The organism is Stenotrophomonas maltophilia group sp. LNF247 (genome assembly GCF_054083135.1).
In genome coordinates this window covers 54114-168117 of record NZ_JBSRQL010000008.1, presented here as the reverse complement: position 1 = coordinate 168117, position 114004 = coordinate 54114, and the positions used below count along the sequence as shown (strand labels likewise).

Genomic DNA, 114004 nt, shown 5'->3' with positions numbered 1-114004 from the left:
TGCAGGGCGTGGTTGGCGAGTGGACCCTTGCCGGCCTGGACGGCCCGCGCGGCCAGAGTGCCGCCCAGTTGCAGGCGCGCCTGGCCGAGACCGATGCTGGCAGCGCGCAGCTGGCCGCTTCGGTCGGGCAGGCGCTGGCGCAGGTACTGGACCGGGCCGAGCGCGGTGACCGCGTACTGGTGTTTGGCTCCTTCCATACCGCCGCCGCCGCGTTGCAGTGGCTGCAGCGCAACGCCTGAGCCACGTTCAGCCAATCCCGACGCCGTCCGGTCCGGCACCCGTATAATCGACCGCAACCTCCGGACAGTTGCCGCCTCACGTGGATACGCCTCTGAAACAGCGTCTGATTGGTGCCATCGTGCTGGTCGCACTGGCCGTGATTTTCCTGCCGATGCTGGTCAAGGGACCTGCACCGGACAGCGGTGTGGCCTCGGTGCCGATCGCCGCGCCGGACGCGCCGGCCGATGGCCAGTTCGAAACCCGTGAACTACCGCTGGTGGCTCCGGCCGGTGGTGCCACCGGCCTGCAGACCGGGCAGGCCAAGCCGCTGCAGGACGCCGCCACGCCGGCCACTCCGCCGACCGTGGACACCTCCCCGGCGGTTGCTGCCGGCAACTACGCCGTCACCTTCGGCGCCTACGGCAGCAAGGCCGACGCCGATGCCGTGATTGCCTACCTGCAGCGCTCGCAGCTGCCGGGCTTCGCAGAAGCGACCACCATCAACGGCCGTCAGGCATGGCGTGTGCGCGTGGGGCCGTACGCCGACCGTGCACAGGCCGAGGCCGCCCGCCTGCAGGCGGTGAAGATCCGTGCCGATGTGAAGGCCGAAGTGATCACCCTGGATGCCGCAGCGGACAGCAGCGCCCCGGTGGCAGCCACCCCGGCACCGGCTACGCCGAGCGCCAGTACCCCATCCGCCGCCACCGCGCCGTCGGCCAGCAGCAACCCGGTGCGCAGTGAAAGCCTGCCGCCGAGTACGCCGACTGCAACGACCACTCCGGCGGCCAAGCCCGAGCCGCCGAAGCCGGCGCCGAAGCCCGAAACCCCGAAGCCCGAGCCGAAGCCGGAGGCCACCGCGAGCAAGCCGGCAACGGCCCCGGCCACGCCGGCAGCACCGGCCGCCAGCGGCGTCGGCTTTGCCGTGCAGCTGGGCGCGTTCGGCCAGGCCAACGATGCCAACGCCCTGCGCGACAAGGTCCGCGCCGCCGGCTTCAGTGCTTTTGTCGAGCAGGTGCGCACCGAAAAGGGCACCCTGCATCGCGTCCGCGTCGGGCCGGTGGCCAACCGTGGCGATGCCGAGCAGCTGAAGGCGCAGGTCGCGGCCAAGGTCGGCGTCGCCGGCATGGTCCGGCCGCACCCATGACCCACGCGCAGCCGCGTTGCCAGCGCCGCCGAAGGAGCGGGGCGCCATGATCGACGTGGTGCTGCTGATCGTGATCGCCGCCTCCACCCTGCTGGGGATGCTGCGCGGCTTCGTCGGCATCGTCATTGGCACCCTGTCGTGGCTGCTGGCCGCGTGGGCGGCCTTCGCCTTCGGCAATGATGCCGCCCATTGGTGGGCTGCCCCGGCGGCCCCCGGTGGCGAACACTTCGTCGGCGGCTACCTGGGCGTCGGCATCGGCGTGATGATCGTGGTCGCGGTGATCGGCATGGTCATCAAGGCCCTGGTCCACCGCAGCATGCTGACCAGCCTGGACCGCCTGCTGGGCGGGGTGCTGGGCGCCGTGCGGGGCGGCCTGATCGCAGCGATCCTGCTGCTGCTGGGCAGTTTCACCCCGTTGACTGCCGAACCCTCCTGGCAGCGCTCGGCGGTGCGCCCACTGCTGAATCCCACCGTTGCCTGGATGAACAGCAAGCTGCCGCACTGGGAGGTTCCCGGGGCCGATCTGCTGCCCAAGGCCTTGCCGACCGACGCGCTGTCCCCATCTGCATTGATGGAGTTGGGCAAGAACGCAGGCGCCGGGTTGGGAAAGCCGGGCGCGGCAGGCGATAATGGCATCCTCAACCAGGTAGTGGCAGGCAGCGGATGGCTGCGGCCTGCGAAAGCGGAACAGGGCGATTCCTACGATCCGGCGGAAGTGCGCCCGGATGCTCCTGCACTGCCGGACAGTATCGAGCCGGGCGATCCGGCCAACGTCGACCGCGTGCGCGGCGACCACCGCGGCCAGGTACGGCCACCTTCCTTGTAACTGGGCACAGCCCAGCGGAGACCTCGCATCATGTGTGGCATCGTCGGAATCGTCGGCAACCAGAACGTCGCCGGGCAGTTGTATGACGGCTTGACCGTCCTCCAGCACCGTGGCCAGGATGCGGCGGGCATCGCCACCGCCAGCGGCAGCCGCCTGCGCGTGCAGAAGGCCACCGGCCTGGTCCGCGATGTGTTCGATGCCCGCACCATGTCCACCCTGGAAGGCAGCGTGGGCATTGCCCACGTGCGCTACCCGACCGCCGGTTCGGAAGGCATGGACGAGGCGCAGCCGTTCTACGTCAATTCGCCGTACGGCATCGCGCTGGCCCACAACGGCAACCTGATCAACACCGAGGTGCTGCGCCAGCAGGTGTTCGAACAGGACCGCCGCAACGTCAACACCGATTCGGACAGCGAAGTGCTGCTGAACGTGTTCGCCTACGAACTGGAACAGCAGCGCCAGCTCAGCCCGGAAGCGGCCATCCGCGCGGTGGCCGGCGTGCACCGCCGTTGCAAGGGCGGCTATGCGGTGGTCAGCGTGGTGCTGGGCCTGGGCCTGGTCGCCTTCCGCGACCCGCATGGCATCCGTCCGCTGGTGCTGGGCAAGCGCAGCCATGCCGAGGGCGACGAGTACATCGTGGCGTCCGAGTCGGCCGCGCTGGACGTGCTGGGCTTCCAGCGCGTGCGCGATGTGCAGCCGGGCGAAGCGCTGGTGATCACCGCGCGTGGCGAGCTGTTCTCGGAGATCTGCGCCGAGCCGGCCGAGCACACCCCGTGCATCTTCGAATACGTGTACTTCGCGCGCCCGGACTCGATGATCGACAACGTCTCGGTGCACAAGGCGCGCATGCGCATGGGCATCAAGCTGGGCGAGAAGATCCTGCGCCTGCGCCCGGACCATGACATCGACACCATCATCCCGATCCCGGACACCTCGCGCGACGCGGCGCTGGAAATCTCCAACGTACTTGGGGTGAAGTACCGCGAAGGCTTCATCAAGAACCGCTACATCGGCCGTACCTTCATCATGCCGGGGCAGGGCGAACGCGTGAAGTCGGTGCGTCGCAAGCTCAACCCGATCCACCTTGAGTTCCGCAACCGCGTGGTGCTGCTGGTGGACGATTCGATCGTGCGTGGCACCACCAGCCAGCAGATCGTGCAGATGGCCCGTGACGCGGGCGCGCGCAAGGTCTACCTGGCCAGCGCCGCGCCGCCGGTGCGCTACCCGAACATCTACGGCATCGACATGCCGGCGGCCGAGGAACTGGTCGCGCACAACCGCACCGTGGAAGAGATCGAAGCCCACCTGGGCTGCGACTGGCTGATCTACCAGGACCTGGAAGACATGGAAGCGGCAGTGAGCGAAGGCAACCCGGCGCTGCGCAGCTTCGATTCGTCCTGCTTCAACGGCCACTACCCGACCGGCATTGAACCGGGCTACTTCGAGCGCATCCAGCAGCTGCGGTCGGACGACGCCAAGCACAAGCGCCGCGCCTGAGGACCAGGCGTGGTCGATGTACCCGACGTTGGTGGCGACCTGCTGCGCGCAGCGCAGCAGTGCCTGGCCGAAGCCGACCCGCTGCGCAAGGTTGCGCTGACCCAGGCGTATGCGGCCGCGTTCCGTGCCGGTCGCCTGAAGGTGGCGGCCGATGCGCCACCGCCGGAACCGATCCGCATGCCGGGCCGGCCAGCGCAGCTGATGCTGGTGCATCCGCGCGAAGTTCCGCGGCGCGGACTGGGTGGCGTGGAAGGTCGGGCTGCCTTCATCCACGCCATCGCCCATATCGAACTCAACGCGATCGACCTGGCCTGGGACGCGGTGTACCGCTTCCGTGGCCTGCCGTCGGCGTTTCATGCCGACTGGGTCAGCTGTGCCGACGACGAATCGCGGCATTTCATGCTGCTGCGCGAGCGCCTGCAGGTGCATGGCCACGACTACGCCGACTTCCCCGCGCACAACGGCCTGTGGGAAATGTGCGAAAAGACCGCGCACGATGGCCTGGCACGCATGGCGCTGGTGCCGCGCGTGCTGGAAGCGCGCGGCCTGGACGTGACGCCCGGCATGATCGAGAAACTGCGCAATGTCGGTGATGGCGAAACCGCCGATGTGCTGGAGGTGATCCTGCGTGAGGAAGTGGCGCATGTTGCCGCCGGTTCGCGCTGGTACCGCTGGTACTGCGACCGCGCCGGTGTCGAGCCGCGCGCACGTTTCAAGGAACTGCTTGTGGAGTATGCCGGCGGCTACCTGCACGGGCCGTTCAACATGGAAGCGCGCCTGCTGGCCGGGTTCGATGCGGATGAGCTGGCCAACCTTGTCGAGCAGGCCGGCTGAGAACAGGGGAGGTCCCCTTTTCTTATGCGTTCGGCAACACCACGCGCTTGCCATCCACGGTTGGCCGGTTGATATAGAACAAGCCAGGGCCTGGTCGATACGGCAGTTCGCTGACGCCGGCATCGGCGGCGTAGGTCAGTGCGGTGTCGCCCAGTGCATCGAAGTTCCAGTGCGCCGACTGCATCAGGTAACGCCGACGCAGCAGCGCCTCCTGTGTCGCCGTCAGTGGCTGTCCGGCCACCAGGCGCCGTGCGATAGGCCGCAGGGCGGACGGCAGTTCCCAGCCGGGAACCTCGGCGGCATTTGCAGTCCATTGCACGCCGGCATCGATGGCCTGCTGCTGCATCACCTGCAGTGCGATCAGCTGGTAACGCCAGTCGATGGGCCGGCGCAGTACCACAGCGGCGGTCACATACAGCACCGGTGACAACAGCACGCTGCGGCTGCCGGCGCGTCGCTGCTGCTGCCACTGGTGCCAGACATCCACCCAGATTTCCTTCTCGTCCACGCCCAGCTGCTGTCGCCAGCGTTCGGCATCGGCCTGTGTTTCAGCATAGGCCGTGGTGGCCTGCAGCATCGCCAGTGGAGGAATCTGGTAGTCGGCAACCGCGGGGCGGCGCAGCAACTGCCGGCGCGGGCGACTGAGCAGCTTGGGTCCTTCGTCGAGCTGGTTGTAGCCGCCACCGATGTTGGCGTGCACGCCGGGCAGGGCAATCTCGGTGAACGGCGGCGCCACGCTGGTCAGTGCATAGTGCTGGCGATGTTCATCACGCGCGGTGAGCTGCACGACGTGGCGTGCGATGCCACTGCGCAGCGCCAGTTGCGGCTGTTCCTCGGCGCGGCCGCCATTGACCGCGACAACGGTGTCGAACAGCCCGATGAAGCGCAGCACCGGCGTGGACGGGGCGAAGTTCGCAGTGCAGGACAGGCCGGCGGCCTGTAGCAGCTGGCGCCAGCGCACGCCGTCCCAGCCCTGAAGTTGGTTGGCGATGTCACGTGCGGCAGCAGCGCCGCGTGAATAACCGAACAGGTCCAGCTGCACGCCATGCAGCGGTCGCTGCCAGCGTGCGGATAGTCCCGACAGTGCGGCCGGAAGCAGCACCTGCAGCGCGCGCTGCACTTTCGCGCGCACACCACTGGCGCCGATGCCGAACGCCAGTCCGATCAGGTCGTCGTCGGCATCGTCGCGGGTGCCCACGCCTTCCACGTAGATCGACAGCGAAGGTGTGGCCATCGCATCGCGGCGGCTGTCCGGATACAGCTGCTGCAGGCGTGCGATGTTGGTCAGGCCGTTGTCGTAGCTGCTGGTCAGCCGGCTCTGGTAGGTCGAATCGTCATCCGCACGCAGCTGCGCCGGACGTGGCTGCGGAACCCGGGGGCGACCGCGTGCCAGGTTGTGTGCGTTGTTGCGGGTGCCATCGAAGAACAGGCCTATCCGCAGCAAGCCGACATCTTCGTCCGTGTCCTGCGATGGAGCCATGTGCATGTCCCGTCGTGGCTACGTCACGGTAGCGCGAAAGCGGTGTATTGGCGAAGTGTAGTGACGCTTTTGACCTTAATTAACGTAGATGCGGTGGATCACAGTTCCTGATTTTCATCTCCGTCTTCTATTGAATTCACACGGCCCACGCAGGCCATATGGCCAAACCCGGCAAACCCGGGCGTGCTGCATCAACGCTGTTCACATCATTCAAGGAGCGACGCAATGTTGTCCAGATCGATTGGCAAAGCGGCAGGTGGCCTGGTGTTGGGTTTGTCGGTGGCAGCGGCCGCGCAGGCGGCACCGTTGTTCGAGCCAGTGACGGTCATCAGCCGTGCATCGGCAAACAGTGAGCCCGCGCTGGGCAAGCTGCTGGCCACCCCGTCCACCGCGACGGTACAGGAAGTGCGTGTCGATGCAGCTGCCACCGCGCAGCCGCAGCTCGAGTTCGAACTGCTCGGCCGGCGCGTGCAGGCGGTGCGCAGCAAGGTGGAGGCGCTGCCCGATGGCGGCAGCATCTGGTACGGCCAGTTCCGCTCCCCTTCGGACAAGCTGACCGCTGCCACGTCCAATGGCCAGGACGATCCGGGCAATTCGCTGATCCTGGTGCGCTCGGGCGACACCATCACTGGGTCGATCCGCAAGGACGGCAAGCTCTATCGCCTGCGCCCGCTGGGCAACCGCCACGTGCTGGTGGAAGTGGACGAATCGCGGATGCCGGCCGACCATCCGGCCGACTACAACCAGCTGCCGAAAATCCCGATGGGCGCCAACGATCGCATCGGTACCGCACAGGCGTCGTCCGGCACCCCGGCCACCATCCGCGTGCTGGTGGTGGCGACCAATGCGGCCGTGGCGGCCTATGGCGGCAACATGCAGTCGCTGGTGCAGCTGGCCGTGGCCGAGTCCAACCAGGGGTATGTCAACAGCAACGTGGGCATCACCATGCAGCTGGCCCGCTACGAGACCACCAACTACACCGAATCGGGCAGCTTCGATACTGATCTGGCCCGCTTCCGTGGCACCAGCGACGGCTACATGGACAGCATCCACACCAGCCGGAACACCTACACGGCGGACGTGGGCGTGCTGCTGATCAACAACAGTGCGTACTGTGGCCTGGCCTCGGGCATAGGCTCGACGGCTTCCACCGCCTTCGCGGCGGTGTACTGGGATTGCGCGACAGGCTATTACTCGTTCGCGCACGAGATCGGCCACCTGCAGAGTGCACGGCATGATATCGCCACCGACCCGAGCACCTCGCCGTACGCCTATGGCCATGGTTATCGCTATGAGCCGTCCAGCAGCACCGGCTGGCGCACGATCATGGCCTACAACTGCACCCGCAGCTGCCCGCGCCTGAACTACTGGTCCAACCCGAACATCAGCTACAACGGCATCCCGATGGGCAACGCCAGTACCGCCGACAACCAGCGCGTGCTGGTCAATACCAAGGCCACCATCGCGGGCTTCCGCTGAGGCCAGGCGCCGGCCAGGGGCGGTGTCTGCCCGGGTGCGTGCACCTGCCCGGGTAGATGCCAACCCTGGTTGGCACCCTGCGATCCATCATTCGCGCGCGAGCGTATCCAGCGACCAGCCGCCGGCATCCACGCGCAGCACCGACCCCTGTTCGTACCAGTCGCCCAGTACGATGCGGGTGCAGGTGCGTCCACCGGCCTGCAGCGTGTGCACCGCCGGGCGATGGGTGTGGCCATGGATCATCGTATCCACGCCGTGGCGCACGAAGGTGGCATCGACTTCGGCCGGGGCCACGTCGGTGACGGTCTCGAACTGTGCGCGGTCACCCTGCTTCATTTCCGCCTGGCGTGCCTGGCTGGCATCACGCGCCTTCTGCGCGAAGGCGATGCGCGCGGCCAGCGGCTGCGACAGGAACTGCGCCTGGAATGCCGGGTCGCGCGTCTGCGCGCGGAACTGCTGGTAGGGAATGTCGTCGGTGCACAACAGGTCGCCGTGCTGCAGCAGCACCGGGCGGCCGTACAGTTCGATCACGCAGGGGTCGGGCAGGATGCGCAGGCCGGCGCGGCGGGCATAGTCCTCGCCGAGCAGGAAATCGCGGTTGCCGCGGATGAAGTACACCGGCACGCCGCTGTCGAAGAGTGCCTTCAGTGCGTCGGCCACCGCATCGGCGGCGGGTGAGGGCGTGTCGTCGCCGATCCAGGCCTCGAACAGGTCGCCCAGGATGTACAGCGCATCGGCGCCGGGCGCCTGGTCGCGCAGGAAGCGCAGGAACAGGTCGGTGATCTCCGGACGGCTGGGGTCCAGATGCAGGTCGGAAATGAACAGCGTGGTCATGCCTGCATTCTAGGCCATCAACGATGACGGTAGCGCCGGGCCACGCGCGGCCGGTGCAGCGGCCATCACACCGGCAGCGGCAGCCAGGCCAGGCTGGCCGAGGCCAACAGGATGGCGATGCCGGTGGCGGCCAGTACATCGGACGGGTAGTGCAGGCCCAGTACCACCCGCGACAGCGCGACGCCGAAGGTGAAGGGAACCAGCAGCGGTGCCAGCCACGGGTAGTAGGCCAGCGCGACGATGGTGAACGACACCGCGTGCAGGGTGTGCCCGGAAGGGAAGCTGAACTCGTCCAGCGGCGCCACCCAGGCGCGGATGCGCAGATCGGCCGCATACGGGCGAGGGCGTCGGGTCCAGCGCTTGAGGCCCTTGTAGAGCAGCAGTGCGGCCAGCCCGGTGGCGGCCATGTGCACCGATGCACGCAGTCCGTCGAAGCCGTCCAGCAGCACCAGTGCGCCCATCAGCACGTACCAGAACACGCCATCGCCGAGCCGGCTGATGACCGAGAACAGCCGGCGCACACGGCGACGCCGGCAGTAGTGGTTGGCCCGGCGGCACAGCCGTGCTTCGCGGCCGGCCAGCAGCTCAAGCGGCGTAGTGCGCATGGCCGCTCCTCCGCGACTGGGCCAGCTCGGCCAGCAGCGCATCGAATTCGGCAACCACCTGTTGTGGATGCAGGCGCTTCATCGCACGCGCGGCGCTGCTGCCCAACTCGCGGCGCCGTGCATCATCGGCGGCCAGCTGCACGGCTGCCTCGATGAACTGCTCATCGTTTTCCACGGCCGCGCCGTTCTCGCCGTCACGCAGGTATTCGCGAGCCGCGCCATAGTCGAAAGCGACGGTGGCCAGGCCGCTGGCCATGCTTTCCAGGGTCACGTTGCCAAAGGTCTCGCTGCGGCTGGGGAACAGGAACAGGTCACCGCTGGCGAAATGCCGGGCCAGCGCATCGCCGCGCTGGATGCCGCAGAAGATGAAATCCGGGTTTTCATGTGCCAGTTTTTCGCGGGCTGGGCCATCGCCCACCCATACGAAGCGGGCTTTGGGCCGGATCTGCTGCAGGCGTCGGAAGGCTCTCACCGCCAGGCCAAGGTTCTTTTCCGCGGCGATGCGGCCGACGTAGATCGCGACCAGGCCATTGCCGTCCACGCCCCATTCCTCGCGCAGCGCCGGGTCGCGCCGGCCGGGATCGAACTGCTGGCTGTCGACCGCGCGCGCCAGCAGGCACACGCGGTCGAAGCCCTGTTCAACAAGGAACTGCTGCAGTTCGCGGGTGGGCACCAGGGTTGCATCGGCCTGATTGTGGAACCGGCGCATCCAGCGCATCGCCGCGGCCTGCAGCCAGGCCACGCCGTAGTCGGGCAGGTACTCGTCGAAGCGGGTGTGGAAACCACTGGCGACCGGAATGCCAAGGCGGCGCGCGGTGCGCAGCGCCGACCAGCCCAGCGGGCCCTCGGTGGCAATGTAGACCGCATCGGGACGCCGCTGCTGCCAGTGGCGGTTGAGCCGGATCGGCGCAGGCAGGCCGAAGCGCAGGCCGGGGTAGCGCGGCAGTGCGGCGCCCGGAACCAGCAGCGCACCTGGCGCCGAGTCCGGTGCTTCGCTGGCCTGGCGTGGCCGGATCAGGTCGATTTCATGGCCGGAATTGCGCAGTCCCTGCTCCAGGCCCTGCACGGTGAGGGCAACGCCGTTCACTTCCGGCGGGTAGGTCTCGGTGACGATGGCATAGCGCATGGCGGGCCTCCGGGTTTCCGGCATGCTCGGGCCTGGCGATGTAGCTGATATGACCGCTTTGCGACCACGGGATGACGGCCGTCCGGTTGCCGTGGAGCCACGGCCCCGAAGGGCCGTGGCGGTGCTGCAGCAAGCGCGGTGGATCAGAAGCGCTGCTGGTATTTCATGTAGATGAAACGACCAATGTCGAAGCCACCGTAGTAGGAGAAATTGGCGCTCGGCTGGCTGTACATGACCGGACCCTGGCGGCCGAACACATTGTTGGCACCGATCGAGACGGTCGCATCCCATGGCAGGTTGTAGCGTGCCTGCACGTCGTGGAAGGTGACCGATCCGCGACGGTTGTAGTCACGGCTGCCGCTGAACCATGGTGCGCGCTGGTCGGGGTGCGAACACTCGTTCGGATACTCATCAACGCCCAGGCAGCGCTCCTTGACCGCAGAGAAGTAGCGCAGGCCCCAAGTCAGGCCGAGGTTGCCGCGTTCCCAGCCCAGCGATGCGTTGGAGCGCACGCGGAAGCCGATGCCACCGTCGGTGGCGATGCCATTGCTGGGAATCGGCGGTACATCCGCCTCGTTGGTGGTCCGTTGCTCCGCAGCGACCACATAGGTGGTCTTCCAGTCGGCGCTCAACGTGCCCCAGGAGGTTTCGATCTTGTGGCCGATCTCCAGGTCATAGCCTTCGGCCTGGCGGAAACCGCTGTTGCGGCTGCCATAGCTGAGCGTGTTGACGATGCCCAGCTCCGGGTCGCGGGTAAAGCTGCCGCAGCGCTCGGCGATGCCCAGTTCGTAGCAGTCGCGGAGGATGTCGTTGGGGTGGTCGGCGACAATGGTGTTGTCGATGCGGATCTTCCACCAGTCCAGCGCGATGTTCAGCCCTTCGGCAAACGTCGGGCTCCACACCAGGCCCAGGGTGCGGCTGGTAGAGGTTTCCGGCTTCAGGTCGGGATTGGAACCGTTGGTGAAGGGCAGCGGTGTCTGCCCGCTGCTGCCGGTGATCGGCTCATTGCCCTGGCCGAGCTGGCGGTAGCTGTCTGCATTGGCGATGTCGGCGGCGCAGCGTGCACGCACCTCCGGGCTGCTGGCGGCCGCGCCATACACCGTATCGCAGGGGTCACGGAAGCCGGTGGTGAAGGTCTGCGAACCCCCACCGTACAGATTCGCGATGGTCGGTGCACGGAAGCCCTGCGCCCAGGTGCCACGGACCAGCAGCTGGTCGATCGGCTTCCACGACACGCCGAACTTGCTGTTGAGGGTTCCGCCGAAGGTGGTGTAGTCCGAGTAGCGCGTTGCCGCGTCGAGGGTCAGCTGGCGTGCACCGGGGAGGTCGTGCAGCAACGGCACGCTCAGCTCCAGGTAGGCCTCGTCGACGCGGTAACCCCCTCCAGTGGGGCCCGCCGCCAGGTTGGTGGTGGCACCGGTCTGGGCCAGCGCGTCGGGAATGAAGCGCCCCTCCTCGCGGCGGCTCTCCACGCCCAGGGCGAAGCCCAGTTCCCCCGCAGGCAGCGTGGCAAGGCCTCCACTGAGGCTGGCGAACAGGTTGCGGGTGGTGTTTCTGCCACGGGTGATTTCCTCGGGGAACAGCCAGTCCTGCAGTTCGCCGTTGCCGGTCAGGCCGTAAGGGTCATCCTGGCCATACGGCACCAGCGGATTCCAGGGCTTGCAGCCGGCAATCGGTGCCTCCGGTGTACCGCATTCCACCTTGCCGGTGGCCGGGTTGTAGAACGAAGGGCCGGTGGAATCGGCGACGCGCTGCTTGTGCAGGTTGCCGGTGGCACGCTGCTCCAGTTCGCTGCGGTTGTACTGGTAGCCGGCTTCCCAATCGAACTCGCGACCGACGAACTGGAAGCTGCCTTCAAACGCGGCCACACCCTGCCAGGTGGTCAGTTCGCTGATGCTGACCCGCGGAATCTCCCAGGTGCGGCGGTTCCAGTGCACGTCGCTTGGGTGTTCATAGCCGTGGTGGCTGCCGAACGGGTTGAACCAGCTGTCGGCGGACATCGGCGTGATGCCGGCCGCAGCGGACTGGAACGGATAGCCGGCGACCTGGCGCGTGGTGGTACGCCGGTTGTAGGCCAGCTGCGTATTGAAGCGGACCTGGTCGTTCATATCCATGCGTGCGTCGACAAAGAGCGAATCGCGCTTGATCGGTGTCTGCACGTGCATCTGCTCGTTGCTGTTGCTGACATCACCGGTGAACGGTGTGTTGTCACTGAGGTGGAAACTGTCCGGCCCGCCCGGCTGGCTGCCGCGGTCGAGGGAATAGCTGCAGCCACGGCTGCTGCTGCAGCCCGGGCCCTTGAAGCCGACGATGCGCCCCCACTGGCCGACCGTGGTCCAGCCATCGTCCGGATGACGATCGGTGTAGCTGTAGGCGCTGAAGCCGCGGTCCTTGGCCCATACGCCCTTCTCTTCGACATGCTCGGCGGCGACGCTGATCGAGGCGCGGTCGTTCGACCAGCCGGCAACCACGTCGTACTGGGTGCGCGCACCGTCACCTTCGCTGAACTGCCCGTGGTAGACGTTGGCCGCCACGCCCTGGACGTTGCGCCGGGTGATGATGTTGACCACGCCGGCCATCGCGTCGGAACCGTAGATGGCCGAAGCGCCGTCCTTCAGCACTTCCATGCGCTCCACGGCAGCGGCGGGAATGCTGGAAATGTCCTGGTAACCCGAAGTGGTCATGCCCAGGCGCTTGCCGTTGACCAGCACCAGCGTGCGCTGCGCCCCCAGCCCGCGCATGTCCACGTAGCTGCCGCCGGAGGCTTCGCCACTGCTGAGCGGGCTGGCGCGGCTGAGCGCGGGGCTGCCGGTCGCGGTCAGGTTCTGCAGGATGTCCGCGACGGAATTGAAGCCCTGCCGCTCGATGTCGGCGCGGCTGATGGTCAGCACCGGCTGTGCGGTTTCCAGGTCGACCTGGCGGATGCGCGAACCGGTGATCTCGATACGGTCCAGCGTGGTGGCTTCCGGTGCATGCTGGGCGAATGCGGGGGCGGCCAGTGCGGTGGTGGCCGTCATCGTCAGTGCACGACGGATCGCCAACCCCAGTTCGGGAATACGGATGGTCATGGGTCTCTCTCTCGGTCTTCGAAGTCTTCGGAACACAGCCAAGCGGGGCTGCGTCAATGCCACCGCGGTGGTGGACGTTCGAACCTAGTGAAGACGGGCGTGGAGACGTATGGGCAAGCGACGAAAGTCGTGCAGACAGGTGTGACGTTTCTGCACAAAGCGGAAGCAGATCAATCGATTGCTCCGGCCTGCGGCGTTACGGCGGAGGCGAGGCAGCGGACCGGGTCCCTGATGGAACGCAGCACGGGCAATGTGGAAAGCGACAGTCTGCGCAGAATCAGAAAGAACCACGGCCCCGAAGGGCCGTGGTCGACAAGCGTCAGCAACGCGGGTGGATCAGAAGCGCTGCTGGTACTTCATGTACATGAAACGACCGATGTCGTAGCCACCGTAGTAGGAGAACGACGAGTTCGGCTTGCTGTACATCACCGGCGCTTCCTTGCCGAACACATTGTTCGCGCCCACCGACACGGTTGCATCCCACGGCAGGTTGTAGCGGAACTGCACGTCGTGGAAGGTCACCGCGCCGCGCTCGTTGTAAGCGGTCGGCGACTTCAGCCACGGAGCCAGGAAGGTCGGATCGGAGCATTCGTCCGCATACCGCGAGGCGTTGAGGCAGCGCTCCTTCACACCGGAGTAGTAGCGTGCCGTCCAGCTGACGCCGAAGTCACCCACATCCCAGCCCAGCACCAGGTTCGAGCGCACGCGGAACGCAAGGCTGGTGGCGGTGCCGATGGTGTTGGCCACGCCGTTGATCGGCGTGATCGCATCACGGACATCATTGGTGGAGCGGTAGACGTTCTTGCTCACATAGGTGCTGGTCCAGCCTGCGCTCAGCTTGCCGTAGCCGGTGTCGACGCGGTAGCTGACATCCAGGTCGTAACCTTCGGTCTCGGCGAAGCCGGCGTTGCGGTTGCCGAACTTCAGGCCGGTGACGATGCCGTTGGACGGGTCGCGGGTGAAGCGGCTGCAGCGCGATTCGATGCCCTGCTCATAGCAGTCCTTCAGGATCTGGTTCGGGCTGTCACCGACGATGGTGTTGTCGATGCGGATCTTCCACCAGTCCAGCGCCACGTTGAAGTTGCTGAGGAAGGTCGGGCTCCACACCAGGCCCAGCGTTTTGCTGGTCGAGGTCTCCGGAACCAGTAGCGGGTTGGAGCCGGACACGAACGGCGTCGGGGTGGCATCCTGCGCCGTGGTTACCGGCGTGTTGCCCTGCTTCAGCTGGCGGAAGTTGGCTGCATCGGCGATGTCACGTGCGCACCGTGCGCGGACTTCGGCACTGCCTTTGGCCGAGCCGAACACGGTGTCGCACGGGTCGCTGAACTGCGCGAAGGTTTCCGAACCACCACCGTACAGATCGTTGATGGTCGGTGCGCGGAAGCCCTCGGCCCAGGTACCACGGACCAGCAGCTGGTCGATCGGCTTCCACTTGAAGCCGAACTTGCTGTTGAGCGTGTTGCCGAAGGTGTTGTACTTGGAATAGCGGGTAGCGGCATTGAAGCTCAGCTCGCGTGCGCCGGGCAGGTCGGCCAGCACCGGCACGTTGAGTTCCAGGTAGGCTTCCTTCACGTTGTAGCTGCCACCGGTCGGGCCAGCGGCCAGGTTGGTGGTGGCACCGGTCTGGGCCAGGGCATCGGGGGTGTAGCGGCCATCTTCCTTTCGGCTTTCCACACCGAAGGCGAAGCCCAGGTCGCCGGCCGGCAGGGTCAGGATGCTGCCGGACAGATTGGCGAACGCGTTCTTGGTGGTGGTCCGGCCGGTGGTGTGCTCCGCCGGGAACAGCCAGGCCATCAGCTCTTCATTGCCGGTCAGTCCGTTCGGATCGTTTCTGCCGTAGGGCACCAGCGGGTTCCACGGCGTGCAGCCGCTGATCACCGCGCCCGGACGGCCACACATCACCTTGCCGGTGGCCGGATCCAGGAACGACGGGCCCACGGCGTCGCGCACGCGCTTCTTGTGCAGGTTGCCGGTGGCGGTGGCGGTCAGCTCGTTGCGGTTGTACTGGTAGCCCACGTCCCAGTCGAAGTAGCGCTGGCCGATCTCGAAGCTGCCATCCAGCGACACTACCGCACGGTAGGTCTTCAGTTCGCTGGTGCTCACGCGCGGGATTTCCCAGGTGCGGCGGTTCCAGGCCACGTCGGTTGGCCTGGCATAGCCGTGCTGGGTGCCGAACGGGTTGAAGTAGCTGTCCTTGGACATCAGGCCGGTGGCGGTCGGGTCACCGGAGATGGACACCGAGCTGGACTGCAGCGGGTAGCCTGCAATCTGGCGCTCGGCCGAACGCTTGTTGTAGCCGAATTCGGTGCGCAGGTTGACCTGGTCGGTGATCTTGAAGCGACCGTCGAAGTACACCGAATCACGCTTGAGCGGATACATGACGTGCATCTGTTCGTTGGCGTTGCTGACGTCGCCGGTGAACGGGGTTGCGTCGGTCAGGTGGTAGTTGGCCGGGTTGGTCGGGTCAGCGCCGCGGTTGAGCGAGTAGCCACACCCCTGGGTGGCGTTGGTGCAGCCCGGGCCGCCCTTCAGGCCGGTAACCTGGCCCCACTGGCTCAGCGTGGTCCAGTTGGAGGCGTCGTTCGGGTGGCGGTCGCTCACGCCGTACTTGCTGAACCAGCGGTCCTTTGCCCAGACGCTCTTTTCTTCGGAGTGCTCCAGTGCCAGGGTCAGCGACACGCGATCGTTGCTCCAGCCGCCGACCACATCGAAGCGGTCACGGGCACCGTCGCCTTCGCTGTACTGGCCGTGGTAGACATTGGCGGTCACGCCGTTGACGTTGGAGCGGGTGATGATGTTGATCACGCCCGCCATCGCGTCGGAACCGTAGATGGCCGAGGCGCCGTCCTTCAGCACTTCAATGCGCTCCACCGCAGACACCGGCAGCGAGGACACGTCCTGGTAGCCGGAGGTGCTGATGCCCAGACGCTTGCCATTGACCAGCACCAGGGTGCGCTGCGCGCCCAGGTTGCGCATGTCGATGTAGGTGCCGCCGGTGTTCTCGCCAGCGCTCAGCGCGTTTGCGCGGCTGATCGCCGGGCTGCCCATCGCGGTGACGTTCTGCAGGATGTCGGCCACCGAGCTGAAGCCCTGGCGCTCGATGTCCAGCCGGCTCAGTGCCAGGACCGGCTGTGCGGTCTCCACGTCCACCTGGCGGATGCGCGAGCCAGTGATCTCGATGCGATCCAGGGTGGTCGGCGCGGCAGTGCTGCCACTCTGGGCGAACGCAGGCAGCGCGGCCAGCGTCGCAGTGGTTGCCAGGGCGTAGCGGATGGCCTGCCCCAGGGGGGTAGTACGTGAAGTCATGACGAGCTCTCTCTCTCTAAGGTCGTGCAGGGACGCCAAAAGGGGCGTCGAAGAAATCGGCCGCCGACAAGCGGACCGATGACCCGATAGTAGTCTCGTTGGTTAAGTCTATGTAAAGAGGATATGTCGGTTTGTACCAGCTTTCTTCATCAGATTTCACGAAAGCTCAACAAAAGCAGTCGCTTAGCGGTCACGCTGAATGCGCTTGCTCGACATGATCTGCTGCATCGCAGCAGATCTATGCGGGGCACGTGCGCGAACTGTAACGGTGTGTGACGTACTCCCCTCGTGGGGGCGCGGCGCTCAGGCCACGAACGGCCGGAACTGGATGCCCAGTCCGGCGATGCCATCGGTCTCGCCGATCAGGTCCGCGCGCAGCAGCGGCCGGGCATCGATGAAGGCCTGCGGCACGATCAGCGACAGGCGGTTGTCGTCGGCGGTCAGTTCCAGTGCCGGCAGCGGATCGTCCTCATGGGCACGGTTGAGCAGCACCGCCAGGCGCAGCAGGGCGGCCAGCCGGCGTGCGGTCAGCAGCAGGCGCTCGGGCAGGGCGTCGAAGGCGGTCTTGGTTACGCTGCGGCGGTGGCTGCGCACCAGCGCGGCCAGCATCTGCTGCTCCTGGCGCGAGAAGCCGGCGATATCCGAGTGCTCCAGCACATAGCTGCCGTGCACGTGGTAGCCGCTGTGCGCGATCATCAGGCCCAGCTCGTGCAGGCGCGCGGCCCAGCCGAGCATGCGCGCATCGTCGGCATCGAGCCTCCAGCGATCCTGCACCTGTTCCAGCAGCGACAGCGCGGTCTCCTGCACCCGCTCGGCCTGCACGGTATCGATGCCGTAGCGCTGGCTGAGTGCGGCCACCGATTCATCACGCAGGTCGTTCTCGCCGGCGCGGCCGACGATGTCATACAGGATGCCTTCGCGCATCGCGGCCTTGCTCACCAGCAGTTTCTGCAGGCCCAGCGCCTGGAACGCGGCTTCCAGTACCAGGATCCCGCCGGCGATGATCGGGCGGCGGTCGCTGGACAACCCGGGCAGCTGGATGTCGTCGATCTTCTTCGCCTTCAGCAGTTCATCGCGCAGCTGCGGCAGGGCCTCGGCGGTGATCGCGCCCTTGCTCAGCTTCATCGTCGCGCAGATCTCGCTGATCGCCTTGTGCGTGCCTGAAGAACCCAGGGCTTCCTGCCAGCCCAGCGCACGGTACTTGCTGGCGAAGGGCTGGAACTCACGGCCGATCTCGGCCAGCGCATCCTTCCAGCGCTTCTTGCTCAGCTTGCCGCCAGGGAAGAAACGCCGTGTGCTGGCGATGCAGCCGGCCTGCAGGCTTTCGCGCTCCAGGGTCTGCATGCCCATGCCGATGATGAATTCCGTGGAGCCGCCGCCGATATCGATCACCAGCCGGCGCTGGCCGGGCTTGGGTGGTTGCGCATGGGCCACGCCCAGGTAGATCAGGCGCGCTTCTTCGCGACCGCTGACCACTTCGATGGCATGCCCGAGCGCGGTTTCGGCGGGAACCAGGAACGACTGCGGCGAGCGCAGCTGGCGCACGGTGTTGGTGGCCAGCGCACGCACCCGGTGCGGCGGCACATTGCGGATGCGCTGGCCGAAGCGGGCCAGGCATTCCAGGGCACGTTGGCGTGCAGCGGAAGAGAGACCACCCTTGCCATCCAGGCCATCGGCCATGCGCACCGTCTCGCGCAGGCGGTCGATCACCCGCAGCTGACCGAGCGTGTAGCGCGCGATGACCATGTGGAAACTGTTGGAGCCAAGGTCGATGGCGGCCAGCAGGTCGCCATCCTGCAATGCGGGCGGAGTCGTGGTGGTATGCGGCATGGACGAATGTTAGCCGAAGGGGCGGTGTGCTCGTCACCGCGCGGCCTTCACATTTTGGAAGGAGGCGTGCAGCACGATGGCAAGGGGTCAGATCCCGCTGTGGGTGGGTGCCGACCGTTGGTCGGCACTGATCGAATCCCGACCAGCGGTCGGGATCCACCGGGGATCGAATCCCGACCAGCGGTCGGGATCCACCGGGGCAGGACTACAGCCCCTGCATCAATGCCATCTGCGCGGAATGCGGCGCTTCGTCGTGCGCCGGCGCGCGCTTGTGGTAGATGCCGTCGGCATCCAGTTCCCAGGCGTTGAGATTGTCGTCCAGGTAGTTCTGCAGCACTTCGCGATAGACCCGCTTGGCCAGCTCCGGGTCGAGGATCGGGAAGCAGGTCTCGACCCGGCGCAGCAGGTTGCGCTCCAGCCAGTCGGCGCTGGCGCAGTACATTTCCGGAGCGCCGTCGTTGCCGAACCAGTAGACGCGGCTGTGTTCCAGGAAGCGGCCGACGATCGAGCGCACGCGGATGTTGTCCGAGATGCCCGGCACACCCGGGCGCAGGGTGCAGGCGCCGCGGATGATCAGGTCGATCTGCACGCCGGCCTGCGAGGCCGCGTACAGGGCGCGCACCACCTGCGGTTCGTTCAACGCGTTCATCTTGGCGATGATCCGCGCCGGGCGGCCGGCGGCGGCGATGCGCGTCTCGCGCTCGATGCGGCCGAGGATGCCGGTATGCAGAGTGAAGGGCGACTGCAGCAGGCGCTTGAGCTTCATCTTCGAGGCGAGGCCGGACAGCTGCTGGAACAGCAGGTGCACGTCGTTGCCGATGTCCGGGTCAGCCGTGATCAGGCTGATGTCGGTGTACGCGCGGGCGGTACCGCTGTGGTAGTTGCCGGTGCCCAGGTGTACATAGCGGCGCAGTTTGCGGCCTTCGCGGCGCACGATCAGCAGCATCTTGGCGTGGGTCTTGTAGCCGACCACGCCGTACACCACCTGCACGCCGGCCTCCTGCAGGCGATCGGCCAGGCCCAGGTTGGCTTCCTCGTCGAAGCGCGCGCGCAGTTCAACCACCACGGTCACGTCCTTGCCGTTGCGCGCGGCCTGGATCAGTGCATCGACGATCAGCGAATCCTTGCCGGTGCGGTACAGGGTCTGCTTGATCGCCAGCACGTTCGGATCGATCGCCGCCTGCCGGATCAGGTCCAGCACCGCGGTGAAGGCATCGAACGGATGGTGCAGCAGCAGGTCCTGGCGTGTCACTGTCTCGAAGATGCCGTCGCTGTCGCGCAGGGTGCGCGGGGTCATCGGCGGGTACTTCAGGTCCGGCTGCGCGATCAGGTCGTACAGCTGGATGATGCGGTTGAGGTTGACCGGGCCATCAATGCGGTAGACCGCGTTCTCGGTCAGGCCGAAATTCTGCAGCAGGGTGCGCACGATCTCACGCGGCATGTCGTGGGCGATCTCCAGGCGCACCGCCGGCCGGTAGCCGCGGTCCACCAGCTCGTCGCGCAGCGCCAGCGCCAGGTTTTCCACTTCCTCCTCATCCACCACCAGCTCGGAGTTGCGGGTAACGCGGAACTGGTAGGCGCCCTGGACTTCCATGCCCGGGAACAGCTCATCGACGAAGGTGGACAGCACCGACGACAGGAACACGAAATTCTGTGATCCGCCCAGCTTTTCCGGCAGCTGGATGATGCGCGGCAGTGAGCGCGGCGCACGCACGATGGCCAGGTGGCCGGCGCGGCCGAACGCGTCGGTGCCTTTGAGCACCACCACGATATTCAGCGACTTGTTGAGGATCTTCGGGAACGGATGCACCGGGTCCAGGCCCAGCGGCGACAGCACCGGCATGATCTCGTTGCGGAAATAGGCGCGCAGCCAGCGCCTCTGTCGATCGGTCCAGGAATGGCGGCCGAGCACGCCGATGCCGGCGTCCATCAGCGCCGGGCGGAGCGTCTCGTTCCAGCAGCGGTACTGCTGGTCCACCAGTTCGGCGGCGCGGTCATGAATGGCGCTGAGGATGGCCTGCGGGCTCATCCCGTCCGGTGCCGGCGGCAGGCCGAATTCCTGCGCGTGGCGCACGGCGGCGGCGCGGATCTCGAAGAACTCGTCGAGGTTGGTGCAGGAGATGCACATGAAGCGCAGGCGCTCCAGCAGCGGCACCTGCGGGTCCATCGCCTGGGCCAGCACGCGGAAGTTGAAATCCAGCTGCGACAGCTCACGGTTGATGTACAGCGCCGGGTCGCGCAACGGATCGTTGTCCGGGCTCACGGGGAGGGGGAGGGATCCGAGGCTGCTCATGGCGTCATTCTTCGATGGAGGTCAGGGGGGCGGACTCGCGCGGGCGCACGTGGTCGGCATCGAAATGGCAGGAGAACACCGAGCCCTTGCCGACTTCGCTTTCGATCTCCAGCCGTGCGTGGTGCAGGCCGAGGATGTGCTTGACGATCGACAGGCCCAGTCCGGTACCGCCACTCTCGCGTGAGCGGCTGCTGGAAACCCGGTAGAAGCGTTCGGTCAGGCGCGGCAGGTGCGTGGCGGGAATGCCGTAGCCGGAATCGCGCACGGCCAGCACGGCGCCGTCGCCCTCGCGGCGGAACTCCACCGCGATGCGGCCACCGGCCGGGGTGTAGCGCACCGCGTTGGTGACCAGGTTGGAGAAGGCGCTGTGCAGCTCCTTGGTCGAGCCCTGCAGGTCGACGCCGGCCAGATCGTCGATGCTGATCTGGTGGCGGCCCTGGCTGTGCGCTTCGGCCTCGCGGCGCAGGGTTGCCAGCATCGGCTGCATGGCCACGGTCTCTTCCTCGCTGTGTTCCTGCGATTCCAGGCGCGACAGCGTCAGCAGGTCTTCCACCAGCTGGGCCATGCGCTGGCTCTGCTTGCGCATTTCCTCCAGCATCGGTCCGGTTCCCGGGAAATCCTCCGGGTCCATCATGTCCAGGTAGCCGTGGACCACGGTGAGCGGCGTGCGCAGTTCGTGTGAAACATTGGCCACGAAGTCGCGGCGCACCTGTTCCAGGCGAAGCAGCTTGCTGACGTCACGCGCGATCAGCAGCCAGTAATCCGACGAATAGGGAATCAGGCGCAGGTTCAGGCGGATCGCCGGGTCGACCGGCGAGGGCACGTCCAGGATCGGCTCGGCGTTGCGGCCACCGGCCAGCCAGTGCGCCAGCGGCATTGGCTGCAGGCGTTCGACCAGGGCCTCGCCAAGGTCGCCGGGATGGTGCAGGCCGAGCAGGGCGGTAGCCGCTTCGTTGAACCACTGCACGCGCTGGCTGTTGCGGTCCAGCACCACCACCGCATCGGGAAGCGCGGCGGCAGCGGCGCGGTAGCTGCGCAGCATGTCCAGCAGGCGGCGCTTGCGTACGCGCATTTCCACCTGGTTGCGGTACAGCAGGCGGTCCAGCTCGTTCCAGACGCCGCTGCCTTCCTCGGCGGTGTCCCAGCGCTGGCGCGCGGTCAGCCGCCGCAGCACGCTGCGCAGCCGCCAGTAGTGCCAGGCCAGGGTGGCCAGCGCGCCCAGTGCGATGCACAGCCACAGATGCCCCGAGAGCCACCCCACCAGTCCGGCGAACAGCAGCACCGCGGCAACGGTGGCCAGGGTCTTCAACCAGGCAGAGCGGATGTGGCGGGGCATTGCGATCTCGTCGTTGAGGTGCGGCGGTTCACTGGGGTGAACCGAGGGTTATAGCAGAGTTGCCGGCGCCGGCACCCGCAGGTGCTTGGCGCCGGCACGACGAGACTCAGGTGGCAGTGGAGAAACGGTAGCCGGCGCCGCGCACGGTCTGCACCATGTTCTCGGCGTTGAACGGTTCCAGCGTCTTGCGCAGGCGGCGGATGTGCACGTCGATGGTGCGCTCCTCCACGTACACGCTGCCGCCCCACACATGGTCCAGCAGCTGGGCGCGGGTATAGACGCGCTCCGGGTGGGTCATGAAGAAGTGCAGCAGGCGGTATTCGGTCGGGCCGATCGGCACCGGCTGGTCATTGGCGAATACGCGATGCGCCGCGCCATCGATGCGGATCGGGCCGACCGCCACGCTGCCGTCCTCGTCGTCCTCGCGGGCGCGGCGCATCACCGCGCGGATGCGGGCCAGCAGTTCGCGCGCCGAGAACGGCTTGACCACATAGTCGTCGACGCCGGCTTCAAGGCCGCCAACGCGGTCGTTCTCTTCGCCGCGCGCGGTCAGCATGATGATCGGCACTTCGCGGGTCAGCGTTTCCTTGCGCCAGCGACGGGCCAGGTCCAGGCCACTCGTACCGGGCAGCATCCAGTCCAGCAGGATCAGGTCGGGGACGCGGTCGGCGATCGCAGTCTGGGCCTCCCGGGCATCGCCGGCGTGGACCGGTTCGTAATCGCCCTTGCGAAGGGCGAAGGCGACCATTTCACGGATCGCGGGCTCGTCATCGACGATCAGGATGCGTTTCTGCACGAGGACACCGTAGGGCTCGGTTACTGGAGTGGTGCCAGTAGACTACGGTTTGATGACATGTTTGTGACTACCCGGCCTGGAACCGGCTGGGACTGCCATCGGCCGGTCATGCAGCGCTCAGCGCCGGTCCAGGTCCGGATCCTGCACACCCTGGCGGCGCAGCTCCAGCACGGTCGGGGTGATCGATTCGATGCGCGCGTCAACCCGCGCACGGCCGATGTAATCCAGTGCCGGGTTGCGCTTGAGCGCCTGCAACTGCAGCAGCGCCTGCTCCGGCCGTCCGCTGAGGAAGGCCGCCTCGGCATAGGCCTCGCTGGCACGCACGCTGTCGCCGGCCAGCTCGCTGGCGCGGGCATATCGCTGCTGGAAGACCGGATCGTTACCGCTTTGCGACAGCAGGGGCCGCAGCATGGCCTGCGCGCGCTGGCCGGCCTCGCGGGTACCCTGTTCGTTCAGGATCTCGGCATAGGTCAGTGCCACCGGGCGGCTGTTGGGGTGCTGGCGCAGCAACTGCTCGAAGCGGCTGTTGGCCTGGGCGGCCTGGCCGGCCCGTGACTCCGCTTCGCCCAGCGCCAGCGCCAGCCACAGGTTGTCCGGCCGGCCCTGCAGCAGGCCGGCCAGGGTCTGCCGGGCCTGGGTGGCGCCGGCGCGACCGCCGCGCATCACAGCCAGCGCCTGGCCATAGCGCTGGGCATCGTTGAGGCCGTCCTTCTGGCGCTTGGCCAGGTCGGCATACTCGCGTTCCAGCTCGGGCGCGGAGTCCGCGCTGAGCACGCGCAGGCGCTCGCGCGCCCAGTCGAAGTCGCCACTGGCGCCGCGGCTGAGCTGGCCCATCGGGATGCGCAGCACGTTGCTGGGCAGCAGCGGGTTGTTTCCGCGCAGCAGGGGCTCGGCCAGGCTGGGGTCGGCCGGGTCCACGCGCTCCCTGCGCTCGCCGCTGGGGGTGGTGGTGGTCAGCAGCACCGTGTCCTTCTTCATCTGCTCGGCGCGGGCCTTGGCCTCGCTGATGCGGGTGATGTTGACCGGGTGGGTGCGCAGGAACTCGGGCACGCTGTAGCCGCCTTCGTTGCCGCGCATCGCCGATGCCATCCGTTCGAAGAAGCCGGCCATGGCATCCACGTCGTAGCCGCTGCGCGACAGCGTGCGGATGCCGAGGCGGTCGGCCTCGGACTCGTTGGAACGGGTGTAGTTGATCTGCCGCTGCTGCATCAGGCCCATGCCGGAACTGATCGCGGCCATGGTCGCGTTGCCGGAGGACGTGCTGTTGCTGGCCTGCGCGGCCACCACCGCCGCCAGCATGCCCAGCAGGATCGGGATCTGGTCGCGCTGGGCGCGCTCTACCCCGCGCAGCACGTGCTGCTGGGTAACGTGGGCGATTTCGTGGGACAGCACCGCGGCCACCTCGTCCTCGCGCTCGGCGGTCAGCACCAGGCCGGCATTGACCCCGATGTAGCCGCCGAGGGTGGCGAAGGCGTTGATCTGCCGGTCCTTCATCACGAAGAAGGTATAGGGCTGCCGTGGCTGGTCACTGTTGGAGCCGAGCCGGGTACCCATGGTCTGCAGCCAGTCGTTCACCAGCGGGTCGTCCAGCAGGTAGCCATAGTTGCGCAGCTCGCGCAGCATCATCGCGCCGTACTCGGCCTGGCGGGCCGGGGTCAGCAGCTCACCGGCCGAGGAGCCGATGTCGGGCAGCTTCTCCTGGGCCTGGGCCAGCGGCACGGCCAGGGCCAGGGTGACGGCGGTAGTCAGCAGCAGGGCTCGCAAGCAGGGGGTCCTCGGGCGGGGCGCGCCAAGCGTGGCAGGGCAGGGGGCAACCATTCGTTAATCCACAGTGTTGCGGCCGTGGCGTGGAAATTCCAGCGCACCGGTACCATATGTAGACCGTCGATCCATCGTGGAGTTTCCCGTGACAGCCCAGACCGCCGGCGGTGCCCCCGCCATCACCATCTATTCCACCGCCGTCTGCCCGTACTGCGTGGCCGCCAAGAACTTCCTGAAGAGCAAGGGCCAGCAGTGGACCGAGGTCCGCATCGACCTGGACCCGGCCGAGCGGGAGAAGATGGTGGCCAAGACCCGCCGTACCAGCGTGCCGCAGATCTTCGTCGGCGACGTCCATGTCGGCGGCTACGACGACATGATGGCCCTGCACCGTGAAGGCAAGCTCGAGCCGCTGCTGGCCGGGCAGGGTCAGGCATGAGCGCGGCCGACGACGGCAGCAAGGACCGCATCGCCGAGTTCACCGACTTCCGCAAGCGCATGAACGAACGCATCCTGGGCGAACCGAACCAGGTGGTGCGGCGCTTCTTCGCGCTGGACACGCAGACCTACCAGGCCGGCGCGCTGGACGTGAAGACCAAGGAACTGCTGGGCCTGGTGGCTTCGATGGTGCTGCGCTGCGACGACTGCATCAGCTACCACGTGGCCCAGTGCAAGGACGCCGGGGTGACCCGCGAAGAGTTCTTCGAGACCTTCTCGGTCGGCCTGGTGGTCGGCGGTTCCATCGTGATCCCGCACCTGCGCCGCGCGGTCGACTTCCTCGACCAGCTCGAAGGCGGCGCCGCCGCGCCAGCCGCGCACGAGCACTGAGGTAGCGCCGGGGCATTTCCCGCGATCCAACCGCCCAGGAGCCCCTTCTTGTTGAAGGGGCGCGCCGACAGGCGGGGGTAGAGGAGAAATGCGCGGGCAATTCTGCCTTACCCGGCTCGGACTAATTGCCTATTTGGGGTCTCCGAGCCGGGTAAGGCATAATTGCCGGTGAAACTTCCTTTGCGCCGGCGTTTCCGGGCACGTCCGGACGGCGTTTTTCCCCCTGTTCGGAACATCGATCAATGACGCAGAAAATTACGGTCATCCGCGGCGACGGCATTGGCCCGGAAATCATGGACGCCACCCTGTTCGTGCTCGACCAGCTCAAGACTGGCCTGGAGTACGAAGACGCCGACGCCGGCCTGGTGGCCCTGGAAAAGCACGGCGACCTGATGCCGGCGGTGACCCTGGAATCGATCGCGCGCAACAAGGTCGCGCTGAAGAGCCCGCTGACCACCCCGGTCGGCGGTGGCTTCACCTCGATCAACGTCAGCCTGCGCCGTCACTTCGACCTGTACGCCAACGTGCGTCCGGCCCACACCTTCCCGAACACCAAGTCGCGTTTCGACAACGTCGACCTGATCACCGTTCGTGAGAACACCGAAGGTGCCTACCTGGCCGAAGGCCAGGAAGTGTCTGCCGACGGCGAGACCGCGTTCTCCGGCACCCGCATCACCCGCAAGGGCTCCGAGCGCATCGTGCGCTACGCCTTCGAGCTGGCCAAGAGCACCGGCCGCAAGAAGGTCACCGCCGTGCACAAGGCCAACATCATCAAGTCGACCTCGGGCCTGTTCCTGAACGTCGCCCGTGAAGTGGCCGCGCAGTACCCGGACATCGAATTCCAGGAAATGATCGTCGACAACTGCTGCATGCAGCTGGTGATGCGTCCGGAACAGTTCGACGTGATCGTCACCACCAACCTGTTCGGCGACATCATCTCCGACCTGTGCGCCGGCCTGGTCGGCGGCCTGGGCCTGGCCCCGGGTGCCAACATCGGCAAGGACGCGGCGATCTTCGAAGCCGTGCACGGCACCGCGCCGGACATCGCCGGCCAGGGCAAGGCCAATCCGTGCGCGCTGCTGCTGGCAGCCGCGCAGATGCTGGACCACATTGGCCAGCCGGAAAACGCCGAACGCCTGCGCAAGGCCATCGTGGCGACCATGGAAGCCAAGGATTCGCTGACCGGCGACCTGGGCGGTACCGGTACCACCATGAGCTTTGCCAAGGCAATTGCCAGCCGCCTGTAAGCGGCCGGCCGACCTCGGTCGGATCCACAGCGGGGCGCCTTCGGGTGCCCCGTTGCGTTTTCCGGTAGATCCACGCCATGCGTGGATGACGGAATGATCGGTTGTGCGGTTTTCGCACAGGTCATGTGCCCCCGCACGGCTGGTTCGTGCGCCAATCGCTCCGCATCCTGTGCCCCACACCCACCGCACAGGAACCCTCCCATGAACCTCACCGCCTTCGGCCTGGCCAGCCTGATCGGCATGACAGCCACCATCCCGGTTGCTGCCGCCGAGCCGGCCCATCCCACCATCCGCCATATGGCGGGCGCGCCGGTCGCGGCCTCGCTGGATGCGGCGAAGACTGCGGTGTTGGTGATCGACTTCCAGAACGAGTACTTCGACGCCAGCGCCGCGCCGGGCTTCGCCGGTGGCCGCATGGTCATTCCCGATGGCGTGGCCGCACTGCGCCAGGCCAAGCGGGTGGTCGCGTTCGCCAATGCCCACGGCATCCGCGTGATCCACGTGCAGCATGTGTTGCCGGCCGGCGCACCGCTGTTCGCGCTGGGCAGCGTCAATGCCGACTTCCATCGCGACCTGCAGCCGCGCAAGGGCGAGACCGTGGTGCAGAAGGACAACGTCAGCGTGTTCGCTGGCAGCTCGGCCTCGGTGCTCGACACGGTGCTGAAGCATGCCGGTATCGACACCCTTATCGTCACCGGCCTGCAGACCCATGCCTGCGTCGCCGGTGCTGCGCGCGACGCAGCGGCCGCACCACGTGGCTACCGGGTGATCGTCTCGTCCGACGCCAGCGCCAGCCGCGACCTGGCCCTGGCCGGTGGCCAGCGCATTGGCCATCGCGCGCTGCATGACGCCTCGCTGGCGCAGATCGAAGACGCGTTCGGGAATGTCATGAGTACCGACGCGATCCTGGCGTTGCCGGTGCGCAAGGCTGGCGACGGCGCTTGATAAGCTGGCGGGGCCCGCATGCCGTGGGCACCGCAACGTGGAGCCACTAGCCGATGGATCACTTCGCCGCCCTGCGTGCGCTGCGCGCCATCGTTGACGCGGGCAGTTTCACCGCGGCCGCTGAACGCCTGGGAACCACCCACTCGGCGATGTCACGGCAGTTGCGCCAGCTGGAAGAACATCTGCAGGTTCGCTTGCTCGATCGCAACAGCCGCCGGCTGTCATTGACCGAGGCCGGGCGCGACTACTATCGCGAGGCGGCAACGCTGCTGGACCGCCTGCAGGAGGCGGACGATCGTGCCCGCGCCGGGCAGGCGCAACCCCGTGGCAGGGTGCGGATCAGCGTGCCGCAGGTGGTGGCCAGCCAGGAGCTGCCGCATTGGTTGCCGTCCTTCCTGCAGCGCTACCCGCAGGTCGCGCTGGATCTGTCGGCCGATGATCAGCTCGTCGATGTCGTCGGTGGTGGCTTTGACCTGGCGCTGCGTATTGCAGCCTCGCTACCGGACAGCCAGCTGGTCGCGCGCGAGCTGGCCAGCTGCCCGCGCATCCTGGTCGCCGCACCGGCCTACCTGGCGCGTCATGGCCTGCCGCGTCAGCCGTCGGACCTTGCGCAGCACGCGCTGCTGGGGTTCAGTCCTGCAGCGGCGATGTCGCCCTGGCAGCTGCAGGGGCCGCGCGGCGCCAGCGCGAGCATCGAGGCCGGGCAACGCCTGCGGGTGGATGCAACGCCTGCGCTGTATGCCGCCGCGCTGGCGGGCATGGGCATCAGCCTGTTCACCGCACTGACCGTGCAGGAAGACCTGCGCGCCGGTCGTTTGATCCGTGTGCTGCCCGCCTGGCACGCCGGGCAGCGGCGCTACTTCGCGCTGTATCCGCATGCGCGGGCGCTGGCGCCGAAAGTGCGCGCGCTGGTCGAGCACCTTGCGGCGCACTACGCTGCACAGGTGGGCGCGACTGGCTAGCCGGGAAATGCAGCGATGCGTAACAAAGAGAAAAGGGCGCCCAGAAGGCGCCCTTTGTCGTTTATGGCTCTATCCGGCTCAGCGCTGCTGGATCTTCGACAGCAGGCGCAGGAACTCCACATATAGCCAGACCAGGGTCACCATCAGGCCGAATGCGCCATACCACTCCATGTACTTCGGCGCGCGCTGGGCGACACCGGTCTCGATGAAGTCGAAGTCCAGCACCAGATTCAGCGCGGCCACGACCACCACGAACAGGCTGAAGGCGATGCCCAGCCAGCCGGAGTCATGGATCACCGGCACGTTGATGTTGAAGAAGCCCAGCACGAACGAGGCTAGGTAGAGCAGGGCGATGCCGCCAGTGGCCGCGATCACGCCCAGCTTGAAGTTCTCGGTGGCCTTGATCAGCCCGCTGCGGTACGCGAACAGCAGCGCGAACAGGGTGCCGAAGGTCAGCAGCACGGCCTGGAACACGATGCCGGGGAACTTGGCGTTGAACACGGCCGAGATGGCGCCGAGGAACAGGCCTTCCACCAGCGCGTACATCGGCGCGGTGACCGGCGACCATTCCTTCTTGAAGACGGTGATCAGCGCCAGCACGAGGCCGCCGATGGCGCCGCCCATGGCATACAGCTTGGCTCCGGCCATGACCTGGCCGTAGTCATCGATGGTCTGGTTCCAGGCGAAAGCGGCCGTCAGCACGGTCAACAGCAACAGGAAGCCGGTCTTGTTGACGGTGCCGTTGAGGGTCATTGCCTGGTCGGGGCTGGTCACCACCGAGCCGCTGGCGAGGTCGAGGAAGGTCGACTCGGAAAGAGCCGGATTGCCGCTGCGCATGCGTGTTCTCCGTGCGAATGAAAGGTCGGGACGGCCGTCCGGCCGATGTCTGCGAGCATAGCCGATGACCACGCATGGCGCCGTGGCGGTTTCATGGCTGGTCTCGCCTGCGTTGACAGCTCACGATGTGCTTGGCCACAATGAACGACTCCCCGGGCCTGGCCCGAGGGGATTGCAAGACCGGGGTATAGCGCAGTCTGGTAGCGCGCCTGCTTTGGGAGCAGGATGTCGGGGGTTCGAATCCCTCTACCCCGACCAATCCCACGTCACGTCGGATTGGACACCGTTCCGGTTCGGGCGCCCGTAGCTCAACTGGATAGAGCACCGGCCTTCTAAGCCGGCGGTTACAGGTTCGATTCCTGTCGGGCGCGCCATCGGCGAGTAACGGGATCGCATCGGCCGATGTGAAGAAGTGCTTGCAAAAGCGTAAAGACTCCACCAGAATATCGGACTCGCTTCGGCGGACCGGAACTTCGGTGACAGTCTCCAGGCAAAGGTTTCAAGTTCCGTCGCCAGCCGCATCGGCAGGAACAAGCGTTTCAGTGGTGGCTGTAGCTCAGTTGGTTAGAGTACCGGATTGTGATTCCGGTGGTCGGGGGTTCGAATCCCCTCAGCCACCCCACTGTTTCAACCGTGCCGGCGCAGCCGAAACGGTATTGCAATAAGAAGAATGCACGCTACAATGTGCGTCTGAGTTTCACGGGCCGTTAGCTCAGTTGGTAGAGCAGTTGACTCTTAATCAATAGGTCCAAGGTTCGAATCCTTGACGGCCCACCAAGACAGAAGCCACCTGGTACGCCAGGTGGCTTTTTTCTTATAAGTGTGACTCCTTCATTTGGATGGATCACGCGTTGCAGGCCCCGCTCGGCGCGGATCTGCAACGGCAGCGGGATCGCAGTGCTGGTTTCAACGGCGTTGAAAAAAGTGCTTGCACCCACCGAGCGGATCGGGTCATAATTCGCGCCCCGATTTCGGGCTGTTAGCTCAGTTGGTAGAGCAGTTGACTCTTAATCAATAGGTCCAAGGTTCGAATCCTTGACAGCCCACCAGACGAAAGCCACTTGGTTCGCCAAGTGGCTTTTTTCTTGTCTGCGCGCCGGGTTGAGCGTGCGGATGCCTGCACGCCCGGTCGCACGTCATCCATGAATGGCGTGGATCTACTGAAGCGATGCTGAAATCAGGGGCATACGCGTCATCAGTGTTTTCAATGCTGTGCGCTGCTTCTCACCGCGTCGCGTCCTGTATCGCACCCAATGGATCTTCCGCGCCAGTGGCGCATGCACGAAGGAAGATGTTGATGGCTGATATCAATCGATTGCACCGCACGCTGTGGGTTCCCTTCGCGTTGCTGGCACTGGCGGCCTGCACGCCGGCCAACGATCCCGCGCAGACCGTCGAACGCGATGCTGGCACCGAGAGCGCTCCGGCGCGTCCGGTGGGTGAGGCCATGCAGATGCAGCCGGCTCAGCCCGCGGAAGGGGAGGCCCTGCCCGACGCGGTGGACGTGCAGCGCAATGCGGATGGTTCGGTGGACGTGCGCAAGGCCACGCCGGAGTCGGCGGCACTGCGGCGCACCGAAGACGGGGGCGTGGAGATCCGCAAGGTGGATCCTGCGGCCGAGTCGGGGTCCGATACGGCGCCGGCCAAGGCCAGGCCGCAGCAGTGAACCCTGCCACCCCGGATCAGCTTGCGCTCCCCGGGGTGGTCCAACGCGCGCGCCGCGCGATCGCCATGTTCAGTTTTGTGCAGGCCTTCCGATTCCTGCCATCGCCTGCGACAATGAACGCCTGAGCCGGCCACGCGAAAGTGGCGGAATTGGTAGACGCCCTGGATTTAGGTTCCAGTGCCGCAAGGCGTGGGGGTTCGAGTCCCCCCTTTCGCACCAGTGCCGGCCTGTCCCCGCCCTGATCGGGCCATCTGCGCCCCTTGACCGGCACGCGCTGGCAGTGCAGGCCGAATTGGGCGAAACTAAAGGGCTGCGGCAAGCAGGCGCGTCCCAGACGTCGCGTCCTTACAACCGTTTCATCCCAATCATCGAGCCGGGGGCGTGGGCCACCGGTGGCAGGAGTCAACATGCAAGCTTCGATCGAATCCACCGGCAACCTGGAACGCCGCCTGAGCTTCTCGCTGCCGGAAGAGCGTCTGCAGAGCCACATCGCCGGCCGCTTGGGCGAAATCGCCCGTACCACCCGCATCAAGGGGTTCCGTCCGGGCAAGGTGCCGGCCAAGGTGATCGAGCAGCGCTTCGGCGCGCAGGTCCGTGGCGAGGCGCTGGACGGCCTGCTGCGCGAAACCTTCGACGCGGCCGTGCGCGAGCACGACCTGCGCGTCGTCGGCAGCCCGCGCATCGACAAGGGCGACGAGGGTGAATTCTCCTTCGTGGCCACCGTGGAAGTGGTGCCGGACTTCGGCGACATCGACGTCAGCAAGCTGACCGTCGTGCGTCACACCGCCGAGATCACCGAAGCCGACATCGACCAGATGATCGAGAACCTGCAGAACCAGCGTCGTACCTGGGCCCCGGTCAGCCGTGGTGCACAGGAAGGCGACCTGGTCGCGGTGGAAACCTGGTCGCAGGCCGGCGAAGAGCGCCTGCCGGCCGAGGGCACCGAGAAGGGCTCGATCGTTCTCGGCCAGGGCATGATGTTCGACACCATCGAAAAGGGCCTGGTCGGCCTGGCCAAGGGCGAAGAGAAGACCCTGGACGTCGAGTTCCCGGCTGATTGGCGCGTGCCGGTGCTGGCCGGCAAGACCGTGCAGGTCACCGTCAAGGTTGCCGAAGTGTCCGAGCCGGTCGTGCCGGCGGTCGACGAAGCCTTCATCAAGAGCTTCGGCGTGAAGGGTGGCGACGTCGCGCAGTTCCGCAGCGACATCCGCGCCAACCTGGAGCGTGAGCTGAAGGGCGCGCTGATGAACCGCCTGCGCCGTGAAGTCGGCGAGCAGCTGATCGCGGCCTACTCGTCGGTCGAAATGCCGCCGCGCCTGGTCGAGAACGAAGCCCGCGCCATGCTGGCCCAGCAGGTCGAGCAGCTGCGCCGCAACGGCCAGAACGTCGGCGAGATCCCGGCCGATGCCCACGAAGGCTTCAAGGACGCTGCCGCCAAGCGCGTGCTGGTCGGCCTGCTGGTCGGTGAAGTGGCCCGCATCAACGACCTGCGCCTGGAAGCCAAGCGCCTGAACGAAACGATGCGTCTGATCGCTTCGACCTACGAAGAGCCGGAGCAGGTCATTGAGATGTACCGCAACGACCCCCAGCTGATGTCTGGCCTGCAGAACCGAGTGATGGAAGAGCAGGTGATCGACTGGATCGCCGAGCGTGCCCAGCACACCGAAGAGAAGCTCTCGTTCCAGGACGCGATCCGCCAGTAAGCCGGCGGATCACCGGATGCCCCGCGCCTTTGCCGGCGCGGGGTTGTTGCCCCCCAAGATAGGTACCTCACGTAATGGACAACCGAACCAAAGCCCTGAACCTGGTTCCGATGGTGGTCGAGCAGACCAGCCGCGGCGAGCGTGCCTACGACATCTATTCGCGCCTGTTGAAGGAGCGTCTGATCTTCCTCGTGGGCCCGATCGACGATCACATGGCCAACGTGGTGGTGGCGCAGTTGCTGTTCCTGGAATCGGAAAACCCGGAAAAGGACATCAACATCTACATCAACTCGCCGGGTGGCGTGGTCACCGCCGGCATGGCGATCTACGACACCATGCAGTACATCAAGCCGAATGTGAGCACCACCTGCATCGGCCAAGCCGCCTCCATGGGCGCCCTGCTGCTGGCCGCGGGCGAAGCCGGCAAGCGCTACGCGCTGCCGAACTCGCGCGTGATGATCCACCAGCCGCTGGGTGGCTACCAGGGGCAGGCCACCGACATCGACATCCATGCGCGAGAGATCCTGACCCTGCGTTCGCGCCTGAACGAGATCCTGGCCAAGCACACCGGCCAGTCGCTGGAGACGATCGCCCGCGACACCGAGCGCGACAACTTCAAGAGCGCCTTCGAGGCGCAGGCCTACGGTCTGGTCGACCAGGTCCTGGAGCGTCGTCCGGATGAGTCGATCCAGGCCGGTTGACCGGCCTTCACGGGGCCATGGAGGCCCCGTTCCTGCAGGGTCGGGCGGGACTGGTGTCCCCTCGGCCCTGTGCTATTCTCGAATCGAACCCCCGTTCAGCGGGTGGGGTAACTGGGTAAGCGAAGCATGAGCGAAGACCGCCAAGGTCGTTCCACGGACACCGGCAAGATCCTCTACTGCTCTTTCTGCGGCAAGAGCCAGCATGAAGTGCGCAAGCTGATTGCGGGTCCGAGCGTATTCATCTGCGATGAGTGCGTGGAGCTGTGCAACGACATCATCCGTGAGGAGCTTGAGGAGAAGGCGCAGTCGGCACGCAGTTCGCTGCCCAAGCCGCGCGAGATCCTCGAGGTCCTCGACCAGTACGTGATCGGCCAGAACCGCGCCAAGCGCACCCTGGCCGTGGCCGTCTACAACCACTACAAGCGCATCGAGAGCCGGCAGAAGAACGACGACGTCGAACTGGCGAAGTCGAACATCCTGCTGGTCGGCCCGACCGGTTCGGGCAAGACGCTGCTGGCCGAAACCCTGGCCCGCCTGCTCAACGTGCCGTTCACCATGGCCGACGCCACCACGCTGACCGAAGCCGGTTACGTGGGCGAGGATGTGGAGAACATCATCCAGAAGCTGCTGCAGAAGTGCGACTACGATGTCGAGAAGGCGCAGCAGGGCATCGTCTACATCGATGAAATCGACAAGATCTCGCGCAAGAGCGAGAACCCGTCGATCACCCGCGATGTATCCGGCGAAGGCGTGCAGCAGGCCCTGCTGAAGCTGATCGAAGGCACCGTGGCCAGCGTCCCGCCGCAGGGCGGCCGCAAGCATCCGCAGCAGGAATTCCTGCAGGTGGACACCAAGAACATCCTGTTCATCTGCGGCGGCGCGTTCGCCGGGCTGGACAAGGTGATCCAGGCGCGTTCCACCGACGTCGGCAGCATTGGCTTCGGCGCCAAGGTGAAGAGCAGCGAGCGCAAGCAGGAAGTGGGCAAGGTGCTGGCCGAAGTCGAGCCGGAAGACCTGATCAAGTTCGGCCTGATTCCCGAGTTCGTCGGCCGCCTGCCGGTGGTCGCGACCCTCGAGGAGCTGGACGAGCCGGCCCTGATCAAGATCCTGACCGAGCCGAAGAACGCCATCACCAAGCAGTTCAAGAAGCTGTTCGAGATGGAGAACGTGGAGCTGGAGTTCCGTCCGGACGCACTGTCGGCCATCGCCAGGAAGGCGCTCAAGCGCAAGACCGGCGCCCGCGGCCTGCGCACGATCGTCGAATCGGTCCTGCTGGACACCATGTATGACCTGCCGTCGCAGGAGAACGTCAGCAAGGTGGTCGTGGACGAATCGGTGATCGAGCACAAGTCCGAGCCGTACCTGATCTACCAGACCCCGGCGGCCCCTGAACAGAAGGCCGCAGGCGCCGAGTGATCCTTCCAGGTTGTTGATTGGAAAGGATTTTAAAGGAATGCCTTGCATCTGAAAGCCGATGGCCCCATAACGGGGCCATCGGCTTTTTTTGTCTCCGGAAGATGCCCTCCCGGAGGCGGTTTTCCCCCTTCCCTGGAGCCCCCATGGCCCGTTCCCCAAGTGAAACCCTCGACCTGCCGGTCCTGCCGCTGCGCGACGTAGTGGTGTTCCCGCACATGGTCATCCCGCTGTTCGTCGGCCGTGACAAGTCCATGCACGCGCTCGAACAGGCAATGGAGGCGGACAAGCGCATCCTGCTGCTGGCGCAGAAGTCGGCCGAAACCGACGACCCGCATGCGGCCGACCTCTACCAGGTCGGCACGCTGGCGCAGGTGCTGCAACTGCTGAAGCTGCCCGACGGCACCATCAAGGTGCTGGTCGAAGGCCTGTCGCGCGTGCAGGTCACCCACGTCGACGAGCGCAACGGCTCGCTGCACGGCCAGGCGGTGGAGATCGAGGCCACTGACGAGCGCGAAGCGCGCGAGGTCGAGGCCATCGCCCGCTCGCTGATGTCGCTGTTCGAGCAGTACGTGAAGACCAACCGCAAGCTGCCGCCGGAGCTGCTGCAGACGCTGTCGGGCATCGATGAGCCGGCGCGCCTGGCCGACACCATCGCTGCGCACATCAGCGTGCGCCTGGCCGACAAGCAGCGCCTGCTGGAAACGCTGGCCGTCGGTGACCGCCTGGAGATGCTGGTCGGCCTGGTCGACGGCGAGATCGACGTGCAGCAGATGGAGAAGCGCATCCGCGGCCGCGTGAAGTCGCAGATGGAGAAGAGCCAGCGCGAGTACTACCTCAACGAACAGATGAAGGCCATCCAGAAGGAACTGGGTGACCTGGACGACGCGCCGGGCGAGCTGGAAGAACTGGCCCGCAAGATTGCCGAGGCCGGCATGCCGAAGGCGGTTGAAGCCAAGGCGCGCAATGAACTGAACAAGCTCAAGCAGATGTCGCCGATGTCGGCTGAAGCCGCCGTCGTGCGCAACTACCTGGAGTGGCTGCTGGGCGTGCCGTGGAAGAAGCGCAGCAAGGTGCGCAAGGACCTGAAGGTGGCGCAGGACACCCTCGATGCCGATCACTACGGCCTGGAGAAGGTCAAGGAGCGCATCCTTGAATACCTGGCGGTGCAGTCGCGCGTGAAGCAGATGAAGGGCCCCATCCTGTGCCTGGTCGGGCCGCCGGGCGTGGGCAAGACCTCGCTGGGCCAGTCCATCGCCAAGGCCACCAACCGCAAGTTCGTGCGCATGTCGCTGGGCGGCGTGCGTGACGAGGCCGAGATCCGTGGCCACCGCCGTACCTACGTCGGTTCGATGCCGGGCCGCATCGTGCAGAACCTCAACAAGGTTGGCAGCAAGAACCCGCTGTTCGTGCTGGACGAGATCGACAAGATGTCGATGGACTTCCGTGGCGATCCGTCGTCGGCGCTGCTGGAGGTGCTCGACCCGGAGCAGAACAACGCGTTCAACGACCACTACCTGGAAGTGGACCTGGACCTGTCCGAAGTGATGTTCGTGGCCACCTCGAACTCGCTCAACATTCCCGGCCCGCTGCTGGACCGCATGGAAGTGATCCGCATCCCCGGCTACACCGAGGACGAGAAGCTCAACATCGCCACCCGTTACCTGGTGCCCAAGCAGGTCAAGGCCAACGGCCTGCAGCCGGAAGAACTGGAGATCGGCAGTGACGCCATCCAGGACATCGTGCGCTACTACACGCGCGAATCGGGCGTGCGCAACCTGGAACGCGAGATCGCCAAGATCTGCCGCAAGGTGGTGAAGGAGATCGCGCTGGCCGGCCCGCAGCCGGTGAAGGCGAAGAAGGGCGCGAAGAAGCCCAAGGCGCTGGTCAATGTGTCCAGCAAGAACCTGGACAAGTACCTGGGCGTGCGTCGCTTCGACTTCGGCCGTGCCGAGGAAGAGAACGAGATCGGCCTGGTCACCGGCCTGGCCTGGACCGAGGTCGGTGGCGATCTGCTGCAGATCGAATCGACGCTGGTGCCGGGCAAGGGCCAGCTGATCCTGACCGGCCAGCTCGGCAACGTGATGAAGGAATCGGCTTCAGCGGCGCTGTCGGTGGTGCGTTCGCGCGCCGTCGGCTTCGGCATCGACAGCGACTTCCTGCAGAAGCACGACGTGCACCTGCATGTGCCCGATGGCGCTACGCCGAAGGACGGCCCGAGTGCCGGCGCGGCGATGGTCACCTCGCTGGTATCGATGCTGACCAAGGTGCCGGTGCGTGCCGACGTGGCGATGACCGGTGAGATCACCCTGCGTGGCCGTGTCACCGCCATCGGCGGCTTGAAGGAAAAGCTGCTGGCCGCATTGCGGGGCGGCATCCGCACGGTCATCATTCCGGAAGAGAACCGCAAGGACCTTGCAGACATTCCGGCAAACGTTACCCGCGATCTGCAGATCGTGCCGGTGAAGTACATCGAGGAAGTGCTGGACCTGGCGTTGGAGCGCCCGTTGGCACCGAAGAAGGCACGCAAGAGTGCGCAGCGTGTCACGGTGCGCAGCAAGGCCAAACCGAGTGGAAGTGCGCGCGTCAAGCATTGACGCGCACCGTCCAATGGCCCGAAACCCGCGTCGTTGCTGGCTTTCCAGCTTGCGTGGGGGTAGGGCCACTGGTATAAAAGCAGCACTCGCGAATGAGTGATCGCTGTCAGCGATGACTGAATCGGCGAACCGTTTCCACATGGCGGCCGCATGCAGAAGGCGTGCGGTTGCTTCCCTGTCGAATAAGCGGAACCCACCGCCAAAGGAGTTGTAGAGAATGAACAAGACCGAATTGATCGATGCCGTTGCTGAAGCTGCGGACCTGACCAAGGCCGAGTCCAGCCGCGCTGTCGATGCCGTCGTTGCTGCCATCACCAAGGCGCTGAAGGACGGCGATGCGGTCACCCTGGTTGGCTTCGGTACCTTCCAGGTCCGCGACCGTGCTGCCCGCACCGGCCGCAACCCGAAGACCGGCGACACCATCAAGATCGCTGCTTCGAAGAATCCGTCGTTCAAGGCTGGCAAGGCTCTGAAGGATGCTGTAAACTAAGCGGCTCGCTGGGGTGCTTAGCTCAGCGGTAGAGCGTCTCCTTTACACGGAGAGGGTCGGGGGTTCGAAACCCTCAGCACCCACCACAGCACCGCGGTAACGTTTGAGTGTGGAGCGGTAGTTCAGCTGGTTAGAATGCTGGCCTGTCACGCCGGAGGTCGCGGGTTCGAGTCCCGTCCGCTCCGCCATTCAACGAGGCCTCCGGCCAAAAGCTGGAGGCTTTGTTTTCTCCCAGGTCCAGGCCGATGGGAAAACAAAAAAGCAACAATGCGGAGCGGTAGTTCAGCTGGTTAGAATGCTGGCCTGTCACGCCGGAGGTCGCGGGTTCGAGTCCCGTCCGCTCCGCCACTACATCAAGGCCCCCGGCCTAAAGCTGGGGGCCTTGTCTTCTCCCCGGAAAGTTCGGGAAGAAGGCGAATAGGTTCTTGCAAGAACGGAGCGGTAGTTCAGCTGGTTAGAATGCTGGCCTGTCACGCCGGAGGTCGCGGGTTCGAGTCCCGTCCGCTCCGCCATTGCAGAGTCTTAAATCCCTGTGAAAAAACTTTGAAAAAAGTGTTCATCGGGCTGGGTTTCCAGGGAGTCTTCGGATATACTGGGCGCCTGCAAAGTTTCAGCGCGGAGCGGTAGTTCAGCTGGTTAGAATGCTGGCCTGTCACGCCGGAGGTCGCGGGTTCGAGTCCCGTCCGCTCCGCCAACCCTAAAAGCCCTCGGCGCAAGCCGGGGGTTTTTTCTTTAGCCCGTCGCAAAGTGATGCGCAGGCCGCGCCGCCGCTGCTTTTGGTCCCTGCGGCGAAGCGGGTTACACTGCCGGGCTCGCCAATCAGGCCTTGTGATTCCTCACCATGCTGCAGAAACTCCGCGACAAGACCTCAGGCTGGATCGTCACCGTGATCCTGGGGCTGCTGATGATTCCGTTCCTGTTCGTGATCGACAACAGTTACCTCGGTGGCGTTGGCGCTCAGAACGTGGCCAAGGTTTCCGCCCCGCCGACCTGGTGGCGTTCGGCACCGTCGTGGTGGCCGGTGCGCATGCTGTGGCAGCACCATGAGATCAGCGCGCAGGATTTCCGCACCCGTTTCGAGCAGGAGCGCATGCGTGAGCGCCAGCAGCAGGGCGAGAACTTCGACCCGCGCGCTTTCGAGAGCACCGAAAACAAGCTGGCCGTGCTCGACCAGCTGATCGATGAGCAGGTCGTGCGCCTGGTCGGTGAACAAGCCGGCGTTGTCATTGGCGATGGTGCGGTGCGCGAGTACATCGCCACCATCCCGGCCTTCCTCGATTCGAACGGCAAGTTCAACGAAAACAACTATCGCCTGGCCCTGGCCGGTGGCAATCCGCCGCGTACCCCGACCCAGTTCCAGGAACTGGTGCGCGAGAGCCTGCAGCAGTCGGTGATCCCGTCGGGCCTGCAGAATTCGGGCTTTGTCACCCAGGCCGAAACCGAGCGCCTGCTGAAGCTGCTGGGTGAAACCCGCGACGTCGAACTGGCCGCGTTGCCGGAAGTACCGGCTGACACCGCGCCGGTGACTGACGCGCAGATCAAGCAGTGGTACGACAGCCACGGCAAGGATTTCCGCCAGGCCGAGAGCGTCTCGCTGGAATACGTCGAGATCAACGGTGCGAACCTGCCGGCACCGACTCCGGCCGATGAAGCGACCCTGCGCAAGCGCTATGAAGAAGAAAAGGCGAAGTTCACCTCGCCGGAGCAGCGCCAGGCCTCGCACATCCTGATCACCGGTGACGGCGCCGAAGCCAAGGCGAACAAGATCGCTGCCGAAGCCAAGGCGGCCGGTGCCGACTTCGCTGCGCTGGCCAAGGCCAATTCGGAAGATCCGGGCTCCAAGGACCAGGGCGGTGACCTGGGCTGGGTCGAGCGCGGTGCGATGGTCAAGCCGTTCGAAGACGCACTGTTCGCTGCCAAGGCCGGTGACGTGATCGGCCCGGTCAAGACCGACTTCGGCTACCACATCATCAAGGTCGCCGCGGTGCGTGGCGGCGAAGGCAAGTCGTTCGAGGAAGTACGTGACACGCTGGCCGCCGAGCAGCTGAAGGCCGACGGCGAACGCGGCTTCAACGAGCTGGCCGGTCGTCTGGTGGATGCCATCAACAAGAGCCCGAGCGATCTGGCCGCTGCGGCCAAGGAAGTCAACCTGCCGCTGCAGACCCTGGGGCCGATCACCCGCGCAACCGCCAGTGGCATCGCCGCTGACCCGGCCGTGCTGCGTGCCGCCTTCTCTGAAGTGCTGGTGCAGGACGGCACTGCCAGCGACCCGATTGCGCTGGGCGGCGCGACCAATCACAGTGTGGTCATCCGTGTGGCCGCCCATACCCCGGAACAGGCCCTGCCGCTGGACAAGGCCCGCGAGCAGGTGATCGCCGCGATCCGCGCTGACCGCCAGCGCCAGGCCAGCGACAAGGCCGCCGACGCTGTGCTGGCCAAGCTGAAGGCGGGCGCCACCCTGCAGTCGCTGGCCGCAAGCGAGAAGCTGCAGCTGAGCCCGATGCCGGGCCTGCCGCGCAGCCAGCCGGTGCCGACCCCGGAAATCAACCGCGCCATCTTCAGCGCGCCTGTGCCGGCCGAAGGCAAGCCGAGCTACGGCAAGGTCGACGTCAACGGTCACGCGCTGCTGTTTGCAGTGAACAAGGTCAACCCGGGCGACATCAAGGAAGTGACCGCCGAGCAGCAGAAGCAGCTCAAGGAGCAGCTGAGCCAGATCGATGGCATGGCCGCAGCCAAGGCCTACGTGGATGCGATGCGCAAGAAGTTCATGATCCAGACCACCGAAGCGAACCTGTAAGCCTCGCGGCGAGCAGATCGAAGAAGGCCCGGCATTGCCGGGCCTTTTTTGTCTTCGCGTCGTTGGTGTCGCGGTTGCGCTTTGGTAGTGGTCGAGCTTGCTCGACCGCCTTTTGTTGAGTCGAGCCGTGCTCGACTGCATCTGCTGCGCGCAGGCATGAAAAAGCCGAGCATGGGCTCGGCTCTACAGGAGGGCCTGGCTGGCGCGTCAGTCCTCGACGCGCAGCACCGCGCCCGGCTTCAGCACGCTGCTGCCACTCAGGCCGTTCAGTGACAGCAGCGCCTTCACCGGCATGCCATAGCGACGGGCGATGGTCCATGCCGACTCGCCATCGCGCACGGTGTGGCGGCGGCTGCGCGGGCGATCGGCAATCGTGGCGACGGTCTTGGCCGCCTGCGGCGTCGGTGTGGTCGTGGCAGCCGGTGCGGTGCTGGCCACCAGCGTGGTCGCGGTTTCCGTCAACGTCGCATTGGCGGCCGAGACCGGGGCCAGCACCCGGGTGGTTCCCGAGGCACGGTTGCCGGCGGCCAGGGCCGGGTTGAGGCGGGCGATCCTGGCAGGGTCCAGGGCGCGTTGTGCGGCCCACTGCTGGATGCTGGTGCCGGCCGGCAGGGTGTGGTCCTTCAGCACCGGCACGGTGCGGTCCAGCGAGGCCATCACGCCGGGCTGGTCTTCCACGTCCTCCAGCACGCAGGCCAGGGCATGCAGCTTCTCGACATAGGCATGGGTGACCGGTGACAGGCCGGGCAGCGCCGATGGCTTGGCGTTCTGCGCGTTCATGCCGGCCTTGCGCATGGACTGCAGGACCCGGTACTCGCCGGCGTTGTAGGCCATGGTGGCCAGGCGCCAGTCGCCGCCGAACATGCCGTGCAGGGTCTTCAGGTAACGTACCGCGGCCTGGGTGGAATCGACCGCCGACAGGCGGCCGTCGTAGCCGTTGGACATGGGCACCCGATGGTTGCGCGCGGTGGTGGCGATGAACTGCCACAGGCCCGTCGGACCGCTGCCATTGCGTGCATTGGGCCGATAGCCACTTTCCACGAACGGAATCAGTGCGAATTCGGTGGGCAGGTTGGCCTTGCGCAGCTCTTCGACCACGTAGCCGAACAGCACCAGCGCATCGTCATCCTGGTTGGCCAGGCGTGAGGGAGCATGGGCGAACTGCTTCTGCCAGCGCGGGCTGGTGGCCTCGGCATCGCAGCTGGGCTCGGCCAGGCCGTCGCGGAAGCTTGTGAAGATCTCCTGGCCGTTGCGTACCGAAGCGGCCGGCAGCGCCGATGGATCCAGCGGCAGCGCAGCGGCAGCGGTCAGGTTCTGGCTGATGCCTGCGCCCAGCGACTGTGCGCCTGCGGTTCCTGCCAGCCCCAGCGCAAGGCCCAGGGCCAGCGGCAGACTTCGGCGCATCATGCGCGGAAGCCGTCTTTCCAGTGCCGGAGACCGGCCATCACGTCGACGTCGTCCACGACGTCACGGCCCAGGTGCGCCGCCACCGACGCACGGATCGGCGCCGCGTGCACACGCAGGAAGGGATTGCAGTCGAATTCGCTGGCCAGGGTTACCGGCAGGGTGGAACGGTCATCGCGGCGCATGGCCAAAGCCTCCTCTTGGCGCTGCCACAGGGCAGCGTTGGCGGGGTCGACATGCCGCGCGAAGACGGCATTTGACACGGTGTACTCATGAGCGCAACAAAGCAGCAGTTGCGCGGGCAGGGCACCCAGCTTGCGCATCGACGCCAGCAGCTGGGACGGCGTACCTTCGAACAGGCGTCCACAGCCCAGGCTGAACAACGAATCTCCGCTGAAAAGATGTTCAGCAGTGTGAAACGCGATGTGGCTGCGGGTATGCCCGGGCACGGATAGTACGTGGAACGTCCGGCCCAGTGCCTGAACGCGTTCACCTTCACCGACGCGGTGGGTCGCAGTGGGAATGCGCTCCTCGACCGGCGCGATCACCCGGACGCCGGGAAAACGCGCCTGCAGCGCGGGCACGCCACCGATGTGGTCATCGTGATGATGGGTGAGCAGGATCGTGTCCACGCGCAGGCCCTGATCGGCCACCGCAAGCACCGGCGCGGCATCGCCGGGATCGATGACCACGGCGGCGCCATCGTCGTCGATCAACGTCCAGATGTAGTTGTCCGCAAATGCGGGCAGGGCAGTCAGTCGCATAGAATTGGACCATGCCCGCGCTGCAGAGCACCCGTCAAGCGAGCCAGACCCCGTGGTTCGACAGTGAACCGGCGGAATCCCTGCGCGTGCTGGAGCGGCAATTACTGCTGCCGCAGCTGTCAGTGCTGCCGGCACAACCCTGGTTGTGGATCGCGCCAAGCGCGTGCTGGCTTGATGATGCGCAGCTCGGCGGGCGTGGCCTGCGCCTGTTCCGGCAGGGGCAGGGCTATGCCGGCGATACCCGCTGCGCACTGCCGCTGCCGCTGGCCAACGAGAGTGTCAACGCGATCGTGCTGCAGCATGTGACCACCGGCGATGCCGACCAGCTGCTGGATGAGTGCGAGCGCGTGCTGATGCCGGGCGGCCACCTGTGGCTGAGCAGCCTCAACCCGTTCAGCCCCTACCGTACACATTGGCGCCAGCACGGACTGGTGGTGCGCACGCCGCAGCGGATTCGCCTGCTGCTCGGCCGCCACGGGCTGGAGTGCGACGATATGCGTTACATCGGCCCCCTCTGGCGCGGTGCCGGCAGCCGTCGCCCGGGCGGGTGGGCGCCACTGCGCGCGGCCTGCCTGTTCCATGCTGAAAAGCGCACGCTGGCCCTGCCCGGGCCGACACCGCTGCCGGTGCGCTGGCACGGCACCGTAGCCACCTGATTCTGGAGTTGTATTGAAAACCATCGAAATCCACACCGACGGTTCCTGCCTTGGCAATCCCGGCCCCGGCGGCTGGGCTGCACTGCTGCGCTACAAGGGCCATGAGCGTGAACTGAGCGGCGGCGAAGCGCACACCACCAACAACCGGATGGAGCTGATGGCCGCCATTTCCGGGTTGGAGACGCTGACCGAGCCGTGCAACATCGTGCTCTACACCGATTCGCAGTACGTGCGGCAGGGGCTGACCCAGTGGATGCCGGGCTGGATCCGCAAGAACTGGAAGACCGCCGGCGGTGAGCCGGTGAAGAACCGCGAGCTGTGGGAGCGCCTGCATGCGGCCACGCTGCGGCACCAGATCGACTGGCGCTGGGTGAAGGGCCACTCCGGCGATCCGGACAATGAGCGGGTGGATACCCTGGCCCGCAACGCGGCCATCCAGATCCGCGACGCCAGCCCGGTAAACTGAGCCCATGCGTCAGATCATCCTCGATACCGAAACCACCGGCCTGGAGTGGAAGAAGGGCAACCGCATCGTCGAAATCGGCTGCGTGGAGCTGTTCAAGCGCCGCCCGACCGGCAACAACTACCACCAGTACATCAAGCCGGACTGCGAGTTCGAACAGGGCGCGCAGGAAGTCACCGGCCTGACCCTGGAGTTTCTGGCTGACAAGCCGGACTTCGCGCAGATCGCCGATGAATTCCTTGCCTTCATCGATGGCGCCGAGCTGATCATCCACAACGCGGCGTTCGACCTGGGCTTCCTCGACAACGAACTGTCGTTGCTGGGCCCGCAGTACGGGAAGATCACCGATCGCTGCACGGTGATCGATACCCTGGTGATGGCGCGCGAGCGCTTCCCGGGCCAGCGCAATTCGCTGGATGCGCTGTGCAAGCGGCTGGGCGTGGACAATTCGCACCGTGCGCTGCATGGCGGCCTGCTCGATGCGCAGATCCTGGGTGACGTCTACATCGCGCTGACCTCGGGGCAGGAAGAGATCGGATTCGGCCTGGGGGATGACGATGGCGGTGGCGCCGGTGCGGCGCTGCAGGCCTTCGATACCAGCAAGCTGCTGCCGCGCCCGCGCGTAGTGGCCACGCCGTCGGAGCTGGAAGCGCATGCCGCGCGGCTGGAGCGGTTGCGCAAGAAGGCCGGCCACGCGCTGTGGGATGGCCCGAAGGTGGAAGAACCCGTCAGCGCGTAATACATCGAGGTAGTGCCGGCCGCTGGCCGGCATCTACGTGATACGGGGTTTCCCGGTGAGCCGGCCAGCGGCCGGCATTACCGCATCCACGCGTGGCGTGGATCTACCGGTCAATGGCAGCGCACCAGGATCACGCTGATGTTGTCGCGGCCACCGCCGTCGAGTGCGGCTGCGACCAGCGTGTCCACGCATTCCTGCGCGCTGGCATCTTCGTAGGCGAGGGTGCGGGCGATACTGCGGTCGTCCACCTCCTCGGTCAGGCCGTCACTGCACAGCAGCAGCTGCATTCCCGGGCGCAGTTCACCGCTGGTGGTGGCCACGTTCAGGTGTGCCGGATCGGTCACGCCCAGCGCCTGGGTAACCACGTTGCGATGCGGATGCGCACGCGCCTGTTCGGCGGTCAGGTTTCCCTGCGCGACCAGTTCCTGCACCACGCTGTGGTCCTGGCTGAGCTGTGCCAGCTGTCCATCGCGCCACAGGTAGGCGCGGCTGTCGCCGACCCAGGCCACTTCATAGCGGTTGCCCTGCACGCGCGCGGCGACCACGGTGGTGCCCATCGGCAGGCTGTCATTGCGACGGCGTGAGGTGCGGATGATCTCTTCGTCGGCGGTGCGGATGGCCTGGGCCAATGGCGCGCCACGGCGTATCTCGCGCACGATGGTTTCGCGTGCCAGCGCGCTGGCCACTTCACCGCAGGCGTGCCCGCCCATGCCATCGGCCACCAGCCACAGGGCCAGCTCGCTGTCACCGTAGTAGGTGTCCTCGTTGAGCTCGCGGCGCATGCCGGGGTGGGTGAGGTGTCCGAATTCGATCATGGGGGCTGGGGCAGGGTGTTGCTGGGGAGACAGGCATCATCGGGTGGCCGCACGCATCCGGCAAGGCATGCGCCCAGGAAATTTCCACTTCATGGGCCGGAATGACTTGTCGTCGGCCTCACTTCCTCGTATGATGCGCGTCCCCGGTCCGCCGGGGACCACCCGGAGAGGTGGCAGAGTGGTTGAATGTACCTGACTCGAAATCAGGCAGGCGTTTATAGCGCCTCGGGGGTTCGAATCCCCCCCTCTCCGCCAGATAAAGAAAAAGGGCTGCCGAAAGGCAGCCCTTTTTCTTTATCTGGCGCGGGACGCGACGCGCTCTGCGCGTCGCCCCAAACGTTGCTGCGCAACGTTTGGGCCCCTCCCTTTGCCTGCCTCTCCCCGCCCCTGTCGGGGCAGCCCCTCAACAGAGGGGCTTGGTCCTCCAGATGCATCACGGGAGATCCGCGCGGTGCGTGGATGCGCGGCGGGCATCCCGCCGTAGTGACCCTGTACTGAACTGGCGCGGGACGCGACGCGCTCTGCGCGTCGCCCCACACGTTGCTGCGCAACGCGTGGCCCCCTCCCTTTGCCGGCCTCTCCCCGCCCCTGTCGGGGCAGCCCCTCAGCAGAGGGGCTTGTTCCTCCAGATGGATCACGGGAGATCCGCGCGGTGCGTGGATGCGCGGCGGGCATCCCGCCGTAGTGACCCTGTACTGATCTGGCGCGGGACGCGACGCGCTCTGCGCGTCGCCCCACACGTTGCTGCGCAACGCGTGGCCCCCTCCCTTTGCCTGCCTCTCCCCGCCCCTGTCGGGGCAGCCCCTCAACAGAGGGGCTTGGTCCTCCAGATGCATCACGGGAGATCCGCGCGGTGCCTGGATGCTGTTCCTGCTGGCAGGCTCATCCACGCATGGCGTGGATCTACCCGGGATATCCGTGCGGACGCTGCGGGTTAACATGTACGCATCACCTGCTGGAGCTTTTCCCCATGACCGCTGAAATCCTCGTCCCCGTTTCCTTCGGCGAGCTGCTGGACAAGATCTCGATCCTGCAGATCAAGTCCGAGCGCATCAGCGACGAGGGCAAGCTGGCCAATGTGCGCAAGGAGCTGTCGGCGCTGGAGCAGACCTGGATGGCACACCCGGCCGCGGTGAAGGACATCGCCAAGCTGCGTGCCGAGCTGAAGGCGGTCAACGAGCAGCTGTGGGACATCGAGGACGACATCCGCCTGAAGGAGAAGGTGCAGGCGTTCGACCAGGGCTTCATCGACCTGGCGCGCAGTGTCTACCTGCGCAACGACGAGCGCGCGCGCATCAAGAAGGCGATCAACCTTGCGCTGGGCTCGGCGTACGTGGAAGAGAAGTCCTACCAGGATTACGCGCAGCGCACGTAAACCCGGGCAGGCTGCCGATCACCCCAGGTGGTCGGCGACGTAGCGTTCGAACGCGGCGATACCGTCTTCCACGGTGATCAGTTCCATCACATCGTCGAATTCAATCTTGGTGCCCCACTTCAGGTCCGTCGCCTGCTTGGCCAGGTACTTGCGCGCGGCATCATCGTAGCGGTCCACGCAGTAGCGGCGGTCCGAGTACGGGCCACTGCGGTCCGGATTGCTGGCTGCATGCAGGCCCAGCACTTTGGCGCCCATCGCGTTGGCGATGTGCATCGGGCCCGAGTCCGGGGTCATCACCAGATTGGCGCGGGCCAGCAGGGCAGGCAGCTGCTTCAACGTGTCCTTGCCGACCAGGTCCAGTGCCGGCGTCTGCAGCTGCGCCTGGATCGCATCGGCCATGTGGCGCTCCAGTTCGCTGCGGCCACCGCACAGCACCACCCGCCAACCGCGCTGTGCGGCGTGGTTGGCCACCGCTGCATAGCGGTCCGCATACCAGTTGCGCCGCACGTGGCTGGAGCAGGGCGAGATCATCAGCACCGGGCGGCCATCGTCCTGCCACTGCGCGGCGGCCCACTCGAAGGCGGAGGGCGGCACGGCCAGATCCCAGCTGACTTCGGTCTGGCGCAGGCCCAGCGGTTCGCAGAAGCTGCCGATGGCATCCAGTACATGGATGCCGGGGCGGTCAGGAATGCGCTCGTTGATGAAGAGCCCGTGCAGGTCCTTGGAGCGGCTGCGGTCGTAGCCGATGCGGCGTTCGGCCGGAATGAAGGCTGACAGCAGGTTGGCGCGGAATGCGACCTGCATCTGCAGAAGCGCCTCGAAGCGCCCCGGTGGCAGTTGCCTGCGCAGTTCCTTGACCCCAGCCATGCCGCTCTTCTTGTCGTAGGCATGGAAGGTGACACCGGGCAGGCCGTCAAGCAGCTTGTGGCCAACCTTGTCGATGATCCAGTGGATCGGCGTGTCCGGGCGCGCAGCCTGCAGGGTGCGCACCAGGGGCACCACGTGGGTGACGTCGCCGAGTGCGGACAGGCGCAGGAGGCACAAGGAGGAGGACGCTGATGCCATGTGTTGTTAGACTCAATGAAATGGTCGCATTCGACGCCAATGAAGCGCTGACGCCATGCCGCGAGGGTCGCGGCATCGGGGCCATTCTGTTCGACCGCGAGCGGCTGCGGCAAGCCGACATCGGCCTGTTCTCGCCCCAGCACTGGGGCAGCAGGGCCCGGCCGGTGGGCGAGGGCGGCCGCGGCAGCGCCTGGTTCGTCGATGCGCCGTTCGGGGCCAGCGTGCTGCGGCACTACCTGCGGGGCGGCCTGGCCGCGAAGCTCAGCCACGACCAGTACCTGTGGCGCGGTTCGGACCGGACCCGCAGCTTCGCCGAATTCCGGCTGATGCGCGCGCTGCGCGAGAAGAAGCTGCCGGTGCCACGGCCGATCGCCGCGTTCTACATGCGCGAGGGCCTGCGCTACCGGGCCGCGATCCTGATGGAGCGGATCGAGGGCGTGCGCTCGCTGGCCGACCGCGCCCTGGTCGCCGGCCGGGGCGCGCCCTGGGAGGAGACGGGGCGGCTGATCGCCCGCTTCCATCGTGCCGGCCTGGACCATGCCGACCTCAATGCGCACAACATCCTGTTCGATGGCAACGGCCATGGCTGGCTGATCGACTTCGACCGTGGCGTGATCCGCATCCCGGCCACTGCCTGGCGCGAACGCAACCTCAAGCGCCTGCTGCGCTCGCTGATCAAGTTGCGCGGCGAGCGCAGCGTGGAAGATGTGCAGAAGGACTACGCGCGGCTGCGCCGTGCCTATGACATGGCCTGGAACCGGGGCACCTGATGGATTGGTCGTTGCGTTTCCTCGGCGTCGGCAATGCGTCGGCGGTCGAGCTGGGGTCGCCGATGTCGGTGATCGAGCGGGATGGGCGTCCGTGGCTGACCATTGATTGTGGTGGTGAAGGGCTGACCGCGTTCAAGGCGCACTACGGCCACATGCCGCAGGCGTTGTTCGTGACCCATGTGCACCTTGACCACGTGGCCGGCTTCGAACGGCTGTTCGTGGACACCTTCTTCAATGCGCAGCGGCGCGGCAAGGTGCGCCTGTATGTGCCGGCCACGGTGGTGCCGCTGCTGCACCAGCGCATCGGTGACTATCCGAACGTGCTGGCCGAGGGCGGTGCGAACTTCTGGGATGCCTTCCAGCTGATCGTGGTGGGCGATGCGTTCTGGCACGAGGGAGTGCGCCTGGAGGTGTTCCCAGTGCGCCACCACTGGCCGGAGACGGCCTATGGCCTGCGACTGCAGGGCGCGCTGACCTGGAGCGGCGATACCCGGCCGATTCCGGAGATGCTGGCCCGCTTCGCCAATGACAACGAGCTGATCGCCCACGACTGCGGCCTGCACGGCAATCCGTCGCACACCGGCGTGGACGATCTGGAGCGTGAGTACAGCGCCGAGCTGCGGGCGCGGATGATGCTCTACCACTATGCCAGCGTGGCCGATGGCCAGGCGCTGGCGGCGCGGGGGCACCGTGTTGCGCAGCCGGGGCAGTGCGTGCCCCTGGCCAGCCCGACCGCGCCGCACGTACTGGCGCAGGATCCGCCGTGAGCGGAACCGGCCAGCCCGCCGATACGGCGCTGGCCGCTGGCCTGGAGGCGCTGGAGCGCGCGCTGCAGTAGCGCGGGGCCATGCCCGGCAAAGGGCGCCAACCAAGGTTGGCATCTAGCAGAGGCGCGGGCGTCGCCGGAAAAGGCGGTGGCCCCGCCGGCTGACCTCGGCGCCCGCGTCGATCGATACCGTTGCTGCCTTCCGGCCCTGGCGGGATTTTCGACCTAGCGTCGCGAGGGGCCGACGGGGCCACCATAGAGACGTTGGCCGCCCAAGGGGCGGCCGGTGTTCACCGATCAGGGGAAGCAGCGCGCGATGCGCCGGAGACCACAGCCGGACTGCACATCGGCTGGCCGATGGCAGGCGCTCATTCTAGCGCAGGCGGGTGCGTCGATGCCAGCTTCACGCACTGAATCGGCTGTAACCCGTCGCCGCCGGCAGCGGCCGGCACCCACCCCCGTTGCTAGAATGCCGGCCAGGAGGAACGACCTCCCCCACATCGGGAACCAATGACCAGGACGGCCTGGCCCTACCAAGAGGAGGGCCGTCATGGCCTGGATCTATCTGTTGTTTGCCGGCCTGCTGGAAATCGTCTGGGCCGTGTCCATGAAGCAGTCCGAAGGCTTCACCCGGCTCACCCCCACCGTGCTCACGATCATCGGCATGATCGCCAGCTTCTGGCTGCTGGCGGTGGCCATGCGCAGCCTGCCGCTCGGCACCGCCTATACGATCTGGACCGGCATCGGCGCAGTCGGCGCGTTCGCGGTCGGCATCGTGTTCCTGGGTGAGCAGGTCAGCCCGATGCGGATCGGTGCAGCGGTGCTGATTGTTTCCGGTCTGGTGCTGATGAAACTCTCCAGTAGCTGAATTTATTTACTCATGGCGGGGATGGATTCCCCGCCACATATAGCGATATGCATTTTCGGCAAAACCATTCTGCCGGCCCCTTTTATTTGACGTGCGTCATGAAAATAACGCGCGCGATTCACATGCCGCTGGCACGGCGGGTCGCACAGTGCCGCCATTCGTCGGGCGAAATCGGGGAGTTTTCGTCTTGATGGACATGCTGACGTACCTGTCCCGGGGTGCGATCACGTGAAGATGTGAAGATTTTCAGGAGTTAATGCCTTCAGGCCTTGTTCCCGTCTCGGGAGCAGGGGCGGCCCGCATTGTCTCCAAAAAACCTGCCAGCTGTGCCATCCGGTCTTTTCATGGAGATTTACCGATGAACCGCATTTACCGTCTGGTTTTCAATCGTGCCCTTGGGGTAATGCAGGTTGCTTCGGAGATCGCCCGCAATCCCGGCGGAAGCGCGGTCAGCGCAGGGCGGGTGCCGCGATTGCGGGCGCACCAGCTGGCGGCGGCTTTGGCCGCCACACTGGCCAGCGGATCGGCATTCGCAGCGTGCACGGGCACCACAACCGTAAACTGCGACAGCACCACCAACATCAACAACTACTCCAACGCGACCAACGGCCTCACGCTGAACATCGACGCGGGAGCATTGCTGCGTACGCCGCCGATCGTAGGTGGCGGCAACGCAGCAACGCTGACCGGCGACAACGTGACGGTCAACAACAATGGCACGATCGATCCGAGCTCGATCATCCTCGCCTCGCCCGGCCTGGTCATCGGCAATGCTTCTGCCAACAACAGCGCGATCGTCGTCAACAACAATGCCAGCGGACAGATCAAGGGTGTCGTCAACATCGCAACGCTGCTGGGCTTCGGTGGACAGGCGCTGGTGGCACAGAATGTCAACGGCACCACCACCATCAACAACGCCGGCCTGATCAGCACGTCGTTGATCGGTGCAGGCAGCGTTTCCGACGCGACCACGGTGGTGACCTATGGTGGTGCAGCCGCCGCTGTGACCAACACCGGCACCATCGACGGACGCGTCGGCCTGGGGGCTTCTGGCGGTAACACGTTCCTCAATGCGGGGGCGGTCAGTGGCAGCGTTCACCTGGGTGATTCAACCGGCGGCAACACCTTCACCGCAGTGTCGGGTTCCAGCGTTGTGAGCGGCGGCGGCACCGCTCTTGCCGGCGTGATTACCGGTGTCACCGGGGTAAAGGTTGCGGCTGCGGGATCGGTCGACGCCGGTACCGGCAGTGGTGCGGCCAACAACACGCTGGTGCTGCAGAACGTCGTCAGCGGCCCGGGTTCCGGCACCGGCGGCGCGGTGACCACGCTGGGCTGGAACCAGTACCTCAACTTCCAGAAGCTCACCGTCAACAGCGGTACCTGGAACCTGCAGGGTGCGTGGGCGGGTGCGGGTACGACCACGCTCAATGATGGCCTGGTCAATTTCAACAATGCCGGTTCCTTCGGCACCGGGCTGTTCACCGCCAACGGCGGTGCCATCGCCTCCTCCACGGCCGGTCTGAACCTGGCCAACGCTTTCAGCCTTGGGGGCAATCTGTCCCTGGCAGGGACCAATGCATTCAGCCTGGGGGGCGTGCTGTCCGGTACTGGCGGGCTGACGGTCAACAACACCGGCATCGTTACTCTCGGCGGCGCAAACCTGTTCTCCGGCGGCGTCAACCTCAATGCCGGCGGCCTGGTACTGGGCAATGCCGGTGCACTGGGCAGCGGCAACCTGACCGTGGGTGGCAGCGCCTCACTGGATACGACGGCGGGCTTCACCCTGGGCAACAATCTGGTGATCAATGGCGGGGGCTCGCTGAACCTGCTGGGCAGCAATGCGTTGTCATTGAATGGTTCGATCTCCGGTGCCGGCAACCTGACCAAGAACGGCGCCGGTACGCTCACCTTGAACGGCGCCAATGCGCTGACCGGCAGTTTCAACCTGGCCGGGGGCGCGTTGGCCTTGGGCGCGGGCGGCAGCCTGTCGCCCACCGGTGCGGTCACGGTCGGCGTCGGTACCACCCTGGACCTGTCGGCGGCCGCCAACCAGACCATCGGTTCGCTGGCGGGCCTCGGCGGTTCGGTCAACCTAGGCAGCCGCACGCTCACCCTCGCGGGGCTGGGCGATACCAGCTACAGCGGCACGTTCGCCGCAGGCACGGGGGGCCTGGTCAAGCTGGGCACCGGCGTGCAGACCTTGTCGGGCGTGAACAACCTCAGTGGCGGCGTGGCACTCAACGCCGGTGGCCTGCTGCTGGGCAATGCTGCTGCGCTGGGCAGCGGTGCGCTCAGTGTCGGTGGCAACGTGACGCTCGATGGAACCACGGGGCCGCTTGCACTGGCCAACGCGGTCAACCTTGGTTCGGGCGCCAGCCTCAATCTGCTTGGCGGACAGGCGCTCACGTTCAACGGCGTGATCGGTGGCGCCGGTGGCCTGGTCAAGAGCGGTGCGACCACGCTGACGCTCAACGGTGCAAATACCTTTGGTGGTGGGCTGGCGCTCAATGCCGGTGGCTTGGTCCTGGGTAATGCCGGCGCGCTCGGAACCGGCGCGCTGAATGTCGGCGGTGCGACAACGCTCGATGCCAGCGCGGCGCTGAGCGTGGGCAATGGCATCAACCTCGGCGCAAGTGGCCTGCTGAATGTACTGGGCAGCAATGCATTGACGCTGGGCGGCGCCATCGGTGGCACCGGCAGCCTGGTCAAGAACGGTGCCGCCACGCTTACGCTGGGTGGCGCGAATACCTTCACCGGCGGCCTGGCGATCAATGCCGGCAAGGTTGCGGTGGGCAGCGGCGGAAGCCTGGCCGCCGGCGGTGCGGTCAGCCTGACCGGCATTGGCGCGGACCTGGACATCTCGCTCGGCGGCAACCAGACCATCGGCGCGCTGTCCGGTATTGCCGGCAGCACGGTGACGCTGGGCAGCAGCACGCTCACCTTCGGTGATGCCACCAACCAGACGTTCGCGGGCGTGATCGGCGGCACCGGTGGCCTGATCAAGCAGGGCACCGGCGTGCAGACGCTGACCGGCGCCAATACCTTCAGTGGTGGCCTGGACCTTGCGGCCGGTGGCCTGGTACTGGGCAATGCCGGTGCGCTGGGAAGCGGCGCACTGACGGTCAGTGGCAACGGATCGCTGGATGCCACGACAGCGCTGAACCTGGGCAATGCGATCAACCTCGGCGCGGCCCTGACCCTGCCGGGCAGCCAGAACCTGGCCCTGGCCGGCAACATCACGGGCACCGGCAGCTTGGTCAAGAACGGCGCGGCGACACTGACCTTGAACGGTACCAACACCTTCAGTGGTGGACTGAGCGCGAACGCTGGCGCCCTGCTGCTGGGCAACAGCGGCGCACTCGGCAGCGGGACGCTGGGCATCGGTGGCAACGTCTCGCTCGACGGCAGTGCGCCGCTGAACCTGGGCAACAACGTGGCACTGGGTGCAGGCGCCGCGTTGTCGCTGCCGGGTTCGCAGGCGATCACGCTGGGTGGGGTGGTGTCCGGTGCGGGCAGGCTGGTGAAGAACGGTGCCACCACCTTGACCCTCAATGGCGCCAACAGCTTCGGTGGGGGGCTGACCGTCAACGGCGGCGGCCTGCTGCTGGGCAATGCCGGCGCGCTGGGCACCGGTGCATTGTCGGTGGGGGCCGATACCACGCTGGACAGTTCGGTGGCCCTGAATCTCGCCAACGACGTCAACCTCGGTGCAGGCGCGGTGCTGGATCTGCTGGGCAGCCAGGACGTGTCGCTGGGCGGTGTCATCAGCGGCACTGGCGGCCTGGTCAAGAACGGTGCGGCGACACTGGCGTTGAACGGAGCCAACACCTTCAGCGGGGGTGTTGGCCTCAACGCGGGCCTGCTGCAGCTGGGCAATGCGCAGGCATTGGGTACCGGCCAGCTGGACGTGGGCGGCAACGCTTCGCTGGATGCAGCATCGGCGCTCACCGTGACCAACAACATAGGCCTCGCCGCCGGCGCCAACCTCACGGTGCTGGGCAGCAATGACCTGACGCTCGCCGGCCCGGTATTCGGTGTTGGCGGGCTGATCAAGGACGGTACGGCGCGGCTGACGTTGTCTGGCGCCAATACCTACAACGGTGGCACGACCATCAACGCAGGCACGCTGGCGCTGGGAGCGGGCGGCAGTCTTGCCGCAACCGGTGCAGTGGATCTTGCGGGCGCCGGTGCGGCACTGGACATCTCCGCAGCGGGTGCAGCGCAGACCATCGGCGCACTGAACGGCGTGGCAGGCAGCCAGCTGCTGCTTGGCGCGCAGTCACTCACCTTCGGCGGTGCCGCCGATGGCAGTTTTGCCGGCGTGATCGACGGTACCGGTGGCCTGATCAAGACCGGTACGGGCGTGCAGACGCTGTCCGGCGCCAACACGTTCAGCGGTGGCCTTGCGCTCAACGCGGGTGGCCTGATTCTCGGCGACTCCAGTGCGCTCGGCACGGGTCCGCTGGGCATCGGTGGCACCACCACGCTGGACAGTACCGTGGCGCTGAACCTGGCCAACGCGGTGAACTTTGGTGCCGGTACGCAACTGACGCTGGGCGGCACCAATGATGTCACCCTCGGCGGCGTGGTGGCTGGCAACGGCAGCCTGGTCAAGAACGGTACGGGTCTGCTGACGCTCAACAACACCAACACGTTCGATGGCGGCCTGACCTTGAACGGCGGCAGCCTGGTGGTGGGCGCCAACGGGGCGCTGGGTTCCGGCACGCTGGCGGTGAACAACAGTGCTTCGCTGGATGCCGGCACCGCGGTGACGCTGGGCAACGCGGTGAACCTTGGCTCGGGCGTGGCGCTGACCGTAGCGGGCAGCAATGCGCTGACCCTGGGCGGCATCGTGTCCGGCAATGGCAGCCTGATCAAGAACGGCACCGCCACGCTGACACTGGACGGCGCCAGCACTTACAGCGGTGGCACCACCATCAACGCCGGCACGCTGGCGCTGGGCGTGGGGGGCAGTCTGGCTGCCGCTGGCGACCTCACGCTCGGCAATGCCGGCGCGGGCTTCGATATCTCCGGCGCGACCGGCAACCAGACCATCGGTGCGCTCAACGGCGTGCTCGGAACCACACTGGCGCTGGGGGGCAATTCGCTGACCTTCGGCACCGCGACCAACGGGGCCTTCGATGGCGTGATCAGTGGTGGTGGCGGGCTGGTGAAGGTCGGCGCCGGGGTGCAGACCCTGTCCGGTGCCAATACCTTTGGCGGCGGCGTCTCGCTCGATGCCGGCGGCCTGGTGCTCGGCAATGATGCCGCGCTGGGTACCGGCGTGCTCACCGTCGGTGGGGCGACCACGCTGGATACCACCGCGCTGGCGACGCTGGCCAACAACGTGGTGCTCAACGCCGGGCTGACGGTGCTGGGCACCAGCGCGCTCACCCTCAACGGTGTGCTCTCCGGTGCCGGCAGCCTGACCAAGAACGGCACTGCGATGCTGACCTTGAACGGCGCCAACACCTACACCGGCGGTACCAACGTCAACGCCGGCACGCTGGCACTCGGCGCCGGGGCCAGCCTGGCCGCAAGCGGCACCGTCAATCTCGCCACCGGCGCCACGCTGGACCTGTCGGCCGGCAACGGCACGCAGGTGTTCGGCACGCTGGTTGGCAACGGCACGGTCAACCTGGGCGCCAACAACATCGAAGTGGGCAGCGCCGCCAACGGCACCTTCAGCGGTTCGATCGCCGGCACCGGTAGCCTGACCAAGGTCGGTAGCGGTATCGAGACACTGACCGGCACCAATACCTACACCGGCGGCACCACCATCAACGCCGGCACGCTGGCGATCGGTCTCGGCGGCAGTCTGTCCTCGTCCGGAGCGGTGAACGTCGCCGCCGCCGGCGCGGGCTTCGACATTTCGGGTTCCGGTGCCAACCAGACGATTGGTTCACTGTCTGGCGTGACCGGCTCCCTGGTCAGCCTCGGCGCCAACTCGCTGATCCTCGGCGGCGCCGACAGCAGCACCTTCGACGGTTCGATTTCCGGCACCGGTGCGCTGGTCAAGAACGGCGTGGGTATCCTCACCCTGGGCGGCGCCAACCTGTTCAGTGGTGGTCTGGCCTTGAACGGTGGCGGCCTGGTGGTCGGCAACAACAGCGCGCTGGGTACGGGGGCGCTGGACGTGGGGGCCGACGCGACGCTGGACAGCAGCCTGGCAGTCACCCTCGGCAACGCCATCAACCTCTCTGCCGGCAACAACCTCACCCTGCTCGGCAGCAATGGGCTGACCCTGGACGGCATCATCAGCGGTGCCGGTGGTCTGGTGAAGGACGGCGCAGCCACGGTGACCCTGACCGGTGCCAACACCTATTCCGGCGGCACCACCATCAACAACGGCACGCTGGCCATCGGTGCCGGAGGCAGCCTGGCGTCCACCGGCGCGGTGAATCTGGCCGGTGCCGGCACGCTGGACATCTCCGGCGGTGGCAGCCAGAGCATTGGTTCGCTGGCCGGCGTGGCCGGCAGCACAGTGGCGCTGGGCGGCAACACGCTGACCCTCGGCGGCGTCGCCGACAGCACCTACAACGGCGTGATCAGCGGCAGTGGCGGCCTGATCAAGAACGGCGCCGGCGTGCAGACGCTGAATGGTGCCAATGCCTTCAGCGGTGGCGTCACGCTCAACGCCGGTGGCCTGGTGGTCGGCAACAATTCCGCGCTTGGCACGGGTACGGTGACCGTGGGTGGCAATGCCTCGCTCGATTCCAACAGCGCGATCACGCTGGGCAACAACTTCGTTCTCAATGCCGGCCTGACCGTGCTGGGCAGCAACGATCTGACACTCAACGGCAATCTCAGCGGCACCGGGTTCCTCACCAAGGAGGGCCTGGCCACACTGACCTTGAACGGCACCAACACCTATTCCGGTGGCACCAACATCAACGCCGGTACGCTGGCGCTGGGCGCGGGCGCGAGCCTGCTTGCCAGTGGCACCGTCAACCTGGCCACCGGCGCGACCTTCGATCTGTCGGCCGGTGCGGGTACGCAGGTGTTCGGCACGCTGATCGGCAACGGTACGGTGAATCTGGGCGCGAACACGGTGACCATCGGCGATGCCAGCAACGGCACGTTCGGTGGTTCGATTGCCGGCACCGGCGGCCTGATCAAGGAAGGCACCGGCACCGAAACCCTGACCGGTACCAACACCTTCACCGGCGGCACCACCATCAATGCCGGCACGCTGGCGATCGGTGCCGGCGGCAGCCTGGCGGCGACCGGTGCGGTCACCCTCGCCAATGCGGGTACCGCGTTCGATATCTCCGCAGGCGGCAACCAGAGCATCGGCTCGCTGGCGGGCGTGGCGGGTTCGAGTGTGGCGCTGGGTGGCAACACGCTGACTCTCGGCGGCGTCGGCAACACCACGTTCGACGGCACCATCGGCGGCACGGGAGCGCTGATCAAGGACGGCGCTGGCGTGCAGACGCTGGGCGGTGCGAACACCTTCAGCGGCGGCGTCATCCTCAATGCCGGCGGGCTGGTGGTCGGCAACAATGCCGCGCTCGGTACGGGTGCGTTGAACGTGGCCGGGAACGGTTCGCTGGATGCCAACGCGGCGGTGACCCTGGCCAACAACGTTGCACTCGGCGCCGGTGCCACGCTTGATGTGCTGGGCAACAACGACCTGACGCTGGCCGGTGCGGTCTCCGGTGCAGGCGGCCTGACCAAGGACGGTGCGGCCACGCTGACCCTGGCCGGCGCCAGCAGCTACACCGGCACCACCACCATCAACAGCGGCACGCTGGCGGTGGGCGCGGGCGGCAGCCTGTCCGACGCCAGCACGGTGAACCTGGCCGGCACCGGTACGCTGGACATCAGTGCCGGTGGCAACCAGAGCATCGGTGGCCTGGCCGGTGTTACCGGCAGTACGGTGGCGCTGGGCGGTGCAACGCTGACCACCGGCGGCAACAACGCCAGCACCACGTTCGCCGGCGTGATCGGCGGCACCGGTGGCCTGGTGCAGAGTGGTACCGGCACGCTGACCCTGAGCGGTGACAACACCTACACCGGTGGCACCACCATCAACGGTGGCAGCACGCTGCAGATCGGCAACGGTGGCAGCACCGGCTCGGTGCTGGGCGACATCACCAACGACGGCAGCCTGGTCTACAACCTCGGCACCACGGCAACCGTGGGCGGTGTGGTCAGCGGCAGTGGCAGCCTGACCCAGGCCGGCAGCGGTACGCTGGTGCTGACCGGCAACAACACCTACACAGGCGGTACCACCATCAATGCCGGTGGCACATTGCAGGTGGGCAACGGCGGTGCAACCGGCGCGATCGTGGGTGACATCACCAACAACGGTGCGCTGGTATCCAACGTGGCCGGCAACACCACGCTGGGCGGCACCATCAGCGGCGCCGGTGGCCTGACCCAGGCCGGCAGCGGCACGCTGACCCTGACCGGCAACAACACCTATACCGGCGGCACCACCATCAATGCCGGTGGCACGCTGCAGGTGGGCAATGGCGGTGCGACCGGCGCGATCACCGGCAACGTTGCCAACAACGGCAGCCTGGTGTTCAACGTCGGTGGCAACACCACAGTCGATGGCGCGATCAGTGGCAGTGGCACGCTGATCCAGGCCGGCGCTGGCGTGTTGACCCTGGTTGGCAACAACACCTACACCGGCGGCACCACCATCAATGCCGGTGGCACGCTGCAGGTCGGCAACGGCGGGGCAACCGGCTCCATCGCTGGCGACATCACCAACGATGGCGCGTTGATCTCCAACGTGGGCGGCAACACCGCGCTGGGTGGCACCATCAGCGGCAGCGGCGGCCTGACCCAGGCCGGCAGCGGGACGTTGCTGCTGACCGGTACCAACACCTATACCGGCGGTACCACCATCAACGCCGGCGGTACGCTGCAGCTGGGCAACGGCGGTGCGACGGGCTCGATCGTCGGCGACGTCACCAACAATGGCACGCTGCTCTCCAATGTGGCGGGCAATACCACGCTGAATGGCACCATCAGTGGCAGTGGCGGCCTGACCCAGGCCGGCAGCGGCACGCTGACCCTGAACGGCAACAACACCTATACCGGCCAGACCACCATCAATGCCGGTGGCACCCTGCAGGTCGGCAATGGCGGGGCGACCGGTGCCATCGGCGGCAGCGTCGTCAACAACGGCAGCCTGGTGTTCAACGTGGGTGGCAACACCACCGTCGGCGGTGCCATCAGCGGCAGCGGCGGCCTGACCCAGGCCGGCACCGGCACCGTGGTCCTGACCGGTAACAACACCTATACCGGCGGCACCACCATCAACACCGGCGGCACGCTGCAGGTCGGCAACGGTGGCGCGAGCGGTGCGATCACCGGCAACGTTGCCAACAACGGCAGCCTGGTGTTCAACGTCGGCGGCAACACCACGGTGGGCGGCACCATCAGCGGCAACGGTGGCCTGACCCAGGCCGGCACCGGCACCGTGGTCCTGACCGGCAACAACACCTACACCGGCGGCACCACCATCAATGCCGGCGGCACCGTGCAGGTCGGCAATGGCGGCGCCAGCGGCTCGATCACCGGCAATATCACCAACAATGGTGGCCTGGTCATCAACACCGGCGGCACCACCACGCTGGGCGGCACCATCAGCGGTGGTGGCAGCATCGTGCAGGCAGGCCCGGGCGGCCTGAACCTGGGCGGCAACAGCGGCGGCTTCAGCGGCACCGGCCAGGTCACCGGCGGTGGCCTGAATGTCACCGGCAACATCGGTGGCCAGTGGACCATCGGCAGCGGTACCACGCTGTCCGGTACCGGGACCATCGGTGGCACGGGTGGCGGCGTGACGGTGTCCAGCGGCGGCGTGCTCTCGCCGGGCAATGGTCCAGGCAACAGCGGCGGTGCGGGCAATGGCGCCGGCACCATTACGGTGGGCGGCAATCTGACCCTGTCGCCGGGCAGCACGCTGGGCATCGACCTGGGTGCCACCGGCAGCGACACGGTGCAGGTGGGCGGTAGTGCAAACGTGGGTGGCAGCACGGTGCGGGTGAACACCATTTCGCCGAGCACCAGCTACCAGCAGGGCCAGCAGTACACGGTGGTCAATGCAGGTGGTGGCGTGAGCGGGCAGTTCGCTTCGGCAACCTCGCCGTCGGCCTTCCTGACGATTACGCCGGTCTATACCGCCAACACCGCCAACCTGCAGATAGACGTGGCGCAGACCGCAGCATTCACCACCGCAGCGACGACGCGCAACCAGTACAACACTGCCGCAGCGCTGGACAGCCTGCCGCAGAGCGGCCCGGCGCTGGGCCTGTACAACACCCTGCTGATGTATGACGCGGGCACTGCGCGCGCGGCGTTCGACCAGCTTTCGGGTGAAGTGCATGCGGCCAGCCGCGCGGTGCTGCTGTACGACAACTACCTGGAGGAGGGTATCCGCCAGCGCCTGGGCAGTGAGCTGCCGACCGTGCGTGGTGAGCGAGCCTCGGCCTGGCTGGCCGGGAGTGGCAAGGTGTTCCGCCAGGACGGTGACGGCAACGGCGATGACATCCGCTCCAACCGCAATGCGCTGATGGCGGGCGTGGACTGGCAGCTGGGCGAGCACGTGGTGCTGGGTGCGGCCGCAGGCAACGAGCGGCTGGATACGCGCCTGTACGATCGCAGTTCGCGGGCCCGCCTGCGTGGCCACACGTTCGGCCTGTATGCACAGGGCCAGTGGAACAACGGTTTCGCGGTCGGTGGCAGCGTATCGCGCGGCGACTACCGCACGCGCACCACGCGTGAGGTGCCGCTGCTGGGCCAGACCCTGTACAGCCGCCAGGACTCGGATGTGACCATCGCGCAGGTGGAGGGCAGCTGGACCTGGTCCCATGGCAGGACCCAGCTGCAGCCGTACGTGCAGTTCACCAAGCACTGGGTCGACAGCGATCGCGCAGTGGAGCAGGGCGGCACTGCTGCGCTGGCGCTGGAAGGCGGCAAGGACACGCTCAATGTCAGCACCGTGGGCGTGCGTGGGCGCTGGGACGTGGGCAGCGGCGAGCGCTTCCCGGCACAGCTGACGGTCGGCCTCGGCTGGCAGCACGCCTCGGGTGACACCGATGTGGCCAGCCGCAATCGCTTCGCGGTGGGCGGCAATGCCTTCGATGTCTACAGTGCGGTGATGGCGCGCAATGCGCTGGTCAGCCAGCTGGGCGTGGCGGTCGGCCTCGGCCGCAACAGCCAGCTGTCGATGTTCGTGCAGGGCCAGCATGGCGATGGCCGCCGCGACGTGGGTGGGCAGATCAACCTGCGCGTGGGCTTCTGAGGGAAGTGCGGCGATGTTGGATCCAGGCTTGCGTGGATCCGGGGCGGGGCGGAGGGCTAGACCCCCCGCTCCATCTCCACGGCGTCGATCCCGGCGCCGTGGCCATTGGACACGATCCGCGTCACCTGGAAGCCCAGCCCGGCATAGAAGCCCTGGGTGTGCTGGCTGGTACTGAGCGTGATGCGCTTGATCGACGGATCCGCTTCGGCCTGGCGCAGGCGTGCCAGCGCCAGTTCGCGGCCCAGTCCCTGCCGGTGCAGCGCGCGCTGCACCATGCCCCAGCAGAAGCCGGCACTGCCGTCGCCGCGGCGCGACAGGCCGCCACAGGCCACGATGCTGCCATCGCGCTCGATCACCTGGAATGCACAGTCCATGGCCTGCTCGCGTAGGAAGCGTTCAAAGTCGCTGCGCTCTTCGGGCGCGAAATAGGTGGGCACGTTGCTGTCGAACATCGACAGGCAGGCGCTGGCGTCGGCGGGGCGGTAGAGGCGGAGGTTCATGGGAAATGCCATGGAGTTGCCCGGCTGCATTTTCAACCGTCCAGACGTTGGGAGGGGGCGAAGCGTTCCAGGGTACATGGAGCGATGCCGATCCTTTTCCAGGTGACTTTTCCCCACTCGAATGACCGTGCTCGGGACGCAGGCGCCTGTACCAGGCGGGTGCGTCGTTCGCGGGCAATGGCGAGGCGCATGCGGCCGCGATGGCGCGCAGCGGGGCGCGGCGGCTTCCGGGCTATGCTTTCGACACATGGGACTGACCGCGCGGCAGGATCCGCCGGCCCCATTCGTCTTCCTGCCTGCAACGGAGCTGCCCAGTGACGCCCGACCCTTCTCTTTCCCGGACTGCCCAGCTCATGCGCGGTCTGCTGTTTGGCGCGGTGGGCCTGTTGAGCCTTGCCGTGGCCGCCCTCGAGGTGACGCATCGTCTTGAGTTCCTGGAGGTCGCGCAGGCCGTTGATGGCCAGGTCGAGCGCCTGAACGCCGGCGGATCGCATCCGCAGGTCGCGTTCACCACCGCGACCGGCCAACGCATCTCGTACCCGCAGGGCGGCATGATTTTCGGCTATGAGCCTGGGCAGCCGGTACGCGTGCTGTACGACCCGGCGCGACTGCGGCTGGAGCCGGTGCTGGATACGTTCGGTGCGTTGTGGGGAATGACGGTCGTGTGGGTGCTGCTGGGGCTGGCGTTCGTCGGCGCCTGCGTGCGGGGACTGCTCCGGCGCAGATGACTCGCGGCCGATCGCGCGCCGTCGGCGGGCGGGCCGTTGGACCGGCCACGGCGGCAGGCCCTGTTCAGTCCGGTAGTACCTGCGACGATTCCCGCCAGCCAAACAAAAAAGCCGCCCACTGGGCGGCTTCTTCATTTATCTGGCGGAGAGAGGGGGAGGTACTGATCCGGAGACCTCTCTCCCTGACTGCTCGCAGCACGCAAACCGGACGTGTGTCCTGTGTTGTGTCCTGCCATCCTAGGCTATTTCAAAGGATGGGACATCCATAGTCAAAGGATCTTTGATCAATAAAAAGGGCCGCGTTTAGCGGCCGTTTACCTATCGGATTCTTGCGTGATTACTGCGTCAGCTGGGCGTAGATGACAAAGAGGAACATCGGAAGCCCACTCAACACGGCGAAGACCCCAAGCGCACCCATCAGGGTCAAGACGGTCATGGCCCACCACTGCCACCACGCAAAGCCTGCGTCCCGCGCCTGGGCCACGCGCGCGTCGGCCGGGTAGAGGCGTCCTACCTTTCGCGTTCCTCGCCGGGCCATAAGCGGCCCGACAAGGAACCCCAAAGGTCCCAAGAAGAGCAGAGAAAGCGCATACCACCAGAAAAAGCGGTCGCGGGGTGTGAGCAACTTGCGCCGTGCGGGCACCGGCTGGTCAAGCAGAGGGGGCGGCGGCACGCTCATTTGGCGTAGGCTCGCCAACCTTCGGATTCCTTTACATAGCGAAGGTTCTTGCTGACCGGAATGGGCACCTGGCGGCCTCCAATATCGATGGAGACTTTCCCCTTGGTGTCGCAGCGGTAGCCCTCCATGTCTTGGGCCTCGACGCATCCGGTCAGTTCGAAGTCGCGGATGTCGCCAACCCGTCCCGCCCCGCTTTCCTCCAACAGAGTGGCAAAAGCCCGCTCTGCATCATTATTGGAGGGCGGTCCGCCGCAGGCCGAGAGGGTCAGTGCAATGGCCAAGCCGGCCAGGGGAAACCTTGCGTTCATGGGTCAATCCTTGAGGGTGATGAGGGGGCGGCGGTAGGCCGCCCCGGACGGGTAGAGAAAGAGAGGGCTTACCGGTCTCGATTGCCTTCAGGGTTGAACCCCGCGATCCACAGGCGGCTGTCTTTGAACGGGGTCAGCACCCCTGCCGCGCCCGGATGCAAGTCGGCGGTCTGAAGGAATCCAGAGATCCAAGCCACCCTCAGGGCCACGTCGACGGCCTTGTCGGATACGCCTGGGCGGCTGACGTTGACGACAAAGGGCTGTGCCGGCGGATTAGGGCCAGTAGACCGGCTGGCCCCGGTGTTGGCCTTGCTCGACGGCACCCGAACGCCGGTGAGGCTGTCTCGGCCTTTCCAGAGGGCCGCCGAGTTGAGCTCTGCCATGTCGCCCAGGTCGTCAACTTCAGTCAGTGCGGCGTTGGCGCAGCTCCGGAATGTCTCCGTCGTCGACGCGGAGGGGCTGGTCCAAATCCGAGCCTCAATCGTCCAGCAGGGCTGGGACGCACCCCACTCCTGGAACGTCAACGCCACTCGGGGCCAGTCCAGCCGGCCTTGTTGTGCGAGCTGGTGGTTATCAGATTTGAACAGCCCCTGGATCTTTCCGGAGCCGCTGACCGGGGTGTAGATCGGCTGATTGCCAGGGGCTTGGCTTGCGGTAGCCCCGGTGGGTTTCACCCCAATCATCTGGCCGCCGGCATCCTTCAGGCTCTTCCCCAACTGGCGGAAAAAGCCCGGCTTTCCTGGCTCCGGGTTGGGCTGGCTGGCTTCCTGAGCGGAAACGGCGTGGGCACTCAGCAACAGCGCGGCCGCCAGGGCGGTGGCCATCCTTGTCTGGTTCTTCTTCATGACAACCCCTGTGGTTGGTCGGGAGGGTGCTACATTTCATGAAGAGTCTGCCATGCAGAGGAGGAGCAAGTCATGCTGTCGGCCCAGCTTTTCAACATTCGTTCACGTGCCCAAGGCTTCCCCCCGTTCGTTGTTCGCCGCCCGCCTCAAGCAGGCCAGGCAGCTGCGCGGCATCGCCAGCCAGCGAGCGCTGGGGGTTCTAATGGGGCTCGATAAGAAGCTGGCGAGCAGCCGGGTCAACCGGTATGAGACGGAGGTGAGCGGGATTGACCTGGATGGGCTCGGGCGTTTGGCCGAAGTGCTCGGGGTGCCGATGGCCTACCTCGTGGCGGAGGACGAGGCCACCGCGGCGGTGGTGCTTGCCCTGTCCAAGTTGACTGCCAGCCAGCGCGCTGCCTTGGCTAAGAAGTTGGCCCAAGAGCTATAGTCCTCAAGGGTTTTGAGCTTCTCCATCCCATCCGCTGCGGACCTCCCGCGGCAGGTCTATGCGACAATCACGCCATGAGCACTGCACGACCCCGCCCCAAGATGGATCCTGCTCTTGAGCAGAAGATCCAACTCATCCGTCAGGACATCCGAGAGGAGTACCTGCAGGATCATCAACACCCCTGGATCATTGGTTTTTCTGGCGGTAAAGACAGCACCTTGGTGACGCATCTTGTGTTCGAGGTGCTGATGTCCCTTGCGCCTCACGAGCGCACCCGCGAGGTCCACATCGTCTCGAACGACACCCTTGTGGAGAGCCCGCTGGTCATCACTCACATTGCATCTGTGCAGTCCGAAATAGACCATGCCGCCAATGCTTGGCGATTGCCTATTCAGGTGGTGACGACCCGGCCCGACGATGACGCGACGTTCTGGGTGAACCTTATCGGGCGCGGCTACCCGCCGCCCAATAGGTCTTTCCGTTGGTGCACCGACAGGATGAAAATCCAGCCCACCAGCCGATATATCCGCCAGCAGGCCGACGTGGCTGGACAGGTCATCCTTCTTCTTGGTGTGCGCCGATCCGAGAGCGCGACCCGTGCGGCGTCGGTGGCCCGCTACGACAATGGCGAGCGACTCAACCGCCATAACGACCTGGTCAACTGCATGGTGTTCCGCCCGATTGTGGAGCTTTCCACGGACGAGGTATGGGAATACTTGGCCTTTACCCCGCCGCCGTGGGGTGGCACGCATGGCGCATTGATCCAGCTCTACATGGATGCCGGCGCTGCCGAATGCCCAACCGTGTTGTCCCAAGACGACGCGCCTGGATGTGGCACTTCGAACTCTCGATTTGGCTGCTGGACGTGCACCGTGGTGGAAAAGGACAAGAGCCTGATGGGCTTTGTCGAGGCCGGCTATGGTGAGTTCACGCCTCTGATCGGTTTCCGAGACTGGCTGGCCGAGATACGAAACGCCCCAGAACGCCGTCTCGCAAGACGCCGGAACGGTAAGCTCACGATCACCAATGATGGCGTTTTCATCCCCGGCCCCTTCACTTTGGAAACCCGTCAAGAAATCCTCGACAGGGTGCTGGCGCTGCAAGATGAGATGAAGACCAAGTTGATTGAAGACTCGGAAGTGAGCCGGATTAGAGAGATTTGGGCTGAAGATGCCAGCATGTTTGCCACACGCTCTGTAGATGAGGCGCGGGCAATGGCTGGTTCCAAGTAAGGACACAGGGGGAACACTAGATGCCACGCGATGTTGTGACGCTTTTCGCCCAGGAGGCGGGAAACAAGCTTATTAGAAGGCACTGCCGTCAGATCGGCCTGCCGGTAAACGACCTGCGCCGACTGGTTGAAGAGGTTGTGGATAAGAGCACCATGCAGCGTCGTCATGGCCTGTGGGAGGCTTTTGACGAAGTGCTGGGCGAAACCTACGAAGAGGATGCCGACAATGCATCTTGAGTCGATTAGCCTCCGAGATTGGAAGGCATTCGAGTCGGCCACCTTCGAGTTCCCGAAACCCGGCAAGACTAAAAATGTGGTCGTCATTGGCGGGCGAAACGGGTTCGGCAAAACCTCCTTGTTCGAAGCCTTGGCACTGGGCCTGTTTGGCCGCGACGGCTTGCGCTTGGTGCTGCGAGCAGGTGTCGCCAGCGATGACCAAGGTCGGGCACAATCGTTCAAGGACTTCATGGAGCGGGCCCTCTTTGGGAACGCCCTCTCGGAAGGCCGCACCTCTTGCCGCATTGAGCTCAAGTTCGTTGACGATGCAGATGAACCCATCTGGATTGACCGGACTTGGTATTTCAACGACCAAGGAAAGCTAAAGGCTGGCGAGTCAGCAGAGCAGTTGAAGATCTTCCAGGGGATCGGTCGACGCGTGGTTGGTCCCGGCCGGACCGAGGCGGACGTCGACGGCTGGTATCGGGATTGGGTCTCCAAGACGTTTATCCCCACTTCTCTGGCCGGATTCTTCCTGTTTGACGGCGAATCAGCGGCCGTGTATGCCGAACGCGACATGGGTTCGCAGGTGCGGGAAGGCATTGAGGGGCTTTTGGGCCTCAACTGGCTCAAGCAGCTTCAAAAAGATCTCCGCACCTACGCAAACACCAAGCGAAGCCAAGTTCCCAAAGGCGTCAGCAATGAAGCCATTGCTGAGCTGGATGCGGCAGTCAGCGGCATGGAGGAGGAACTTGCTCGCTATGAAGCACGACTGCAAACCATCGAGACCGAAATCCGTAACAGCGAGACCCTGCGCGACACACTGACGCGGGAGTTGGGCTACGGGGCGGGCACTAGGGCGCAGCTGGAAGAGCTCACGCGCGACCAGGCTGACCACGAAAAACGCTACAACAATGCCCAAGACCAGTTGGTCAGCGCTGCGCAGGCAGAGTTGCCTCTGGCGCTGGCCGGTGGCTTGCTGCTCTCCAAAGTTGAGGCTCGTCTTGACCAAGAGGCTCGGCTGGACCAGTGGGAGGCCGCGCTTTCCCAACGAGACAGCCGGACTGCGAGCGTTCTGGAGTTCCTAAACGAGCAACTGCCGACGGTTGAGCCAGAGCTCCTTGAGCGCCAAGTGGATGGAGTGCGAGCTGCTGTCGAGAAGGCTCTGGAGCGGCTTTGGTTCCCGCCGCCGGGCGATGTGGCCGATTCCTTTAGGCATGCGCACGCCCGTGGCCCCATGCTTCAGCGGGTGTTGGACCGTCTGCGAGACGCGAAGGCAGTTTCATCCGCCAGCATCGTCGAGCTGCTTGAGACGATGGAAAGCAGCTCCGCTAAGCTGCGCGAAGTGTCGGCCGTGATTCGCTCCACGGAGGGGGCCACGCCGCAGGTCGAGGAGAAGCGCGACCAGTTGAACGAGGTGAATACCAAGGTGGGTTTGATGCGCGAGGAACGCGGCTCGCTCACCAACATGGTCAAGTCCCGTGGCGCTGACCTTGAGCAGAAGCGCCGCGAACTGGGTCGCCTGACCGGTCACTTGGACCAATCCGAGCGGCCGGCTCAGTTGGCTGGTCGTGCCGAGCAAGTGGCGGAGATGCTGGGTAACCTCGTTGATGAGGCGTGGCCATTGCAGTCTGAAGCAGTGGCGGAGGCAATGACGCGCAGTGTGCGTGCTATGGCCCACCGCAGCGACTACCTGCGCGAAGTGACGATCAACGAAGACGGCGACGTGGAGCTGGCGTCCCCGGATGGGCGTGACCTTCGTCAATACGACCTCTCGGCCGGCGAGAAGCAGATTTTCACCCAGGCATTGTTCTCGGCCATCGCCGAAGTGTCCGAGCGGACCTTCCCGCTGGTTGTGGATACCCCCCTGGGCCGGCTGGACGAAAACCATCGTTTGAATGTGCTCAAGCACATCACTAGCCGAAAGGGTCAGGTGATCTTGATCTCCACCGATACCGAAGTGGTTGGTCAGTTCCTAGCGGCGATTCGCAGCAAGGTGGCCAAGTTCTACATCATCCGCAACAAGGTTGATGGCGGTGTGGCTCGCAGTTGGTGTGAAGAAGGCTACTTCGACGGGCAGGGAGTTTGATATGAGCAATGAAGCAAACGACTACCTGACCTTGGAAGTCATCGCCGGGACCTCATTCCGTTCCACTTCTGATACAGATGAGCTGTCTCAGCGGGTCAAAGATCGGCTGGGGTTCGGGTCTTACAACATCCCTGCTCGACTCGCGATGGCTCGCTCGTTGGCCTTGCCCGGACAGCCGGCCAAGGCGGAGGGCGAGGTGGGCCGGATCATCAAGGGCGACGTGCTGTTTGGCACAGGGGCCGACTTGGCCAGCTGGGTCTCGCTGTTCATCGAGCATGCCGGCAGCCCGCTCACCATCAAAGACTTGCAGAGCGCAGTCCAGCGCCACTGGGCTCGAGGCATGAAGATATTGTCGGAGGAGCTCGACGCATCAGGTGGTGACACCTCCGAGTTCTGGCGACGTTTGGCGGAAAGCGCATTGCCTGAAGTCACCGAGAAGCGGCGCAATCAGGTGACCTCGGTAGTGGCTGAAGCATCTCGCGGCCCGGTTCCCGTTCGTCTTGGTGAGATTGGTCGCGACGTGGCTACCAATGAGGAGGTCATTTGGACCCTCAACGCGCCCGGCGGTAGCCCCCATAGTGCCTTCATGGGCGGGGTGGGCAGCGGCAAAACCCGCACGGCGGCCTTCGTCCTTCGGTCCATCGCCGAGCAGACGAACGTTCCGTTGTTGGCGTTCGACTTCAAGGGCGACATGGCTGACCGACACAATGCTTTGGACCGGGCATTTGATGCCCAGGTTCTTTCGCCGCCATTGGTCCCTATCCCTCTGGATGTGTTTGCCCTGTCTGACAGGAGCAAGCACGGCATCATCTCTACGGCCCAGCGGCTCCGTGACAGCTTGAGCAACCTCAAGCAGACTAAGTTTGGTGACCTTCAGAAGCGTCGACTCAACGACGCCTTAGAAGAGGCATTGCGCACTCGCAGCCCTTGCACCTTGGAGGATGTTCGAGATTGCCTAGAGAACGCCTACGCATCCGCTGGGGCGAAGGAAGATGGTGCGATCGCCACTCTTGTCGACCTCTGCCGCCTGCCGCTCTTTGAGCCGAAGATGTCGCCGGAGGAGTTTTTCTCCAAGTCATGGATCATCTCGCTGCCAGCCAACGTGCCGGAGCTTGTCCGGGTGACGGTTGTTGCTTTGTTGACGGACGCGTTGGAGCGCTTTATCAACTCCCAGCAAGACTCGGAGACAGACAGCGAAGGCAATCGTTCCCTCCGCATCCTTTGCGTTGTGGATGAGGCCCACCGAGCTCTGGAGGCGCGGCTCCCCGGCCTTTCCAATCTCATTCGTTTGGGGCGTTCGAAGGGGGCGGCGGTCATGCTCATCTCCCAGAAGCCGGACGACTTCGAGGGCGAAGACGACGACTTCCTTTCGGAGATGGGGTTGCTCGTGTGCTTTGGGACCAATGCAAGGGAGGCGTCGGTCAAGCGAATCCTGGGTGCTGGGGCCTCGTTGACCTCGCTGAAGACCGGGGAGGCATTCGTGAGAGCCCGTGGAGATGCCAAGGCTCGAAAGGTTTTAGCTTGGAAGTAGAAAGTGAGGTCCTTCCCCCGTTCACTGCGGGGGAGGGGGCTAGGTATGCCGGACAGGCCAAGCCGATAGTTTTGAGTTCCCGGAGCGGTCTAAATGGATCAAAATCAGTCACTTGCGAGAAGTGATAAGTTTGGTAGCATGGTTGTATGCGGTAGGGATCAACCTGTCTCAGCCTTTGAGAAAAGCCATCATGAGTAAGAGTGCAAAATTCAGCCTTGAGATACTCAAAGAGGCCCTGGACCGAGAGTTTGGGGAGCGGGATTCCTATGCTACTTTCAAAGACGGGCGCGTTCATGTCGATCTGAGCGGTTTCTTGGCCTCCGAAGAGGGCAAGAAGGCGTTTGCCGAGGAGAGGAGGGCTGCTCAGGCGGTTCCTGACGCGCCCCGTAAGAGATTCGGTGTCGGAAGATAGTCTTCCATGCCCTACAACATTCTTCTTCTCCCGCTTTTGGCGGGATATTTGTTCCTCTCAAGGAGCAGATTCAGGTCGTATGCGACCGCAAGATTGCCTAAAGATCAGCTGCTGTTGGCCGCCGCCGTCAGCGGCTTCTTTTTTTTGATCGTCAGTCGCACTGTTTGCTATTGGCTTCTTCAGACCAGCGTTGGCTTGGCTTTCGCGACTTGGCTTCACAAGGTCGCACCATTTGATTTCATTGGGACAGCCCTGGGAACGCTCATCCTAGCGGGAACGCTGATCAAGATCAGTAATATGCTGGTAAGTGAGCAGGTTGCAGGATTCTGGCTCTACCATCGTGGGGATATGGACCCATTGATGGGGATCCTCTGGAGTAGTTACGTTGGAGTCGAACCCTCAAATGCTCCTGGAGCGCTCCGTCTCTCACTGACAATCGTCAAGGAGATGCTTCTATTCTTCTGTAGGCAGTTCCAGTTCAAAGCGCTCTTCGGAGCGCTTTGGAACATTCGAGAAACAATAGCTCTAATCCGATCTAGGGAACTTGCGTTTTCTAAGCTCAAGCGTGGCCCTCTTAGAAGCGTGATGGTTAACCTGAAGGACGGAAAGGTGATCGTGGGCTATGTCACCGATCTGTTGACTACCAAGCCTAGTGTCGAGTTCGTCACCATCGCGCCAGTCTGGACCGGCTACAGGGACAGTTCGAGCCGGGTTCTAAAGACTGTTGACTACTCTGCGACCGTTGCGGAGGCCAAGGCATCATCTGGCGGAAGCAGCGATCTGGAGGACATAAGGGCTTTCTCAAGGGTGATAAGAATCGCGGACATTGCCTCCGCATCGGTATTCAACGCAGGGGCATTCAAAATTCGGGAGTCTGAGGCGCATTTTGGCAAAGCAGGCACCGCTCCAGCAGAAGTGCCAGCTCCATTGGGCTTCTGGGATCGGCTCGTATTTCTATTTAGGGGCCGTCGGTGAGAGGCCAAGGGGCGCGCGCTTCCCTATCTCTCCTTCCCTCAGGGATCTCAAGGACCTGTCACGTCAACGATGTCATTCATCGGGAAAAATATTGTTGCCTGGCGATTCGGCGATGACTTGGTGTGCCGCCGGTGTTCGAAATCTGACCGTCGCGATAATGGTGGGCGGTATCATGTTTGTTGGGATGAATGGAAAGGACTTTCCACGAGGGTGCGCCGATGGCTGGCGTTCCCCTTCCATCGGCTCAGTTGGTGCCTGCTCGCATCATGGCGGCGTGGTTTCGGGCATTCGATTCGTGCCGTGGTGGAAGCAGGTGCTGCCCTTTGCAGCGGGGGCTCTTATCTTCATCATTCCCACTTGGAGAGCTGGGGCATTTTGATCTGGCCCCCCGTCAGCGGACGCCAAGAAGCGATACTTTGATCGCACTTGGAGGTGCCTTATGTCCCGTATCACCCGTCGTAGCTACACCGATGAGTTCAAGCACCAAGCCGTGGAGTTGGCCGAGTCGCTGGGGCCTGCCGCAGCGGCCCGTCAGTTGGAGATGTCGGTCAAGACGCTGGCAAATTGGCTTGACGCGGTCCGTGCTGGCCGGTCGTTGACCTCTGAGGCTCGCAGGCCAGCCACCGACCTGGAAAGCGAGATCAGCCGCCTTCGGGCCGAGAACGCCAATCTGAAGATGGAGCGGGAAATCCTAAAAAAAGCGGCGGCGTTCTTTGCCAGAGAGTCCAAGTGAGGTACGCCTTCGTCGCCAGTCAAAGGACTCACTACCCGACCAGGTTGTTGTGTCGGGTTCTTGGGGTTTCTGTCTCTGGATTCCATGACTACCTGCGCCGGCAGTGTGCCCAAACGTGCGATGTCGATTCGGCCCTCCGTACCGAGCTTCGGGCCATTCATGTGATCAGCAAGCGCAGTTATGGGCGACGTCGGCTGGTCAGGGCCTTACGAGCCAGGAATCATCCAGTCGGCCACAAGCGCGTGGCACGGTTAATGGCCGAGGAGCGAATCCAGGGCAAGACCAAAGGCCGATTCCGACCCAAGTTCTCTGGCGGCTCATCTCAGCTCGCCCCCAACCTGCTGGATCGGCAATTTGCCCCCGGAACCGGACCGACGGCGTGGGTCGGGGATATCACGTATGTCCCCACCCGCCAGGGATGGCTGCATCTGGCCGTGGTCATCAGCGTCCAGACCCGGCAGGTGCTGGGCTACAGCGTTTCCAAGCGCCTGACTGAAGAGCTGGTGGTGAAAGCATTTGCCAATGCCTGGGCTCTGCATCCACAACGACCCGGCCTGATCTTCCATTCAGATCGTGGTGGGCAGTACTGGGGGAACGAGTTTCGCCAGCTGCTGCAGTCCCATGACGTGGTCCAAAGCATGAGCCGGCCTGGCAATTGCTGGGACAACGCGGTGGCCGAGAGCTTCTTTGCGACGCTCAAGACAGAAGAGGCTGCCGAGCCTTACGCCAGTAGGGAACAAGCCAGCCAGTGCATCGCTGCTTACATCCACGGCTTCTACAATCCAGCCCGGCTACACTCGGCGCTGGGCTACCACTCGCCTAACAACTACGCCCGGCAGCTCCGGGCTGCCGCCTGAAACGGCTTCATGGCGTCCGTTTTCAGGGGGCCAGATCATTTCGCCGTAGCGCGCCTCTTGAACCAGTCGTTGCGTCCATCGTGCGGGCGATAGATGAGGGTAGGGCGATCCGATTTCTGTATACAAAGCTGGGCGGCGGTGCAGAATGGAGGACGGTCACTCCCATTGAACTCTCACACGTAGGCACGAACAAAGCCTCGCCCAGTTGCCTTGTTGCCTACTGCCATAAGCGCCAAGGGCGACGCACCTTCATGCTGTCCCGGATCAGCGCGGCAACCCTTTCCATTATTGAAGCCTAAGTCAGAAGAGCAGTGAGGCCCCTCAGAACGGTCGATTCGGTTATAAATCAAGGCACCCATTCAATGGAGCAGCCCTTTGGCCCTCACGTCTCTGAAATCGCTCAATGCTGAAATCAAACAACTCGAAGCCCAGAAAAGGCTGGTCGAGAAGAGAGATGGCGAAGTGCCAAAGGCGCTGGCAGTGCTCCAGCGTTATGCAAAGGTGCTCACTCCTGCCCAACGCCGGCAGGTGGGCAAGATCATTGGGGAGACGGCTGAGGCCCCATCCAAGCGCACTGCCGTAACGCAAAAGGGTCCCCTGAAGGGACGCAAGCTCGGTTCGGTCGCGCCGAAATACCGGCTGCCGACCGGTGAGACGTGGACGGGGCGCGGACTGTCTCCCAAGGTCTTCACTGCCTGGGCGAAGTCGGCTGAGGGCCGGACTTGGGCCAAGGCGCACCCAGACTCCAAGTTCCCGCCCGCAGAAGGTTCGGTGAAGTCCGCCACTAAGCCCACGAGGAAGGCAGCCAAAGCGGCCAAGAAAGTCGTCAAGAAGCCGACCAAGCGCGCTTCTGCCAAGAAGGCCGCAAAGAAGGCCACTCGGGTCGCGGTAAAGAAGGTCGCAAAGTAAGGGGTTCGGACTGCTCGTCACCCACCACCGGAAGCCGTATCCAGTGGTGGGGATGACGTGGTCGTTCAGGGGTAGAACTTGCTTGGGTCGGAAAGCTGCTCCGCAAACTGCCCCCGCTGATACTTAGGCAGTTCGACGCTCGGCTGGTAACGCTTGATGGTGCGAATCTTCTTCTTCTGGGCGTATGCCGGTTTCTTGTGGAAATACGCCTCGTGCAGGACAGCGACTCTTTTGTTAGCCGAGTGACCAGTGATGAGGGCAATGACCTCGTCTGGGACGTCCTGGTGGTGAAGCTCGGTGGCTAGCGTATGCGGAACGCGTGGAAGCCGACGCCTTTTTTAAAGCCCAGGCGCTTCATGTAAGTGCTGAACTGGTTGAGCGCGGCTTGGCTGTAACGCGCGTTCGAGTCCCCTGTCTCACGGTTCACGCCGGCAGAAAGGTGGGGGAACAGGCGCGGGTGTCCGCACTGACGAATGTCTTCGACGTAGTCTAGGAAGCCGGCGTCGATGAGCGGCTGCGCGATAGGCACATCCCGGATGGCCGACTTGCCTTTTAGGCGTTGGCGACTTCTTCCTCGACTCTTGTGTGCCAGGTCTGGGTCGATCGTGACCCGGATGCGTATCCACCAGATGCCGGCGTCGTGCACGATGTCGGCCACTTTCAGTTGCGCAACCTCGTTGATCCTCGCCCCGGTGTAGAGGCCGAGCATGGGCATCCACCACCGGTGGGGGTGACACTTCGCCCAAGGAATAAAGTTCTCAGGCGCGAAGATCTTTTGGAGGTCCGCTTCGTCAAAGAGCCTCTCTGCTTTGTCCGCGTCTACCGCCAGCTCGTCTTTGAACTTCTTGAAGCCGGCCATGGGGGACGCTGGGATCGCGTTGGCTTCGACTAGGCCCTTGAAGAAGGTCGACAGGAAACGCCGATGCTTTTCCAATGTTTTGGGGGCCAGGGGGGGAACAGCCAGCTCCTTGCCCAGCGCGACAGCCTGGTCATACGTGTAGTCGCGATACTTAGGGTCGGAGAGAAGCAACGGGGGAGCCCACCGCAGCAACTCCCACAGACGATAAATGTGGGCATGGTCGATGCGCGAAACGGGGATGTCGCCGCAGGTCATCTTGAGCAAGGTGAGCGTGCGGAGCGTAGATCCGGTTGTGTCCTTGGCTAGATTCCGGTCGTCTCTGGACCTAACGTAGTCGGTGATCTCGACAGACAGCAGGCGAGGGGCGGAGGCGATGGGCAGCGGGGCAGGATACTGAGTGCATCCATTGGCTCGACGACTGCGGCGCTGGCGGTCGTCGGCGCGGTCCAGCATCTCCTGGGCGTGACTGGCCGCCTCCCGTCCAGTAATGTTCAACTCTTCTATACGAAGGTTGCCCATCTGGACACCCTTCAGCTGGAGAGTGCCCATCGGGTGGAGCAGGTATTGGTTGAGGTGTTCTAAGGCGGGGGAGGGCATTGCTTGGCTTCCATCGGAACGATGGAAGTACCAATAAAACAGGTCCCAAAATGGTCAATACAAAACAGCGCTTAATCTGAATGCCGTAAGCGTTGCGGCTGGCCAAGCGCTGCTCAGCGAAGCGCGTGATTTGTACCGCGCAGTATTCACTTGGCTTTCTCATTTAAAACAATGACTTGGAGCGGGCGCTGTCTGAAAACTTTGGAGTCATTTTGGTACTGTTTAACTAATATAAGCTAACTAACTGCGTGACGTTATATGAACATAAGGTAAACGTCCCGTCCGCAATGTTAGTTTTTGCGTATGTTCTTCCTATGCCCGCTGGCGTCTATGAGGTGAGCGGGGACGGCATGGCAAAGAGCGAGCAGATGCGCCCCAAGGCAGCGAGGCCGCGATTACTGTTTTGCGTAATGGGTCAAGCGGTAAAGTCCAACACGGTGGCTGGGCCCGCCCCGAGTCAGGCGTTGCTTGGATAAGATGCTCCTAGGGGAGTGTGGCGATAGAGGCCGGATGACCATTTTTCACGTATAGAACTTTGTGTGAGGTGCGGACGATAGGGGGGGCGTGAAGGAAGTTCCTCTCTATGCGTGGGGCTATGCCCGGAACTCGGCTGAGAACGCAAGCGACGTGCCAGTCCGAGACGTCTAACGGGCGCGGGGTGTGTTAGCTAAGACAGGACGGGCCGCTTACTCGCCGAGAGAAGATTGCATTGGACTGGTATCATAGGCACCCTTTGCAGCTGCTTGCGCTGCCTCATTGAAAGTGGTAGATGTATCCCATGGCAGACTTGTCACTCCACACCGAGATCGAAGATCAGCAGGCAATGACGTCTATCCTGCAGCGCGCACCGCTGCCGGCGTCAGTCCTTGCCTACGACGTGCGTGTGGATGAGGATTCCTCGGGCGAGTCAGCCCTCTGGGTATACCTCACTGTTAACGACAAGAAAGTGTCGTCTGACTCAAAGAAGCTCAATGAACTTCGTAGTTTCATTTCCGAAGTTCAAAAGTCTGCGCTGCTCGAAGGGATTTCCAGGTGGCCCTATTTCGAGTTCCGTAATAAGAGGTAACTGTCAGCTTCAAGGATGAGCAGAAGATGGGGCTGCCCCAGGACCTTTTAAAGCAAGCCAGGCATCTGGCGACGAAAGAGAGCAAGCGGCCCCAGCAGGCAAATCTGCGCCGTGCTGTATCCTCTGCTTATTACGCATTGTTTCACCTGCTGTCTGCTGAGGCCTCCGCGCGAATCACGCCCTTGCAACCTGCTGGGATGGCGAAAGTCGTTCAGCGGGCGTTGACGCATGCAGATATGAAAAGTGCGGCCAAGGGAATAGTTCAAAGTCCCCTGCCGCGCGTCTATGCGCTCCTTCTAGGGGCATCTGGCCCCGTCCCCGCTGGGTTGGCTGATGTGGCGCGGACCTTTGTGACCTTGCAAGAGCAGCGCCATGCCGCTGACTACGACGTGAGCAGGACGTTCCTCAAGTCTTGGGTCCTCAGCCAGGTCAAGGACGTGGAGGACGCTTTTCAGAAGTGGGCGATTGTTCGACAGACTCCCCACGCCAACGCGATGCTGATGGCTTTTTTCCTCTGGAAGCCTCTCAGTAGTAGGTAGCCTAACACCGCTAGTTGAGGCGTGCTGGGCCTGTGGCTGGAGCGCAGTGAGCCTTATTATTAGCTCCTTTGTCCTTATAGCCGTCTGTTCGGATCTGATCTGATCTGATGGGTGGCAAGCATGGGTGTAATACATGACCACGATTCCAGGCAAACGACCAATCAATCGTTTCACGAAAATCTATCAAGGCTCATTTGGGCAGTTCAAGACTTCGGACAGTTTTCCGACGCAGTTCCTGCTGACATCGTTAACGGTGAACAACTTCGATGACCTCACTACTGCAAGTGAGGTCATGGACCTTGAGGACTACCAGTTTGATGAGCTTATTCAGCGTGATATCGATCCGGAACGTGTTCGTGACATTGCCAATAGGTATTTGGCAAGGGGTAAGGATCGCCCCATCTTCTTTCCACCGCTCATCGTTTGTGTTGCGCTAATGGAAGCTGGCGAGGCTAATCGCATCAAGCCTCAATATGATTCGGTCGCTTACGATAATGTTGAGGAGGATGGGCAGGAATACCTTGTAAGCGTGTTCGATACAGACGGCTTCCGAGTGCGCCTGCCGGTTGCAGATACCGCGCACTCAGATAGATCGGTTCTCTGGGGCGAGTGCGAAAATCAGACCCCTCACAGATACTACGCATATGCTGGCGAGTTAGCGCTCAATCCCGCGCGCGCGAAGTTAGTTGTTCTGGACGGCCAACATAGACTTGAGGCCCTGCGCCTGTTGACTAAAAGCCAGGAAGGTAGAGAGATTGTGGCGCCGGTGGAGCTTCCGGTATGCATCGTGTGGCCACCTGGTGCCCAGGTCGGGCGTAGCGAGAATATCACCGTTGATTTTCGTGAGCTTTTCATCACTATCAATTCTGAGCCGCGCAAGGTGAGTGGTCACTTCCTCATACTGCTCGATGACAAACGTCACTCCGCGATGGCCGTTCGTGAGCTCGCTGACGCTTGGAAAGGTGAGTCACAAGGGTGGCGGAGACTGCACCTTCTTGAGTGGAACACCCGCGACGATGAACGCACGGCACGAAGAACTAGGGGTTTTAGCATTACGACCATCTCGGTCGTTTCGGAGGTCCTGAAGGCCTACTTGTTTGAGCCAACTGGGTTGGCTTCTAAACTTCTGGAGCTGCGCTCCGTCGAGGCCGAGTTTGCCTTGGCTGATCCAAACTTCAACCCGGATGGAGTTTCGGACCAGCGAAGAGGCCCGGCGGTTTCTCAAGTCATGCGAGAGAGGTTGCGGTCCACCATAGTGCCTGCACTTACTAGACTGCTCAGAGGACTTCCTCCCTATGCGCAGCAGGAGGCTCGCTTGGGTCAGGCGTTTGCCCGACTCAAAGAGCAGAGGGACAATCGAAATCTAGCGTTTACGAGCCTTTCAAATCATCTGGACCGGTTCACCTATGAATATGACGGCGACGCCAATGGTCCTGTCCAAGGGGCTTATGCAGATTTTCGCGCATGGGCGAAGGTTCCTAGCGAGCAGGATGTATTCTTCCTGTCTATTTTCCAACAGGGTTTGCTCAGGATGTGGCTCCGAGTAGGTGCCCTTCGAAACGTCAGCGCGATTGAAGCTGCTCGTATCACTACGGATGCGCTAGGTGCCTTCGTTGCAGATATTGGGCCCGGACGAACGGTATATCTGAGCCCTGATCTTCCCTACTGCCAGCGCACCTTGTGGCGGCGAGAGAAAGTCAACATTGGCTCGGATTGGGCACGCTTGGCGTGGAGTGATGTCCTTATTGCGACCATGGTCCGGAAAGATGTGCGCGACGCCGCGGTTGCCGAACTCGACAGCGAGAAGAGGGTGGCGGTGGCGCAAGACCTTGAGACCATGGGGATAACCTCGGCCCGCAGATATGCTGCTAGGCTCTGGGAAGAAACGCTACGTGAGACTCGAAACAATCTTGGGGAGCACTTCGGTGAGGAGGAGGCGGGCAGGCTCCGTGAGCTGCGTAAGCAGGACTTGCAGGCGTTCGAAGCCGTAATCACGACTGCCTCCAAGGATCGATTCAAGGTCGCCCTGCAGATGTTTTCTAACATGTTGCAGCGTCGCGAAGATGAACTTTACGAGCCGGCCTGACGAATATGCTCTGGTCTAGCGCAATAGTCCCAGGTTCGGAGCGGCCGATATTTGTAAGGCAAGCTGATTTCGCTTCACTGCAAGGAGTGCTCGCTAACGGCATGTATTGGCCTAAGGTCTATAGAGTGCTTCCGAACGGTGAAGCGCCATTGCCCCTTATCGCGTTCCTGCTCACGATGTCTTCCGAATCACCGTCTTGGTGTGTGGCGGATCACAGCCTTTCAATAGCCCAAGGTCGTCTCAAGCCTAGGAGTGATCGACTGTCGAAGTTAGGGGCAAGGGTTGCCAACCGGGACCTTCTGCTGTCCTTAAACATCGACGATGTCTCGCCGGAGTATAGGACTCTCTTGCGCAGCGCGATTGACTCTGCATTGGCCGTTCAGTCTCTAGATGGCCACGGATTGTCGTTGGCAAGTAGATCTCTGTCTGCCGAATCCAGAGCGCCATCGTGGCTCCAAGGAGGACAAGTTCATCCGCTGACTCGGTCCCTCGCCGATTGGCTCGGAGAACTTGCTGAAGAGGTCCTCCTGGCGATGTCCCAAGGTGTCATCGATGAGCAGGTCACACCCTTGCCGGCCGCAAAAAACTGGTGGAAAGTCAACGCGGCGCTTGCAACTAGGTGTCAAGCACTCCGGCAGTCTCTTCACTTGGTCGCTGTCGGCTTCCCTGCTATGCCCGTAGTCACGAAGTTCGACGATTGGCTACGTGCCCTGATAACTGCTTTGCAACATCTAACGGTTCCGACTGGTGCAACGAGAGAGAGGCACGCTGAGGCGTTCCTCGTAGCTTCGGCATGGTTCTGTGCCTGTGCCCTCCGGGCCATGGAGACAGGGCTGGCGTCTAGGGCGCTCCTGTATCTCCACAGGTCCGCTGAGTGGTTACTCATGGGCAAAGCCGTCGGTCTCGATCTAATAGCCTTTGACACTCATGGCGGTCGTTACAAGAACCCGGCCGAGTATGGTGAGAAGGATGACCAGCCGGGGTTTGGTCTACACATGCGCATACTGCGGCAGTTCTCAACGATTAAGTTCTATGAGTTGGATGGCTTGCTGATGACCTTGAACAACTGGCGTAACCTCCACCCATTGGCTCACCACATGTCAACTCCGGCCATGCCGGTGGCGGAGAAGCTCTTCTATGATGTTGTGTGTCATCTGCCCCGGTTTGCTGACCAAGCGGTGTGGACGGACAGTTTGGCTGCTTTTGCGGTGACCCCGGATTTGGGGTTGGCTGATCTGCTTGACCCCGATGGTTTGCTCCGGGGGGCGGTGCTCTGTTGATGGGTGAATTCTGCATGTTGGTAAAACAGCAAGAGCGCACTTAGGCGTTCCTGCGGAACGCGTGCGCCAAGGGCTTCGCCCCTGGAACCCCAAGCCTCTGCGAGGCTTGCCAACGGCAAAAGCTGGTCCATAAAGAATCCTGTTTTCACAGGAATCTGTATGGCCATCTTCCACACCTCCATCAAAACCTTTAGCCGCAGCCGCGGTCAGTCCGCTGTCGCCGCAGCCGCCTACCGGGGCGGCCTACTGCTCGCGGACTTGAACACCGGGCAGCAGCACGACTACCGCCGCCGCAGCGGTGTCGTCGAAAGCTTCTGCCTCGCCCCGCAAGACGCCCCAGAGTGGGCGTTAGACCCCCAGGAGCTCTGGGCGGTTGCAGAGGCTGCTGAGCGTCGGAAAGACTCGACTGTGGCCAGGGAGTTCGAAGTCTCCTTGCCCCACGAGCTGTCCGAAGAAGAGCGCGCTCACCTAGCAGTCGTGCTCGCTGACGCCTTGGTCGCGCGTTACGGATTCGCTGTTCAAGCAAGCATCCATTGCCCAAGCACGCCCGATGGCCTCAACCACCATGTCCACATCTTGGCGACCACGCGTCGCATTGGGTCTGAGGGCTTTGGCGACAAAACCCGGGAGTTGGATGTCGGGCCGTCTGGGAAAGTAGAGGTTCAGTGGATTCGGGAGATGGTCGCTACGACGACGAACGCCCACTTGGAGGCGGCCGGCTTTACCAGCACCATCGACCACCGCAGCCTGGCTGAACAGGCCCGGTCGGCGATAGAGCGAGGGGATGATTTGGCGGCAGCGGCGCTCTCTCGGGAGCCGACCCAACACCTCGGTAAGCGTGCGACCGCTCTGGCTGGGAAGGGCGTGGATACCAATAGGGCGAGAACGAACGACCAGATTGTGGAAGACAATCAGGAGCACTATGACTACTTGGTGCTCAAGGCCGGGTTGGAGGGCAAGCCCGTGCCAGCTGCTGACCAAGAGTCTGGGGTGCGCCGTGGGCGGCTGCTCAACAGCGATACGGCCGGCCTGCCGGCGGGTATGGAAATGAGGGGCGTCTCCGGTGTTCGGCTGCAACACGTGCTCCTCTCGTCTCACGGGCTTCCCGAGCGGCAGGCACCCGCCAGCCTTGCCGAGAGGATTGCGGACGCGCTGCGCGACGTGGATGAGATTTCCAGGGCAAGGGCAGACCTGGCCATGGAAAAGATTCGCTCTTCCTTAGAGTGGGTGCGGCAGCAGCTGGCCATCCAGGGGGAAGCTACCGAGCTCCGTCAGTGGATGACCACCGCAGTGCTCCAGGTTCGTGCCCTGAAGTGCCTCATCATTAGTCGGGCTCGCAGGCTTCTGAACCTGAAGAGCGCGACTAGGCTGCACCACATGGCCGAGCAAGAGTGGGAACGGTTCAACTCCGACTATCCGCTGGGCTCCTCCGGCTACTCGCGGCCGGAGTGGACCCAGCGCCGAGGGCGGCGGCTTTCGGTGCTGGAGAAGCGGGCGGCTGAGTTGAAGTCGGCTCAGGAGCGGGCGTCAGAGAGTGAGCTGAGCGCCATCGATGCTGAAATCCTAACGAAGGCCGATCAACTCGCAGGCCTGCCGCACCCCTTGGAGGCTGTTGCTCCACGGCGTGCTGATCACAAGCCGGTGGCTCCGCCCACGTTGCTTCCCGTTCCGCCTGCCCCCCAGGGGCCTAAGTTCCACTGACCCGGCATAGAACAAGCCCCGCGAACGCGGGGCTGTTGTTCAACGAGGTCCAGGTCCCATCAATGGTGTTCGACTCGAAAGTGGCTTCACTGGCGGAAGTCCCCGAGATGCCCGCCAAGCGTCGGGAGAGGGGAAGGATTGTGGCACTTTGGTGCGGTCCACCTGTGCGGCTCGGGATGCACTGCTGCTCTGTGGCGAGTGGGTAAGAGATTGGCTGGCTTGGCCTTGGGGGGAAGCGGCGAAGCGGCGCAAGAGTATTTTTGCGATATCCAGCGCGTGCTGGACATCCACCTCACGCTCAGCGGCGTCTCGGGTGTTGTTTTGAGGCACCAGGACTTGAAGGAGTTGGCTGGCGATACGGAGTTCCACGTTTGCGGGCATTGGTCAGTTGTGTAGTGAATGGTCTTCACATCGAACCACTCAGGCGCGAATGCGCAAGCGCGCCATGATGCAATGCGTCACAGTTTTTCTATCTGGATTCTTCGCCTTAGGCATCGGGCGCTACCGCGATTGATGCCTGCATCGCCGAACTTTGTTCCGGTGCGAGCTTGACCAGCCAGTGGCCTCCTGGCGCTTGCGAAGCAATGAGCAGGTCATACGTCTTGACCATGTTGAGGAGACCCGAGTGTCCATACGCGTTTGGCGAGAACGAAGGGTCGGTTCGCTTCAAGTAGTTGCCCAATGCGCTGACGACAACTTTTCCATCCGGGCTGCCATCGGCCAAAAGCGCTACGGCATCAACCAAGAAGCGCGGGCGGCGCTTGGGTAGTGGTTTGGGGGTTTCAGATTTGCCTTGGCTTTGCTCTTTCAGGACCGGGCCTTGTTCCTCGGCTTCGGGTTTCTGGTCGGAAGGCTTCCACTCAAAGAACTGATCGCAGGCGTTGCGCAAAGCCTCCGGCGTCTTTTCTTCGCCCACGATGCAAACCGTGGCTCCTCGTTCCCGGAGCTTTCGGCATAGGTAGGCGAAGTCCGAGTCGCTGGTCACGAGACAGAATGTGTCTGCGCGCTGGTCGAACATTGCCTCTAAGGCGTCCAAGGCCAGCGCCATGTCCGCAGTGTTTTTCCCAGCCGCGTATTGGTATTGGAGGCACGGAGTAAAAGCCTGCCGGACCAAGGTCTCCTGCCAGCGCTTGGCCAGCGTGGAGTGGTTGCCGTAGCCGCGGCGGACCACAACTCGCCCAAACTGCGCTGCCATAAGCAGAGCGTGGTCCACGATTTCAGGGGGAACATTGTCGCAATCCAAGAGGACGGCGACTCGAGCCTCAACCGGAAAAGTGCTCACGCGTTGCTCCTTGCTTTGCGGCGGTTAGTGGGAAGGCAGCCCTCAGGCAGCAGGCTCGGATCAACCAAGGGGCGCAATGCGGGAAGGTTGAGCCCATAGGTCAGCGTCCTAAGGCCAGGGGAGTGGACTCCCAGTCCTTCCAGCTTCTCTTTGACGGTGAAGTCGCGGCTGTAAGTTGCATGGTGCTCGTCGTCCAGCTCGTGTCCCACGATCTGCGCCCGCAGCTCGGAAACTACCCCCAGGCCCTGGAGCTCCTGAATCAGAGTTTTCCGCAGGGAGTGGAAGCCCCGCTTGGCGGTGGGCCAGTTCTTCCCTACCTCGGCCAAGTATCGACTGAAGGCCTTTGACACCCAGTTGCCCTGGCCGTTCTTGGCCTCGGCCTTGGCTCCAGGGAACAAACGGGTGTGGCCCTCGGCCCGCATGCCCTCGACCCACTTGAGGAAGCCCAGAGCTTCCAGGTCGGGGTGGACGGGCACGGTGCGGACGCTTACATCGGTTTTGACGCGCTGATATTCGCCTTCATCGGTGATGTGGATGCAGGCAACACCGCTTTCCTCAGCAATGTTGCTGGTCATCAGTTGACCGACTTCCGATGCCCGGGCCCCGGTGTAAAGACCAAGGAGGGCAGCCCAGCGGGCAGGCAAGGGCAGGGCCTCGAAGGCGGCCGGTGCAAACAGGGCCTGGACTTGGTGGGTGTCATAAGCCTTGAAGCCGAACTTGCGCCGGGCCCGCTTCTCGCGCGTCGAGTAGCTCACATGACCCGAGGCTGGGTTGTCGCCCTTCGGGTAGTGGCCCGAAGCCATCGCCCACTCGAAAAAGCCCCCTTTGCCACCCACATAGCTTTGCTTGTTGGTCAGGGTGGGGGTGGACGCTCCTTCATCGCGCATGTGCTGATACCACCTGGCCAGATCGGACCGGGTGAGCGCGTGGAGTTTGGTCTTCTCGCCCAAGAATCGGGTCAGCAGCTCCACCGCCGTTCGTTTGATGGTCCAGGTTTTCGGCAAGGTGCTGCCCTTGATGCTGGCCAGCCACGCTTCCTTGGCCTTTCCGAGGCTAATGGTCTCAATGGCGGGCTTGGTCACCCGACGGGCCACCGGCATCGGAGGGACGCCCTGACGAATGAGCTCTCCAAGTTCGCTGGGCCGGGAGGCAGACAGCTCCATGATCTGCTGATAGAGCTTCACGTCTTCCGGCGTGTCGATTTGCCAGTGCTCGGTGATGGTGCCGTCGGCCGCCCGGGTGCGGTTCAACGTCAGTTGCTGGAGGCTGTCTGCGTTGGTGATACGGGCGAGCAGCGCCTCAACGTCTTCGTCCTGGGTTCCCATGCGTTGTTCCCTCAACACGCTGAAGGCTTGAGCATAGCGTGCCGCCAGCGTCAGAGCGCGCAGCTGGGCCACCGATAGCTCGAAGGTGCGCAGCGTGCGTTTGAGGATACGTTTGCCGATGAGGGCTTGAAGGTCCGTGGGAACCCGTTGCCGGAACGACCAGAGACCCGAGCGGGCTCGAACCAGATGATGGGGGATGCGCATAGGGGCGATGTGTCCCGGCTTGCGTCTTTCCCAGCAGTCAATCCAGAAAAGCAAAAACCCCTGCGTAAACAGGGGCTTGCGTAATCTGGCGGAGAGAGGGGGATTCGAACCCCCGAAGCGCGGTTTAGACGCTTACACACTTTCCAGGCGTGCTCCTTCAACCACTCGGACACCTCTCCGGATCCCTGCCACCGGCAAACGCCTCAGCAGGGGCGCAGATTCTAGCGGGCGGCGCGGCCGGACACAAGCGCCCAGATCACGGACGCATCCGGGCGCATTGTTGGCGAGGGGGCTGGACAGGCATGGCACAATGGAACATCCGATGGAAAACGGTGGCCTGATGTCCTACCTCGTCCTTGCCCGCAAGTGGCGTCCGAAGCGTTTTGCCGAGCTGGTGGGCCAGGAACACGTGGTCCGTGCGCTCAGCAACGCGTTGGACAGCGGCCGTGTCCACCACGCGTTCCTGTTCACCGGTACCCGCGGCGTGGGCAAGACCACCATCGCGCGCATCTTCGCCAAGTCGCTGAACTGCGAGCAGGGCACCAGCGCCGACCCGTGCGGCCAGTGCGCGGCCTGCCTGGACATCGACGCCGGCCGCTACATCGACCTGCTGGAAATCGATGCCGCGTCCAACACCGGCGTGGATGACGTGCGCGAGGTGATCGAGAACGCGCAGTACATGCCGTCGCGCGGCAAGTACAAGGTCTACCTGATCGACGAAGTGCACATGCTGTCCAAGGCGGCGTTCAATGCGCTGCTGAAGACGCTGGAAGAACCGCCGGAGCACGTGAAGTTCCTGCTGGCCACCACCGACCCGCAGAAGCTGCCGGTCACCGTGCTCAGCCGCTGCCTGCAGTTCAACCTCAAGCGCCTGGACGAGGATCAGATCCAGGGCCAGATGACGCGCATCCTGGCGGCAGAAGAGATCGAGGCAGACGGCAGTGCCATCGTACAGCTGGCCAAGGCCGCTGACGGCAGCCTGCGCGACGGCCTGTCGCTGCTGGACCAGGCGATCGCCTATGCCGGCGGCGCGCTGCGCGAGGACGTGGTGCGCACCATGCTGGGCACGGTCGATCGCACCCAGGTGGCGGCGATGCTCGATGCGCTGGCCGAGGGCGATGGCCCGCGCCTGCTGCAGGTGGTGGCCGCGCTGGCCGAATTCTCACCGGACTGGAGTGGCGTGCTGGAAGCGCTGGCCGAAGGCCTGCACCGCATCCAGGTGCAGCAGCTGGTACCGGGTGCGGCCGCTGCCGAAGGCCTGGACGCCGTCGCATTCGCCGAGCGCCTGCGCCCGGAAGTGGTGCAGCTCTGGTACCAGATGGCCCTGAATGGCCGCCGCGACCTGCCGTTGGCGCCGAGCCCGCGCGCAGGTTTCGAAATGGCCGTGCTGCGGATGCTGGCATTCCGCCCGGCCGTAGCAGTCCCGCCGGTACCGAAGTCGGTGGATGGTGCAGGCAATGCGCCGGGTGGCAATGCGGCCGGTGGTGGCACCGGTGCGGGTACCCACGAAGCGATGCCGGCGACTGCCGCCGCTTCGGCAAGCCCGGCCGTGGTGGCGCAGGTGGCCGCTCCGGTGCAGGCCGCGCCGCGCGAACCTGAACCCGAACCCGAGCCGGCCCCGCAACCCGAGCCGGACCCGACGCCGGAGCCCGAGCCGGTTCCGGTGGAAGAGCCTGTGCAGCCGCCGCCGATGAAGGCCGAGGCCGCTCCACCGGCTGCTGAAGCGGAAGCGGGCGACGACCTGCCGCCGTGGGCCACCGACGAAACCGAGGCGCGTGACGAGGCGCTGGCGGCCGAGATGGCGGGGCCAGACGCCGCCATGGTCGCGCCCTGGCATGAGCCGCCGGCTCCCGTCGTGGCTCCCAGCGAGCCTGCACCGCCCGAGCGCCCGTTCCGCACTGAAGGCATTGCCATCGCGCCGGCCGAGCCCGCGCCAGTGCAGGGGACCGCGCCGCTGGAGGGTGTCAGCGACCTGGCCACGGCCGAGGACTGGCTGGATCTGGTGGCCAACAGCGGCCTCAGCGGCCCGTCGCGGCAGCTGGCGGCCAACGCTGCCTTTATCAGTTGCGAGCACGGGACCTTGAAACTGGGCCTTTCGCCCGGATTTGAGTACCTGCGCTCTGAGCGTGCGCTGGCCGCCCTGGGCGAGATGCTGGAGAAAGCCCTTGGCCAGGCCCCGAAGATCGTGGTCGAGACCGTGGAGATCGAGCACGTTCCGGCCGAGACCCTGCATCAGCGTGCCGACCGCCAGCGTAGTGAGCGGCAGCAGGTGGCAGAGGCTGTTTTCATGGACGATCCGGAGGTGCAGGTGCTGATCCAACAGCACGGTGCCCGGGTTGTTTCCGATTCCATCCGTTCTTTTGACGAGTAAGAGACTATGCGCGGCAACATCGCCCAACTGATGCAGCAGGCCCAGAAGATGCAGGAGAACCTGCAGAAGGCCCAGGAAGAAATCGCAAGGATCGAAGTGACCGGCAGTGCCGGTGGCGGCATGGTCAGCGTGACCCTGACCGGCGCCAAGGAATGCCGCAAGGTGCGCATCGACCCGTCGCTGACCAGCGACCCGGAGATGCTGGAAGACCTGATCGCCGCCGCCTTCAACGATGCTTCGAACAAGATCGATGCCGAGTCGAAGTCGAAGATGGGTTCGGCCACCGCTGGCATGCAGTTGCCGCCGGGCATGAAGCTGCCGTTCTGATTCTTGGCGGGGCGCCTGCTGCAGGCGCCCGCTGCAACCCTCAGTCGAGCATGGCTCGACTCTACACGTAGCTGTCGAGCTTGCTCGACGCCATCAAAGCACACCGCCGTGTCCGCACCCCTGCTTGAACAATTGATCGACGCGCTGCGGGTGCTGCCTGGCGTGGGCCAGAAAACGGCGCAGCGCATGGCCTACCACCTGCTAGAGCGTGAGCGCGAAGGTGGCCAGCGCCTGGCCCAGACCTTGGCGCTGGCGGTGGAGCGCATCGGCCACTGTGCGCAGTGCCGCGATTTCAGCGAAACCGAGCTGTGCCCGACCTGTGCCAACGGCAGCCGCGAGCGCAGCCAGCTGTGCGTAGTCGAATCGCCGGCCGACCGCCTGGCCATCGAAAACGCCACCGGCTTCCGCGGTGTCTACTTCGTGCTGCAGGGGCGACTGTCGCCGCTCGATGGCGTCGGCCCGCGCGAACTGGGCCTGGAGCAGCTGGAGCGACGGCTGGCCGAAGGCGAGGTGCAGGAGCTGATCATCGCCACCAGCGCCACTGTCGAGGGCGAGGCCACCGCGCATTACCTGGCGCAGCTGGCGCGCGCACGCAAGGTACAGCCCAGCCGCCTGGCGCAGGGCCTGCCGCTGGGCGGCGAGCTCGAATACGTTGATCGTGGCACGCTGTCGCACGCGTTCGGTACGCGCAGCGAATTCCGCGATTGAGCAACGGCCGGACGTGGCCGGGCGTGGGCGGCCTACAATGCGGGAGACATCTCCGCCGAGGCCGACCATGAGCAACGAAACCCTTTTCAGCAAGATCATCCGTCGTGAGATCCCGGCCACCATCGTCTACGAGGATGACGAGGTGCTGGGCTTCAAGGACATCGCACCGCAGGCGCCGGTGCATGTGCTGTTCATCCCGAAGAACGAGATCATTCCGACCCTGGATGACCTGCAGCCCTCGCAGGCGCACCTGATCGGCAAACTGGCCCTGGCCGCTGCCGAGTACGCGCGCCGCGAGGGCTTCGCGCAGGACGGCTACCGCATCGTGATGAACTGCCGTGAGCATGCCGGGCAGACCGTGTTCCATATCCATATGCATCTGCTGGCGGGGGCACCGCTGGGGCATTTCGGTGCGCCTGGGCGTTGAAGCCCCCGTCCACGCCATGCGTGGATGAAAAAGGCCGCCCGAGGGCGGCCTTTCCGTCATGCCTGTGCGGTGGCGATCACCACCAGCCCCAGCGGCCATAGCCGCCCCAGTAAGGGCCCCACGGACCCGGACCCCACGGGCCATAGGGGTAGGGCACCACATCGACCTGGCGCTGTTCCGGCCACAGGTAGATGACATCGGCCGCCAGCTTCGGCAGGCGATAGTCGTACTCGCCGATGCGGGTGTTCTGGTAGCCGTCGATCTTGCCGATGAAGGTGACGTCACGACCGGCCTCGAACACCGCCGGGTCGTAGAAGCCGGCACGGCAGGCGATGAAGCGGCCGTCGCTGGCATCGGACGAGGTGGTGTTCGGGCGGCCACTGCCATTGAGCGGGCGCGAGATGATCTGGAAGCAGGTCTCGCCCTGGCCAGGCTTGGTTTCGATGATGCGACCGCCCCAACGGACCGGCGTGCCGACCTGCTGGGTAGCGACCGAGTCGCGAGGAGAGACCAGGCTGAACTGTCCCTGCAGCGGCTTCGGGGCCGTGGCGCAGGCCGACAGGGCCAGCGTGGCCACAGCGGTGAGGAGGAACTTGGTGTTCATGGGGAGGCTCCGGAAGTCGGGCGATGCCTGCGCAGGTCCCGCAATAATGAGGCGAGGTCGTTGCAAGTTCCAGCGTAGCGCGCGTCGGCGAAACGCTGGCTGAGCGCGAGCAGGGTGGGGTCGGGTCGCTGCCGGTGAACCCGCTGTGCCCAGTGCTGTGCGGTTTCGTGCGGTTCTCGGGCCAGGCCGAGGCGGGCGTAGCGTCGCCCGAGGCGATGCCAGGCGCGCAGCAGCGGGTCGCGTTCGCGCTCGCCGCGGGCCAGCAGCCAGGCCATCCAAGCCAGTGCCAGCAGGGCGGCCACGACGAAGCCGGCGACCAGCTGCGCGGGACCCAGATCGTCCAGCCCGAAAGGCTTGAGCAGTTGCTGCTGGCGGCGCGCATCGAAGGACAGCACCAGATCGTTCCAGCCGCGGCGCAGCCAATCCCCCATCTGGCCCAGCTGCAGCCACCGCTGTCGCAGTGGTGTGTCCGTGCCGGCCTGCAGGCGGTCGTCCAGCGTGTCCAGGATGCGTTCCGGTGCCACGGCCGCCGTCGGGTCTACCCGCACCCAGCCGCGCTGCGGCAGCCACACCTCGGCCCAGGCGTGGGCATCCATCCGCCGCACCACCCAGTAGTCGCCGATGCGGTTGCGGGTGCCGCCGGCGAAACCGGTCACCACCCGCGCGGGTACACCCGCGTTGCGCATCAGCACCACGAAAGCCGAGCTGAAGTGTTCACAGAAGCCGGCCTTGTAGCCGAACAGGAACTCGTCGATCGGGTCGCGCCCCGCCGCCGGGGTATCCAGCGTGTACGAGAAATCCGTGGTGATCCACTGCAGCGCGCGGCGCACGATGGCCTCGTCATCACCGCCGGCGTCCTGTCGCCATTGCTGGGCCAGGGTGGCGGTGCGCGGGTTGAAGCCGGCCGGCAGCTGCAGCGTCGCGCGGCGCAGAAGGGGCGACAGCGTGCTGTCGAACTGCCGTGGAGGGGCCGAATGCAATCGCCAGCGGCTGAGCGAGGCCAGCGGGCGCTCGCTGCGCAGGCTCATGTCCGCATCCAGCATGCTGCCCGCAGGCGCACCGCTGGGCAGGTCCAGCGCCACAAGCTGGCGGCGGTCAGTCGGCTCGTAGTCGATCTGGTAATCCCAGCCCTGTGTACCGGCTTCAACCACCGCAGCAGGTCGCCGCGCGCTCGCAGGCTCGCGTGTCCAGCGCCGTCCATCGAAGGCGGTCAGTACAGGACCGCGCCAGTAGCGCTGCGCCGGCTCGGGTGGGGCACCGAAGAACTGCACGCGCAACGCCGGGGTGTCGTCGGCCATCAGGTCCAGCCACTGGCCGGGTTCCATGCTGTCGGACAGCCCCGGTGTACCCACGGCGCGCTCGGGAACGCCCCACAGTGGCGTGGCAAGGCGCGGGAACAGCCAGAAGCAGGCCAATGCCAGCGGCAGGCCGATCGCCAGCAGGCGGCCGACGCCACGCAGCTGCCCGCGCAACGGCAGGCGGCCAGCATGGCCTTCATCCTGGGCCAGGCGTTGCAGGGCGAGCAGTGCGCTGACCCCGGCCAGCGCGGCCAGTGCTGTTGTCAGCGGCCCCTGGTCGAGCAGGAATGCTGCAAAGGGCGAGAACAGCGCAAAGCCGAGCAGACTGCGGGCATCACGCAGGCTGCGCAGCTCGCTGGACTTGATCGCCAGCATGGCGGCCAGCAGCGCGCAACCGGTGTCGCGTCCTGGGCGCACCATGCCCATCTGCCAGACGATGGCGCCGAGCATGGCCAGCACCAGCAGCAGGCGCACCGGCATCGGCAGCACTGTCCGCCGCGACAGGGCGGCGGTGAAAATCGCCGCCAGCGCGATCACGCCCGCCAGCAGTGGCGGCAGCAGCAGCAGCAGCGGCAACAGAGCCAGCGCCGCGCTGGCCAGGGTCCAGTTGCGGGCGTTGCGGTCGAGCAGCTCCGGGGTCTCAGTCATGCGGCATCAGCGCCAGCGCGCGCAGGCACAGGTGGTGGTGGCTGGCGCCCTGTCCGGGCCCGAACGGCGGGTGTGCAGGCAGCAACAGGGTGTAGCGGCGGCCCTCGCGCTCGGCTACATCCACCCAGCGCGCCAATCGAGCGATGCGTGCTTCTTGGCCCAGCGGCGCCAATGCGCGCCAGTCGAGGACTACTTCGATGCCGACCGGTTTTTCGTACTCGCGCACCAGCAGGCTGTCGCGGCGTGCCGAGTGCTTCCAGGAAATGCTGCGCGGCGCATCGCCCGCCCGGTAGGGGCGCAGCTGATGCAGTTCCTCGCCGCTGGCGTGGGCACGGGTATGCAGCGGATCGCTGCCGCTCTCCGGCAGTGCAGGCGCCAGGGCTTCGGCCAGTGGGTAGACCAGCAGCGGCTGTTCCGGCCACACCCACGACCACGCCCGCACCAGGCCCAGGGGCTGGGTCGTGGACAGGCGGATACGTGGAAGCTCCAGCCAGCCCCGGCGTTCGCTGGGAACCTCCAGTTCCACTTCACCACGGCCGTGTGCAGGCAGCGAGGTCCAGGCCTGGCTGTCGCCCAGCTGGAGATGAAGGCCGTGCCGCGCACGCGGATCCCGCAGAGAGAGGTCCACGCGCAGGCGCAAGGGTTGCCCGGCCGGTACCGGCTCGGCGGAGATCGCGTCGATCTGTACGCCGGACAACTGGAGATGCGCGGCAATGGCACTGGCGATTGCCGCTGCCGCCAGCAGCAGGGCCAGCAGCAGGGCGGGATTGTTGTTGTAGTTCAGCGCGCCCAGCAGCATGGCTGCCAGCAGGATTGCAACGAACAGGCCGAAGCGGGTGGGCAGCACATAGATGCGATGGCGATCCAGTCGCTTCGGCAAGGCTTCGGGCCTGCGCGGCCGAGCCAGCAGCTGCATGCGTGCCCAGCGTGTGGCCACGTTCAATCCACCGCGACGGTCTGCAGGATCGCGCGTGCCAATGCCGGCCCCGAACTGGATTCGGCTTCCGCCACCAACCGGTGGCCGGCCACGGCGACGAACAGCGTCTGCACGTCCTCGGGCACCACATGCCCGCGACCCAGCAGCAGTGCATGTGCTCTGGCTGCACGCAGCAGCGCCAGGCCGGCACGCGGCGACAGGCCGACGCGCACGCCTGCGTGCTGGCGGCTGCGGGTCAGCAGGGCCTGCACATAGTCGATCAGCGCGTCGCTGGCATGCACCTGGTTCACCGCGTCGCGCAACGTGCGCACCTGGGTGTCATCCAGCTTCGGCACGGCCCGCGCGATCAGGTCGCGGCGGTCGCTGCCACGCAGCAGCTCGCGCTCGGCCTGGGCGCTGGGATAGCCCATCGCCAGCCGCAGCAGGAAGCGATCCAGCTGTGAATCCGGCAGCGGGAAGGTGCCTGACAGGTCCACCGGGTTCTGTGTGGCGATGACGAAGAAAGGGTCCGGCAGCGGGTGCGTCTGCCCGTCCAGGGTGACCTGCTGCTCGGCCATCGCTTCCAGCAACGCGCTCTGCGTGCGCGGGGGGGCGCGATTGATCTCGTCGGCCAGCAGTACGTGGGTGAATACCGGGCCTGGGTGGAACTGGAACTGGCGGCTGCCGGCTTCATACACCGACACGCCCAGCACATCGGCCGGCAACAGATCTGAGGTGAACTGCACGCGCTGGAAACTGAGGCCCAGGCTGCTGGCCAGCGCATGCGCCAGCGTGGTCTTGCCCAGGCCGGGCAGGTCTTCGATCAGCAGGTGGCCGCCGGACAGCAATGCGACGAAGGCCAGCCTGACTTCCGGCACCTTGCCCAGCACCAGTGCGTTGACCTGATCCTGTGCCTCCCGCAGGGCCTGACGCAATTGATCGGTTAGCATGCTGGGATTGGGGGACGAGGCTGGCATGATCGTCTCAGATCTGGAATCCACTCGATTATCCATAGAGCAATGCAAGGCGAACAGCGCGCACGGACGATATTTCTCTGGTTATGGACGCTGGTCACAGCGGCCAAGCTGATCGTTGCCGCGCGCCTGCCGCTGTTCGTCGACGAAGCGTTCTATTGGCAGGAAGGCCAGCATCTGGCCGCAGCCTATTCGGACCTGCCCGGGCTGACCGCGTGGCTGGCCCGGCTGGGCGTTGAGATCGGTGGCCATCACGTGCTCGCGTTGCGCCTGCCATTCCTGGCCATCGGTGCGCTGCTGCCGCTGCTGGTAGTGCGCACGGCCACGCGCTGGTTCGGCAACGTGGCCGGTTGGCAGGCGGGCAGCCTCACGCTGTTGATGCCGTTGTCGGCGACGCTGGGCCTGCTGGCGGTGCCGGACGTGCCGATGGCACTGGCGGCGGTGATCTGCCTGCATGCCGGCGCGCGCCTGCTGCACAACGTGGATGCCTCCTCGGCGATGAAGCTGGCGCTGGGCCTGTTGATCGGTGCGCTCAGCCATTACCGCTTCATCGGTGTCATCGGCGTGGGTTTCATTGCGCTGCTGGCATTGCCGCAGGGGAGGCGCATGCTGGCCGATCCGCGCGTATGGGTCGCGTTGGCGGTGGGCGTGCTGGCGTGGCTGCCACTGCTGGCGTGGAATGCGGACAACCACGATGCCGGGCTGAAATTCCAGGTGGTCGAGCGTCATCCCTGGGCCTTCGAATGGGGCGGGCTGTGGTTCCTGGTGATCCAGCCGATGCTGGTGACGCCGATCCTGTGCATGGCGATGTGGAAGGTAGCGCTGGCAGGAACCCGGAGCGGTGGCGGCGCGCGCGTGCAGTGGCGCTATTTCGGCCTGGTGGGCGGCGTATCCACGCTGGGCATTTTCGTGCTCGGCTTCTTTACTGACGTCGAGCGGATCAGTTTCCACTGGCCGCTGCCGGGTTACCTCGCACTGCTGGTGGCGGTGCCGGTGGTGCTCAACGGCTGGCCGCGCTGGCTGCGCCGCACCGGCTGGTGGTTGGCCGGTGCGGGCATGGTGCTGGCCTTCGGCTACTACCTGATGGCCTCCACGCCGGCACTGCGCGAGCAGATGGCCGGCAGCAAGTACTACCCGCGCAATTTCGCCGGCTGGCAACCCCTGGCGGTAGCGGTGCGCGAGGAGTTGCGGCAGATGCCGCAAGGGACACGCGTGCTGGCCGGCAACTTCAAGGTTGGCGCTGAACTGGGTTTCCAGCTGGGCAATGGCAACATCGAGGTGCTGCCGCATCCGCTCAATGACAAGCATGGCCGCACCGCACAGCTGGCACAGTGGGGCCTGCTGCATGAGGGCGAGCGCACGGCGCCGATGCTGCTGGTGCTGTCACCCAGCGACCAGCGTTATCGCGAACTGCTGGCGCGCTATCACGCCATCTGCGATCAGGTGGGCCCGCTGCCTGCGCCACGCGTGGTCAGCAGTGATCACGGATTCCAGCGCTTCCTGTTGTTCCGCCTGCCGGTGCAGCGCGCGCAAGGGCCGTGCGTGACGCCGGCGATGGCGTGGCTGGATGCGCCGTCCAACGGCGAGAAGGTGTCCGGCACGCTCGCGATCAAGGGCTGGGCGTTCAAGGATGGCGTCGGCCTGGCGCGGGTTGAAGTGCTGGTCGATGGCCGCTCCATCGGTGATGCCCGCTACGGGCGTGTGTTCGACGTGCGCCACACCTGGCCGGACAGTACCGATCCGCAGCATCCGGCGGTGGGCTTCGACGCATCGTTGGATACCACCACGCTGGCTCCGGGCAAGCACTGGCTCGGGCTGCGCCTGCATGGCCGCGATGGCAGCGTGGAGGCGTGGCAGGAGCAGCCGTTCGAGGTTCGTTGAGGTCCTCTGGTCCTGTAGAGCCGAGCCCATGCTCGGCTGCTTCTGCTTCAGATGCAGGCAGCCTCAAAAAAAACAGCCGGGCATGGGCTCGGCTCTACCGTTCACGGCACCGCGAAACCTGCCCTGCGCAGCAATCCGCATAGCGTGATCAGCGGCAGGCCGATCAGCGCGGTCGGGTCGCGGTTGTCGATGGCGTCGAACAGGCTGATGCCCAGGCCCTCGCATTTGAAGCTGCCGGCGCAGTCCAGCGGCTGTTCGGTGGCCACGTAGCGGGCGATCTCGTCCGGTTCCAGTGCGCGGAAGCGGACCTCGGTCAGATCGGTGGCCGTGAATGATGCTCCATCACGGCTGAGGCAGACGGCGGTATGGAAGTGCACGGTCTGCCCGGACATCGCCGCCAGCTGTGCGCAGGCGGCCTCGACCGTACCCGGTTTGCCCAGTGGCTGGCCGTTCAGGTCCGCGACCTGGTCCGAGCCGATCACCCACGCGCCGGGATGCCGGCACGCCACCTCGACCGCCTTGGTGGCGGCCAGGCGGGTGGCCAGGGCCAATGGCGCTTCGTTGTTCAACGGGGTTTCATCCACCTCAGGGCGCGCGCAGTCGAAGGGCAGGCCCAGCCGCTGCAGCAGTTCACGGCGGTAGCGGGACGTGGAGGCCAGGACCAGTGACATGCGACAATACCGGGGCAGGGCGAAGCAGTCTGGCCCGTCTGCAGCGCCAGCGGCAAGTCCTGTATGGCGGGCATTTGACAGCCGCCGCTCCGATCCTTAGTATTCAGCGGCTTATGTCCGCGAACGTGCCCGAAACGCTGGATGCCTGGCGGATGGTTGTAGCGCGAAGGCGCTTCGACGGTCAGGTCTCCCTGGCTGAATTGACCCGCCTGCAGGGGTTGGTCGCAGATACCGACGGCGAGTGCGTCTACTCGCTTGAATTCGGTCGCGACGACGTCTTGCGGGTATCCTATGTGGAACTGACCATCGACACCGCGTTGCCGCTGACCTGTCAGCGCAGCATGCAGCGATTCCTGTTGCCGGTGAAGGTGACCCAGAGGCTTGGCCTGATCCGCGACGAGGACGAGGAATCGTCCCTGCCGGAGGAATACGAGGCGTTGCTGGTGCCGGAAGATGGCCAGCTGAAGCCGCTGGATCTGGTCGAGGACGAGCTGGTGCTGGCGGTGCCGGTGGTACCGCTGTCGCCCGACGGTGAAGCAGTCGACAAGGACTGGGCGCCGAGCGAAGAAGAAACAAAGAAGGCCAACCCGTTTGCGGCGTTGGCGGCATTGAAGAAACAATAGCAGCCGGTTGTCGTCGGCGGCTGCGGCGAAAGCGAAAAGTGTGCTGGGCGCTGGCGTCCTGTGCGACGAAACGACGAAGCAAAACGAACCGAGTTTGGAGCAATCCCATGGCTGTCCAGAAATCCCGTGTTACCCCGTCCCGCCGCGGCCAGCGCCGTTCGCATGACGCCCTGAGCGCCAAGCAGCTGTCGACCGACCCGACCACCGGCGAAGTGCATCTGCGTCACCACATCACTGCCGATGGTTTCTACCGCGGCAAGAAGGTCATCCAGACCAAGACCTCGGCCGTCGAAGAAGATTGATGTGCCGGGAAGGCCGCTGCCTCCGGGCAGCGGCCTTTGCCTTCTTTCCCGGGCGTGCCGGTGATCGGCGGCCCGCGCAACAGGAAACATGATGAGCAAGCGGATCTACTCGAGGATCGCGGGCACCGGCAGCTATTTGCCGGAAAAAGTCCTGACCAACGCCGACCTGGAAAAAATGGTCGAAACCTCGGACGAGTGGATCCAGTCGCGCACCGGCATTCGTGAACGGCACATCGCGGCCGAAGGCGAAACCACCAGCGACCTTGGCTACAACGCCGCCCTGCGCGCGCTGGAAGCCGCAGGCATCGACGCTTCGCAGCTCGACATGATCGTGGTCGGTACGACCACGCCTGACCTTATTTTCCCGTCCACCGCGTGCCTGATCCAGGCCAAGCTCGGTGTGGCCGGGTGCCCCGCCTTCGACGTCAACGCAGCCTGCTCGGGCTTCGTGTTCGCGCTGGGCGTGGCCGATAAATTCATCCGTTCCGGTGACTGCAAGCACGTGCTGGTGATCGGCACCGAAACGCTGACCCGCATGGTCGACTGGAACGATCGCACCACCTGCGTACTGTTCGGCGATGGCGCTGGCGCCGTCGTGCTCAAGGCCGACGAAGAGACCGGCATCCTCAGCACCCACCTGCATGCCGACGGCAGCAAGAAGGAGCTGTTGTGGAACCCGGTCGGCGTCTCGAGCGGTTTCAAGGACGGCGCCAACGGTGGCGGCACCATCAACATGAAGGGCAACGACGTGTTCAAGTACGCCGTCAAGGCGCTGGACTCGGTCGTGGACGAGACCCTGGCCGCCAACGGCCTGGACAAGTCCGACCTGGATTGGCTGATTCCGCACCAGGCCAACCTGCGCATCATCGAAGCCACCGCCAAGCGCCTGGAGATGTCGATGGACCAGGTGGTGGTGACTGTCGACAAGCATGGCAATACCTCGTCCGGCTCGGTGCCGCTGGCGCTCGACGCCGCCGTGCGTTCGGGCAAGGTCGAGCGCGGCCAGCTGCTGCTGCTGGAGGCCTTCGGTGGTGGCTTCACGTGGGGTTCGGCTCTGTTGCGCTATTGATAGTGCAAGTTACGACAATGTGAAGCTTTGTCGTTGCGGCCCTCCGGGGCCGTAACGCGTTTAAGGAGGACCTGTCATGGTTGAGCCCATCGTCATCGAAGGGCAACGTGCCTGGCTGAAGCAGTACGGCAAGGGAAGCCGGGCGCTGGCCCTTGGCCTGCTCAATTTTGTTGCCCGTCGTTTCCACCTCGATGCCCTTCGTCCTCCTCCGCACCGTGGCGGCGACGCCGCACGCGAAACCGAGGCCCGCCGCCTTGCAGAACTGCAGGCGCAGGGTGTGAACGTGCCTGACGTGCTGGGCACCGGCCATGCCGCGCTGGTAATCGGCGACAACGGCAGCTCGTTCAATACCTGCCTGCGCCAGGCCGACGAGGCCGGTCGTGATCGGCTGGTCATGGCGGCGATGCAGGCCATTGCCGAAGCGCATGCGCGCGGCGCCTATTTCGGCCAGCCGTTGCCGCGCAACCTCACCTGGGATGGCGACAAGGTCGGTTTCATCGACTTCGAGGAAGATCCACTGGAAGTGATGGACCTGTCCGAAGCCCAGGCCCGCGACTGGCTGATGTTCGGCTATGGCGTGGCCAAGTACTATGCCGACCGCCCCGAGCACCTGCAGGCGATGATGGCCGAGGCGATGGGCGGTGCCCAGGCACCGGTGCGCGAGCACGTGCATGCGGTCAGTGGCCGCCTGCGCAGCCTGGCCAGGGTCTGCATGAAGCTGGGCCGGTCAGCGCGCGCGCTGGCCCATTCGATCTTCATCACCCACGGTGCCAGCACTGCTGGCGTGCTGATGCTGGTGGGCCTGTGCGTGGATTTCCTCGCCGACGGCGATCTGGACGTCCTGCAGCTGTTCTGCTGATCGTCGGCCGGGGTCAGATCCCATTTCCGGTGGAAAAGGGATCTGACCCTGTCATTGCTCCATACGCCTGCATACGCGCACGTACAGACGACACAGCGGATTCCCCCTTATCATGGCCCGCTTCGATTGCAACAAGCGGATGACCGCGTGACCGTATCCACCCTCGCTTTTGTCTTCCCCGGCCAGGGCTCGCAGTCTGTGGGCATGCTGGCCGAGCTGGCCGAACTGCACCCGCAGGTGCGTGAAGCCTTCACCGAGGCATCCGATGGTGCCGGTGTCGACCTGTGGGCGTTGTCCCAGGGCGGCCCGGAGGAAATGCTCAACCGTACCGAATACACCCAGCCGGCCCTGCTGGCCGCCAGCATCGGCGTGTGGCGCGCCTGGAACGCCGTGGGCGGCCCGCGCCCGTCGGTGCTGTCCGGCCACAGCCTGGGCGAGTACACCGCCCTGGTCGCCGCCGGCGCGCTGAGCCTGCATGACGGTGCGCACCTGGTGCGCCTGCGTGGCCAGCTGATGCAGGAAGCGGCACCGGCCGGTGTCGGGGCCATGGCCGCCGTGCTCGGTGCCGAAGACCAGCTGGTGCTGGACGTCTGCGCCGAAGCCGCAGGCAGCCAGGTGGTGGTGCCGGCCAACTTCAATTCGCCGGGCCAGATCGTGATCGGTGGCGACGCCGATGCGGTCGACCGTGCACTGGCGCTGCTGGCCGAGAAGGGCGTGCGCAAGGCGGTCAAGCTGGCCGTCAGCGTGCCCTCGCACACCCCGCTCATGCGCGAAGCCGCCAACCGCCTGGCCGAAGTGATGGCCGGCCTGTCCTGGCAGGCGCCGCAGCTGCCGGTGGTGCAGAACGTCGATGCCCAGGTGCACGACGGCGTGGACGCCATCCGCACCGCGCTGGTCCAGCAGCTGTACCAGCCGGTGCAGTGGACCGGTTGCGTGCAGGCGCTGGCCGCCCGCGGCATCACCCAGATCGCCGAGTGCGGCCCAGGCAAGGTGCTGACCGGCCTGGTCAAGCGCATCGACAAGGCCATCGACGGCCGTCCGCTGGCCACGCCGGGCGACTTCGAAGCCGCCCGCGAGGCATGGTCGGCCTGACCTTCCCTGTTCCTGCCGGCCGTACCGGTGGCCGCTGCAAGCGGCACGGTGCGGCGGCCGCTCCCGTCTGAGGAAAACATCATGAGCAAGCCCCTGCAGGGTGAAATCGCACTGGTCACCGGTGCCAGCCGTGGCATTGGCGCCGCCATCGCCGATCTGCTGGCCGCCCAGGGCGCCACCGTCATCGGCACCGCCACCACCGAATCCGGCGCTGCCGCGATCGGCGAACGCCTGGCTGCCCACGGCGGTCACGGCCGCGCGCTGAACGTCACCGATGCCGCCGCGCTGGACAGCGTGCTCGATGGCATCGCCAAGGAATTCGGCCCGATCTCGATCCTGGTCAACAATGCCGGCATCACCCGCGACAACCTGCTGATGCGCATGAAGGACGAGGACTGGGCGTCGATCATCGACACCAACCTGACCAGCGTGTTCCGCACCAGCAAGGCGGTGATGCGCGGCATGATGAAGGCACGCAAGGGCCGCATCATCAACATCGCATCGGTGGTGGGCGTGACCGGCAACGCCGGCCAGGCCAACTACGCCGCGGCCAAGGCCGGCATCATCGGCTTCAGCAAGTCGCTGGCCAAGGAAATCGGTTCGCGCGGCGTCACCGTCAATGTTGTCGCACCTGGCTTCATCGACACCGACATGACCAAGGCGTTGCCGGAAGAAGCGCGCACCGCGCTGATCAACGACATCGCCCTCGAACGCCTGGGATCGCCGGAAGACATCGCCCATGCGGTGGCCTTCCTGGCCAGCCCGGCTGCCGGTTACATCACCGGCGAAACCCTCCATGTGAACGGCGGCATGTACATGCCGTAAGCAAGGGGCGCAGGGATTGCGCCGCAAGTGGTTGATCTGCGGGGGTTTTTGCTGCAATGCAAGGCCGCGCCGGTTTCCACTACACTATCCCACGGCCATCGCCCTTGATGGCGACCACTTTTGAACCACAACTCCATCTGGAGCGAGATCCCATGAGCACCATCGAAGAACGCGTCAAGAAAATCGTCGTCGAACAGCTTGGCGTCAAGGAAGAAGAAGTCACCAACAGCGCATCGTTCGTCGATGACCTGGGCGCTGACTCGCTGGACACCGTCGAGCTGGTGATGGCCCTGGAAGAAGAATTCGAGTGCGAGATCCCGGACGAAGAAGCCGAGAAGATCAGCACCGTGCAGGCCGCCATCGACTACATCAAGGCCCACGTCAAGGCCTGATGTCAGACGGCAGTGCGCGCGCGGGCTCACGCTCGCCGCGCACCGCACCCCATGGGGCCGCAGTTGCGGCCCCGTGTGTTTGGGCATCACACCGAAGCAAACCGTGTTACCCGATTGAACCTTCGGGTCAGGAGAATCAGCAATGAAGCGTCGCGTCGTCGTAACCGGCCTGGGTATCGTCTCGCCGTTGGGCAATGATCTGGCCAGCAGCTGGGAAGGCATCACCCACGGTCGTTCGGGCATCGGTCCGCTGACCAACATTTCTGATGCCTACCTGGATCGGTTCACCACCAAGATTGCAGGTGAGGTCAAGGGCTTTGACATCACCGCCGACAACGAACTGTTCGGCAAATTCCGGGTCAGCGGCAAGGATGCCAAGAAGATGGACCCGTTCATCCATTACGGCCTCGGTGCCTCGTTCATGGCCCTGCACGACTCGGGCCTGGAGATCACCGACGCCAATGCCGAGCGCATCGGCGCCATCGTCGGCGCCGGCATCGGCGGCCTGCTCGGCATCGAAGAGCAGACCATCGAGTTCCACGAGGGCAAGAAGATCTCGCCCTTCTACGTGCCCAAGACCATCATCAACATGCTGCCGGGCCAGCTGAGCATCATCACCGGCCTGAAGGGCCCGTCGTTCTCGGCGGTGTCGGCGTGCGCGACCTCGAACCATTCGATCGGTACCGCGATGCGCATGATCCAGTACGGCGACGCCGACGTGATGGTGGTCGGCGGTGCCGAACGTGGCTCGTCGCCGACCGCACTGGGTGGCTTCTGCGCGATGAAGGCCATGAGCACCCGCAATGACGCCCCGGAACAGGCTTCGCGCCCGTGGGACAAGGACCGTGACGGCTTCGTGCTGGGCGACGGCGCCGGCATCCTGATCCTGGAAGAGTACGAGCACGCCAAGGCGCGTGGCGCAAAGATCTACTGTGAACTGGCCGGCTTCGGCGCCAGCTCCGACGCGTACCACATGACCGCACCGAGCGAGAACGGCGAAGGCGCCGCGCGCTGCATGGTCATGGCCATGAAGGACGCGGGCGTGACCCCGGAACAGGTGGGTTACCTCAACGCGCACGGCACCTCCACGCCGCTGGGCGACCTGGGCGAGACCATGGCCATGAAGACCGCCTTCGGCGACCACGCCTACAAGATGATGGTCAGCTCCACCAAGTCGATGACCGGCCACCTGCTGGGCGCTGCTGGCGGCGTGGAAGCGATCTTCTCGGTGATGGCGCTGCAGGACAACGTCATTCCGCCGACCATCAACCTGCAGCAGCCGGGCGAAGGCTGCGACCTGGACTACGTGCCCAACGAAGCACGCCAGGCCAAGGTCGACGTGGTGATGTCCAATGGCTTCGGCTTCGGCGGCACCAACGGCACGCTGATCTTCAAGCGCGTCTGACCGAGTTGTAGCGTCGGGCCATGCTCGATGCCGCGTTCTACGGAGCCGCCGCAAGGCGGCTTCCGTGCATCTGAACCCCCGACCTGGCCGCCATGACCCACGCACCGCTGATCCACCCGCTGTCGCACCCGATCGATCTGCTGGCCCTGCAGCAGCATGACCCGGCGCGCTTCCCGCTGCTGATGGAATCCACTGCCTCGGGCACCGCCCAGGGCCGCTGGAGCCTGCTGCTGGCCACGCAGGGCGAGGGCCTGCGGCTGGACGCCGATGGCCAGGTGCGCGACCTGCAGGGTGCCGTGCAGCCCGGCACGTTCCTGCAGGCGCTGGATCGCGCCTGGCAGCACGAACGTCTGCCGCACGACGGCAGCCACAGCCTGCCGTTCCGTGGCGGCTGGGCGCTGATGCTGGACTACGAAGTGGCCAGCCAGATCGAACCGGTGCTGCCGGCGCGCGCGCGCGCGGACGGCCGCCCGACCGCGCTGGCGCTGCGCTGCCCGGCCGCGGTGCTGCACGACCACCAGAACGACGCCAGCTTCGTCATCGCCGAAGCCGGTGAGCAGACCCTGCTGGAGGCGCTGATGACCTTGGCGTCGCAGGCATTGCCGGAGGCCGGGCAGGGCTGGCAGCCGCCGCAGTCGGTCGGCGAGGATGCGCCACAGCGCTTCACCGATGGCGTGCGCCGGGTGATCGACTACCTGCGTGCCGGCGATGTGTTCCAGGTAAACCTGTCGCGGCGCTGGAGCGCGCAGTTCGCCGCGCCGGTCAGCCCGCAGGCGTTGTATTCGCAGCTGCGCCGTGCCAACCCCGCACCGTTCGCCGGGTTGTTCAGCGCGCACGGCCGCCACGTGGTCAGTTCCTCGCCGGAACGGCTGGTGTCGGTGCATGCCGGCCACGCGCAGACGCGTCCTATTGCCGGCACGCGTCCGCGCTTCGAGGGCGACGATGATGCCGCGCGCATCCAGGAACTGGTCGGGCACCCCAAGGAGCGTGCCGAGCACGTGATGCTGATCGACCTGGAGCGCAACGACCTGGGCCGTATCTGCCTGCCCGGTACCGTGGTGGTCGATGAGCTGATGACCGTGGAGAGCTACGCGCATGTGCACCACATCGTCAGCAACGTCAGCGGCCACCTGCGCCCGGAGGTCACGCCCGGCGAGGTGATCGCCGCCACGTTCCCGGGCGGCACCATCACCGGCTGCCCCAAGGTGCGCTGCATGCAGATCATCAGCGAGCTGGAGCAGGTGCCGCGTGGTGCCTACACCGGCGCGTTCGGCTGGCTGAACCGCGATGGCGACCTGGACCTGAACATCCTGATCCGCACCGCCGAAGTGGACGGCCAGGAGGTGAGCTTCCGCACCGGCGCCGGCATCGTGGTCGATTCGGACCCGGACAAGGAACTGGACGAGACCCGCGCCAAGGCCCGCGGCCTGCTGCGCGCGCTCGGCCAGCAGGGGTAGTGCCGGCCGCTGGCCGGCAACGCCATTCCCCCACGGTGGGTGCCGACCGTTGGTCGGCACGGAGTCCTCCATGGCCATTCATCCACGCATGGCGTGGATCTACTGATCGCCGCGCCAGGCATGGATTGTGGTGGGTGCCGACCGTTGGTCGGCACGCAGGCGCGACCCCGGTCATGACCCCAATCCACCGGCACGGTATCCTGCACGACGGAATCGAGTTCAGAGGTAGTCCATGGCGGGAGCCAAGCGCGGGTGTCTGTTCGTGGTAACGCTGGTGGTGGTGCTGGCCGCCGTCGTGGCCGGCGCGGGCGCGTGGTTCTTCTACCAGCAGACCCGGTTCGCCGATGCCCCGATCACCCCGACCGCCGAGAGCGTGGTCATCGCCAGCGGCGATGGCATGAACAGCGTGCTGCGCAAGCTGCGCGATGCCGGCGTGGACGAGGGCCAGGACACCCAGTGGCAACTGCTGGCGCGCCAGCTCGATGCGGCCGGCAAGCTGAAGGTGGGCGAGTACGCGCTCAGTGGCGAGCTGACCCCGCGCGAGCTGTTGCTGCGCATGCGCGCCGGCAAGGTGCTGCAGCACCGCGTCACCATTGTCGAGGGCTGGAACATCCGCCAGCTGCGTGCTGCACTCAAGCGCGCCGAGCCGCTGCTGCACACCACCGATACCCTGGATGACGCCGCGTTGATGCAGCGCCTCGGCTTCGGTGGCCAGCACCCGGAAGGCCGCTTCCTGCCGGAGACCTACGTCTACCAGCGCGGCGACAGTGATCTGGACGTGCTCAAGCGCGCCCACGCCGCAATGGAAAAGGCGCTGGACGAAGCCTGGGAAAGCCGCGCGCCGGACCTGCCGATCAACACGCCCTACGAACTGCTGACGCTGGCGTCGATCATCGAGAAGGAAACCGCGCTGGCCAGCGAGCGCCCGCAGATCGCCGGCGTGTTCATGCGCCGCCTGAAGATCGGCATGCGCCTGCAGACCGACCCGACCGTGATCTACGGCATCGGTGCCGCGTATGACGGCAACATCCGCCGCCGCGACCTGACCACCGATACGCCGTACAACACCTATACCCGTGCGGGCCTGACCCCGACCCCGATCGCCATGCCCAGTCGCGACGCGCTGATGGCCGCCGCGCAGCCGGCCGCCGGTGACGCGCTGTACTTCGTCGCCGTGGGCGACGGCAGCGGCGCGCACGTGTTCTCGCCCAGCCTGGAGCAGCACAACGCCGCCGTAGCCCGCTACCTGCAGCAGCTGCGCCAGCAACGTACCCAGGAGATCCCGGCGCAATGAGTCCCGCGCTGCTTCGTCACCCGCGTTTCGTCAGCCTGGAAGGCGGCGAGGGCGCGGGGAAGACCACCGCCATCAATGCCATCCGTGACTGCCTGCGCAGCCACGGCCACGAGGTGGTGCTGACCCGCGAGCCGGGCGGTACGCCACTGGCCGAGCGCATCCGCGGCCTGGTGCTGAAGCCTGATGCCGAGATCGCTGCCGAGCCGCTCAGCGCCGAAGCCGAGTTGCTACTGGTGTTCGCCGCACGCGCCCAGCATGTGCGCCAGGTGATCCGGCCGGCGCTGCAGCGCGGTGCCTACGTGCTGAGCGATCGCTTCACCGATTCCAGCTACGCCTACCAGGGCGGCGGCCGTGGCCTGGATCCGCAGTGGATTGCCGACCTGGAGCGCCGCGCGGTCGGCCTGCTGCCGGGCTTGACCCTGCTGCTGGATGTGGATGTGGCGGTGGGCCGCGCCCGCGCGAATGGCCGTGACCTGTGGCCGGACCGCATCGAGAGCGAGCAGGACGATTTCTTCCAGCGCGTGCGCGCCGTGTTCCGCAGCCGCGCACAGCAGGACCCGCAGCGCTTCGCGCTGATCGACGCCGGCCAGGTGCAGGAACGCGTGGCCGCCGATGTGGTCGCACGTATCGAGCGTTGGCTGCAGGACGGGGAGGGCGCATGAGCACGTTTTCGCCGTGGCAGCAGCGCGCGTTCGACCAGACCGTGGCCGCGCTCGACGCCGGTCGCCTCGGTCATGGCCTGCTGATCTGCGGCCCGGCCGGGCTGGGCAAGCGCGAGGTGGCGCTGGCGCTGGCCGACCACGTGCTGGCGCAGGGTGATGCAACGCACGCCACGCGCACGCGCCAGCTGATCGCCGCCGGCACCCATCCGGACCTGCAGCTGGTCAGCTTCATTCCGAACAAGAGCGGCGACAAGCTGCGTACCGAGATCGTCATCGAGCAGGTGCGCGAGATCACCGAAAAGCTGGCGCTGACCCCGCAGTACGGCGTGGCGCAGGTCGTGATCGTCGATCCGGCCGATGCGATCAACCGTTCGGCCGCCAACGCGCTGCTGAAGACGCTGGAGGAGCCGCAGCCCGGCCGCTACCTGTGGCTGATCAGCAGCGATCCGGCACGCCTGCCGCAGACCATCCGCAGCCGTTGCCAGCGACTGGAATTCAAGCTGCCGCCGCAGCACGAAGCACTGGCCTGGCTGCAGCAGCTGGGCCACAGTGAAGCATCGGCGCGCGAAGCGCTGGAGGCCGCCCGCGGCCATCCCGGCCAGGCCGACAACTGGCTGCGCGAAGACGGCCTGAGCCTGCGCCGCGAAGTCGGTCGAGATCTGGAACAGCTGGCCGCCGGCAAGACCGGCGCGGTGGAGCTGGCGCAGAAGTGGTGCGGTGATGACAACGCGGCGCTGCGCCTGCGCTTCGCTGCCGATCTGGCGCTGGCCCAGGCCAGTACCGATGCCTTGACCACGCCGGAGCGATTGCACAAGCTTGCAGCCTGGTTCGATGCGGCCAACCGCACCCGGGACCTGCTGCGCACCACGGTGCGTGCAGACCTCGCGGTGGTCGAGTTGCTGCTGGCCTGGAACAAGGTGAACGAGCGGCCTGCCGCAAGGGGAAATCGATGAGTGCCAGCAACGCCCGCCAGGGCATCCTGTCCCTGGCTGTGAAGGACAAGGCCGCGCTGTACAGCGCGTACATGCCGTTCGTGAAGAATGGCGGCATCTTCGTGCCCACGCCCAAGCGCTATTTCCTGGGCGACGAGGTGTTCCTGCTGCTGACCCTGCCCGATTCCAGCGAGCGCCTGCCGGTGGCCGGCAAGGTGATCTGGGTGACCCCGGCCGGCGCGCAGGGCAACCGCACCGCCGGCATCGGCGTGCAGCTGGCCGACGGCGCCGAAGGCGAGGGCGTGCGCCACAAGATCGAGACCCTGCTGGCCGGGCTTACCAGCTCGGACAAGCCGACCCATACGATGTGATTCCGGTAGCGCCGGGCTGGGCTCGGCTGCATGCCCCGAAACGCCTGTGAACCCGCTGTTCTGTAGAGCCGAGCCATGCTCGGCTGCGCACCCCGAAAACACCCGTGAACACGAATGTGAAAAAGTGTTGACGGCCTCTGAAAAGCCCCTATAATGAGCGGCTCAGCAACACACCGGGCGGTTAGCTCAGCGGTAGAGCATTGCCTTCACACGGCAAGGGTCACAGGTTCGATCCCTGTACCGCCCACCATGTTGCAGAACGAAAGAAGCCTCCAGAAATGGGGGCTTTTTTGTTACCAGCGATCCAGCAAGATCAGCTGGAAGCACACGCCCTTTCAGCCGTGCCGCTCCAGCAGCTCGCGCGCGATCATCGCCGTGGCATCCAGCAGGTCATGGCCGCTACCCGCCTGCACCACCACCGCCAATAGGCTACGGCCCACCTCGGCATTGCCGCTGGTCAGTTCCATCTCGCCCTCAAAGCACAGATCGGCCAACCATTCATGGGCCTGCTGCAGCCCGCGCTTGCGGACGCGGCGGGACTCCGCGAGCAGCTTCGCCTGGCCGGCCTCCTGCTCACCGTCGGCCAGCAGGCCGATGGCACCGCCGTGCGCCGCGCGCCAGAGGGCCGGTAGCGGGCGACCGTTCGCGTCCACCACGTCCGGCGAGAACTGCGCGCAGTACATTTCGTAGCGCTTGCCCGCTGTGCTGCGGGGCACGATGCCGGCCTCGGCCAGCAGGCGTTCGGCTTCATCCAGTGTGCTGAACTTCAAGCGCAGCAGTGCAGGGCGGCTCAGCTGTTGTGCCAGCGCGTGCTGGTTGGCAGCGAACCAGACGTTCCAGCCCACGGTTGCGCGGCCTTCCAGTGCGGCCTTGAAGTATTCCAGGTGTTCGGCGTCCATTGCGGTCTCCTGCGCTCCCTGCGCGATTGTAGCGGGAGCGTATCCGGGCCGGTCAGGCGTCGCCGCCGGAGAGGCAATGATGTGCCTCGCGCACCAGTTGTCGTGCGGCCACGATCAGTCCGTCGATATGGAAGGCGCCCAACTGCTCGTTAGGACCGCCTTCGTTGCGCGCATGGTCGGCGGCCTGCAGCAGATCGAGCAACGCGCCGAGCCCAGATAGCGAGCGGCGCAACGAAGCGTGATTGCTGGCGCCGAGGGTGAGGCTGATGCACGGCTGTCCGTCATCACCGTCGGCCTGGTTGATCGCATTGAGACGGGCGAAGAACGTGGCCGACTGCGCCGGAAGGTTTTGTTCGTTCAGGGCGCGCTCGATCTCGCGTGCGACGTCCCCGGGCACGTCGGCTGCGACGTCGCCGATAAGCGCGTGCAGGCGGGGATGGATGGCGGTGCGGTTGGTCATGGCGAAACCCTCACTGGCGTAGGGCCACCTTCCGGAGTGAAGGTGGCGGACGGTGCGGGTTGGCGTACCGGGGCAAACACAACGGAGTGAGAAATCACCCGGCGGATCGAGTGATCCCCACACACCGCCCGCCATTGAGGGCAGTTGGTGCATTCTTGCGGCTACGCACTGCTGCGCAACCTATCCGTTCGGTTTGCTTTTTCGAGACGCCAATCCCGGCCAAGGCGTCTTGCCTCGGCATGGCGATCTTCAAGCCGGGCAATCACATCGGTCTGTAAGGGAAATTCTCAACTGTCCCTAGGCAGGCCAGACGTTTCCCGTTGTGTGTCGTCCGACACCTGCAAGTAGTGCGGCCCATCACTGATGGCGCGCATCGCCGCCCCTGCCGACCGTGCACGAGACGACTCCAGAGCGGCGCCGCCACGGCAATCGCGTCACCCCGCGCGGCGGACGCGGGACCATGCCACGCGTGGAGCCAGAGGGTTCCATCCCTGCGCTATCCCACCGCCCCGGGCAGGCGTAGTCTCAGCCCGTTGCCGTGCCCATCCACTCTGGAGTGCCACCATGCCGCTCGCCCGCATCGATCTTCGCAAAGGTAAATCCGCCGACTACCTGCAACGCGTCGGCGACACCATCTACCAGGCCATGCGCGCGGTGGGCGTGCCGGAAAACGACCGCTTCCAGATCTTCCAGGAACACGCGCCCGGCACGCTGATCTACGACCCCGGCTACCTGGGCGTGGACCGCACCGACGATTTCATCTGCATCCAGATCACCTGGAACGAAGGGCGCACGCTGGAGCAGAAGAAGGCGCTGTACGCCGGCATCGCCGATGGACTGCATGCAGCGGTGGGCATCCGCCGCGAGGACGTGTTCATCAACCTGGTGGAGGTGAAGAAGGAGAACTGGTCGTTCGGGAACGGTCAGGCGCAGTACGTGAGTTGATGCGGGAACGGTGCCTGCGCCTGATGCGGCTGGGTCAGGCCATGCGCGGCGAGGCCTGCTGTTGTGCCTGTTGCTCGTCCTGCGCCAGCCGGCTTGCGTCGCGGGATTGCTGCTGCACATTGGCCTGCTGATACAGCGTATCCGCGTCGCCCTGCTGCGTATCGAGCAGGGACAGGCGCTGGCGATTGGCGGCAGGGTCCGGCGAGGCGGTGTCGCCGCTGCGATGCAGGAATACGTAGCCGGGTGCCTCGGCGGTGCTGTTTGAACTGAATGCCACCTGCAGCGTGTCCTTTTCGCTGAAGCCGGCCTGCACCGCCGCGTGGGTCAGATGGCCGGCCAGTCGTTCGTGCTCCTGGCCGGGGGGCAGTCCCTGCTGTTCGCTGGCCTGGGCGAGTGCGGTACGCACTTTCTGGTCCAAGGCATGAAGGCTGTGCCCCGGTGCGCGCGCGTCCGCAGCCAGACGCTCGCTCAAGGGGCCATCAATGCCATCGGTTTCGCTGAGCAGACGCTGCTTCAAGCTGCGCTCGGGCAAGGGATGAGTGGTGGTGCGGTTGAGTTCGCTGTTGGGGAAAGGGGGCTCAATGCTGTCCACGCCATGGATGTTGCGCAGCGGACGATAGCCGTCCTTGCCCTGTGACTGGACGCCCAGCGGAATGCGGACATCGGGCAGCAACTGGCCGACGGGGCCGCCGATGCTGTTCACGTCCAGGCTGTGCTTGCGCTGGATGCCGGCATGATTCAATGCGCCCCAGGTGAAGTCCACGCAGTTGTGGCGCACGTCGGCATAGTGCTTGCTGAAGCCGTGCGCCACTGGATCGTCGCCGAACGCCTTGAGCTTGTTGTACTGGGCTTCGGTGATTTCCAGAGAGCGCGTGTAATGCGGGTTCTTGTAGGTCTTTGCATCGCTGTCCACGATGTCGCCCGGTCCGTTCATGCTGCCGTGCTTGATCGGTGCAAAGCCGTAGCTCGCTGGATCTTTCCCCGGTGCTCGCAGGACGTAGAACATGTGACCGGGCCCGGATGTCTGCGGGGAACCATCCGGATTGCTCAGCGGCTGCTGCGTTACGGGGTCGAGAAGCGGTGTACCCGGTGCCGCAATGACGATATCGACGATGTAGCGTGGCTTGTCCATGTGCGTGGTGTTCCTCCTGGAAGGTGTACGAAGGCGCTGCGCTACTTGGCGAGCGGACGCGATTCGTGAATCAGCATCCTGGCGCTTGCGCCACGAAGTGGTGCGATGTCTTCAACCGTGCTGACCTGGACCCGATACCGGCCATGCGCCTGCAACGGCAGCAACGCGACATGCAATCGGTATGCGCCATCGCTGCCCCGTTGGATCTGGGCGTAGTTCAGACCCTTACCGCGGTGCCAGTCTGGCAGTGGCTGGCCAGATTGCGACTGTGCGATCTGATACGCGTCGGGGCTTGCCAGCGGCTGCCAAGTGCCGCCGGACCATTGCTGAAGTCCAACGCGTAAAGGAATGTGCAGGTCGCGCGGAGAAGCAGCATCTGGCGATGGGGAGACGTGCTGCAGATCCAGTTCCACCGCATAAGTGCGGTAGCTGGCAAAATTGCGCGCCGTGGTTTCGAACTCGAACTGCACCTGCTGGCCGGGCGCGTCCACGGCGATGGGATGTGAGAGTTCCAGCGGCTCTGGCGGTGGGGGCGGCCCCTTGTCGGCGCAGGCAGCAAGCAGCGCGGTCAGGCCGAGCAGGCTGATGCGCTGCCGGTGTGTGATGCGGGTGGTCATGCAGATTCCTCTGGCTCCTTGCCGTGGCCAATTGAACCCTAACGTTGGCGAGGCAGAGCCCGCAAGCGCAGGGACCGCGGTGTGGTGCATTCACATGTCGCCGCGCGAGGCGAGCTCCTGCGTCACCGTGTCGCAGGGGGCAAACCCTGAACGGGGTCCAAGGTTGGGCACAGGCCCGTAGAATGGCCGGGTGCGTCATTCTGTCCTCCACCGCCGGTTCCAGGCCCTGGCTTGGCTTGCCATGCTGCTGGTGCTGCTTGCCCCGCTGGTGAGCCGCTGGCTGGCGCATGGTCACGTGGCTGCCGCTGCGCCGGTGGTAGCCATGGACCACGCAATACACGCAGAGCATGCGCAGCACGCGATGGAAGGGCACCGCGACCATCACGCGATGGCGATGCCGCACGGCGAGACCGCAAAGAAGCCGCCCGCCGATCCGCATGCCGATCATGAGATGGGCGTGGACTGCGATTACTGCCTGATCGCTGCACGGCTGATCACCCTGTTGGTGGCGGCAGTGCTGCTGTTGGCGCCGATGGCACCGGTGTGCCGCGCACTGCGCGGTGCGGTGCAGACGTTGCCGCAACGGATCAGCGGCACATTGGGAGCGCGTGGGCCGCCGGCCTTGATGGCCGTCTGAGCCGCACGCGCGTTGCATTGATCGTTTTTCCATGAGGTTGCCGGCCACGGCCGGTACCCGCACGCGCGTGTTTGTCCCTTTCTGATTGCTGCCCTGCCATCGCGGGGTGGCCTTGCATGCCGTGAAAAAATGAAAACGAACCCCAACTCCGCGCGCCTGCGCCGGGCGACGCTGCCTGTCCTGTGCGCGTTGCTCCTGCATGCTGCGCCCCTGCTTGCCGCCGACGCGGCACCCCCGACCACGCTGGAGACCGTGCGGGTGGTCGATGCCCGTAGCGGCGAGCTGTCGTCCACCGCCAGCGCCGGCTCTGTGTTGGGCCTGAGCGTGCTGCAGACGCCGGCCAGCCTGACTGTGATTTCGCGCGAACAACTGGAGCAGCGCGGCGACAGCAACCTCAACGATGCGATCAGCCGGGCGGGTGCGATCAGTGCCATGCCGCACCCGGGCAACGGCCTGAGCGCGCTGTCCGCCCGCGGCTTCACCGATGGTGCCTCGGTGATGCGGCTGTACGACGGGCTGCGCCAGTACGGCGGCGTGGGCATCACCTTCCCGTTCGATACCTGGTCGATCGAGCGCATCGAAGTACTGCGCGGGCCGGCCTCGGTCATCCACGGCGACGGTGCGATCGGCGGGGTGATCAACATCGTGCCGAAGAAGCCCTCGCGCGGTGCCATCGAAAACGAGATCAGTGTGACAGTGGGCAGCGAGGACACCGCGCGGCTGGGCTTCAGCAGTGGTGGCGCGCTGACGCCCGAGCTGGCCTACCGGCTGGATGTGAGCGGCAACTACAGCGGTGGCTGGGTCGATCGGGGACGCAACGGCGATGCCACCTTCTCCGGCGCGCTGCTGTGGCAGCCGCGCACCGACCTGCAGCTGACCTTCACCCACGCGCAGGGCCATCAGAAGCCGATGCGCTACTTCGGCACGCCGCTGGTGGAGGGACGCCAGTTGGACGCGCTGCGCCACCGCAACTACAACGTCGATGACAGCGAGACCCGCTTCCGCGACCGCTGGACCCAGCTCGACGCGCTGTGGACACCGAACGCGAACGTGGAATGGCGAACCCGCGTCTACCAGATCGACAGCCAGCGTGATTGGCGCAATGCCGAGGCCTATGTCTACAACCGCGCTACCGGCTTGATCGATCGCTCGGGCAATACCGAGATCACCCACAACCAGGACCAGACCGGACTGACCTCGACGCTGCGCGTGCAGGGAACGGCGGGTGGCCTGCAGAACAACTTCGCGGTGGGCCTGGATGCCAACCGCGCGCACTTCAAGCACACCAACAACACCTATGCCGGCAGCTCGGGCCCGGTCGATCCGTTCGATCCGGTGCCGGGCCAGTTCGCCAGCGACGCGCCGAACCTGCCGCGCTATCGCAACCGCGCCGAGCAGTACGCGCTGTTCGTGGAGGACCGGCTGGCGTTGAGCGAACGCTGGTCGGTACTGGGTGGGCTGCGCCACGACCGCGCGCGCATCGATCGCACCGATCTGATCAGTGGCCAGAACGCGTTCTCGAAGACCTACAGCAGCACCGGCTGGCGTGCAGGTACCGTATTCGCGCTGCAGCCGGCGCTGAGCCTCTACGCGCAGTACTCACAGGCGGCGGACCCGGTCAGTGGACTGCTGATGATCAGCCCAGCCAACGGTGCCTTCGATCTGGCCAAGGGCCGGCAGATCGAGGTGGGCCTGAAGCAGGCCTTCGATGGCGGCGAGTGGACGCTGGCGGCGTATCGCATCCGCAAGACCGGTCTGCTCAGCCGTGATCCGCTGGTGCCGGATCGCCGCGTGCAGGTGGGGGCGCAGACCTCGCGCGGTATTGAAGCGTCGTTGACCTGGAACGTCGCGCCGCACTGGTCGCTCGATGCCAACGCGACGGTGCTGAAGGCCGAGTTCGAGGACTTCCTGGAAACCACGGGTTCGCCGGCGGTGCTGGTATCGCGTGATGGCAACGTGCCGCCGAACGTAGCCGAGCGCCTGGCCAGTATGTGGTTGAACTGGCAGTTCGCACCGGACTGGAGTGCGGCGGGTGGCGTGCGTTACGTCGGCAAGCGCTACGCCGACAACGCCAACACACTGGAGCTGCCCGGCTACAGCACCACCGACCTGGCACTGACCTGGCAGGCGGCACCGCGCACGCGGCTGTCCGCGCGGTTGTTCAACGTGTTCGACAAGGCGTACTACGCCACCGCGTACTACACCAGCACGCAATGGCTGCTGGGTGCGGACCGGCGCGTCGAATTCACCGTCGACCATCGCTTC

Annotated in this window: 95 protein-coding genes, 14 tRNA genes, 1 other RNA gene and 1 pseudogene (2 of these 111 only partly in view); 77 read left to right on the top strand and 34 right to left on the bottom strand. The window is 65.1% G+C overall.

Annotated elements, in window-relative coordinates:
• The 5 genes from folC to ACTXG9_RS10625 all read left to right on the top strand — a co-directional run.
• On the top strand, positions 1-239 hold the 3' end of the coding sequence (gene folC / locus ACTXG9_RS10645; protein WP_456115728.1) for a bifunctional tetrahydrofolate synthase/dihydrofolate synthase. It extends 1033 nt beyond the left edge of the window; 239 of the gene's 1272 nt are visible here — the last part of the coding sequence; its start codon lies beyond the left edge, outside the window; it ends in the stop codon at positions 237-239.
• Between the two features lie 80 nt (positions 240-319).
• Entirely contained in the window at positions 320-1363 is a 1044-nt protein-coding gene (locus ACTXG9_RS10640) for an SPOR domain-containing protein (RefSeq protein WP_021202992.1), read from the top strand.
• 46 nt (positions 1364-1409) lie between these two features.
• Positions 1410-2189: a CvpA family protein gene (locus ACTXG9_RS10635; RefSeq protein WP_019659549.1), complete on the top strand. Its 780-nt coding sequence runs from the start codon at positions 1410-1412 to the stop codon at positions 2187-2189.
• Between the two features lie 30 nt (positions 2190-2219).
• The gene (gene purF / locus ACTXG9_RS10630; RefSeq protein ID WP_019659548.1) at positions 2220-3686 is read left to right on the top strand and encodes an amidophosphoribosyltransferase; all 1467 of its coding nucleotides are present in this window, start codon (positions 2220-2222) and stop codon (positions 3684-3686) included.
• 9 nt (positions 3687-3695) lie between these two features.
• Complete coding sequence (locus ACTXG9_RS10625; protein WP_111104135.1) at positions 3696-4520, top strand: ferritin-like domain-containing protein; 825 nt, start codon at positions 3696-3698, stop codon at positions 4518-4520.
• Positions 4521-4542: 22 nt separating this feature from the next.
• On the opposite strand, the gene ACTXG9_RS10620 is transcribed toward ACTXG9_RS10625, so the two are convergent.
• Positions 4543-6000: a DUF2235 domain-containing protein gene (locus ACTXG9_RS10620; protein WP_021202989.1), complete on the bottom strand. Its 1458-nt coding sequence runs from the start codon at positions 5998-6000 to the stop codon at positions 4543-4545.
• Between the two features lie 225 nt (positions 6001-6225).
• Between ACTXG9_RS10620 and ACTXG9_RS10615 the strand changes: the two genes are divergently transcribed.
• Complete coding sequence (locus ACTXG9_RS10615; RefSeq protein ID WP_207049469.1) at positions 6226-7479, top strand: M12 family metallo-peptidase; 1254 nt, start codon at positions 6226-6228, stop codon at positions 7477-7479.
• A gap of 87 nt (positions 7480-7566) precedes the next feature.
• On the opposite strand, the gene lpxH is transcribed toward ACTXG9_RS10615, so the two are convergent.
• The 10 genes from lpxH to ACTXG9_RS10565 all read right to left on the bottom strand — a co-directional run bounded on the left by lpxH (position 7567) and on the right by ACTXG9_RS10565 (position 24437).
• Positions 7567-8313, bottom strand: coding sequence for a UDP-2,3-diacylglucosamine diphosphatase (gene lpxH / locus ACTXG9_RS10610; protein ID WP_019659544.1), 747 nt, complete (start codon positions 8311-8313; stop codon positions 7567-7569).
• A gap of 65 nt (positions 8314-8378) precedes the next feature.
• Entirely contained in the window at positions 8379-8918 is a 540-nt protein-coding gene (locus tag ACTXG9_RS10605; RefSeq protein WP_010483928.1) for a phosphatase PAP2 family protein, read from the bottom strand.
• On the bottom strand, positions 8899-10044 hold the full coding sequence (locus ACTXG9_RS10600; protein ID WP_021202985.1) for a glycosyltransferase family 4 protein: 1146 nt from the start codon (positions 10042-10044) through the stop codon (positions 8899-8901). The genes ACTXG9_RS10605 and ACTXG9_RS10600 overlap by 20 nt, the downstream gene beginning before the upstream one ends.
• A 143-nt stretch (positions 10045-10187) precedes the next feature.
• Positions 10188-13112 (bottom strand): TonB-dependent receptor domain-containing protein, encoded by a 2925-nt coding sequence (locus ACTXG9_RS10595; protein WP_111097980.1) that lies wholly within the window; start codon positions 13110-13112, stop codon positions 10188-10190.
• 336 nt (positions 13113-13448) lie between these two features.
• Complete coding sequence (locus ACTXG9_RS10590) at positions 13449-16418, bottom strand: TonB-dependent receptor domain-containing protein (RefSeq protein WP_021202983.1); 2970 nt, start codon at positions 16416-16418, stop codon at positions 13449-13451.
• A gap of 303 nt (positions 16419-16721) precedes the next feature.
• The gene (gene ppx / locus ACTXG9_RS10585) at positions 16722-18248 is read right to left on the bottom strand and encodes an exopolyphosphatase (RefSeq protein WP_019659539.1); all 1527 of its coding nucleotides are present in this window, start codon (positions 18246-18248) and stop codon (positions 16722-16724) included.
• Positions 18249-18453: 205 nt separating this feature from the next.
• Positions 18454-20541, bottom strand: coding sequence for a polyphosphate kinase 1 (ppk1, locus tag ACTXG9_RS10580; protein WP_019659538.1), 2088 nt, complete (start codon positions 20539-20541; stop codon positions 18454-18456).
• Positions 20542-20545: 4 nt separating this feature from the next.
• On the bottom strand, positions 20546-21877 hold the full coding sequence (gene phoR / locus ACTXG9_RS10575) for a phosphate regulon sensor histidine kinase PhoR (protein ID WP_019659537.1): 1332 nt from the start codon (positions 21875-21877) through the stop codon (positions 20546-20548).
• Positions 21878-21983: 106 nt separating this feature from the next.
• Positions 21984-22673, bottom strand: coding sequence for a phosphate regulon transcriptional regulator PhoB (phoB, locus tag ACTXG9_RS10570; protein ID WP_005408258.1), 690 nt, complete (start codon positions 22671-22673; stop codon positions 21984-21986).
• Positions 22674-22790: 117 nt separating this feature from the next.
• The gene (locus tag ACTXG9_RS10565; protein ID WP_164144128.1) at positions 22791-24437 is read right to left on the bottom strand and encodes a M48 family metalloprotease; all 1647 of its coding nucleotides are present in this window, start codon (positions 24435-24437) and stop codon (positions 22791-22793) included.
• Positions 24438-24579: 142 nt separating this feature from the next.
• Here ACTXG9_RS10565 and grxC point away from each other — a divergent pair, with 142 nt between their 5' ends.
• The 5 genes from grxC (at position 24580) to ACTXG9_RS10540 (ending at position 28413) form a co-directional block, all read left to right on the top strand.
• Complete coding sequence (grxC, locus tag ACTXG9_RS10560; RefSeq protein ID WP_019659535.1) at positions 24580-24870, top strand: glutaredoxin 3; 291 nt, start codon at positions 24580-24582, stop codon at positions 24868-24870.
• Positions 24867-25259 carry a carboxymuconolactone decarboxylase family protein gene (locus tag ACTXG9_RS10555; protein ID WP_005408260.1) on the top strand — a complete coding sequence of 131 codons (393 nt, stop codon included), beginning with the start codon at positions 24867-24869 and terminating at the stop codon, positions 25257-25259. Before grxC ends, ACTXG9_RS10555 begins: the two co-directional genes overlap by 4 nt.
• Before the next feature lie 242 nt (positions 25260-25501).
• Positions 25502-26506: an isocitrate dehydrogenase gene (locus ACTXG9_RS10550; protein WP_012479261.1), complete on the top strand. Its 1005-nt coding sequence runs from the start codon at positions 25502-25504 to the stop codon at positions 26504-26506.
• A gap of 201 nt (positions 26507-26707) precedes the next feature.
• A complete protein-coding gene (locus tag ACTXG9_RS10545; RefSeq protein WP_188250343.1) occupies positions 26708-27451 on the top strand; it encodes a cysteine hydrolase in 744 nt (247 codons plus the stop codon).
• Positions 27452-27504: 53 nt separating this feature from the next.
• Positions 27505-28413 (top strand): LysR family transcriptional regulator, encoded by a 909-nt coding sequence (locus ACTXG9_RS10540; protein ID WP_019659532.1) that lies wholly within the window; start codon positions 27505-27507, stop codon positions 28411-28413.
• A 78-nt stretch (positions 28414-28491) separates the two neighbouring features.
• Here ACTXG9_RS10540 and ACTXG9_RS10535 read toward each other — a convergent pair whose 3' ends face one another.
• Positions 28492-29250, bottom strand: coding sequence for a Bax inhibitor-1/YccA family protein (locus ACTXG9_RS10535; RefSeq protein ID WP_021202979.1), 759 nt, complete (start codon positions 29248-29250; stop codon positions 28492-28494).
• Between the two features lie 181 nt (positions 29251-29431).
• Here ACTXG9_RS10535 and ACTXG9_RS10530 point away from each other — a divergent pair.
• The 18 genes from ACTXG9_RS10530 to ACTXG9_RS10445 all read left to right on the top strand — a co-directional run bounded on the left by ACTXG9_RS10530 (position 29432) and on the right by ACTXG9_RS10445 (position 40617).
• Positions 29432-29508: transfer RNA gene (locus ACTXG9_RS10530), tRNA-Pro, on the top strand.
• A 39-nt stretch (positions 29509-29547) separates the two neighbouring features.
• Positions 29548-29624: transfer RNA gene (locus ACTXG9_RS10525), tRNA-Arg, on the top strand.
• Positions 29625-29795: 171 nt separating this feature from the next.
• Positions 29796-29872, top strand: a tRNA-His gene (locus ACTXG9_RS10520).
• A gap of 79 nt (positions 29873-29951) precedes the next feature.
• Positions 29952-30027 (top strand) — tRNA-Lys (locus tag ACTXG9_RS10515).
• Between the two features lie 196 nt (positions 30028-30223).
• Positions 30224-30299, top strand: a tRNA-Lys gene (locus ACTXG9_RS10510).
• A 248-nt stretch (positions 30300-30547) separates the two neighbouring features.
• A complete protein-coding gene (locus ACTXG9_RS10505) occupies positions 30548-30916 on the top strand; it encodes a hypothetical protein (protein WP_019659530.1) in 369 nt (122 codons plus the stop codon).
• Positions 30917-31050: 134 nt separating this feature from the next.
• Positions 31051-31135, top strand: a tRNA-Leu gene (locus tag ACTXG9_RS10500).
• Between the two features lie 188 nt (positions 31136-31323).
• The gene (tig, locus tag ACTXG9_RS10495; RefSeq protein WP_019659529.1) at positions 31324-32619 is read left to right on the top strand and encodes a trigger factor; all 1296 of its coding nucleotides are present in this window, start codon (positions 31324-31326) and stop codon (positions 32617-32619) included.
• 74 nt (positions 32620-32693) lie between these two features.
• The gene (gene clpP, locus ACTXG9_RS10490) at positions 32694-33320 is read left to right on the top strand and encodes an ATP-dependent Clp endopeptidase proteolytic subunit ClpP (protein WP_019659528.1); all 627 of its coding nucleotides are present in this window, start codon (positions 32694-32696) and stop codon (positions 33318-33320) included.
• Between the two features lie 126 nt (positions 33321-33446).
• Positions 33447-34736, top strand: coding sequence for an ATP-dependent Clp protease ATP-binding subunit ClpX (clpX, locus tag ACTXG9_RS10485; RefSeq protein WP_004154600.1), 1290 nt, complete (start codon positions 33447-33449; stop codon positions 34734-34736).
• Between the two features lie 143 nt (positions 34737-34879).
• Entirely contained in the window at positions 34880-37330 is a 2451-nt protein-coding gene (gene lon / locus ACTXG9_RS10480; protein WP_021202276.1) for an endopeptidase La, read from the top strand.
• A gap of 217 nt (positions 37331-37547) precedes the next feature.
• Positions 37548-37820 carry an HU family DNA-binding protein gene (locus tag ACTXG9_RS10475; RefSeq protein ID WP_005408270.1) on the top strand — a complete coding sequence of 91 codons (273 nt, stop codon included), beginning with the start codon at positions 37548-37550 and terminating at the stop codon, positions 37818-37820.
• 11 nt (positions 37821-37831) lie between these two features.
• Positions 37832-37906, top strand: a tRNA-Val gene (locus ACTXG9_RS10470).
• 25 nt (positions 37907-37931) lie between these two features.
• Positions 37932-38008, top strand: a tRNA-Asp gene (locus tag ACTXG9_RS10465).
• A gap of 83 nt (positions 38009-38091) precedes the next feature.
• Positions 38092-38168 (top strand) — tRNA-Asp (locus tag ACTXG9_RS10460).
• 87 nt (positions 38169-38255) lie between these two features.
• A tRNA-Asp gene (locus tag ACTXG9_RS10455) sits at positions 38256-38332 on the top strand.
• 105 nt (positions 38333-38437) lie between these two features.
• Positions 38438-38514, top strand: a tRNA-Asp gene (locus tag ACTXG9_RS10450).
• Between the two features lie 147 nt (positions 38515-38661).
• Positions 38662-40617, top strand: a complete 1956-nt coding sequence (locus ACTXG9_RS10445; RefSeq protein WP_021204523.1) for a peptidyl-prolyl cis-trans isomerase — start codon at positions 38662-38664, stop codon at positions 40615-40617.
• 207 nt (positions 40618-40824) lie between these two features.
• On the opposite strand, the gene ACTXG9_RS10440 is transcribed toward ACTXG9_RS10445, so the two are convergent.
• On the bottom strand, positions 40825-42024 hold the full coding sequence (locus ACTXG9_RS10440; RefSeq protein WP_021204522.1) for a lytic transglycosylase domain-containing protein: 1200 nt from the start codon (positions 42022-42024) through the stop codon (positions 40825-40827).
• Positions 42021-42785 (bottom strand): hydroxyacylglutathione hydrolase, encoded by a 765-nt coding sequence (gene gloB, locus ACTXG9_RS10435; protein WP_021204521.1) that lies wholly within the window; start codon positions 42783-42785, stop codon positions 42021-42023. The genes ACTXG9_RS10440 and gloB overlap by 4 nt, the downstream gene beginning before the upstream one ends.
• An 11-nt stretch (positions 42786-42796) precedes the next feature.
• Here gloB and ACTXG9_RS10430 point away from each other — a divergent pair, with 11 nt between their 5' ends.
• Genes ACTXG9_RS10430 through dnaQ form a run of 3 tightly spaced genes read left to right on the top strand, consistent with a single transcriptional unit; the run spans position 42797 to position 44643 of the window.
• On the top strand, positions 42797-43441 hold the full coding sequence (locus ACTXG9_RS10430) for a class I SAM-dependent methyltransferase (RefSeq protein ID WP_019659522.1): 645 nt from the start codon (positions 42797-42799) through the stop codon (positions 43439-43441).
• Between the two features lie 13 nt (positions 43442-43454).
• On the top strand, positions 43455-43907 hold the full coding sequence (gene rnhA / locus ACTXG9_RS10425; RefSeq protein ID WP_019659521.1) for a ribonuclease HI: 453 nt from the start codon (positions 43455-43457) through the stop codon (positions 43905-43907).
• A gap of 4 nt (positions 43908-43911) precedes the next feature.
• Positions 43912-44643 (top strand): DNA polymerase III subunit epsilon, encoded by a 732-nt coding sequence (dnaQ, locus tag ACTXG9_RS10420; protein ID WP_019659520.1) that lies wholly within the window; start codon positions 43912-43914, stop codon positions 44641-44643.
• A 110-nt stretch (positions 44644-44753) separates the two neighbouring features.
• On the opposite strand, the gene ACTXG9_RS10415 is transcribed toward dnaQ, so the two are convergent.
• Positions 44754-45458, bottom strand: a complete 705-nt coding sequence (locus tag ACTXG9_RS10415; RefSeq protein WP_019659519.1) for a PP2C family protein-serine/threonine phosphatase — start codon at positions 45456-45458, stop codon at positions 44754-44756.
• A 164-nt stretch (positions 45459-45622) separates the two neighbouring features.
• Between ACTXG9_RS10415 and ACTXG9_RS10410 the strand changes: the two genes are divergently transcribed.
• Positions 45623-45713 (top strand) — tRNA-Ser (locus ACTXG9_RS10410).
• Positions 45714-46428: 715 nt separating this feature from the next.
• Complete coding sequence (locus ACTXG9_RS10405) at positions 46429-46833, top strand: DUF6165 family protein (protein ID WP_019659518.1); 405 nt, start codon at positions 46429-46431, stop codon at positions 46831-46833.
• An 18-nt stretch (positions 46834-46851) separates the two neighbouring features.
• Here ACTXG9_RS10405 and ACTXG9_RS10400 read toward each other — a convergent pair whose 3' ends face one another.
• Entirely contained in the window at positions 46852-47898 is a 1047-nt protein-coding gene (locus tag ACTXG9_RS10400) for a glycosyltransferase family 9 protein (protein ID WP_111097840.1), read from the bottom strand.
• Between the two features lie 20 nt (positions 47899-47918).
• On the opposite strand from ACTXG9_RS10400, the gene ACTXG9_RS10395 reads away from it, so the two are divergent.
• Positions 47919-48668, top strand: coding sequence for a 3-deoxy-D-manno-octulosonic acid kinase (locus ACTXG9_RS10395; RefSeq protein WP_021204519.1), 750 nt, complete (start codon positions 47919-47921; stop codon positions 48666-48668).
• A complete protein-coding gene (locus tag ACTXG9_RS10390) occupies positions 48668-49435 on the top strand; it encodes an MBL fold metallo-hydrolase (RefSeq protein WP_021204518.1) in 768 nt (255 codons plus the stop codon). The genes ACTXG9_RS10395 and ACTXG9_RS10390 overlap by 1 nt, the downstream gene beginning before the upstream one ends.
• 150 nt (positions 49436-49585) lie before the next feature.
• On the opposite strand, the gene ffs is transcribed toward ACTXG9_RS10390, so the two are convergent.
• Positions 49586-49682, bottom strand: an RNA gene (ffs, locus tag ACTXG9_RS10385) — signal recognition particle sRNA small type.
• Between the two features lie 302 nt (positions 49683-49984).
• Between ffs and ACTXG9_RS10380 the strand changes: the two genes are divergently transcribed.
• Together ACTXG9_RS10380 and ACTXG9_RS10375 are read left to right on the top strand one after the other, a co-directional pair.
• Positions 49985-50302, top strand: coding sequence for a DMT family transporter (locus tag ACTXG9_RS10380; protein ID WP_021204517.1), 318 nt, complete (start codon positions 49985-49987; stop codon positions 50300-50302).
• A 358-nt stretch (positions 50303-50660) separates the two neighbouring features.
• A complete protein-coding gene (locus ACTXG9_RS10375) occupies positions 50661-61562 on the top strand; it encodes an autotransporter-associated beta strand repeat-containing protein (protein ID WP_456115727.1) in 10902 nt (3633 codons plus the stop codon).
• A gap of 56 nt (positions 61563-61618) precedes the next feature.
• On the opposite strand, the gene ACTXG9_RS10370 is transcribed toward ACTXG9_RS10375, so the two are convergent.
• Positions 61619-62062: a GNAT family N-acetyltransferase gene (locus ACTXG9_RS10370; RefSeq protein ID WP_031270818.1), complete on the bottom strand. Its 444-nt coding sequence runs from the start codon at positions 62060-62062 to the stop codon at positions 61619-61621.
• A gap of 353 nt (positions 62063-62415) precedes the next feature.
• On the opposite strand from ACTXG9_RS10370, the gene ACTXG9_RS10365 reads away from it, so the two are divergent.
• A complete protein-coding gene (locus ACTXG9_RS10365; RefSeq protein WP_021204514.1) occupies positions 62416-62790 on the top strand; it encodes a DUF3592 domain-containing protein in 375 nt (124 codons plus the stop codon).
• Positions 62791-63127: 337 nt separating this feature from the next.
• Here ACTXG9_RS10365 and ACTXG9_RS10360 read toward each other — a convergent pair whose 3' ends face one another.
• From ACTXG9_RS10360 to ACTXG9_RS10350, 3 genes are all read right to left on the bottom strand, one after another.
• On the bottom strand, positions 63128-63469 hold the full coding sequence (locus ACTXG9_RS10360; RefSeq protein ID WP_456115726.1) for a hypothetical protein: 342 nt from the start codon (positions 63467-63469) through the stop codon (positions 63128-63130).
• Positions 63466-63777 carry a hypothetical protein gene (locus tag ACTXG9_RS10355; protein WP_206621797.1) on the bottom strand — a complete coding sequence of 104 codons (312 nt, stop codon included), beginning with the start codon at positions 63775-63777 and terminating at the stop codon, positions 63466-63468. Before ACTXG9_RS10355 ends, ACTXG9_RS10360 begins: the two co-directional genes overlap by 4 nt.
• 68 nt (positions 63778-63845) lie before the next feature.
• Entirely contained in the window at positions 63846-64622 is a 777-nt protein-coding gene (locus ACTXG9_RS10350; RefSeq protein WP_206621796.1) for a hypothetical protein, read from the bottom strand.
• A 130-nt stretch (positions 64623-64752) separates the two neighbouring features.
• Here ACTXG9_RS10350 and ACTXG9_RS10345 point away from each other — a divergent pair, with 130 nt between their 5' ends.
• From ACTXG9_RS10345 to ACTXG9_RS10295, 11 genes are all read left to right on the top strand, one after another.
• Complete coding sequence (locus tag ACTXG9_RS10345) at positions 64753-65049, top strand: transcriptional regulator (protein ID WP_206621802.1); 297 nt, start codon at positions 64753-64755, stop codon at positions 65047-65049.
• 101 nt (positions 65050-65150) lie between these two features.
• Positions 65151-66281: a DNA phosphorothioation system sulfurtransferase DndC gene (gene dndC, locus ACTXG9_RS10340; protein WP_111097281.1), complete on the top strand. Its 1131-nt coding sequence runs from the start codon at positions 65151-65153 to the stop codon at positions 66279-66281.
• Between the two features lie 20 nt (positions 66282-66301).
• Positions 66302-66517, top strand: a complete 216-nt coding sequence (locus tag ACTXG9_RS10335; RefSeq protein ID WP_206621795.1) for a DNA modification system-associated small protein — start codon at positions 66302-66304, stop codon at positions 66515-66517.
• Positions 66507-68585: a DNA sulfur modification protein DndD gene (dndD, locus tag ACTXG9_RS10330; protein ID WP_111097279.1), complete on the top strand. Its 2079-nt coding sequence runs from the start codon at positions 66507-66509 to the stop codon at positions 68583-68585. The genes ACTXG9_RS10335 and dndD overlap by 11 nt, the downstream gene beginning before the upstream one ends.
• A gap of 1 nt (position 68586) precedes the next feature.
• Positions 68587-70116: a DndE family protein gene (locus tag ACTXG9_RS10325; RefSeq protein ID WP_206621794.1), complete on the top strand. Its 1530-nt coding sequence runs from the start codon at positions 68587-68589 to the stop codon at positions 70114-70116.
• Between the two features lie 190 nt (positions 70117-70306).
• Positions 70307-70528, top strand: a complete 222-nt coding sequence (locus ACTXG9_RS10320; RefSeq protein WP_111097277.1) for a hypothetical protein — start codon at positions 70307-70309, stop codon at positions 70526-70528.
• Between the two features lie 6 nt (positions 70529-70534).
• The gene (locus ACTXG9_RS10315; protein WP_206621793.1) at positions 70535-71503 is read left to right on the top strand and encodes a hypothetical protein; all 969 of its coding nucleotides are present in this window, start codon (positions 70535-70537) and stop codon (positions 71501-71503) included.
• Between the two features lie 439 nt (positions 71504-71942).
• Positions 71943-72236, top strand: a complete 294-nt coding sequence (locus ACTXG9_RS10310) for a transposase (RefSeq protein ID WP_006388655.1) — start codon at positions 71943-71945, stop codon at positions 72234-72236.
• Positions 72233-73093 (top strand): IS3 family transposase, encoded by an 861-nt coding sequence (locus tag ACTXG9_RS10305; protein WP_111103540.1) that lies wholly within the window; start codon positions 72233-72235, stop codon positions 73091-73093. Before ACTXG9_RS10310 ends, ACTXG9_RS10305 begins: the two co-directional genes overlap by 4 nt.
• Positions 73090-73392, top strand: a complete 303-nt coding sequence (locus tag ACTXG9_RS10300) for a WYL domain-containing protein (protein WP_456115729.1) — start codon at positions 73090-73092, stop codon at positions 73390-73392. Before ACTXG9_RS10305 ends, ACTXG9_RS10300 begins: the two co-directional genes overlap by 4 nt.
• Positions 73393-73468: 76 nt before the next feature.
• Complete coding sequence (locus ACTXG9_RS10295; RefSeq protein ID WP_206621791.1) at positions 73469-74002, top strand: H-NS family nucleoid-associated regulatory protein; 534 nt, start codon at positions 73469-73471, stop codon at positions 74000-74002.
• Positions 74003-74067: 65 nt separating this feature from the next.
• Here the strand turns inward: ACTXG9_RS10295 and ACTXG9_RS10290 are convergent.
• Positions 74068-75458: pseudogene (locus tag ACTXG9_RS10290) on the bottom strand (site-specific integrase).
• A gap of 778 nt (positions 75459-76236) precedes the next feature.
• On the opposite strand from ACTXG9_RS10290, the gene ACTXG9_RS10285 reads away from it, so the two are divergent.
• The 5 genes from ACTXG9_RS10285 to mobQ all read left to right on the top strand — a co-directional run bounded on the left by ACTXG9_RS10285 (position 76237) and on the right by mobQ (position 82130).
• Positions 76237-76524, top strand: coding sequence for a hypothetical protein (locus tag ACTXG9_RS10285; RefSeq protein ID WP_206621790.1), 288 nt, complete (start codon positions 76237-76239; stop codon positions 76522-76524).
• A 26-nt stretch (positions 76525-76550) separates the two neighbouring features.
• Positions 76551-77063 (top strand): hypothetical protein, encoded by a 513-nt coding sequence (locus ACTXG9_RS10280; protein ID WP_206621789.1) that lies wholly within the window; start codon positions 76551-76553, stop codon positions 77061-77063.
• A 133-nt stretch (positions 77064-77196) separates the two neighbouring features.
• On the top strand, positions 77197-79149 hold the full coding sequence (locus tag ACTXG9_RS10275) for a ParB N-terminal domain-containing protein (RefSeq protein WP_206621788.1): 1953 nt from the start codon (positions 77197-77199) through the stop codon (positions 79147-79149).
• A gap of 884 nt (positions 79150-80033) precedes the next feature.
• The gene (locus tag ACTXG9_RS10270; protein WP_206621787.1) at positions 80034-80429 is read left to right on the top strand and encodes a hypothetical protein; all 396 of its coding nucleotides are present in this window, start codon (positions 80034-80036) and stop codon (positions 80427-80429) included.
• 159 nt (positions 80430-80588) lie between these two features.
• Positions 80589-82130: a MobQ family relaxase gene (mobQ, locus tag ACTXG9_RS10265; RefSeq protein WP_206621786.1), complete on the top strand. Its 1542-nt coding sequence runs from the start codon at positions 80589-80591 to the stop codon at positions 82128-82130.
• Positions 82131-82617: 487 nt separating this feature from the next.
• Here mobQ and ACTXG9_RS10260 read toward each other — a convergent pair whose 3' ends face one another.
• The 3 genes from ACTXG9_RS10260 to ACTXG9_RS10250 form a co-directional block, all read right to left on the bottom strand.
• Positions 82618-83412 (bottom strand): NYN domain-containing protein, encoded by a 795-nt coding sequence (locus ACTXG9_RS10260; RefSeq protein ID WP_154267717.1) that lies wholly within the window; start codon positions 83410-83412, stop codon positions 82618-82620.
• The gene (locus tag ACTXG9_RS10255) at positions 83409-84941 is read right to left on the bottom strand and encodes a DUF6538 domain-containing protein (RefSeq protein ID WP_206621785.1); all 1533 of its coding nucleotides are present in this window, start codon (positions 84939-84941) and stop codon (positions 83409-83411) included. Before ACTXG9_RS10255 ends, ACTXG9_RS10260 begins: the two co-directional genes overlap by 4 nt.
• Positions 84942-85027: 86 nt before the next feature.
• Positions 85028-85120, bottom strand: a tRNA-Ser gene (locus tag ACTXG9_RS10250).
• Positions 85121-85263: 143 nt separating this feature from the next.
• Between ACTXG9_RS10250 and dnaX the strand changes: the two genes are divergently transcribed.
• The 4 genes from dnaX to ACTXG9_RS10230 all read left to right on the top strand — a co-directional run bounded on the left by dnaX (position 85264) and on the right by ACTXG9_RS10230 (position 88774).
• Positions 85264-87312, top strand: coding sequence for a DNA polymerase III subunit gamma/tau (gene dnaX, locus ACTXG9_RS10245; protein ID WP_111104490.1), 2049 nt, complete (start codon positions 85264-85266; stop codon positions 87310-87312).
• 6 nt (positions 87313-87318) lie between these two features.
• Positions 87319-87639 (top strand): YbaB/EbfC family nucleoid-associated protein, encoded by a 321-nt coding sequence (locus ACTXG9_RS10240; RefSeq protein ID WP_019659509.1) that lies wholly within the window; start codon positions 87319-87321, stop codon positions 87637-87639.
• Between the two features lie 108 nt (positions 87640-87747).
• A complete protein-coding gene (gene recR / locus ACTXG9_RS10235) occupies positions 87748-88347 on the top strand; it encodes a recombination mediator RecR (RefSeq protein ID WP_058979448.1) in 600 nt (199 codons plus the stop codon).
• A 67-nt stretch (positions 88348-88414) separates the two neighbouring features.
• Complete coding sequence (locus ACTXG9_RS10230; RefSeq protein WP_005408300.1) at positions 88415-88774, top strand: histidine triad nucleotide-binding protein; 360 nt, start codon at positions 88415-88417, stop codon at positions 88772-88774.
• 76 nt (positions 88775-88850) lie between these two features.
• Here ACTXG9_RS10230 and ACTXG9_RS10225 read toward each other — a convergent pair whose 3' ends face one another.
• Genes ACTXG9_RS10225 through ACTXG9_RS10210 form a run of 4 tightly spaced genes read right to left on the bottom strand, consistent with a single transcriptional unit; the run spans position 88851 to position 93217 of the window.
• Positions 88851-89378, bottom strand: a complete 528-nt coding sequence (locus tag ACTXG9_RS10225) for a Slp family lipoprotein (protein WP_019659507.1) — start codon at positions 89376-89378, stop codon at positions 88851-88853.
• Positions 89375-91324, bottom strand: coding sequence for a DUF3488 and transglutaminase-like domain-containing protein (locus ACTXG9_RS10220; RefSeq protein ID WP_188250349.1), 1950 nt, complete (start codon positions 91322-91324; stop codon positions 89375-89377). Before ACTXG9_RS10220 ends, ACTXG9_RS10225 begins: the two co-directional genes overlap by 4 nt.
• Positions 91317-92240, bottom strand: coding sequence for a DUF58 domain-containing protein (locus ACTXG9_RS10215; protein ID WP_032955142.1), 924 nt, complete (start codon positions 92238-92240; stop codon positions 91317-91319). Before ACTXG9_RS10215 ends, ACTXG9_RS10220 begins: the two co-directional genes overlap by 8 nt.
• A gap of 23 nt (positions 92241-92263) precedes the next feature.
• Entirely contained in the window at positions 92264-93217 is a 954-nt protein-coding gene (locus tag ACTXG9_RS10210) for an AAA family ATPase (protein ID WP_021202627.1), read from the bottom strand.
• 42 nt (positions 93218-93259) lie between these two features.
• Here ACTXG9_RS10210 and ACTXG9_RS10205 point away from each other — a divergent pair, with 42 nt between their 5' ends.
• Positions 93260-95095, top strand: coding sequence for a glycosyltransferase family 39 protein (locus ACTXG9_RS10205; protein WP_241885377.1), 1836 nt, complete (start codon positions 93260-93262; stop codon positions 95093-95095).
• Positions 95096-95196: 101 nt separating this feature from the next.
• Here ACTXG9_RS10205 and ACTXG9_RS10200 read toward each other — a convergent pair whose 3' ends face one another.
• The gene (locus ACTXG9_RS10200; RefSeq protein WP_019659502.1) at positions 95197-95766 is read right to left on the bottom strand and encodes a Maf family protein; all 570 of its coding nucleotides are present in this window, start codon (positions 95764-95766) and stop codon (positions 95197-95199) included.
• 113 nt (positions 95767-95879) lie between these two features.
• Here ACTXG9_RS10200 and ACTXG9_RS10195 point away from each other — a divergent pair, with 113 nt between their 5' ends.
• The 14 genes from ACTXG9_RS10195 to ACTXG9_RS10130 all read left to right on the top strand — a co-directional run bounded on the left by ACTXG9_RS10195 (position 95880) and on the right by ACTXG9_RS10130 (position 107299).
• Positions 95880-96389, top strand: coding sequence for a YceD family protein (locus ACTXG9_RS10195; protein WP_019659501.1), 510 nt, complete (start codon positions 95880-95882; stop codon positions 96387-96389).
• A gap of 107 nt (positions 96390-96496) precedes the next feature.
• Positions 96497-96691, top strand: a complete 195-nt coding sequence (gene rpmF / locus ACTXG9_RS10190) for a 50S ribosomal protein L32 (protein WP_005408308.1) — start codon at positions 96497-96499, stop codon at positions 96689-96691.
• A 91-nt stretch (positions 96692-96782) separates the two neighbouring features.
• Positions 96783-97760, top strand: coding sequence for a beta-ketoacyl-ACP synthase III (locus tag ACTXG9_RS10185; protein WP_019659500.1), 978 nt, complete (start codon positions 96783-96785; stop codon positions 97758-97760).
• A 76-nt stretch (positions 97761-97836) separates the two neighbouring features.
• Positions 97837-98619 carry a BUD32 family EKC/KEOPS complex subunit gene (locus ACTXG9_RS10180; RefSeq protein ID WP_019659499.1) on the top strand — a complete coding sequence of 261 codons (783 nt, stop codon included), beginning with the start codon at positions 97837-97839 and terminating at the stop codon, positions 98617-98619.
• A 147-nt stretch (positions 98620-98766) separates the two neighbouring features.
• Positions 98767-99711 carry an ACP S-malonyltransferase gene (fabD, locus tag ACTXG9_RS10175; protein ID WP_019659498.1) on the top strand — a complete coding sequence of 315 codons (945 nt, stop codon included), beginning with the start codon at positions 98767-98769 and terminating at the stop codon, positions 99709-99711.
• Between the two features lie 81 nt (positions 99712-99792).
• Positions 99793-100536 (top strand): 3-oxoacyl-ACP reductase FabG, encoded by a 744-nt coding sequence (gene fabG, locus ACTXG9_RS10170; protein WP_005408312.1) that lies wholly within the window; start codon positions 99793-99795, stop codon positions 100534-100536.
• A gap of 152 nt (positions 100537-100688) precedes the next feature.
• Positions 100689-100928: an acyl carrier protein gene (gene acpP, locus ACTXG9_RS10165; RefSeq protein WP_005415509.1), complete on the top strand. Its 240-nt coding sequence runs from the start codon at positions 100689-100691 to the stop codon at positions 100926-100928.
• Positions 100929-101070: 142 nt separating this feature from the next.
• The gene (gene fabF, locus ACTXG9_RS10160) at positions 101071-102333 is read left to right on the top strand and encodes a beta-ketoacyl-ACP synthase II (protein WP_019659496.1); all 1263 of its coding nucleotides are present in this window, start codon (positions 101071-101073) and stop codon (positions 102331-102333) included.
• A 92-nt stretch (positions 102334-102425) separates the two neighbouring features.
• Entirely contained in the window at positions 102426-103790 is a 1365-nt protein-coding gene (locus tag ACTXG9_RS10155; RefSeq protein ID WP_188250351.1) for an aminodeoxychorismate synthase component I, read from the top strand.
• A 232-nt stretch (positions 103791-104022) separates the two neighbouring features.
• Positions 104023-105084, top strand: coding sequence for an endolytic transglycosylase MltG (gene mltG, locus ACTXG9_RS10150; RefSeq protein ID WP_019659494.1), 1062 nt, complete (start codon positions 104023-104025; stop codon positions 105082-105084).
• Positions 105081-105746 carry a dTMP kinase gene (gene tmk / locus ACTXG9_RS10145; RefSeq protein WP_019659493.1) on the top strand — a complete coding sequence of 222 codons (666 nt, stop codon included), beginning with the start codon at positions 105081-105083 and terminating at the stop codon, positions 105744-105746. The genes mltG and tmk overlap by 4 nt, the downstream gene beginning before the upstream one ends.
• Positions 105743-106699 carry a DNA polymerase III subunit delta' gene (locus tag ACTXG9_RS10140; protein ID WP_014646193.1) on the top strand — a complete coding sequence of 319 codons (957 nt, stop codon included), beginning with the start codon at positions 105743-105745 and terminating at the stop codon, positions 106697-106699. The genes tmk and ACTXG9_RS10140 overlap by 4 nt, the downstream gene beginning before the upstream one ends.
• A complete protein-coding gene (locus tag ACTXG9_RS10135) occupies positions 106696-107049 on the top strand; it encodes a PilZ domain-containing protein (RefSeq protein WP_004146965.1) in 354 nt (117 codons plus the stop codon). Before ACTXG9_RS10140 ends, ACTXG9_RS10135 begins: the two co-directional genes overlap by 4 nt.
• Positions 107050-107224: 175 nt before the next feature.
• Positions 107225-107299 (top strand) — tRNA-Val (locus ACTXG9_RS10130).
• Positions 107300-107384: 85 nt separating this feature from the next.
• Here ACTXG9_RS10130 and ACTXG9_RS10125 read toward each other — a convergent pair.
• Positions 107385-107948 (bottom strand): hypothetical protein, encoded by a 564-nt coding sequence (locus tag ACTXG9_RS10125; RefSeq protein ID WP_111103373.1) that lies wholly within the window; start codon positions 107946-107948, stop codon positions 107385-107387.
• A gap of 52 nt (positions 107949-108000) precedes the next feature.
• Positions 108001-108408, bottom strand: coding sequence for a hypothetical protein (locus ACTXG9_RS10120; RefSeq protein WP_288041385.1), 408 nt, complete (start codon positions 108406-108408; stop codon positions 108001-108003).
• Between the two features lie 564 nt (positions 108409-108972).
• Here ACTXG9_RS10120 and ACTXG9_RS10115 point away from each other — a divergent pair.
• Positions 108973-109353: a tautomerase family protein gene (locus ACTXG9_RS10115; protein WP_021202620.1), complete on the top strand. Its 381-nt coding sequence runs from the start codon at positions 108973-108975 to the stop codon at positions 109351-109353.
• A gap of 34 nt (positions 109354-109387) precedes the next feature.
• Here the strand turns inward: ACTXG9_RS10115 and ACTXG9_RS10110 are convergent, their stop codons facing one another.
• Positions 109388-110485 carry an XVIPCD domain-containing protein gene (locus tag ACTXG9_RS10110; protein ID WP_134730225.1) on the bottom strand — a complete coding sequence of 366 codons (1098 nt, stop codon included), beginning with the start codon at positions 110483-110485 and terminating at the stop codon, positions 109388-109390.
• Between the two features lie 41 nt (positions 110486-110526).
• The gene (locus ACTXG9_RS10105) at positions 110527-111102 is read right to left on the bottom strand and encodes a hypothetical protein (protein ID WP_111098578.1); all 576 of its coding nucleotides are present in this window, start codon (positions 111100-111102) and stop codon (positions 110527-110529) included.
• Between the two features lie 241 nt (positions 111103-111343).
• On the opposite strand from ACTXG9_RS10105, the gene ACTXG9_RS10100 reads away from it, so the two are divergent.
• Both ACTXG9_RS10100 and ACTXG9_RS10095 read left to right on the top strand, forming a co-directional pair.
• Positions 111344-111739: a DUF2946 family protein gene (locus ACTXG9_RS10100; RefSeq protein ID WP_111098577.1), complete on the top strand. Its 396-nt coding sequence runs from the start codon at positions 111344-111346 to the stop codon at positions 111737-111739.
• Between the two features lie 129 nt (positions 111740-111868).
• Positions 111869-114004: the 5' portion of a TonB-dependent receptor gene (locus tag ACTXG9_RS10095; RefSeq protein WP_456115752.1), read on the top strand. Its footprint extends 3 nt past the window's final position; 2136 of the gene's 2139 nt are visible here — the first part of the coding sequence; its start codon is at positions 111869-111871; its stop codon lies beyond the right edge, outside the window.

Excerpts from the sequence above, each read along its gene's own strand:
- ACTXG9_RS10635 (WP_019659549.1), top strand. The coding sequence starts at position 1,410 with ATGATCGACGTGGTGCTGCTGATCGTGATCGCCGCCTCCACCCTGCTG.
- purF (WP_019659548.1), top strand. The coding sequence starts at position 2,220 with ATGTGTGGCATCGTCGGAATCGTCGGCAACCAGAACGTCGCCGGGCAG.
- ACTXG9_RS10620 (WP_021202989.1), bottom strand. The coding sequence starts at position 6,000 with ATGGCTCCATCGCAGGACACGGACGAAGATGTCGGCTTGCTGCGGATA.
- ACTXG9_RS10615 (WP_207049469.1), top strand. The coding sequence starts at position 6,226 with ATGTTGTCCAGATCGATTGGCAAAGCGGCAGGTGGCCTGGTGTTGGGT.
- lpxH (WP_019659544.1), bottom strand. The coding sequence starts at position 8,313 with ATGACCACGCTGTTCATTTCCGACCTGCATCTGGACCCCAGCCGTCCG.
- ACTXG9_RS10605 (WP_010483928.1), bottom strand. The coding sequence starts at position 8,918 with ATGCGCACTACGCCGCTTGAGCTGCTGGCCGGCCGCGAAGCACGGCTG.
- ACTXG9_RS10600 (WP_021202985.1), bottom strand. The coding sequence starts at position 10,044 with ATGCGCTATGCCATCGTCACCGAGACCTACCCGCCGGAAGTGAACGGC.
- ACTXG9_RS10595 (WP_111097980.1), bottom strand. The coding sequence starts at position 13,112 with ATGACCATCCGTATTCCCGAACTGGGGTTGGCGATCCGTCGTGCACTG.
- ACTXG9_RS10590 (WP_021202983.1), bottom strand. The coding sequence starts at position 16,418 with ATGACTTCACGTACTACCCCCCTGGGGCAGGCCATCCGCTACGCCCTG.
- ppx (WP_019659539.1), bottom strand. The coding sequence starts at position 18,248 with ATGCCGCATACCACCACGACTCCGCCCGCATTGCAGGATGGCGACCTG.
- ppk1 (WP_019659538.1), bottom strand. The coding sequence starts at position 20,541 with ATGAGCAGCCTCGGATCCCTCCCCCTCCCCGTGAGCCCGGACAACGAT.
- phoR (WP_019659537.1), bottom strand. The coding sequence starts at position 21,877 with ATGCCCCGCCACATCCGCTCTGCCTGGTTGAAGACCCTGGCCACCGTT.
- ACTXG9_RS10555 (WP_005408260.1), top strand. The coding sequence starts at position 24,867 with ATGAGCGCGGCCGACGACGGCAGCAAGGACCGCATCGCCGAGTTCACC.
- ACTXG9_RS10550 (WP_012479261.1), top strand. The coding sequence starts at position 25,502 with ATGACGCAGAAAATTACGGTCATCCGCGGCGACGGCATTGGCCCGGAA.
- ACTXG9_RS10545 (WP_188250343.1), top strand. The coding sequence starts at position 26,708 with ATGAACCTCACCGCCTTCGGCCTGGCCAGCCTGATCGGCATGACAGCC.
- ACTXG9_RS10540 (WP_019659532.1), top strand. The coding sequence starts at position 27,505 with ATGGATCACTTCGCCGCCCTGCGTGCGCTGCGCGCCATCGTTGACGCG.
- ACTXG9_RS10535 (WP_021202979.1), bottom strand. The coding sequence starts at position 29,250 with ATGCGCAGCGGCAATCCGGCTCTTTCCGAGTCGACCTTCCTCGACCTC.
- ACTXG9_RS10505 (WP_019659530.1), top strand. The coding sequence starts at position 30,548 with ATGGCTGATATCAATCGATTGCACCGCACGCTGTGGGTTCCCTTCGCG.
- tig (WP_019659529.1), top strand. The coding sequence starts at position 31,324 with ATGCAAGCTTCGATCGAATCCACCGGCAACCTGGAACGCCGCCTGAGC.
- clpP (WP_019659528.1), top strand. The coding sequence starts at position 32,694 with ATGGACAACCGAACCAAAGCCCTGAACCTGGTTCCGATGGTGGTCGAG.
- clpX (WP_004154600.1), top strand. The coding sequence starts at position 33,447 with ATGAGCGAAGACCGCCAAGGTCGTTCCACGGACACCGGCAAGATCCTC.
- lon (WP_021202276.1), top strand. The coding sequence starts at position 34,880 with ATGGCCCGTTCCCCAAGTGAAACCCTCGACCTGCCGGTCCTGCCGCTG.
- ACTXG9_RS10475 (WP_005408270.1), top strand. The coding sequence starts at position 37,548 with ATGAACAAGACCGAATTGATCGATGCCGTTGCTGAAGCTGCGGACCTG.
- ACTXG9_RS10445 (WP_021204523.1), top strand. The coding sequence starts at position 38,662 with ATGCTGCAGAAACTCCGCGACAAGACCTCAGGCTGGATCGTCACCGTG.
- ACTXG9_RS10440 (WP_021204522.1), bottom strand. The coding sequence starts at position 42,024 with ATGATGCGCCGAAGTCTGCCGCTGGCCCTGGGCCTTGCGCTGGGGCTG.
- gloB (WP_021204521.1), bottom strand. The coding sequence starts at position 42,785 with ATGCGACTGACTGCCCTGCCCGCATTTGCGGACAACTACATCTGGACG.
- ACTXG9_RS10430 (WP_019659522.1), top strand. The coding sequence starts at position 42,797 with ATGCCCGCGCTGCAGAGCACCCGTCAAGCGAGCCAGACCCCGTGGTTC.
- dnaQ (WP_019659520.1), top strand. The coding sequence starts at position 43,912 with ATGCGTCAGATCATCCTCGATACCGAAACCACCGGCCTGGAGTGGAAG.
- ACTXG9_RS10415 (WP_019659519.1), bottom strand. The coding sequence starts at position 45,458 with ATGATCGAATTCGGACACCTCACCCACCCCGGCATGCGCCGCGAGCTC.
- ACTXG9_RS10405 (WP_019659518.1), top strand. The coding sequence starts at position 46,429 with ATGACCGCTGAAATCCTCGTCCCCGTTTCCTTCGGCGAGCTGCTGGAC.
- ACTXG9_RS10400 (WP_111097840.1), bottom strand. The coding sequence starts at position 47,898 with ATGGCATCAGCGTCCTCCTCCTTGTGCCTCCTGCGCCTGTCCGCACTC.
- ACTXG9_RS10395 (WP_021204519.1), top strand. The coding sequence starts at position 47,919 with ATGGTCGCATTCGACGCCAATGAAGCGCTGACGCCATGCCGCGAGGGT.
- ACTXG9_RS10390 (WP_021204518.1), top strand. The coding sequence starts at position 48,668 with ATGGATTGGTCGTTGCGTTTCCTCGGCGTCGGCAATGCGTCGGCGGTC.
- ACTXG9_RS10380 (WP_021204517.1), top strand. The coding sequence starts at position 49,985 with ATGGCCTGGATCTATCTGTTGTTTGCCGGCCTGCTGGAAATCGTCTGG.
- ACTXG9_RS10375 (WP_456115727.1), top strand. The coding sequence starts at position 50,661 with ATGAACCGCATTTACCGTCTGGTTTTCAATCGTGCCCTTGGGGTAATG.
- ACTXG9_RS10370 (WP_031270818.1), bottom strand. The coding sequence starts at position 62,062 with ATGAACCTCCGCCTCTACCGCCCCGCCGACGCCAGCGCCTGCCTGTCG.
- ACTXG9_RS10365 (WP_021204514.1), top strand. The coding sequence starts at position 62,416 with ATGCGCGGTCTGCTGTTTGGCGCGGTGGGCCTGTTGAGCCTTGCCGTG.
- ACTXG9_RS10360 (WP_456115726.1), bottom strand. The coding sequence starts at position 63,469 with ATGAGCGTGCCGCCGCCCCCTCTGCTTGACCAGCCGGTGCCCGCACGG.
- ACTXG9_RS10355 (WP_206621797.1), bottom strand. The coding sequence starts at position 63,777 with ATGAACGCAAGGTTTCCCCTGGCCGGCTTGGCCATTGCACTGACCCTC.
- ACTXG9_RS10350 (WP_206621796.1), bottom strand. The coding sequence starts at position 64,622 with ATGAAGAAGAACCAGACAAGGATGGCCACCGCCCTGGCGGCCGCGCTG.
- dndC (WP_111097281.1), top strand. The coding sequence starts at position 65,151 with ATGGATCCTGCTCTTGAGCAGAAGATCCAACTCATCCGTCAGGACATC.
- ACTXG9_RS10335 (WP_206621795.1), top strand. The coding sequence starts at position 66,302 with ATGCCACGCGATGTTGTGACGCTTTTCGCCCAGGAGGCGGGAAACAAG.
- dndD (WP_111097279.1), top strand. The coding sequence starts at position 66,507 with ATGCATCTTGAGTCGATTAGCCTCCGAGATTGGAAGGCATTCGAGTCG.
- ACTXG9_RS10325 (WP_206621794.1), top strand. The coding sequence starts at position 68,587 with ATGAGCAATGAAGCAAACGACTACCTGACCTTGGAAGTCATCGCCGGG.
- ACTXG9_RS10320 (WP_111097277.1), top strand. The coding sequence starts at position 70,307 with ATGAGTAAGAGTGCAAAATTCAGCCTTGAGATACTCAAAGAGGCCCTG.
- ACTXG9_RS10315 (WP_206621793.1), top strand. The coding sequence starts at position 70,535 with ATGCCCTACAACATTCTTCTTCTCCCGCTTTTGGCGGGATATTTGTTC.
- ACTXG9_RS10310 (WP_006388655.1), top strand. The coding sequence starts at position 71,943 with ATGTCCCGTATCACCCGTCGTAGCTACACCGATGAGTTCAAGCACCAA.
- ACTXG9_RS10285 (WP_206621790.1), top strand. The coding sequence starts at position 76,237 with ATGGCAGACTTGTCACTCCACACCGAGATCGAAGATCAGCAGGCAATG.
- ACTXG9_RS10280 (WP_206621789.1), top strand. The coding sequence starts at position 76,551 with ATGGGGCTGCCCCAGGACCTTTTAAAGCAAGCCAGGCATCTGGCGACG.
- ACTXG9_RS10275 (WP_206621788.1), top strand. The coding sequence starts at position 77,197 with ATGACCACGATTCCAGGCAAACGACCAATCAATCGTTTCACGAAAATC.
- ACTXG9_RS10270 (WP_206621787.1), top strand. The coding sequence starts at position 80,034 with ATGGGCAAAGCCGTCGGTCTCGATCTAATAGCCTTTGACACTCATGGC.
- mobQ (WP_206621786.1), top strand. The coding sequence starts at position 80,589 with ATGGCCATCTTCCACACCTCCATCAAAACCTTTAGCCGCAGCCGCGGT.
- ACTXG9_RS10255 (WP_206621785.1), bottom strand. The coding sequence starts at position 84,941 with ATGCGCATCCCCCATCATCTGGTTCGAGCCCGCTCGGGTCTCTGGTCG.
- dnaX (WP_111104490.1), top strand. The coding sequence starts at position 85,264 with ATGGAAAACGGTGGCCTGATGTCCTACCTCGTCCTTGCCCGCAAGTGG.
- ACTXG9_RS10240 (WP_019659509.1), top strand. The coding sequence starts at position 87,319 with ATGCGCGGCAACATCGCCCAACTGATGCAGCAGGCCCAGAAGATGCAG.
- ACTXG9_RS10230 (WP_005408300.1), top strand. The coding sequence starts at position 88,415 with ATGAGCAACGAAACCCTTTTCAGCAAGATCATCCGTCGTGAGATCCCG.
- ACTXG9_RS10225 (WP_019659507.1), bottom strand. The coding sequence starts at position 89,378 with ATGAACACCAAGTTCCTCCTCACCGCTGTGGCCACGCTGGCCCTGTCG.
- ACTXG9_RS10220 (WP_188250349.1), bottom strand. The coding sequence starts at position 91,324 with ATGACTGAGACCCCGGAGCTGCTCGACCGCAACGCCCGCAACTGGACC.
- ACTXG9_RS10215 (WP_032955142.1), bottom strand. The coding sequence starts at position 92,240 with ATGCAGCTGCTGGCTCGGCCGCGCAGGCCCGAAGCCTTGCCGAAGCGA.
- ACTXG9_RS10210 (WP_021202627.1), bottom strand. The coding sequence starts at position 93,217 with ATGCCAGCCTCGTCCCCCAATCCCAGCATGCTAACCGATCAATTGCGT.
- ACTXG9_RS10205 (WP_241885377.1), top strand. The coding sequence starts at position 93,260 with ATGCAAGGCGAACAGCGCGCACGGACGATATTTCTCTGGTTATGGACG.
- ACTXG9_RS10200 (WP_019659502.1), bottom strand. The coding sequence starts at position 95,766 with ATGTCACTGGTCCTGGCCTCCACGTCCCGCTACCGCCGTGAACTGCTG.
- ACTXG9_RS10195 (WP_019659501.1), top strand. The coding sequence starts at position 95,880 with ATGTCCGCGAACGTGCCCGAAACGCTGGATGCCTGGCGGATGGTTGTA.
- rpmF (WP_005408308.1), top strand. The coding sequence starts at position 96,497 with ATGGCTGTCCAGAAATCCCGTGTTACCCCGTCCCGCCGCGGCCAGCGC.
- ACTXG9_RS10185 (WP_019659500.1), top strand. The coding sequence starts at position 96,783 with ATGAGCAAGCGGATCTACTCGAGGATCGCGGGCACCGGCAGCTATTTG.
- ACTXG9_RS10180 (WP_019659499.1), top strand. The coding sequence starts at position 97,837 with ATGGTTGAGCCCATCGTCATCGAAGGGCAACGTGCCTGGCTGAAGCAG.
- fabG (WP_005408312.1), top strand. The coding sequence starts at position 99,793 with ATGAGCAAGCCCCTGCAGGGTGAAATCGCACTGGTCACCGGTGCCAGC.
- acpP (WP_005415509.1), top strand. The coding sequence starts at position 100,689 with ATGAGCACCATCGAAGAACGCGTCAAGAAAATCGTCGTCGAACAGCTT.
- fabF (WP_019659496.1), top strand. The coding sequence starts at position 101,071 with ATGAAGCGTCGCGTCGTCGTAACCGGCCTGGGTATCGTCTCGCCGTTG.
- ACTXG9_RS10155 (WP_188250351.1), top strand. The coding sequence starts at position 102,426 with ATGACCCACGCACCGCTGATCCACCCGCTGTCGCACCCGATCGATCTG.
- mltG (WP_019659494.1), top strand. The coding sequence starts at position 104,023 with ATGGCGGGAGCCAAGCGCGGGTGTCTGTTCGTGGTAACGCTGGTGGTG.
- tmk (WP_019659493.1), top strand. The coding sequence starts at position 105,081 with ATGAGTCCCGCGCTGCTTCGTCACCCGCGTTTCGTCAGCCTGGAAGGC.
- ACTXG9_RS10140 (WP_014646193.1), top strand. The coding sequence starts at position 105,743 with ATGAGCACGTTTTCGCCGTGGCAGCAGCGCGCGTTCGACCAGACCGTG.
- ACTXG9_RS10135 (WP_004146965.1), top strand. The coding sequence starts at position 106,696 with ATGAGTGCCAGCAACGCCCGCCAGGGCATCCTGTCCCTGGCTGTGAAG.
- ACTXG9_RS10125 (WP_111103373.1), bottom strand. The coding sequence starts at position 107,948 with ATGGACGCCGAACACCTGGAATACTTCAAGGCCGCACTGGAAGGCCGC.
- ACTXG9_RS10120 (WP_288041385.1), bottom strand. The coding sequence starts at position 108,408 with ATGACCAACCGCACCGCCATCCATCCCCGCCTGCACGCGCTTATCGGC.
- ACTXG9_RS10115 (WP_021202620.1), top strand. The coding sequence starts at position 108,973 with ATGCCGCTCGCCCGCATCGATCTTCGCAAAGGTAAATCCGCCGACTAC.
- ACTXG9_RS10110 (WP_134730225.1), bottom strand. The coding sequence starts at position 110,485 with ATGGACAAGCCACGCTACATCGTCGATATCGTCATTGCGGCACCGGGT.
- ACTXG9_RS10105 (WP_111098578.1), bottom strand. The coding sequence starts at position 111,102 with ATGACCACCCGCATCACACACCGGCAGCGCATCAGCCTGCTCGGCCTG.
- ACTXG9_RS10100 (WP_111098577.1), top strand. The coding sequence starts at position 111,344 with ATGCTGCTGGTGCTGCTTGCCCCGCTGGTGAGCCGCTGGCTGGCGCAT.